The 112,652-nt window shown below is 59.4% G+C and carries 109 protein-coding genes and 1 tRNA gene (2 of these 110 running past the window's edge); 53 read left to right on the top strand and 57 right to left on the bottom strand.

Annotated features, from left to right (window positions below; genetic code table 11):
- Positions 1-356: the 3' end of a CCA tRNA nucleotidyltransferase gene (locus E2F50_RS02505; RefSeq protein ID WP_133314479.1), read on the top strand. Its footprint begins 907 nt before the window's first position; 356 of the gene's 1,263 nt are visible here — the last part of the coding sequence; the start codon falls outside the window, past its left edge; its stop codon occupies positions 354-356.
- A 3-nt stretch (positions 357-359) separates the two neighbouring features.
- On the opposite strand, the gene E2F50_RS02500 is transcribed toward E2F50_RS02505, so the two are convergent.
- The 3 genes from E2F50_RS02500 to hemF all read right to left on the bottom strand — a co-directional run bounded on the left by E2F50_RS02500 (position 360) and on the right by hemF (position 1,962).
- The gene (locus E2F50_RS02500) at positions 360-551 is read right to left on the bottom strand and encodes a DUF1059 domain-containing protein (RefSeq protein ID WP_133314478.1); all 192 of its coding nucleotides are present in this window, start codon (positions 549-551) and stop codon (positions 360-362) included.
- A 92-nt stretch (positions 552-643) separates the two neighbouring features.
- Positions 644-916, bottom strand: a complete 273-nt coding sequence (locus E2F50_RS02495) for a hypothetical protein (protein WP_133314477.1) — start codon at positions 914-916, stop codon at positions 644-646.
- A gap of 119 nt (positions 917-1,035) precedes the next feature.
- The gene (gene hemF / locus E2F50_RS02490; protein WP_133314476.1) at positions 1,036-1,962 is read right to left on the bottom strand and encodes an oxygen-dependent coproporphyrinogen oxidase; all 927 of its coding nucleotides are present in this window, start codon (positions 1,960-1,962) and stop codon (positions 1,036-1,038) included.
- A gap of 175 nt (positions 1,963-2,137) precedes the next feature.
- On the opposite strand from hemF, the gene E2F50_RS02485 reads away from it, so the two are divergent.
- Positions 2,138-2,395, top strand: coding sequence for a hypothetical protein (locus E2F50_RS02485; protein ID WP_133314475.1), 258 nt, complete (start codon positions 2,138-2,140; stop codon positions 2,393-2,395).
- Positions 2,396-2,407: 12 nt separating this feature from the next.
- Here the strand turns inward: E2F50_RS02485 and E2F50_RS02480 are convergent, their stop codons facing one another.
- On the bottom strand, positions 2,408-2,893 hold the full coding sequence (locus E2F50_RS02480) for a tRNA (cytidine(34)-2'-O)-methyltransferase (protein ID WP_133314474.1): 486 nt from the start codon (positions 2,891-2,893) through the stop codon (positions 2,408-2,410).
- Positions 2,894-3,236: 343 nt separating this feature from the next.
- On the opposite strand from E2F50_RS02480, the gene E2F50_RS02475 reads away from it, so the two are divergent.
- The 3 genes from E2F50_RS02475 to E2F50_RS02465 all read left to right on the top strand — a co-directional run bounded on the left by E2F50_RS02475 (position 3,237) and on the right by E2F50_RS02465 (position 9,211).
- On the top strand, positions 3,237-5,090 hold the full coding sequence (locus E2F50_RS02475; protein ID WP_133314473.1) for an ABC transporter ATP-binding protein: 1,854 nt from the start codon (positions 3,237-3,239) through the stop codon (positions 5,088-5,090).
- Positions 5,091-5,260: 170 nt separating this feature from the next.
- Positions 5,261-7,165, top strand: a complete 1,905-nt coding sequence (locus E2F50_RS02470; protein ID WP_133314472.1) for a methyl-accepting chemotaxis protein — start codon at positions 5,261-5,263, stop codon at positions 7,163-7,165.
- 180 nt (positions 7,166-7,345) lie between these two features.
- Entirely contained in the window at positions 7,346-9,211 is a 1,866-nt protein-coding gene (locus tag E2F50_RS02465; RefSeq protein ID WP_133314471.1) for an ABC transporter ATP-binding protein, read from the top strand.
- 1 nt (position 9,212) lies between these two features.
- On the opposite strand, the gene E2F50_RS02460 is transcribed toward E2F50_RS02465, so the two are convergent.
- The gene (locus tag E2F50_RS02460) at positions 9,213-10,166 is read right to left on the bottom strand and encodes an endonuclease/exonuclease/phosphatase family protein (RefSeq protein ID WP_133314470.1); all 954 of its coding nucleotides are present in this window, start codon (positions 10,164-10,166) and stop codon (positions 9,213-9,215) included.
- A 380-nt stretch (positions 10,167-10,546) separates the two neighbouring features.
- Between E2F50_RS02460 and petA the strand changes: the two genes are divergently transcribed.
- From petA to E2F50_RS02440, 4 genes are all read left to right on the top strand, one after another.
- Complete coding sequence (gene petA / locus E2F50_RS02455; protein WP_133314469.1) at positions 10,547-11,125, top strand: ubiquinol-cytochrome c reductase iron-sulfur subunit; 579 nt, start codon at positions 10,547-10,549, stop codon at positions 11,123-11,125.
- A 15-nt stretch (positions 11,126-11,140) separates the two neighbouring features.
- Positions 11,141-12,430, top strand: coding sequence for a cytochrome b (locus E2F50_RS02450; RefSeq protein WP_133314468.1), 1,290 nt, complete (start codon positions 11,141-11,143; stop codon positions 12,428-12,430).
- A 26-nt stretch (positions 12,431-12,456) separates the two neighbouring features.
- Entirely contained in the window at positions 12,457-13,350 is an 894-nt protein-coding gene (locus E2F50_RS02445) for a cytochrome c1 (RefSeq protein WP_133314467.1), read from the top strand.
- Positions 13,351-13,458: 108 nt separating this feature from the next.
- Positions 13,459-13,998, top strand: a complete 540-nt coding sequence (locus E2F50_RS02440) for an adenine phosphoribosyltransferase (protein ID WP_133314466.1) — start codon at positions 13,459-13,461, stop codon at positions 13,996-13,998.
- Positions 13,999-14,015: 17 nt separating this feature from the next.
- On the opposite strand, the gene E2F50_RS02435 is transcribed toward E2F50_RS02440, so the two are convergent.
- The 4 genes from E2F50_RS02435 to ychF all read right to left on the bottom strand — a co-directional run bounded on the left by E2F50_RS02435 (position 14,016) and on the right by ychF (position 17,643).
- Entirely contained in the window at positions 14,016-14,483 is a 468-nt protein-coding gene (locus tag E2F50_RS02435) for a MaoC family dehydratase (protein WP_133314465.1), read from the bottom strand.
- Positions 14,474-14,938, bottom strand: a complete 465-nt coding sequence (locus E2F50_RS02430) for a MaoC family dehydratase (RefSeq protein WP_133314464.1) — start codon at positions 14,936-14,938, stop codon at positions 14,474-14,476. The genes E2F50_RS02435 and E2F50_RS02430 overlap by 10 nt, the downstream gene beginning before the upstream one ends.
- 65 nt (positions 14,939-15,003) lie before the next feature.
- The gene (locus E2F50_RS02425) at positions 15,004-16,446 is read right to left on the bottom strand and encodes a hypothetical protein (RefSeq protein ID WP_133314463.1); all 1,443 of its coding nucleotides are present in this window, start codon (positions 16,444-16,446) and stop codon (positions 15,004-15,006) included.
- A 93-nt stretch (positions 16,447-16,539) separates the two neighbouring features.
- Positions 16,540-17,643 (bottom strand): redox-regulated ATPase YchF, encoded by a 1,104-nt coding sequence (gene ychF, locus E2F50_RS02420; protein ID WP_133314462.1) that lies wholly within the window; start codon positions 17,641-17,643, stop codon positions 16,540-16,542.
- 146 nt (positions 17,644-17,789) lie between these two features.
- On the opposite strand from ychF, the gene E2F50_RS02415 reads away from it, so the two are divergent.
- Both E2F50_RS02415 and clpS read left to right on the top strand, forming a co-directional pair.
- Positions 17,790-18,020 (top strand): AbrB/MazE/SpoVT family DNA-binding domain-containing protein, encoded by a 231-nt coding sequence (locus E2F50_RS02415; protein ID WP_245515270.1) that lies wholly within the window; start codon positions 17,790-17,792, stop codon positions 18,018-18,020.
- 157 nt (positions 18,021-18,177) lie between these two features.
- Positions 18,178-18,486 carry an ATP-dependent Clp protease adapter ClpS gene (gene clpS / locus E2F50_RS02410; protein ID WP_133314461.1) on the top strand — a complete coding sequence of 103 codons (309 nt, stop codon included), beginning with the start codon at positions 18,178-18,180 and terminating at the stop codon, positions 18,484-18,486.
- Between the two features lie 43 nt (positions 18,487-18,529).
- On the opposite strand, the gene prmB is transcribed toward clpS, so the two are convergent.
- From prmB to lgt, 13 genes are all read right to left on the bottom strand, one after another.
- Positions 18,530-19,465, bottom strand: coding sequence for a 50S ribosomal protein L3 N(5)-glutamine methyltransferase (gene prmB, locus E2F50_RS02405; protein ID WP_202615397.1), 936 nt, complete (start codon positions 19,463-19,465; stop codon positions 18,530-18,532).
- A 106-nt stretch (positions 19,466-19,571) separates the two neighbouring features.
- Positions 19,572-20,498, bottom strand: a complete 927-nt coding sequence (locus tag E2F50_RS02400; RefSeq protein ID WP_133314460.1) for an oxygenase MpaB family protein — start codon at positions 20,496-20,498, stop codon at positions 19,572-19,574.
- Between the two features lie 77 nt (positions 20,499-20,575).
- A complete protein-coding gene (pth, locus tag E2F50_RS02395; protein ID WP_133314459.1) occupies positions 20,576-21,301 on the bottom strand; it encodes an aminoacyl-tRNA hydrolase in 726 nt (241 codons plus the stop codon).
- Positions 21,302-21,384: 83 nt separating this feature from the next.
- Positions 21,385-22,128: a substrate-binding periplasmic protein gene (locus E2F50_RS02390; protein WP_133314458.1), complete on the bottom strand. Its 744-nt coding sequence runs from the start codon at positions 22,126-22,128 to the stop codon at positions 21,385-21,387.
- A 58-nt stretch (positions 22,129-22,186) separates the two neighbouring features.
- Positions 22,187-24,565 (bottom strand): putative bifunctional diguanylate cyclase/phosphodiesterase, encoded by a 2,379-nt coding sequence (locus E2F50_RS02385; RefSeq protein WP_133314457.1) that lies wholly within the window; start codon positions 24,563-24,565, stop codon positions 22,187-22,189.
- A gap of 211 nt (positions 24,566-24,776) precedes the next feature.
- The gene (locus tag E2F50_RS02380; protein ID WP_133314456.1) at positions 24,777-25,382 is read right to left on the bottom strand and encodes a 50S ribosomal protein L25/general stress protein Ctc; all 606 of its coding nucleotides are present in this window, start codon (positions 25,380-25,382) and stop codon (positions 24,777-24,779) included.
- A 292-nt stretch (positions 25,383-25,674) separates the two neighbouring features.
- The gene (locus E2F50_RS23320; protein ID WP_133314455.1) at positions 25,675-25,932 is read right to left on the bottom strand and encodes a hypothetical protein; all 258 of its coding nucleotides are present in this window, start codon (positions 25,930-25,932) and stop codon (positions 25,675-25,677) included.
- A 123-nt stretch (positions 25,933-26,055) separates the two neighbouring features.
- Positions 26,056-26,988: a ribose-phosphate pyrophosphokinase gene (locus tag E2F50_RS02370; RefSeq protein WP_133314454.1), complete on the bottom strand. Its 933-nt coding sequence runs from the start codon at positions 26,986-26,988 to the stop codon at positions 26,056-26,058.
- Between the two features lie 106 nt (positions 26,989-27,094).
- Positions 27,095-27,862, bottom strand: coding sequence for a hypothetical protein (locus E2F50_RS02365; RefSeq protein WP_133314453.1), 768 nt, complete (start codon positions 27,860-27,862; stop codon positions 27,095-27,097).
- Between the two features lie 78 nt (positions 27,863-27,940).
- A complete protein-coding gene (locus E2F50_RS02360) occupies positions 27,941-29,092 on the bottom strand; it encodes a M24 family metallopeptidase (RefSeq protein ID WP_133314452.1) in 1,152 nt (383 codons plus the stop codon).
- A gap of 1 nt (position 29,093) precedes the next feature.
- Positions 29,094-29,888, bottom strand: a complete 795-nt coding sequence (gene pgeF / locus E2F50_RS02355; RefSeq protein WP_133314451.1) for a peptidoglycan editing factor PgeF — start codon at positions 29,886-29,888, stop codon at positions 29,094-29,096.
- A gap of 125 nt (positions 29,889-30,013) precedes the next feature.
- Positions 30,014-31,114 carry a class I SAM-dependent methyltransferase gene (locus E2F50_RS02350; RefSeq protein ID WP_133314450.1) on the bottom strand — a complete coding sequence of 367 codons (1,101 nt, stop codon included), beginning with the start codon at positions 31,112-31,114 and terminating at the stop codon, positions 30,014-30,016.
- A 14-nt stretch (positions 31,115-31,128) separates the two neighbouring features.
- A complete protein-coding gene (gene lgt, locus E2F50_RS02345; RefSeq protein ID WP_133314449.1) occupies positions 31,129-31,983 on the bottom strand; it encodes a prolipoprotein diacylglyceryl transferase in 855 nt (284 codons plus the stop codon).
- A 179-nt stretch (positions 31,984-32,162) separates the two neighbouring features.
- Between lgt and E2F50_RS02340 the strand changes: the two genes are divergently transcribed.
- From E2F50_RS02340 to E2F50_RS02325, 4 genes are all read left to right on the top strand, one after another.
- Positions 32,163-32,423 (top strand): accessory factor UbiK family protein, encoded by a 261-nt coding sequence (locus tag E2F50_RS02340; RefSeq protein ID WP_133314448.1) that lies wholly within the window; start codon positions 32,163-32,165, stop codon positions 32,421-32,423.
- Between the two features lie 500 nt (positions 32,424-32,923).
- Positions 32,924-33,424 carry a type III secretion system chaperone family protein gene (locus E2F50_RS02335; RefSeq protein WP_133314447.1) on the top strand — a complete coding sequence of 167 codons (501 nt, stop codon included), beginning with the start codon at positions 32,924-32,926 and terminating at the stop codon, positions 33,422-33,424.
- Positions 33,424-34,242: a pyrroline-5-carboxylate reductase gene (proC, locus tag E2F50_RS02330; RefSeq protein ID WP_133314446.1), complete on the top strand. Its 819-nt coding sequence runs from the start codon at positions 33,424-33,426 to the stop codon at positions 34,240-34,242. The genes E2F50_RS02335 and proC overlap by 1 nt, the downstream gene beginning before the upstream one ends.
- An 8-nt stretch (positions 34,243-34,250) precedes the next feature.
- Positions 34,251-34,592, top strand: a complete 342-nt coding sequence (locus E2F50_RS02325; protein ID WP_133314445.1) for a tRNA-binding protein — start codon at positions 34,251-34,253, stop codon at positions 34,590-34,592.
- A gap of 21 nt (positions 34,593-34,613) precedes the next feature.
- Here the strand turns inward: E2F50_RS02325 and E2F50_RS02320 are convergent, their stop codons facing one another.
- From E2F50_RS02320 to E2F50_RS02305, 4 genes are read right to left on the bottom strand one after another with little or no spacing between them, the layout of a single operon-like run.
- Positions 34,614-35,195, bottom strand: coding sequence for a DUF1349 domain-containing protein (locus E2F50_RS02320; RefSeq protein ID WP_133314444.1), 582 nt, complete (start codon positions 35,193-35,195; stop codon positions 34,614-34,616).
- 18 nt (positions 35,196-35,213) lie between these two features.
- Positions 35,214-36,593, bottom strand: a complete 1,380-nt coding sequence (locus E2F50_RS02315; protein WP_133314443.1) for an ATP-binding protein — start codon at positions 36,591-36,593, stop codon at positions 35,214-35,216.
- 27 nt (positions 36,594-36,620) lie between these two features.
- A complete protein-coding gene (locus E2F50_RS02310) occupies positions 36,621-37,319 on the bottom strand; it encodes a response regulator (RefSeq protein WP_133314442.1) in 699 nt (232 codons plus the stop codon).
- Between the two features lies 1 nt (position 37,320).
- A complete protein-coding gene (locus E2F50_RS02305; protein WP_161974030.1) occupies positions 37,321-37,803 on the bottom strand; it encodes a MarR family winged helix-turn-helix transcriptional regulator in 483 nt (160 codons plus the stop codon).
- A 309-nt stretch (positions 37,804-38,112) separates the two neighbouring features.
- Here E2F50_RS02305 and E2F50_RS02300 point away from each other — a divergent pair, with 309 nt between their 5' ends.
- Both E2F50_RS02300 and E2F50_RS02295 read left to right on the top strand, forming a co-directional pair.
- Positions 38,113-38,310 carry a hypothetical protein gene (locus E2F50_RS02300; protein ID WP_133314440.1) on the top strand — a complete coding sequence of 66 codons (198 nt, stop codon included), beginning with the start codon at positions 38,113-38,115 and terminating at the stop codon, positions 38,308-38,310.
- A 69-nt stretch (positions 38,311-38,379) separates the two neighbouring features.
- Positions 38,380-39,027: an MBL fold metallo-hydrolase gene (locus E2F50_RS02295; RefSeq protein ID WP_133314439.1), complete on the top strand. Its 648-nt coding sequence runs from the start codon at positions 38,380-38,382 to the stop codon at positions 39,025-39,027.
- Positions 39,028-39,111: 84 nt separating this feature from the next.
- Here the strand turns inward: E2F50_RS02295 and E2F50_RS02290 are convergent, their stop codons facing one another.
- Positions 39,112-39,327, bottom strand: coding sequence for a cold-shock protein (locus E2F50_RS02290; RefSeq protein WP_133314438.1), 216 nt, complete (start codon positions 39,325-39,327; stop codon positions 39,112-39,114).
- A 666-nt stretch (positions 39,328-39,993) separates the two neighbouring features.
- Here E2F50_RS02290 and E2F50_RS02285 point away from each other — a divergent pair.
- Positions 39,994-41,196, top strand: a complete 1,203-nt coding sequence (locus tag E2F50_RS02285; protein ID WP_133315198.1) for a pyridoxal phosphate-dependent aminotransferase — start codon at positions 39,994-39,996, stop codon at positions 41,194-41,196.
- 56 nt (positions 41,197-41,252) lie between these two features.
- Here the strand turns inward: E2F50_RS02285 and E2F50_RS02280 are convergent, their stop codons facing one another.
- The 4 genes from E2F50_RS02280 to E2F50_RS02265 all read right to left on the bottom strand — a co-directional run bounded on the left by E2F50_RS02280 (position 41,253) and on the right by E2F50_RS02265 (position 45,714).
- Positions 41,253-42,518 carry a PQQ-dependent sugar dehydrogenase gene (locus E2F50_RS02280; protein ID WP_133314437.1) on the bottom strand — a complete coding sequence of 422 codons (1,266 nt, stop codon included), beginning with the start codon at positions 42,516-42,518 and terminating at the stop codon, positions 41,253-41,255.
- Positions 42,519-42,726: 208 nt separating this feature from the next.
- Entirely contained in the window at positions 42,727-43,233 is a 507-nt protein-coding gene (locus tag E2F50_RS02275; RefSeq protein WP_133314436.1) for a DUF3597 domain-containing protein, read from the bottom strand.
- A 104-nt stretch (positions 43,234-43,337) separates the two neighbouring features.
- Positions 43,338-44,453 (bottom strand): 5-methyltetrahydropteroyltriglutamate--homocysteine S-methyltransferase, encoded by a 1,116-nt coding sequence (locus E2F50_RS02270; RefSeq protein ID WP_133314435.1) that lies wholly within the window; start codon positions 44,451-44,453, stop codon positions 43,338-43,340.
- Positions 44,454-44,610: 157 nt separating this feature from the next.
- On the bottom strand, positions 44,611-45,714 hold the full coding sequence (locus tag E2F50_RS02265) for a calcium:cation antiporter (RefSeq protein ID WP_133314434.1): 1,104 nt from the start codon (positions 45,712-45,714) through the stop codon (positions 44,611-44,613).
- Between the two features lie 212 nt (positions 45,715-45,926).
- On the opposite strand from E2F50_RS02265, the gene E2F50_RS02260 reads away from it, so the two are divergent.
- The gene (locus E2F50_RS02260) at positions 45,927-46,211 is read left to right on the top strand and encodes a DUF2188 domain-containing protein (protein ID WP_133314433.1); all 285 of its coding nucleotides are present in this window, start codon (positions 45,927-45,929) and stop codon (positions 46,209-46,211) included.
- A gap of 162 nt (positions 46,212-46,373) precedes the next feature.
- Here the strand turns inward: E2F50_RS02260 and E2F50_RS02255 are convergent, their stop codons facing one another.
- From E2F50_RS02255 to trxB, 4 genes are all read right to left on the bottom strand, one after another.
- Positions 46,374-47,495, bottom strand: a complete 1,122-nt coding sequence (locus tag E2F50_RS02255; protein ID WP_133314432.1) for an alkene reductase — start codon at positions 47,493-47,495, stop codon at positions 46,374-46,376.
- 41 nt (positions 47,496-47,536) lie between these two features.
- Positions 47,537-47,833 (bottom strand): ArsR/SmtB family transcription factor, encoded by a 297-nt coding sequence (locus E2F50_RS02250; RefSeq protein WP_133314431.1) that lies wholly within the window; start codon positions 47,831-47,833, stop codon positions 47,537-47,539.
- A gap of 551 nt (positions 47,834-48,384) precedes the next feature.
- Positions 48,385-49,287 carry a LysR family transcriptional regulator VtlR gene (locus tag E2F50_RS02245; protein WP_133314430.1) on the bottom strand — a complete coding sequence of 301 codons (903 nt, stop codon included), beginning with the start codon at positions 49,285-49,287 and terminating at the stop codon, positions 48,385-48,387.
- A 2-nt stretch (positions 49,288-49,289) separates the two neighbouring features.
- A complete protein-coding gene (gene trxB, locus E2F50_RS02240) occupies positions 49,290-50,264 on the bottom strand; it encodes a thioredoxin-disulfide reductase (protein WP_133314429.1) in 975 nt (324 codons plus the stop codon).
- 229 nt (positions 50,265-50,493) lie between these two features.
- On the opposite strand from trxB, the gene E2F50_RS02235 reads away from it, so the two are divergent.
- From E2F50_RS02235 to E2F50_RS02220, 4 genes are read left to right on the top strand one after another with little or no spacing between them, the layout of a single operon-like run.
- A complete protein-coding gene (locus E2F50_RS02235; RefSeq protein WP_133314428.1) occupies positions 50,494-50,961 on the top strand; it encodes an Lrp/AsnC family transcriptional regulator in 468 nt (155 codons plus the stop codon).
- A 5-nt stretch (positions 50,962-50,966) separates the two neighbouring features.
- A complete protein-coding gene (locus E2F50_RS02230) occupies positions 50,967-51,776 on the top strand; it encodes a glycosyltransferase family 2 protein (protein ID WP_133314427.1) in 810 nt (269 codons plus the stop codon).
- Positions 51,777-51,788: 12 nt separating this feature from the next.
- Positions 51,789-52,820, top strand: a complete 1,032-nt coding sequence (locus tag E2F50_RS02225) for a glycosyltransferase (RefSeq protein ID WP_133314426.1) — start codon at positions 51,789-51,791, stop codon at positions 52,818-52,820.
- Positions 52,817-53,839, top strand: a complete 1,023-nt coding sequence (locus tag E2F50_RS02220) for a glycosyltransferase (protein ID WP_133314425.1) — start codon at positions 52,817-52,819, stop codon at positions 53,837-53,839. The genes E2F50_RS02225 and E2F50_RS02220 overlap by 4 nt, the downstream gene beginning before the upstream one ends.
- On the opposite strand, the gene E2F50_RS02215 is transcribed toward E2F50_RS02220, so the two are convergent.
- Complete coding sequence (locus E2F50_RS02215; RefSeq protein WP_133315197.1) at positions 53,823-54,881, bottom strand: glycosyltransferase family 4 protein; 1,059 nt, start codon at positions 54,879-54,881, stop codon at positions 53,823-53,825. The two genes, E2F50_RS02220 and E2F50_RS02215, sit on opposite strands and share 17 nt — an antisense overlap.
- Positions 54,882-54,911: 30 nt before the next feature.
- Positions 54,912-55,388, bottom strand: coding sequence for a transcription elongation factor GreA (greA, locus tag E2F50_RS02210; protein ID WP_161973954.1), 477 nt, complete (start codon positions 55,386-55,388; stop codon positions 54,912-54,914).
- A gap of 240 nt (positions 55,389-55,628) precedes the next feature.
- Here greA and E2F50_RS02205 point away from each other — a divergent pair, with 240 nt between their 5' ends.
- Entirely contained in the window at positions 55,629-56,861 is a 1,233-nt protein-coding gene (locus tag E2F50_RS02205) for a putative DNA modification/repair radical SAM protein (protein WP_133315195.1), read from the top strand.
- The gene (locus E2F50_RS02200; protein WP_133314424.1) at positions 56,858-58,312 is read left to right on the top strand and encodes a UdgX family uracil-DNA binding protein; all 1,455 of its coding nucleotides are present in this window, start codon (positions 56,858-56,860) and stop codon (positions 58,310-58,312) included. The genes E2F50_RS02205 and E2F50_RS02200 overlap by 4 nt, the downstream gene beginning before the upstream one ends.
- Here E2F50_RS02200 and E2F50_RS02195 read toward each other — a convergent pair.
- From E2F50_RS02195 to carB, 3 genes are all read right to left on the bottom strand, one after another.
- Complete coding sequence (locus E2F50_RS02195) at positions 58,293-59,543, bottom strand: T6SS phospholipase effector Tle1-like catalytic domain-containing protein (protein ID WP_133315194.1); 1,251 nt, start codon at positions 59,541-59,543, stop codon at positions 58,293-58,295. The genes E2F50_RS02200 and E2F50_RS02195 overlap by 20 nt on opposite strands.
- 74 nt (positions 59,544-59,617) lie before the next feature.
- Positions 59,618-60,277, bottom strand: coding sequence for a DUF6766 family protein (locus tag E2F50_RS02190; protein WP_133314423.1), 660 nt, complete (start codon positions 60,275-60,277; stop codon positions 59,618-59,620).
- 115 nt (positions 60,278-60,392) lie between these two features.
- A complete protein-coding gene (gene carB / locus E2F50_RS02185; protein ID WP_133314422.1) occupies positions 60,393-63,878 on the bottom strand; it encodes a carbamoyl-phosphate synthase large subunit in 3,486 nt (1,161 codons plus the stop codon).
- A 308-nt stretch (positions 63,879-64,186) separates the two neighbouring features.
- Between carB and E2F50_RS02180 the strand changes: the two genes are divergently transcribed.
- The 3 genes from E2F50_RS02180 to E2F50_RS02170 all read left to right on the top strand — a co-directional run bounded on the left by E2F50_RS02180 (position 64,187) and on the right by E2F50_RS02170 (position 68,017).
- The gene (locus tag E2F50_RS02180; protein ID WP_133314421.1) at positions 64,187-65,392 is read left to right on the top strand and encodes an MFS transporter; all 1,206 of its coding nucleotides are present in this window, start codon (positions 64,187-64,189) and stop codon (positions 65,390-65,392) included.
- 97 nt (positions 65,393-65,489) lie between these two features.
- Complete coding sequence (gene ypfJ / locus E2F50_RS02175; protein ID WP_133314420.1) at positions 65,490-66,386, top strand: KPN_02809 family neutral zinc metallopeptidase; 897 nt, start codon at positions 65,490-65,492, stop codon at positions 66,384-66,386.
- 236 nt (positions 66,387-66,622) lie between these two features.
- On the top strand, positions 66,623-68,017 hold the full coding sequence (locus E2F50_RS02170; protein ID WP_133314419.1) for an MATE family efflux transporter: 1,395 nt from the start codon (positions 66,623-66,625) through the stop codon (positions 68,015-68,017).
- A 38-nt stretch (positions 68,018-68,055) separates the two neighbouring features.
- Here E2F50_RS02170 and carA read toward each other — a convergent pair whose 3' ends face one another.
- On the bottom strand, positions 68,056-69,261 hold the full coding sequence (carA, locus tag E2F50_RS02165) for a glutamine-hydrolyzing carbamoyl-phosphate synthase small subunit (RefSeq protein ID WP_133314418.1): 1,206 nt from the start codon (positions 69,259-69,261) through the stop codon (positions 68,056-68,058).
- A gap of 320 nt (positions 69,262-69,581) precedes the next feature.
- On the opposite strand from carA, the gene E2F50_RS02160 reads away from it, so the two are divergent.
- A complete protein-coding gene (locus E2F50_RS02160) occupies positions 69,582-70,034 on the top strand; it encodes a GatB/YqeY domain-containing protein (protein ID WP_133314417.1) in 453 nt (150 codons plus the stop codon).
- 300 nt (positions 70,035-70,334) lie between these two features.
- Here the strand turns inward: E2F50_RS02160 and E2F50_RS02155 are convergent, their stop codons facing one another.
- Positions 70,335-70,727: a hypothetical protein gene (locus E2F50_RS02155; protein WP_133314416.1), complete on the bottom strand. Its 393-nt coding sequence runs from the start codon at positions 70,725-70,727 to the stop codon at positions 70,335-70,337.
- Between the two features lie 145 nt (positions 70,728-70,872).
- On the opposite strand from E2F50_RS02155, the gene dnaG reads away from it, so the two are divergent.
- The 3 genes from dnaG to E2F50_RS02140 all read left to right on the top strand — a co-directional run bounded on the left by dnaG (position 70,873) and on the right by E2F50_RS02140 (position 76,677).
- The gene (gene dnaG, locus E2F50_RS02150) at positions 70,873-72,867 is read left to right on the top strand and encodes a DNA primase (protein WP_133314415.1); all 1,995 of its coding nucleotides are present in this window, start codon (positions 70,873-70,875) and stop codon (positions 72,865-72,867) included.
- 446 nt (positions 72,868-73,313) lie between these two features.
- Positions 73,314-75,371 carry an RNA polymerase sigma factor RpoD gene (gene rpoD / locus E2F50_RS02145; RefSeq protein ID WP_133314414.1) on the top strand — a complete coding sequence of 686 codons (2,058 nt, stop codon included), beginning with the start codon at positions 73,314-73,316 and terminating at the stop codon, positions 75,369-75,371.
- A gap of 67 nt (positions 75,372-75,438) precedes the next feature.
- On the top strand, positions 75,439-76,677 hold the full coding sequence (locus tag E2F50_RS02140) for a DUF930 domain-containing protein (protein WP_245515267.1): 1,239 nt from the start codon (positions 75,439-75,441) through the stop codon (positions 76,675-76,677).
- 169 nt (positions 76,678-76,846) lie between these two features.
- On the opposite strand, the gene E2F50_RS02135 is transcribed toward E2F50_RS02140, so the two are convergent.
- The 3 genes from E2F50_RS02135 to E2F50_RS02125 form a co-directional block, all read right to left on the bottom strand.
- Complete coding sequence (locus E2F50_RS02135; RefSeq protein ID WP_133314413.1) at positions 76,847-77,092, bottom strand: DUF982 domain-containing protein; 246 nt, start codon at positions 77,090-77,092, stop codon at positions 76,847-76,849.
- Between the two features lie 204 nt (positions 77,093-77,296).
- Positions 77,297-78,280, bottom strand: a complete 984-nt coding sequence (locus tag E2F50_RS02130; RefSeq protein ID WP_133314412.1) for a flagellin N-terminal helical domain-containing protein — start codon at positions 78,278-78,280, stop codon at positions 77,297-77,299.
- Positions 78,281-78,566: 286 nt separating this feature from the next.
- Positions 78,567-78,642 (bottom strand) — tRNA-Ile (locus tag E2F50_RS02125).
- A gap of 229 nt (positions 78,643-78,871) precedes the next feature.
- On the opposite strand from E2F50_RS02125, the gene E2F50_RS02120 reads away from it, so the two are divergent.
- Positions 78,872-79,618, top strand: coding sequence for an SIMPL domain-containing protein (locus tag E2F50_RS02120; RefSeq protein WP_133314411.1), 747 nt, complete (start codon positions 78,872-78,874; stop codon positions 79,616-79,618).
- 86 nt (positions 79,619-79,704) lie between these two features.
- On the opposite strand, the gene E2F50_RS02115 is transcribed toward E2F50_RS02120, so the two are convergent.
- Together E2F50_RS02115 and E2F50_RS02110 are read right to left on the bottom strand one after the other, a co-directional pair.
- Positions 79,705-80,037: a hypothetical protein gene (locus E2F50_RS02115; RefSeq protein ID WP_133314410.1), complete on the bottom strand. Its 333-nt coding sequence runs from the start codon at positions 80,035-80,037 to the stop codon at positions 79,705-79,707.
- Between the two features lie 164 nt (positions 80,038-80,201).
- The gene (locus tag E2F50_RS02110) at positions 80,202-80,621 is read right to left on the bottom strand and encodes a secondary thiamine-phosphate synthase enzyme YjbQ (RefSeq protein ID WP_133314409.1); all 420 of its coding nucleotides are present in this window, start codon (positions 80,619-80,621) and stop codon (positions 80,202-80,204) included.
- Between the two features lie 375 nt (positions 80,622-80,996).
- Between E2F50_RS02110 and E2F50_RS02105 the strand changes: the two genes are divergently transcribed.
- Positions 80,997-81,794 (top strand): NAD-dependent epimerase/dehydratase family protein, encoded by a 798-nt coding sequence (locus tag E2F50_RS02105; RefSeq protein ID WP_133314408.1) that lies wholly within the window; start codon positions 80,997-80,999, stop codon positions 81,792-81,794.
- 139 nt (positions 81,795-81,933) lie between these two features.
- Here the strand turns inward: E2F50_RS02105 and E2F50_RS02100 are convergent, their stop codons facing one another.
- Positions 81,934-82,710, bottom strand: coding sequence for a siderophore-interacting protein (locus E2F50_RS02100; protein ID WP_133314407.1), 777 nt, complete (start codon positions 82,708-82,710; stop codon positions 81,934-81,936).
- 239 nt (positions 82,711-82,949) lie between these two features.
- Complete coding sequence (locus E2F50_RS02095) at positions 82,950-83,765, bottom strand: ABC transporter ATP-binding protein (protein ID WP_133314406.1); 816 nt, start codon at positions 83,763-83,765, stop codon at positions 82,950-82,952.
- A 112-nt stretch (positions 83,766-83,877) separates the two neighbouring features.
- On the opposite strand from E2F50_RS02095, the gene E2F50_RS02090 reads away from it, so the two are divergent.
- The 6 genes from E2F50_RS02090 to E2F50_RS02065 all read left to right on the top strand — a co-directional run bounded on the left by E2F50_RS02090 (position 83,878) and on the right by E2F50_RS02065 (position 92,592).
- A complete protein-coding gene (locus tag E2F50_RS02090; protein ID WP_133314405.1) occupies positions 83,878-85,596 on the top strand; it encodes an ABC transporter ATP-binding protein in 1,719 nt (572 codons plus the stop codon).
- A gap of 73 nt (positions 85,597-85,669) precedes the next feature.
- Entirely contained in the window at positions 85,670-86,557 is an 888-nt protein-coding gene (locus E2F50_RS02085) for an AraC family transcriptional regulator (protein ID WP_133314404.1), read from the top strand.
- 145 nt (positions 86,558-86,702) lie between these two features.
- Positions 86,703-88,883, top strand: a complete 2,181-nt coding sequence (locus E2F50_RS02080; RefSeq protein ID WP_133314403.1) for a TonB-dependent siderophore receptor — start codon at positions 86,703-86,705, stop codon at positions 88,881-88,883.
- A gap of 99 nt (positions 88,884-88,982) precedes the next feature.
- Positions 88,983-89,837: an ABC transporter substrate-binding protein gene (locus tag E2F50_RS02075; protein ID WP_133315192.1), complete on the top strand. Its 855-nt coding sequence runs from the start codon at positions 88,983-88,985 to the stop codon at positions 89,835-89,837.
- On the top strand, positions 89,821-91,821 hold the full coding sequence (gene fhuB / locus E2F50_RS02070) for a Fe(3+)-hydroxamate ABC transporter permease FhuB (protein WP_133314402.1): 2,001 nt from the start codon (positions 89,821-89,823) through the stop codon (positions 91,819-91,821). Before E2F50_RS02075 ends, fhuB begins: the two co-directional genes overlap by 17 nt.
- Before the next feature lie 147 nt (positions 91,822-91,968).
- Positions 91,969-92,592 carry a cyclodeaminase/cyclohydrolase family protein gene (locus tag E2F50_RS02065; RefSeq protein WP_133314401.1) on the top strand — a complete coding sequence of 208 codons (624 nt, stop codon included), beginning with the start codon at positions 91,969-91,971 and terminating at the stop codon, positions 92,590-92,592.
- A gap of 44 nt (positions 92,593-92,636) precedes the next feature.
- Here E2F50_RS02065 and E2F50_RS02060 read toward each other — a convergent pair whose 3' ends face one another.
- Together E2F50_RS02060 and E2F50_RS02055 are read right to left on the bottom strand one after the other, a co-directional pair.
- Entirely contained in the window at positions 92,637-93,296 is a 660-nt protein-coding gene (locus E2F50_RS02060; protein ID WP_133314400.1) for a peroxiredoxin, read from the bottom strand.
- A 452-nt stretch (positions 93,297-93,748) separates the two neighbouring features.
- On the bottom strand, positions 93,749-94,147 hold the full coding sequence (locus E2F50_RS02055; RefSeq protein ID WP_133314399.1) for a DUF1236 domain-containing protein: 399 nt from the start codon (positions 94,145-94,147) through the stop codon (positions 93,749-93,751).
- 483 nt (positions 94,148-94,630) lie between these two features.
- Between E2F50_RS02055 and E2F50_RS02050 the strand changes: the two genes are divergently transcribed.
- Positions 94,631-95,128, top strand: coding sequence for a hypothetical protein (locus tag E2F50_RS02050; RefSeq protein WP_133314398.1), 498 nt, complete (start codon positions 94,631-94,633; stop codon positions 95,126-95,128).
- Here the strand turns inward: E2F50_RS02050 and E2F50_RS02045 are convergent.
- Both E2F50_RS02045 and E2F50_RS02040 read right to left on the bottom strand, forming a co-directional pair.
- Positions 95,118-95,777, bottom strand: a complete 660-nt coding sequence (locus E2F50_RS02045; protein WP_133314397.1) for a response regulator — start codon at positions 95,775-95,777, stop codon at positions 95,118-95,120. The two genes, E2F50_RS02050 and E2F50_RS02045, sit on opposite strands and share 11 nt — an antisense overlap.
- Positions 95,774-97,114 carry a sensor histidine kinase gene (locus E2F50_RS02040; RefSeq protein WP_342635699.1) on the bottom strand — a complete coding sequence of 447 codons (1,341 nt, stop codon included), beginning with the start codon at positions 97,112-97,114 and terminating at the stop codon, positions 95,774-95,776. Before E2F50_RS02040 ends, E2F50_RS02045 begins: the two co-directional genes overlap by 4 nt.
- 220 nt (positions 97,115-97,334) lie before the next feature.
- Here E2F50_RS02040 and E2F50_RS02035 point away from each other — a divergent pair, with 220 nt between their 5' ends.
- The gene (locus tag E2F50_RS02035) at positions 97,335-98,150 is read left to right on the top strand and encodes a DUF1206 domain-containing protein (protein ID WP_133314395.1); all 816 of its coding nucleotides are present in this window, start codon (positions 97,335-97,337) and stop codon (positions 98,148-98,150) included.
- Positions 98,151-98,219: 69 nt separating this feature from the next.
- Positions 98,220-98,915: a phosphatase PAP2 family protein gene (locus E2F50_RS02030; protein WP_245515263.1), complete on the top strand. Its 696-nt coding sequence runs from the start codon at positions 98,220-98,222 to the stop codon at positions 98,913-98,915.
- Here E2F50_RS02030 and E2F50_RS02025 read toward each other — a convergent pair.
- A complete protein-coding gene (locus tag E2F50_RS02025) occupies positions 98,899-100,119 on the bottom strand; it encodes an ROK family transcriptional regulator (protein ID WP_133314393.1) in 1,221 nt (406 codons plus the stop codon). The two genes, E2F50_RS02030 and E2F50_RS02025, sit on opposite strands and share 17 nt — an antisense overlap.
- 214 nt (positions 100,120-100,333) lie before the next feature.
- On the opposite strand from E2F50_RS02025, the gene E2F50_RS02020 reads away from it, so the two are divergent.
- The 8 genes from E2F50_RS02020 (at position 100,334) to E2F50_RS01985 (ending at position 108,671) form a co-directional block, all read left to right on the top strand.
- Positions 100,334-101,359 carry a sugar ABC transporter substrate-binding protein gene (locus tag E2F50_RS02020; protein WP_133314392.1) on the top strand — a complete coding sequence of 342 codons (1,026 nt, stop codon included), beginning with the start codon at positions 100,334-100,336 and terminating at the stop codon, positions 101,357-101,359.
- 144 nt (positions 101,360-101,503) lie between these two features.
- Complete coding sequence (locus tag E2F50_RS02015) at positions 101,504-102,583, top strand: ABC transporter permease (protein WP_133314391.1); 1,080 nt, start codon at positions 101,504-101,506, stop codon at positions 102,581-102,583.
- Positions 102,583-103,365 carry an ATP-binding cassette domain-containing protein gene (locus E2F50_RS02010; protein ID WP_133314390.1) on the top strand — a complete coding sequence of 261 codons (783 nt, stop codon included), beginning with the start codon at positions 102,583-102,585 and terminating at the stop codon, positions 103,363-103,365. Before E2F50_RS02015 ends, E2F50_RS02010 begins: the two co-directional genes overlap by 1 nt.
- Positions 103,362-104,000, top strand: a complete 639-nt coding sequence (locus E2F50_RS02005; RefSeq protein WP_133314389.1) for a nucleoside triphosphate hydrolase — start codon at positions 103,362-103,364, stop codon at positions 103,998-104,000. The genes E2F50_RS02010 and E2F50_RS02005 overlap by 4 nt, the downstream gene beginning before the upstream one ends.
- Before the next feature lie 82 nt (positions 104,001-104,082).
- Positions 104,083-104,850, top strand: a complete 768-nt coding sequence (locus tag E2F50_RS02000; RefSeq protein ID WP_133314388.1) for an SDR family oxidoreductase — start codon at positions 104,083-104,085, stop codon at positions 104,848-104,850.
- A 159-nt stretch (positions 104,851-105,009) separates the two neighbouring features.
- Entirely contained in the window at positions 105,010-107,208 is a 2,199-nt protein-coding gene (locus E2F50_RS01995; protein ID WP_133314387.1) for an ATP-binding protein, read from the top strand.
- The gene (locus E2F50_RS01990; RefSeq protein WP_133314386.1) at positions 107,201-107,659 is read left to right on the top strand and encodes a response regulator; all 459 of its coding nucleotides are present in this window, start codon (positions 107,201-107,203) and stop codon (positions 107,657-107,659) included. Before E2F50_RS01995 ends, E2F50_RS01990 begins: the two co-directional genes overlap by 8 nt.
- A 4-nt stretch (positions 107,660-107,663) precedes the next feature.
- Positions 107,664-108,671: a sensor histidine kinase gene (locus E2F50_RS01985; RefSeq protein ID WP_133314385.1), complete on the top strand. Its 1,008-nt coding sequence runs from the start codon at positions 107,664-107,666 to the stop codon at positions 108,669-108,671.
- A gap of 53 nt (positions 108,672-108,724) precedes the next feature.
- On the opposite strand, the gene E2F50_RS01980 is transcribed toward E2F50_RS01985, so the two are convergent.
- The gene (locus E2F50_RS01980) at positions 108,725-109,120 is read right to left on the bottom strand and encodes a response regulator (RefSeq protein ID WP_161973952.1); all 396 of its coding nucleotides are present in this window, start codon (positions 109,118-109,120) and stop codon (positions 108,725-108,727) included.
- A gap of 175 nt (positions 109,121-109,295) precedes the next feature.
- Here E2F50_RS01980 and E2F50_RS01975 point away from each other — a divergent pair, with 175 nt between their 5' ends.
- Positions 109,296-110,012, top strand: a complete 717-nt coding sequence (locus E2F50_RS01975) for a Crp/Fnr family transcriptional regulator (protein ID WP_133314383.1) — start codon at positions 109,296-109,298, stop codon at positions 110,010-110,012.
- 140 nt (positions 110,013-110,152) lie between these two features.
- Positions 110,153-110,674 (top strand): sigma-70 family RNA polymerase sigma factor, encoded by a 522-nt coding sequence (locus E2F50_RS01970; protein WP_133314382.1) that lies wholly within the window; start codon positions 110,153-110,155, stop codon positions 110,672-110,674.
- 23 nt (positions 110,675-110,697) lie between these two features.
- Here the strand turns inward: E2F50_RS01970 and pepT are convergent, their stop codons facing one another.
- Together pepT and E2F50_RS01960 are read right to left on the bottom strand one after the other, a co-directional pair.
- Positions 110,698-111,933 (bottom strand): peptidase T, encoded by a 1,236-nt coding sequence (gene pepT / locus E2F50_RS01965; RefSeq protein ID WP_133314381.1) that lies wholly within the window; start codon positions 111,931-111,933, stop codon positions 110,698-110,700.
- 141 nt (positions 111,934-112,074) lie between these two features.
- Positions 112,075-112,652: the 3' portion of a TRAP transporter large permease gene (locus E2F50_RS01960; RefSeq protein ID WP_133314380.1), read on the bottom strand. Its footprint extends 703 nt past the window's final position; the window shows 578 of its 1,281 coding nt (coding positions 704-1,281); its start codon lies beyond the right edge, outside the window; the stop codon is at positions 112,075-112,077.

The raw sequence follows: 112,652 nt of genomic DNA, 5'->3' as shown, positions 1-112,652 counted from the left end.
TGCCCGATGAGGTGACGGATGTCGGCTTCGATCGGCTGCTCTACCGGCACGGCACGGAAGGCCTGATCCTGCGCATCAAGCTTGGGCTGGCCGGCGCGCGCGCTGCCGCGGAAGGCGATCCGATGGCAATGCGCAAGTCGGCCCGGCTCTCAGTCCTGCTCAAGCGGGCACAGGATTATCGCAAGCCGGTATTCCCGTTAAGCGGCGCCGATGTGGTCGCGGCGGGCGTGCCAGCCGGCCGACGTGTTGGAGAAGTGCTGAAAACGCTCGAGGATTTCTGGGTCGAACACAATTTCGCGCTCGACCGGGCGGCGCTTTCCACCCGGCTCGACGAGATGATCGCGAGCTCGCTCTGACCGTCAGGCGGCCTCGGCGCTGCCTTCGTCGCGAATGCGTGCCTTGATGTTGTCGACCACGGTCTCACGAATGACCTGCTCGCCGTGCGTGTCGCGCAGGTGCTCGACGGCTCGTCGGATGACTTCGGCGTCCTCTTCCGCGCGGGTATGCCATTCGCAGCCCGGGACGAGCGTACCGCATTCAAACAATCGCATGACATTCCTCCTCTCACTGTTGCTTCGGAGCGGAAGCGTTTGATCTCCCTTCCGCTCAGTTTAACCAGCATTTCGCTTGGGCGTTCCCAAGGCTATTCGGAAAGCGCCCAGGCGTGAAACACGGAAATCTGCTGGTCCTTGTCCTGGGCTAAGTCTTGGGCCGGCTCGTCATTGGCGGCAGATGTCCGGATGTTCTTGCCGGCCAGCTGACGCATGACCTGCTCCACATAAAAGGCGTGCGGCAATTCGCCAGCGCTACGTGCCCGCATTTCAGTGGCGAGCCGGTCGATCATTTCCGACGTGTCGAGGGAACGGTGTTGGTCCTGCTGTTCGGCCAGGCCGGACAGGCTTTTCGGTGCGCTCATAACGATCCTCCTCCGCTACGACCGAACCTCCTCCGGCGCGGCCGAAAGGCAGGCTAGCACCGGAAAAGCGATTCTCAAAACACCTTTATTAGCGGTCCCGGATTCGCCCAAAGCGCCTGTCAGGGCCAGCGCACGACTGGGGGCAGAGAGGACAGAATAGACTCCACATTGCCGCCGGTCTTGAGGCCGAAAATGGTGCCGCGGTCATAGAGAAGGTTGAATTCCACATACCGTCCGCGGCGGATCAACTGTTCGTCACGGTCTTCTTCCGTCCAGGGTTTGTTGAAGTTGCCGCGGACGATCTTCGGGTAGACCATGTTGAAGGCGCGTCCGACATCCTGAACGAAAGCGAAATCCGCTTCCCATCCGCCTTTCTCTGCGTCCGGATGAAGCCAATCGAAGAAGATGCCGCCGATGCCGCGCGCCTCGTTGCGGTGCTTGAGGAAGAAATACTCGTCGCACCAAGCCTTGTAGCGGTCGTAATCGGCAACCGCCTCATGTCGCTTGCAGGTGATCTCCATGACCCGATGGAAGAGCACCGTGTCAGGGTCTTCCTGGGTACGGCGGCGGTCGAGGACCGGCGTCAGGTCGGCACCGCCACCGAACCAGTGGCTGGAGGTGACGACCATGCGAGTATTCATATGGACGGCGGGCACATTGGGATTGACCGGATGAGCGATCAGGGAAATCCCCGAGGCCCAGAAACGCGGATCCTCGTCGGCACCAGGGATCTGACTGCGGAAATCGGCCGAGAATTCGCCGTGCACTGTGGACGTATGGACGCCGACCTTTTCGAAGACCCGGCCATCCATCATCGACATGGTGCCGCCGCCGCCTTCGCCGCCGTCTTCTCCCTTGGCTCGCTGCCAGTCCTTTTTGAAGAACCGGCCGGGCGGCTGGTCGGCAAGTGGACCCGAAAGCTCGTCTTCCAGTGCTTCGAAAGACGCGCAGATCGTATCACGCAGGCTCTCGAACCAGGCTCTTGCCGCCGCCTTCTTATCTTCGATATCCGCGGGCAAGCCCTTTGGCAGTACCGGCCGTTCCATGTCTCGATCCCCTCATCGCCGATGCCTGCGCGATTCGCATTTGCCTTTGGGCCGCATTAGCAAATCTGGCTGTCGTGGGCCATTCCACCGGTTGTCGCAGGTGGAAATTCGGACTCGCAAAGCGTGCCATCAAATACTATCTTGCTCGCCTTAGAGGTGCGGATCGGAGGCTTTCATGGCGAAGTTCACACCCCCGCCGCTCGACGGGCTGAAGCGCAGAATCGATCGCCACCGGCAGGAAAAGGCCGGCGGGCGAAACGGCATGTTCGTGCGCCAGACATTCCTCTTGTCCCGGCAGGAAGCGCGCGAGAAGGCGCGCGAATGGTTCGATGAATTTCCAAAGGCCGCGTATTGGACGGAAGTGGAAAGCTGGCGCCAGGTTGAAGGTGACCAGATCGAGTTCACCATGCGCCGGCTGCCGACAGCAGACTAGCTTCCGGTGAGATCAGATCGTTGATGATAAACCTGTTGGATTCCAAATCGTCTGGCGCAAAGCTTCGCCTGTAATCATGGCGGCCGACATGGCGACATTGATCGAACGTTGCCCCTCCACCATCGGGATCAGGACGCGACCATCGGCCGCCTCGTGAACATGGTCCGGCACGCCAGCACTTTCACGACCGAAAAGTAGGATGTCATCGCATTTGAATTCGAAGCGCGTATAGGGCAGGGCGGCCTTGGTAGAGGCCAAAACAAGCCGGCGATCCTCGCTGCGGCGCCATTGGTCGAACCGCTCCCAGTTGATATGTCGCACCAGGGTCACGCTGGAAAGATAGTCCATGCCGGAGCGTTTCAGGTTGCGGTCGGAAATGTCGAAGCCGGCTGGCTCAATGATGTCGACGCCAAGCCCGAGACAGGCGGCGAGCCGGAGAATAGTGCCGGTATTGCCCGGAATGTCGGGCTGGTAAAGGGCGATGCGAAGGTGGGTCATGATGGCTGTCTAGGCGAAGTAACGCGCTCGCCTCAAGCGTTTTCGTTGGTGGCAAAGATGCAGCAAGAGGGAAGGCGTCGATTTCCCTTTTCAACGTTCGGGCGAGCGGCTAAAAGACTGGCACATCTTTAACGCCAGCCTTGGAGGCCTACATGGACATGACCGTGCTTTTGCGCCTCCGACGCCAGACCATTGGAATTCTGGCTTAGGCGCTCGCGGTTTCCACGCAACTTTCCTCAACCATCCCGCGGCCATAACCGGCCCCGATCATTTCAGTTTCGCCCTCCACCTCGGCACTGAGCTGCCACAGGTGCGAGCGGCTGTCAGGCTTACGGAGCAATCCATGTTTTCCTGGTTCGAACGGCGCATCAATCCTTATCCGGAGGAAACGCCGACGCTTCCGCCCTCCCGCCTTGTCGGGTTCCTTTGGCACTATACCAGGCCGGTCTGGCCCTGGGTGGTGATCATGTCGGCCTGCACCATGCTGATCGCCATCGGTGAGGTCATGCTCTTCCAGTTCCTCGGCCAGATCGTCGACTGGCTGTCGCATGCCGACCGGACGACCTTTCTGGCGACCGAGGGGACGAGGCTCGTCTTCATGGCTTTCGTCGTCCTGATCGGGCTACCGCTGGTGGCCGGGCTGAACTCGCTGATCATGCACCAGATCCTGATGGGGAATTTCCCTATGATCGCCCGCTGGCAAATGCACCGTTTCCTGCTGCGGCATTCGATGACCTTCTTTGCCAATGAATTCGCCGGCCGTATATCGACGAAGGTCATGCAGACCTCGCTTGCCATCCGCGAGACGGTGATGAAAGTGCTCGACGTTTTCGTTTACGTCCTCACCTATTTCATTTCCATGGTTGCGGTGGTGGCCAACGCCGACCTGCGGCTGGCCGTGCCGCTCGTCGTCTGGATCATCGCCTATTCGTCGACGGTCGCCTATTACGTGCCACGCCTTCGCAAGATCTCCGCCGAGCAGGCGGATGCGCGCTCGATGATGACCGGCCGGGTCGTCGACAGCTATACCAACATCGCAACCGTGAAGCTGTTCTCGCATGCGGGTCGCGAGGAAGCTTATGCACGCGATGCCATGGACGTGTTTCTGAAGACGGTTCACGGGCAGATGCGCAAGGTGACGATGTTCCAGGTGCTCGTCTACTTCTACAACTGCCTGGCCCTGTTCGTTATCGGCGGCCTGTCGATCTGGTTCTGGCTCGACGGCGCCATCGAGATCGGCGCCATCGCGATCGCCATCGGTCTTGCCATGCGCATCAACGGCATGTCGCAATGGGTGATGTGGGAAGTCTCGGCGCTGTTTGAGAATATCGGCACCGTTTATGACGGCATTTCGATGATGAAGAAGCCGCACGACGTCATGGATCTGCCGGACGCCGCAGCCTTGAACGCCCGCAAGGGTCATATCCTCTATGACAATGTCCGCTTCCATTACGGCAAGGGCGGCGGCATCATCAACGGCCTGACGCTCGACATCGCGGCGGGTGAGAGGATCGGCCTGGTTGGGCGCTCCGGCGCCGGCAAGACGACGCTGATGAACCTGCTCTTGCGCTTCTTCGACCTGGAAGGCGGCCGCATCACCATCGATGGGCAGGATATTGCAACGGTGACGCAAGACAGCCTCCGCTCGCTGATCGGCGTGGTGACGCAGGATACATCGCTGCTGCACCGCTCGATCCGCGACAATATCGCCTATGGCAAACCGGATGCGACCGATGCCGACATTATCGAAGCGGCAAGGCGCGCCAATGCCTGGGACTTCGTCGAAGGCCTGTCGGACATGCAGGGGAGGCGCGGCCTCGATGCCCATGTCGGCGAGCGCGGTGTCAAGCTGTCAGGTGGCCAGCGGCAGCGGATCGCCATCGCCCGGGTCTTCCTCAAGGACGCGCCGATCCTGGTGCTCGACGAGGCGACTTCGGCGCTCGATTCGGAAGTCGAGGCAGCCATCCAGGAGAACCTGTTCGCACTGATGCAAGGCAAGACCGTGATTGCGATTGCTCACCGCCTGTCGACATTGACGGAAATGGACAGGCTGATCGTGCTCGATCGCGGCCAAATCGTCGAGATCGGAACGCATCATCAACTGGCGGAGGCGGGAGGTCTTTATGCCGACCTTTGGAAGCGCCAATCCGGCGGTTTCATCGGCGATGATGTCGCGGAAGATGCAGCGGCCGAGTGACCAGGCCGACGTTGAAGGACCTCCGGCCCTGGTGGCCTGAGGTCCTTCTGCCCGTGGTGCAAGTTGGATCGGAAATCGCCCGATGTAGGTAATTTTTTCTTTATCCTATGCTGTCAGGGAAAGGCGCATGTGCATGGCACTGTTCCCTTATTCCTGCCGGTGATGAGATAATGAGCACGATAAAAATCAAAGTTCTTCTTCCCGCCCTTTTTGGCCTGGCCGTTTTGATCCTCATCATCCAGGGAGCTTTGGGCATGCGCTCGGTGGCTCAGCTGGACGCGCAGTCCGACAATATCAGCGATCGCATGGAGCAATCGCTGATGATTGCGAATATGGACAGGCTGTTTTCCGATGTCCGGCGTCTCTATTTCATGACGCTCGCCGCCGGCTCGGCAGATGAAAAGAAGCAATTGCTGGAGCAGTTGCAGGCAGCCAACAAGGCTCGGGCAGATGCCTTCCAGAGCTTCGGCGAGGCAAGTGGTCTGGAAGCCAAGGCCAAGTTCGAAACGCTGGACAAGATGATGGCGGAGTTCGACGCACTCGGTGCGCAGTTCGTGCAACTGATCAGCACGTCGAGGATTTACGAAGCCAAGGACGTCATTGCCAGCATGGTGCCGAAGGGCGCCGAGGCCGGCAAGGTCCTGCAGGATCTGATCAACGACAACAAGACGCGCGGCATGGAAGATCAGCAGGCGGTCGACCAGGCCGCCCAATTCGTTTATGTGTCGACCATTCTTGGCGTTATCTTCGCCGTTGCTATTGCATTCGGTGCAGCATTGCTCAGCCTGTTTCGTGTCACCAGGCCGATCACCGATATCACGGCCTCCATGCAGGCCTTGGCGGGCCGAGACAATCAGGCCGAAATCCGGTATGCCGGCCGTCGCGATGAAATAGGCGAAATGGCCGCCGCCGTGGCCGTGTTCCGCGACAATGCCCTGGAACGCGAACGGCTGGAACAGGAAACCGAAGCCAATCGCAGCATGGGCGAAAAGGAACGGATTGCCCGTGAAGAGCAGAAAGCACGCGAAGCGGCGGATGTTTCCTTCGCCGTCCAAGGTCTTGCGTCCGGCCTGAAAAGCCTTTCGGATGGTGACATGACGGTTCGGCTGCAGCAGCCGTTCTCCGGTCAGCTCGACCAGTTGCGTCTCAACTTCAACGATTCCGTTGAAAAGCTGCAGACGGTGCTACGCTCCGTCGGCGACAATGCCCGGGCGATCGACGCCGGCGCAAGCGAGATCCGCTCTGCCGCTGACGATCTGTCCAAGCGCACGGAGCAGCAGGCGGCCTCCGTCGAAGAAACCGCGGCAGCGCTCGAAGAGGTGACCACAGCGGTCAAAGATTCCTCGCAGCGCGCCGGCGAAGCGGGACAGCTGGTCGAAAAGACGCGGGCCGGGGCGGAACGCTCCGGCGCCATCGTCCGCGATGCGGTTGCCGCCATGCAGGAGATCGAGCGGTCGTCGAGCGAGATCGGCAATATTATCGGCGTCATCGACGACATCGCCTTCCAGACCAACCTGCTGGCGCTCAATGCCGGCGTCGAGGCGGCAAGGGCCGGCGAAGCGGGCAAGGGCTTTGCGGTCGTCGCCCAGGAAGTGCGCGAACTGGCGCAGCGCTCGGCCCAGGCGGCGCGCGAGATCAAGGCGCTGATCATCAAATCCGGCGCGCAGGTGCAGAACGGCGTGACGCTGGTCGGCGAGACCGGCAAGGCGCTGGAGCAGATTGTCGTCGAGGTGCAGGACATCAACCGCCTGGTGGCCGGCATCGTGACCACGGCGCGCGAACAGTCGACCGGCCTGAACGAGATCAATGTGGCGGTCAACCAGATGGACCAGGGGACGCAGAAGAACGCTGCCATGGTGGAGCAGACGACGGCGGCATCGCATGGGCTTGCCAGGGAAGCGGGCTCGCTGATCGCGCTTTTGAACCAGTTCGAACTCGGTATAGCGGCCTCTGCGCCGGTCCGTGCTGCCTCGGCCAGTTCGCAACCGGCTGCTTCTCCCGCACGCGCCATGGGACAGAAGCTCGCCCGCGCCTTCGGCGGTGCTCAGCCGGTGGCGCAATGGTCTGAATTCTGACCGGCTACGCGACAAGATCCGCCTGAAGAACGGCGCCGGCTTCAAAGCCGGCCCTTTTTGTTTGCAGCGCTGAGCTGCTCATACCAAGGCGTCGCTAAGGAGGCCCGGCTTACGAAAATGTAAGGCGGATCCGGGTGGCTTTCGCTTTGCCCATTTGTGAAATCCGCCTATATCCGCTTCATGATTATATCGGTCTTCCGCTTTTTCGAAAACTGGATCAAACCATTCGCCAGGCGGGACGACCTGAAGCCCCCCGAAAATGTATTTGCCTTCATCTGGTTCTATGTCAGGCAGGCCAAGGCGCCCTTTGTCGCCATGCTGGTGCTCGGCGGTCTGACGGCGGCGATTGAAGCAGCATTATTCTGGTTCGTCGGGCGGCTCGTCGATATTTTGGCGACGGTCAAGCCAGGCGAGGGCTGGCCGGGCCTGCTTTCCGAGCATGGCGCCGAGCTTTTCGGCATGCTGGTGCTGATTGCCGTGGTGCGCTTCGTCGTCACCCTGCTGACGGCCCTGACCGACCAACAGATCATTACGCCCGGCTTCTACAACCTGGTGCGCTGGCAGTCCTATATGCATGTGGCACGCCAATCGCTGTCCTTCTTCCAGAACGATTTTTCCGGCCGCATCGTCACCAAGGTGTGGTCCGGCGGGCAGGCGGCCGGCGACCTTGTGACGTCGCTGATGGAAAGCGTCTGGTTCGTGCTGGTTTATTCCGTCTCGATGCTGACACTGGTTGGCGGGCTCGACTGGCGGCTTGCGCTGCTGGTCTGCGTCTGGGTCTTCGTGTTTGCCATGCTGGCGCGCTACTTCGTGCCGCGCATCCGCTACCATTCCCGCGAAACGGCCGAAGCTGCTTCCATGCTTTCTGGACGGATGGTCGACGCTTACAGCAATATCCAGACGTTACGTCTGTTCGGCCGCGACGAAGCCAACGACCGCTATATGCGGCAGGGCTTTGATATCTATCAGGACACGCAGACCATGTTCACCCGCTTCATCACTGGGGTGAGGGCGTCCATGGCGCTTCTATCAGGCGTGATGATCACCAGCATGGGAGCGCTCTGCATCCATCTCTGGCTATCCGGCAAGATCAGCTCCGGCGCAGTCGCCTTCACGCTGGCTCTGGTTTTGCGGCTCAATTTCCTGCTGGGACGCCTGATGACCCAGTTCAACGGCATCATGCGCAATTTCGGCACGGTACAAAACGCCGCGGAACTGATCTCGCAGCCGATCGGGCTCGTGGACATGCCGGATGCCGAGGACATCGTCGTTCAACGCCCCGAAATCCGCTTTGAACATGTCCGCTTCAACTATGGCGCAGCCAGAACTGTGATCGACGACTTTTCGCTGACCATCCGTCCCGGCGAGAAGATCGGCATTATCGGCCGCTCCGGCGCGGGCAAGTCGACGCTCGTCAACCTTTTGATGCGCTTCTACGATGTTGAAGGAGGGCGGATCCTCATCGACGGGCAGGACATATCGAAGGTCACCCAGGAGAGCCTGCGCGCCAACCTCGGCATGGTGACCCAGGATACGTCGCTGCTGCACCGCTCGGTGCGCGACAATATCCTGTTCGGGAGACCGGATGCGAATGAAGAGCAACTGCTCGAGGCGGCGAGCAAGGCGGAGGCGGACAGCTTCATCATGGCGCTGGAGGACCAGCGCGGGCGCAAAGGCTTTGACGCGCATGTCGGAGAGCGCGGCGTCAAGCTTTCCGGCGGTCAGCGGCAGCGTATCGCCATTGCTCGCGTAATGCTCAAGGACGCGCCGATCCTGGTGCTCGACGAGGCGACTTCCGCACTCGATTCGGAGGTCGAGGCAGCCATCCAGTCCAACCTCGAACGGCTGATGGAAGGCAAGACGGTGCTGGCGATCGCGCATCGCTTGTCCACCATCGCATCGCTCGACCGCCTGGTGGTGATGGACAAGGGCCGGATCATCGAGGAAGGAACCCATAGCGACCTCATCGCCCGTGGCGGCCTTTATGCGGATCTCTGGACCCGCCAGTCCGGCGGCTTTGTCGGCCTGGACGCCGCAGCCCAATAGATCAAGGGCGGCCCGGAGAAGCTCCGGTGATGGAGATCTCGGCGAGCAGGCCGTAATGATTGGATCCCAGTGGCTTGGGAAGCTGCGTCAGCGACTTGATCTTCAACGGCGCGCGCACATAGACATGGTCGATCGGCACGCCGAATTGCCGCGCCCGGATCGGCCATGTCGCCGGCTCGTAAGGAGCGGTGCGCAGGTCTGTCCATCTGAGGAAGCTGCGCATGTTCGGCGCCAGGCTCGAGGCGTTGAAATCGCCCGAAAGCACGAGCGGCCCCTGTCTGTCGTTAAGGGTCAGTGCTGCGCGCATCAGTTCCAATGTGTGGAAACTATCGAAATAAGGCTTGGTGGTGTGGATGCCGCCGACATTGATGGTCTGTCCGGCGAGCCTCACCTGAGCCAGGATGAAGCGGTTGTCGAAGATGTCGCTAAGCGTTCGGACAACCGGATTTTCCAAGGGGGTCTTGGACAGCATCAGCTGGTCGCAGTCATCGATCATGATGCCGCAGCCGATGCGGTAGGGATAGATGCTGCTCAGCTCCGTCAACCGATCGAGGAGCGGCAGCGCCTCCATGATGGTGACGACGTCCGCACCCGAGGCGAGAATGGCTTTGGTGATCGCGTCGCGATTGTCGAAATTGTTGGAAAGGATGTTGAAGGACAGCAACCGGAAGCTCGGCGCACCAGCATCCGCTTGAGTCATCGTCACCACGAAGTCTCGGCTCATGTAGATCGTGTGGCCGGCGATCAGCAGGGACGCCATGAGCACCGCGTAGACAAGGAAATCCCGGTGGAGAACCAGGGCTACCAGTATGGCGGCGACGCAGCCGACCGCCAGGTGAAGCTGAAGGCTGTGCAGCGTCGCCAGGATCCAATGAGGATGGACGTAGCGGGTAGCGAGCGCGGCCAGCACAAGCGACACGATGACGCAGATGGCAACCGATAAGGTCTTTCTCATCCCAAAATGTCCGACACGGCTGCCCTGGCTCGACTGCGCACTAACATGCGCTTTCGCCACTTGCAACGTCGGACTCGCCGGGTGCTAAGCTGCCAAAGGCCGAAATCGGCACTTATCGGTTGTATTGTCATTGCGGGTGATAATGGCTGCCGGTGCCGCCTGCGAAGGCGGGTCGAAAGGGCAGTGGCGCGGTATCTGCAAACAGCCTGAGGTTTCAGGCGTCAATGTGTTAGCTGCCTCTTGCCAAGGCTGGACATAATTTGCGATCAAGCTTAGAACGCGCCGAATTGCCGGGGAATCTATGGCCTAATTATGATTAGGTGGGATTCGCGGAGGACGGCAATGCGGTTCGGGAACTGCGCGGAGAGGATTGACATACCGTGAGCGAGCACGAGACGAATAGCGAACCCCTGGGCGAACCCACTCGCCGCGATTTTCTTTATCTGACGACGGGCATGGCGGGGGCGGTGGGCGCCGCGGCCGTGGCATGGCCCTTCATCGACCAGATGCGCCCGGACGCTTCCACGCTGGCGCTGGCCTCGATCGAAGTCAATGTCGCCGCGCTCGAGCCGGGCATGTCGCTGACGGTCAAGTGGCGCGGTAAGCCGGTCTTCATCCGCAACCGCACGCCCGAAGAGGTCCAAGCCGCTAATGCAGTGGCATTGACTGAGCTGAAAGACCCTGCCGCACGCAATGCCAACCTGCCGGCCGACGCCCAGGCGAGCGGCATCGACCGTTCCGGCGGTCAGGGCAAGGAAAACTGGATCGTGATGATCGGCTCCTGTACCCATCTGGGCTGCGTGCCGCTCGGCCAGTCGGGCGAGTATAACGGTTGGTTCTGTCCCTGCCATGGCTCGGTCTACGATACGGCCGGCCGTATCCGTAAAGGCCCGGCGCCAGAGAACCTGCCCATTCCGGCTTTCAAGTTTACGTCTGACACAGTGATCCAGATCGGGTGAGGGGGATACATATCTATGAGTGGGCATTCCACATATCAGCCGTCGACCGGCCTTGAAAAATGGATTGATTCGCGGCTTCCGCTGCCGCGGATGATCCATGACAGCTTCATTTCCTATCCTGTTCCCCGCAACCTCAACTACGCCTACACGTTCGGTGCTATGCTGTCGGTGATGCTGATCGTGCAGATCGTCACCGGCATCGTGCTGGCCATGCATTATGCCGCTTCGACCGGCCTCGCCTTCGACTCTGTCGAGAAGATCATGCGTGACGTCAACCACGGCTGGCTGCTGCGCTACATGCATGCCAACGGCGCCTCCTTCTTCTTCATCGCCGTCTACCTGCATATGGCCCGCAGCCTTTACTATGGCTCCTACAAGGCGCCGCGCGAAATCCTCTGGATCCTCGGCGTCGTCATCTACTTGTTGATGATGGCGACAGGCTTCATGGGCTACGTGCTTCCCTGGGGACAGATGTCCTTCTGGGGCGCGACCGTCATCACCGGGTTCTTCTCGGCATTTCCGCTGGTTGGCGAGTGGGTCCAGCAGTTCCTGCTCGGCGGCTTCGCCGTCGATCAGCCGACGCTGAACCGCTTTTATTCGCTTCATTACCTGCTACCCTTCATGATAGCCGGTGTTGTGGTGCTGCATGTCTGGGCGCTGCATGTGACCGGCCAAACTAACCCGACCGGTGTCGAGGTGAAGACCCAGACGGACACGGTTGCCTTCACGCCTTATGCAACGCTGAAGGACGCGCTGGGCGTATCTGTATTCCTGCTCGTCTATGCGTGGTTCATCTTCTACATGCCGAACTATCTCGGTCATCCGGACAATTACATTCCGGCTGATGCGTTGAAGACACCGGCCCATATCGTACCGGAATGGTATTACCTCCCCTTCTACGCCATGCTGCGCGCCATCACCTTCAATATCGGCCCGATCGATTCCAAGCTCGGTGGCGTGCTGGTGATGTTCGGCTCGATCATCATCCTGTTCTTCGTGCCCTGGTTGGACACGTCAAAGGTTCGTTCCGCCGTCTACCGTCCCTGGTACAAGCTGTTTTACTGGCTCTTCGTGGCGGACTGCATCCTGCTCGGCTGGCTCGGCTCAGGCCAGCCGACCGACCTTACCACGACTTTGGCGCAGCTCGGCACGCTCTACTATTTCGGCTTCTTTATCGTGATCATGCCGTTGCTCGGCCTGTTCGAAACGCCAAGACGAATCCCCAATTCCATTACGGAAGCGGTGCTCGAAAAGAAGAACAAGTCGGACATGGAAAAGCTCAAGCCTGGCAAAGCCAGCGTCTGACGCGCGCCACGAGAGGGATTAGAGAAATGAACAAGCTTGTCTCAAGCCTCCTGTCGCTGGCCCTTCTGACCGGGCTTGGTGCGGCGACGGCGGTGGCGCAGGATAATCATGCCGCAGCTCCTGGCGGCGCAGCCGGTGGAGAGCATGCGGAAGGGGAAACGCCGCACTATCCGTTCAAGCATCCGAAGCATGTCGACTGGAGCTTTGGCGGGCCCTTCGGTCACTATGACAAAGGCCAACTGCAGCGCGGACTGAAGGTGTACACGGAAGTCTGTTCCGCCTGCCATTCGATGCGGCTGGTGTCTTTCCGCACACTAGAGGGCCTCGGCTATTCCGAAGCACAGGTGAAGGCCTTCGCCGCCAACTACAAAGTTCAAGATGGCCCGAACGACGACGGCGAAATGTTCGAACGCACGGCTGTGCCATCGGACAGCTTCCCGTCGCCTTATCCAAACGCACAGGCGGCAGCCGCCGCCAATAACGGCGCCGAGCCTCCGGACATGTCGCTGCTGGCCAAAGCGCGCGGCATAACTCGTGGCTTTCCGCAGTTCGTCTTCGATATTTTCACACAGTACCAGGAAGGCGGCCCTGATTATATCTATTCGCTGCTGACGGGCTATGAGACGCCGCCGGCCGGCTTCCAGGTTCCTCCGGGCGGGCACTACAACCCGTATTTCGCTTCGGCGGCCTCGCTAGCCATGCCGATGCCGATCAGCAATGACCAAGTCACCTATGACGACGGCAGCCCGCAGACCGTCGACCAATATTCGAAGGACGTATCGGCCTTCCTGATGTGGACCGCCGAGCCGCATCTCGAAGAGCGCAAGCGGACCGGCTTCATGGTCATGGTCTTCCTGCTGATCTTTACCGGACTCATCTACCTGACCAAGAAGTCAGTTTACGCCCGCAAGCAACATTGACCTCTTGATCTGGTCACCGAAAGGGCGGCTCCGGCCGCCTTTTTTGTTGGGTTAATCGTCCCGCCTTGCTAGGCTCCACGCTACTCATTCTGGCCACTGGTTTTTCTTATGTCTTCCAAAATCGATCTAGCCGCTTCCATCCGCGCCATCATGGACTATCCCAAACCTGGCATCGTGTTTCGCGATATCACCACCCTGCTTGGAGATGCGGTGGCTTTCAGGCAGGCGGTGGATGAACTTGTGGCGCCGTACCAGGGCCTTGGCATTGACAAGATTGCCGGCATCGAAGCTCGTGGCTTCATTCTCGGCGGAGCTCTGGCTCATCAGCTGTCAGCCGGTTTCGTGCCGATCCGCAAGAAGGGCAAGCTGCCGCATGACACGGTTCGCATCGCCTACAGCCTGGAATATGGCATAGACGAGATGGAAATGCATGTGGACGCAGTGAAGCCGGGCGAGAAAGTCATCCTCACCGACGACCTGATCGCCACCGGGGGCACCGCCGAGGGTGCCGTCAAGCTTTTGCGCCAGCAAGGCGCCGAAGTCGTATCGGCCTGTTTCGTGATCGACCTGCCAGATATCGGCGGACGCAAGAAGCTGGAAGCACTCGGCGTCCAGGTGCGGACGCTGGTGGAATTCTCCGGGCACTGAACCGCTATTACGTCAATTTAAGCGAATTCCAGCACAGTCCCTTCGTAGCGCATGACCGGATCGCCGTGCTGATTGATGCCCTCGTTGATCGTCATGTTGATCCAGGTGCCGGGCCGAGAGGCGAGCGGCCGGCTATCGGTGAGGGTGACGGAATAGGTGATGCTGTCACCGGCATAAACGGGCTTCAGCCATTGAAGCTTTCTGAAGCCAGCTGAGGGACCAAGCTTCGGTGCGGTCAACCCTTCTTTCTCCAGCCTTTCGACCTCGGTCTTCCAATGACCGAGGAACATCTTCATCCAGCCGGCGCAGGTGTGCCAGCCGGAGGCGCAGAGCCCGCCGAAGACATAGGTTTTGGCGGCTTCGGCATCGACGTGGAATGGCTGCGGGTCGAATTGCTTGGCGAAGCGGATAATGTCTTCGGCGGTGAAGACAAGAGTGCCGGTGACAACCTTCCGGCCGGGAGGCGAAAGCTCGATCAGCCGCATATGGCTGCCTCCCCGGATTGGCGCAGGCGCATCATGATCGGATTTTCGCCGCGCATCACCACCTCACCATGCTGGTTCTCGACTTCGTGCAGGAAGCGAACCAGACCTATGCCCGGTCGGGAGCGCAACGGCCGGCATTCGATGACGGTTGAGCGGCCGGACAGGGTGTCACCAGCGAGAACCGGCTTCTTCCATTCCATGAATTCTATCCCCGGAGAGCCTTCCGAGGAGGAATTGGACAGCCAGCCGTCGAACATCATACGCATAAACATACTTGCCGTATGCCAGCCAGACGCAGACAGGCCGCCGAGAATACTGGCCTTGCCTGCTTCTTCATCCAGATGCATGGGCTGGGGATCGAATTCTGCGGCAAATGCAACGACCTCTTCGGCCGTTACCGCCTTGGGAGCAAGGGGAAGCGAATGCCCCGGCTGAAAGTCCTCGAAATAGAGCATGACGTCTCCTTCAAGATGCCACCACGAGCCGGCGGCCTTCCTCCCGCGATTCGCCGAAGGCTGTCCTAAAAGGGCAGATCCTGTCCGTTGATCTTTACCTTGTTCGTCTCGTCCACCGAGACCGTCCACATCTGCCGGCCATCCGGCGCCTGCTTGGCAAATCCCTTGGCCATCAGCACAAAGAAGGCTGCCTGGTTGAAATCGGGCACAGCCTGCGCATTCTGCTGCAGGTAGGCGATGGTCTTGTCCAGATCACGCGCATAGACCGTTACTTCGGTGTTCTGGCGGGCAGTGTCGTCCGGGTAGAATGTGGTGGTTCCCGAAAGGCTGAAATCGTAGATGGACGACCGTGCCTGAACGTCGTCATAGCGGATCGTCACGGCGCCACCGGGTAGGAAGATACGCCCGATTTCAGCCGACTGTTCGTCGTTCAGCGGCGTGTCTGCATCGAGATCGGCATGATCCAGGAAGTAGCGGATGCCACTCGCCAGGTTGAGCTTGTCGACCGAGATGTTGAGGGAGAAATTGTCTGGAATGGCGACCTTGAACATTTCGGGGACGAGATCAGGCGGGATAGAGGGAGTATCGACGCTGATCCCGAAACCGGCCTTTGCACCGTCGCTGAGGCCTGTCGAATTGATCGTATATCGGAGCGTCTCGGCACCAAACCGGCCGGCAGGAGTGTCGACATCGAGATTGGCGAAGTCGATGGTTTCCGCCAGGCCGTCGAAGACGGGCAGGCTGGCGCGGATCATGTCCTTCAGGCGCGTCTTGTCCTCTTCCACTAGTTGCTCGACCTCGGCCTTGTCCATGACGAACAGGACGATGTCCTGTAGCGGCTTGAAGGCGAGGCCGGTGAGCGCCACGTCGACCAGGAATGTATCGGCAGAAAACTCGACCTGCATTCCGGAAGGGTCAACCACGGTTTCAGCGAATGACTTGATGACCGCGTTCGAACGGAGAGTCACCTTGCCCTCCGCTTCGCGGCTGCTGTCCATCGTCGATTTCATGGAGCCGAAGCGGGCGTCGAGCGATTGTCCGCCGGACTTCGAGGTCATCGTCATGCCGTTGGCGGTCATTTCGCCAGAGCGGAAATACAGAATTTGCGGGTCGTAGACGCCGTCGAAGCGGAACGCGTCGATCTTGTAGCCGAAGTCTGAGGTTTCGTCCGCGGCCGTCACATGTCCCTTCACTTCGAGGCTGTCGGACTGGGACAAGTGCCAGGTCCCATCATCGAGCGGACGGATTGCCGACAGGAACGGTTTGAGGCCGTCAATCGTGAAGGTTTTCGGATCCACGTCCTTCAGCAGGATCGAAAAGTCGACAGCCAGCTCGTAGGCGCTGGTGCCTGGGCGGACGGAGAGCAATCCGGGCTTCGCGATGCTATCGGGCAGATAGGAGATGATTTTCTCCTCGATCTGCTTTGCCCCCTGATAGGTGATCTCCGCCGCGCCTGCAGGATGGGCGCCAAGGGCGGTGGAAAACAGCAGCGCGGTCAACAGACGCATCGAGAAGATCCCTCACGGAACGGACAAGACTATCCACCTCTTTCTGCCCCGCAACGGCGAAATGTCAGTCGATGCGGGACAGCCAGGCGGCGATCAGGTGTTGAAGCGGAAATGGATAACATCGCCGTCCTGGACGACATATTCCTTGCCTTCGTCTCGACCCTTGCCGGCTTCCTTGGCACCAACTTCGCCTTTGTAGGCGATGTAGTCGTCGTAGGAGATGGTGAAGGCGCGAATGAAGCCGCGTTCGAAATCCGTATGAATGACGCCCGCAGCGGCGGGCGCTTTGGTGCCGCGGACGATGGTCCAGGCGCGGGTTTCCTTGGGGCCGACGGTGAAATAGGTGATGAGGTCAAGAAGGTGATAGCCGGCTCGGATCAGCCGGTCGAGGCCAGCCTCTTCAAGCCCGAGTGCAGACAGGAATTCCGCCGCTTCCTCTTCCGGCAGCTGGGCGACTTCAGACTCGATCGCCGCCGAAATGATCACGCATTCGGCGCCCTGTGTCTTTGCCATTTCGCCGACGGCCCTAGTGTGCTCGTTGCCGTCGACGGCATCGGCTTCGGCAACATTGCAGACGTAAAGCACCGGATGCGATGTCAAAAGGTTGAGGCCCTTGAGGATCTCGATCTCTTCCGGCGCCAGCGTCTTCAGGAGCAGGCGGGCCGGCTTGCCCTCATTCAGCAGCTTGACCACCTGTTCCATGATAGGCAGCTGGGCGAGCGAATCCTTGTCCTTACTGGCGGCGCGCTTGCGCGTCTGTTCAACGCGGCGCTCCAGGCTTTCGAGGTCGGCGAGCATCAGCTCGGTCTCGATCGTATCGGCATCACCGACCGGATTGATGCGGCCTTCGACATGGGTAATGTCGTCGTCCTCGAAGCATCGCAGCACGTGCACGACCGCATCGACTTCGCGGATATTGGCGAGGAATTTGTTGCCGAGACCTTCGCCCTTCGATGCGCCACGCACCAGGCCGGCGATATCGACGAAGGAGATGCGGGTCGGGATGATTTCCTTGGAGCCGGCAATGGCGGCCAGCTTCTGCATGCGTGGATCTGGAACGGCCACTTCGCCCGTGTTCGGCTCGATCGTGCAGAACGGATAGTTGGCCGCCTGAGCCGCAGCCGTCTTGGTCAGAGCATTGAAAAGGGTGGACTTGCCGACATTCGGCAGGCCCACGATACCGCATTTGAAACCCATGGGTCCGGACCCTGTATCTTTGAGACTTCGTTGCTGTGGCTATGGGCGAAACCGCCAGAGCGGTCAAGGCTTGGTGGCAGGAGTCGCCGGTTCGTATCTTGTTGGTAAGGCAATAATGCCTGACATTGCCGAGTAAGGAGAACGTCATGGTAAGACTGAAAGTGACGGCTAAGGGTCAGATCACCTTGAAGAAGGAGGTCTTGGATCATCTTGGGATCAGCCCAGGGGACGAGGTCGATGTCGATCTGCTGCCCGAAGGCGGCGGGGCAATTCGCGCTGTCGGGGGCAGGCGAAGATCGAGAGCATGTTCGGCATGTTTGCCCACAAAGCCGACAGGGCTTATTCAATCGAAGAGATCAACCAAGCAATTGCTGTAAGCTACCGCAGCCATTCTCGATCTTGCGGGGTTCAAGTCGTTGCTCCTCCAGGCCTAAGCCCGGCCGAAGTTCTTCAGGTGGTCGCTTGAAAAACTCTGGGTGCGGTGCGACATAGCCCGCATGCGCTTATTCTGGCGAACGACATCAGGAGAGGCCGATGGCCGGAAACGCGACCCTTAAACCCACCACCGTCAACAAGCCGAAGCTGGAGCGCCCCAAGCTCTACAAGGTGATCCTCGTCAACGACGATTATACGCCGCGCGAATTCGTCACCATGGTCCTGAAGGCGGTATTCCGGATGAGCGAGGAGACAGGCAATCGCGTGATGATGACTGCTCATCAGATGGGTTCTGCCGTCGTGGTCGTCTGCGCTAAGGATATCGCCGAGACCAAGGCCCAGGAAGCGATCGACCTGGCCAAGGAAGCGGATTTCCCGCTGATGTTCACCACCGAGCCCGAGGAATGAGTCGGCCCTGAACAGGCCGCTTGAACCTCAAGCTGCCTGCTGTTCACCTCTTGCTCGCCGCAGTCACTCCCAAAGCCTCTGCCGTGATCCAGAAAACCGAATCTTGGGATTCTGTGGTTTCAATCCATAGAAAGTCCAAATCGGGAAACTCTTCCTCCAGAATCTCGCGGCCGTTGCCGATCTCGCAGATCATGCCGCCGCCTGGATTCAGATGTTTTGGCGCTTCGGCCAGCAGCGTGCGGACGATATCGAGGCCATCCAGTCCTCCGTCGAAGGCCATGGCCGGCTCGGCCCGATATTCGTCAGGAAAAAGCGCGATTTCCTCATGGTCTACATAGGGTGGATTGGTGATGATGAGGTCGTATTTGCGGTTCCCGATCGGCGTGAAGAGGTCGCCCTTGTGGAGTGTGAGGCGGTCCTCCAGTTCGTGATCGGCGACGTTCAGCTTTGCCACTTCCAGCGCATCGGCAGAAAGATCGACAGCATCGATCTCAGCAACGGGAAAGAATTTTGCGGCAAGGATCGCGAGGCAGCCCGACCCGGTGCAGATGTCGATCACGCTTTCAACCGACAAGGGGTCAGGCAGATAGGAGGAATCCTCTTCGGACAGATATTCCGAGAAAAGGATTTCGCCGATATGCGAGCGGGGCACGATGACCCGTTCGTCGACGCGGAAGGGAATACCCTGAATGTAGGAACGTCCGGTGAGATAGGCAGAGGGCTTGCGTGTTGTAACCCGCGCATGGATGCGCTCTGCCAGCAGTTGACGCTCGGTCGGCGTCAGCCGCGCGTCCAGAAACGGATCAAGGATGTCGATCGGCAGGTCGAGCGAATCGAGAATGAGAAAGGCGGCGTCGTCGGTCGCCGTGGTCGTTCCATGTCCGAAGCTCAGCTTGGCGGCATTGAAGCGCGAGATCGCATAGCGCCAATAATCGCGGATGGTAGTGAGTTCCCTGGTGATGTCGTCATCCTGGCTCACGATAAGGTCCTCATTGTCCAAATGGTCATGGGATATTCCTTAGTCGCGGGAAGCGTCAATCTCAAGAGCGCGCAGGGTATCCTCGTTTGCGGGCTGTCGGCACCGGTTAGTGTGCCCGGCGGTAAAGGTAGTCGTCGGGGAGACCAAGCCGGCGGCAGGACTGAACCGGCGGCAGCGAGCGCAATAGAAGGCGGTCCGCCGTCGCAGCCGCAACCTTGACGGTTTGCCGCTCGAGGAATGACAATGACCATTGTCTGCCGAGGCCGAGCCTTGCGCGAAGCCACGGCGGCAGCAGTTCCACCGCTGCCTTCAGGAACAGGATTTGCAGCGGACGGGCCAAGGCTGGTAGAGCAGGCACGCGGCTCATGATGTCGAGAAACTCGAAGACCACCGGCGAGGGTACAAGACGTTCCTTCTTTTGCTCCATCAAGGCGTCGAGTTGCCGTTCGGACGTCGGCGCGCCTGCGGCGCCATAAAGTTCGGCTGCAGGTTTTGCTTCGGCGAGAAAGGCATCCCGCTCGGTTTGCGTCAAAGGCGCAGCGTAGATGTGATAGGCTCGCATGAAGCCATAGCTGGCAGTCGCCTGGACCCAATCCAGCAATTCCGTGTCATTGGCCTCATAGGCCTCACCATCAGTCGTGCGCCCGGTAACCCTTCCATGTCGGCTGACCACGCCTGCGATCATCTTCTCCGCCTGGCTTCTTGCGCCGTAGACTGTCATCAGGGCCGCAAGCCCCGTGCGCTGCATGCGCTTCAGGGCATCGGTCCTGAAACTGCTGTGCTGCCAGACACCGTCCCGGACCTTCGGCTCGGCCATTTCAAGGAGCACCGCGGTCACTCCGCCGATAAAGAGCGCCACCTGGTTCTTGAAGATGCGCCAGGACACGGAATCAGCTGGTACCAATGCGGCTTCGCCCGGCGGCTGCGAGAAATCAATTCTGGGGCCGGCCTCGGCAAGGAATGCGGAGGCCGCGGCATCCAGTCTTCCGGCGAGCAATCGAGGAATAGGCAGAACATCAGCGTGTCCAATCATGGGGCGCTCCTTCGCGAACCAAGCCCTGGAGACGATATTTGTTCCGGATCGGCTCCCGAATGCTTTGCCGCGGGGAACTAATCTCCCTTGCTGCCGAACATCTTCTTGAGCATATCCGCCATCGGGCCAGAATTCGGTAAGTTGGGTTTGGCGCCTCCGCGAGCCTGGCGGATATGCGATTGGCCGGTCGGCTTTTGCCCCGGCGGCTTTTTTGCGGGCTTGGCTTCGTCCGGCTCGCTGCCGACCGCAAGAGCGAGCTTGTTCATCAGCTGCGAATCCTCGCTCTTCACCAACATGTCCGAATGATCGGCCAGCGCATCGATCAACGGCGAGAGCCATGCTTGATCGGCTTTGGCGAAATCACCGAGCACGTGATTGTGGACCAGTTCTTTGGCGCCGGGATGGCCGATGCCGAGCCTCAGGCGCCGGTATTCCTTACCGCAATGCGCATCCAGCGACTTCACACCATTGTGGCCGCCGTGGCCGCCGCCGGTCTTGATCCGCGCCTTGCCAGGCAACAGGTCGAGCTCGTCATAGATGGCGATGATGTTTTCAGGTGCGAGCTTGTAGAACCGCATCGCTTCGCCGACCGCCTCGCCGGACAAGTTCATGAATGTCTGCGGCTTCATCAGCAGCACTTTTTCGCCTGCCAGCTCGCCTTCGGAAATCAGCGCCTTGAACTTCTTCGACCACGGCGCAAAGCCCGGCCGGCGCTGGATGGCGTCGACTGCCATGAAGCCGATGTTATGGCGGTTCCCGGAATAAGTGGCGCCGGGATTGCCGAGACCCACGATGATGAGCATGAAAGATCCATTCTGAAGCGATCGCCTTCACCAGCCTGAAATGCGGCCGAAGTCAATCGGTTTCAATAGGTGCCTGCGCCGGCTTATTGCGGCGTGGCTATGCCGTAGCGGCTCAGGATGACCTTCTGGTCGCCTTGCCTGATCAAGGCATCGAGCGCCGTCTGCATCCTGGCGATCTCCGCATCCGGGACGTCCTTGTTGCAGGCCATGCCAAGCTGCTGTTGAGAAAAGGCCATGACGCGCTCGATCGGCATACCCTCGGCCTTCAGCTTGGCATAGACACCCTCGGACATGGGCATCATGTCGATCCTTTGACCGAGCAGCTTGCGGAGCGTCGCGTCAAGGTCGGGGCTGAGGTCGATCTTGGGGAAGTCCAGACGCTTCAGCAGGTCTTCCGTATAGTCCTCCCGATGCGTGCCGATCGTGAACTGCCGGGCCTCGTCCATGGTCGCGGCCTTGGCCGCGGAAGCCGCATGGCGCACCAGTATGTTCACGTCAATGAAAAGCGGCACGACCCATTTGAACCGCGGCTCCCGATCGGGGGTGCGGGCCGCAGCGAAGACGCAGTGCCGTGGCTGGGTTTCTGCCAGCGTGATGGCACGCGCCCAGGGCATGATCTCAATCGTATAGGGGAGGTCGGCTTCCCGCATGATGATCGTCACCTGATCTATCCCCACGCCGCGATAGGTGCCGTCCGCTTCTCGGTAGCTGAAAGGCGGATAGGATTCGGTGGTTAAGGCGATCGGCGCGTCGGCATGGGTCGGCTCGGAAAGGGCAGGCGAGGCAAGAGCGAGAAATGCAACAGGCAGTAGGGAAATCCACCTCATCTTCCGCCTCCTTACCGACGATAGCGGGGCTTCGGCACCGGCATCCACCAAAGACGCCTCACCCTGCCAGGGACGCCACGCCGCTCGCCCCCGCCGACAATTCAGACATGAGCTCCTTTATCTCGCGGGGGCGGGAAAAATAGTAGCCCTGGGCATAATCTATACCCATTTCGAGCAGCAGGGAACGTTGCTGCTCGGTTTCCACTCCTTCGGCGACCACCTCGCAGTTCATCTGGTGAGAAATGGCTCTGATGCCCTCTACCAGCATCTTGCTTTTGCCTCCGACGTCGGTGCTTGCATCAGTCAGCGAGTGGATGAAGGACTGGTCGATCTTGACGATGTCGACAGCGAAACGGCTGATATAGCTGAGCGAAGAATAGCCTGTTCCGAAATCGTCAAGCGCGATGCGGCAACCGAGGTTCTGGATCTCGTTGAGGACAGCGCGGATTTCCGGATTGTCGTGCATCAGAACCGCTTCAGTAATTTCGATGATCAGCCGCGATGGGCGGATGGCGTGGCGGCCGAGCACACCGGCGAGGCGGGCCGGCAGGCCCGGCTCGAACTGCAGCGGCGAAAAATTGACGGCGACATAGGTATCGGCCATGTCCGGAAGACCTGAAAGACGCGCGAGGTTGGCCGCCGCCTCTTCAAGAATAAGCCTGCCAATCTCTGCGATCGTACCAGTTTCCTCCGCTGCCTCGATGATACGGGAAGGTGAAAGCAGCCCCTTGCTGGGATGGCGCATGCGCATCAGGGCCTCGAAGCCAATGGGGATGCCGGTCGTCAGATCCACGATGGGCTGGAAATGTGCCTCGAACCATTTGCCGGCGATACCGGCGGAAATGTCGCTCTCGATTTCAGCTCGCTCCCGGGTCTTATCCAGGATGGCGGCGTCGTAAACCTGAGCGCCGTTTTTGCCGTCGCGCTTGCGGGCATACATTGCGAGATCCGATTTTTGCAAAAGTTCGGCGGCGCTGGATGCATGGCTTGGATAAACGGCAAGCCCAATGCTGGCACTAAGGCGAGCGCTCGTGCCGTGAACTGGGAAGGGTGTCTCGAAGACGTCGACGATCTTCTGGCAGAGCTCGATCCCTCGCTGCTCGGCGGCATGGCCGGCTATGAGGATCGCGAATTCGTCGCCACCCAGTCGCGATGCCGTGTCGTCGCTGCCCAGAAGGGGCTGTAGCCGTTCGACGAACTGGCGCAGCACGGCGTCGCCGGCCGAGTGCCCGAGGTTGTCGTTGATCGATTTGAAGCGGTCGAGATCCACGAAGAGGCAGGCAAGTTCGCTCTTCGCCAAGTCCGCGTCGATGATCTTTCGGTCAAGAACGGCTTCAAATCCTTGACGATTCAACAAGCCGGTCAAATGGTCGGAGATCGCCTGCTGGCGGTTGCGGATTTCTGACTGTTTGAGCTCGGTGACATCCGTCATAACGCTGAGAGAACCGGCAAGGCTTGCGCTCGCGCCGCAAAGCTCGGTCTCGACTACGAGCGCATCCATCAGCCGACTATCCGCGCATCGAAAGGCGACCGTCAGCTCGATTGCCGGGCCAGCAGACTTCACCTGTCGCTTGCGGGCTTGGTAAAGGTCTCGATCGTTTGGCGCCAGAAGTTCGGAGAAGGGGTGGCCGATGACGTCTTCCCGTCGATAGCCGGTGGCTAGCAGCCAATAATCGCTGACGGCAGCGATATGGTCGTCAGCGGTCAACGAGAACAACATGGCCGGGGTAAGGTTGTAGATCTCCGTGGTCTGCTGGTGGGCCCGCCGGATCTCGCGCTCCTCGCGTTCCAGCAGGGTCTGCATTTCGTTGAAGCTCTTGGCCAGCCGCCCGATTTCGTCGGTGGACCGCCAGTCTACATGGTGGCGTGACCCCAGCCTTCGCGTCGCTTCTATGGCCGCCGTCAGGCGCATCAGCGGCTTGATGATCAGCAGGCGATTGCCAAGGATGGCGGCGCCGAACACGGTGAAAATGGCGATGATGAAAATTGAAATGAAGGCGAATTCCATTTCATGAAGTGCCGAGAACCAACCGAGCGTCGGCACGTAGAGGGTGATCGTTCCCACCAGCCGATCCCCATGCAGAGACCTGTAGGTAATCTCTTTCGATATCGGTGTAAGTTCCGGCGACAGCGATGTGCCAAGGGTTCCGCTGCTCAGGCTGAGCTTGCCGGTAGTGTCGGTGATTTGAACGGCCTGGATGGCGGGATCGGCGACCAGCGTCTCCGCAACTTGCCGCATGCTGTCAGGATCCAGATCCCACAGTGGCTTGCCGAGAGCCTGAGAATGAGTGGCAAGCACGACATCCACATGCTTGTTCAGATTTTCTGACGACTGCTGCGAAGAGAGAGCCAGAAAAAGTGTGAAGAGTGGAGCGACCACGATCAGGAGCGCGCCGGAAATCAAGGCGATGAAGCGACTCTCGACCGAATGGGTCATCCGTTTTCCCCATACCCCTCAACCGGCAGGCCGCGATTGATGCTTATGCTGAAGCAACGGCATGTTTCCGTTCAAACCATTAAGCTTTGCTGAAACAGGAGCGTCAGGAACTCAGTAATAATAGGGAAATTAGTGGAAAATCATGATGAGAAAATAAAAACCCGCCTCCATTGCTGGAGGCGGGTTGTTTAATACAGGGAAAGCGCCGAAGTTACTCGGTAGCTGCGGTCTCTTCGTCCGCAACGCCGGCAGCCGGAGCCACAATTGTCGCAATGGTGAAGTCGCGGTCGGTGATGACCGGACGAACGCCCTTCGGCAGCGTGACTGCGGAGATGTGCAGGCTGTCGCCGATCTTCGCGCCAGTTAGGTCGACCGTCAGGAATTCCGGAATGTCGCTAGCTGGGCAGAGCAGTTCAACTTCGTGACGAACGATGTTGAGAACGCCGCCGACCTTGATCCCGGGGGACTTGTCTTCGTTGACAAAGTGGACCGGCACTTCCACCGACACTTCCGTATTACCGGAAACGCGCAGGAAATCGACATGCATGGTGAAGTCGCGGACGGGATCGAGCTGGTAGTCCTTGGGCAGGACGCTGATCTTCTCGCCGTTGACGTCGATGGTGGCAACCGTGGTCATGAAACCACCGGCATGAATGCGCTTCGTCACTTCATTGGTATTCAGTGCGATAGCGATGGGGTCCTGCTTGTCACCATAGATGACGGCAGGAATGAAACCGTTGCGGCGAAGTTCACGGGAGGACCCCTTACCTACCCGTTCGCGCGCCTCGGCCTTGAGCTCGTAAGTATCGTGGCTCATGGCATATCCTTTCGAGGTTGTTTGGAGAGTTCTTCGCGATAAATCTAGCGCGTCAAACCGGAGGGCATCATCCGATGCGCTCCAACCGCGTTGCCTCCAAGGGTGTCTACGCGGATGCGGTCCTATAATACAAGCCGAAGATCGGCGCAAGCGCTGGGGCAGTGTAGTGCAGTGAGACGGCGCGGCAACTGGAAATGCTGCGTTGGGAAGCATTCATGAAGTCCAGGGGTACCTGCTCGGTCGACCCATGCCGATGGAAGACCAGCCGCTTACGGGGAGTCGTTTGACGGCGTCAGCCGCGGGGCTCTCCGCCTGGAGCATAGGCAGTTTTTTGCTCGAAACGGAATTTATGGCCACATTCGCCGCAGCGGATTACGTATTTCTTGGGATCGGTCGAGGAAAATTCTGTAGAGAAGCCTCTTGGAAGCTCATCGATCCTGAAGTCGCGCCGCGCTGGCCGCTTGTCGTCGGATTCAGAAACCTCGGCATAACCGCTATGCCCGCACTGAGAGCATTCGAGCTTTCGAGAATAACGGTCGCGGGCTGCCATGAATGAACTCCTTCGTCGCGGCGCTTCTAGCGGAAGCACTCGGGCAAGGAAAGCGGGTGTATCGCGTAGCCATCAGGTTTGCTTTGGCTCGGCGAGCCGCCGCGGTGACGCGATCGGACTCTGTTAATCGAACAGACTCGAAACCGACGATTCCATCGCCGTGCGGTTGATCGCCTCGCCGAGCAGGTTGGCCGTAGTGATGACGCGGATATTGTGGGCAGACTGTACCGATGTCGTCGGCTGGATACTGTCGGTGATCACCAGTTCCTTAAGCTTGGACGCCGCGATACGGGTGACCGCGCCTCCCGACAAAACGCCATGGGTAATATAGGCGGTGACGCTGGTGGCGCCGTTCTTCAACAGAGCCTCGGCCGCATTGCAAAGCGTGCCGCCGGAATCGACGATGTCGTCGATCAGCAGGCAATCCTTGCCGTCTACGTCACCGATCACGTTCATGACTTCGGATTCGCCGGCGCGCTCTCGGCGCTTGTCGACAATCGCCAACTGACAGTCCAGCCGCTTGGCGAGTGAGCGGGCGCGCACCACGCCGCCGACATCCGGCGAAACGACCATGACGTTCGCGAGGTCGTAATGTTCCTTGACGTCACGGGCGAGCACCGGAACCGCATAAAGATTGTCGGTCGGGATATCGAAGAAGCCTTGGATCTGCCCGGCATGGAGGTCGAGCGTCAGAACGCGGTCGGCGCCGGCTTCGGTAATCAGGTTGGCGACCAGCTTGGCCGAGATTGGCGTGCGCGGGCCAGCCTTGCGATCCTGACGCGCATAACCAAAATAGGGAAGCACAGCCGTGATGCGCTTTGCCGACGATCGCCGGAAAGCGTCGATCATGATCAGCAATTCCATCAGGTGGTCATTGGTGGGGAAGGATGTGGACTGGATGACGAAAACGTCTTCCCCACGCACATTTTCCTGGATTTCAACGAAGATTTCCTGGTCTGCAAATCGCCTTACGCTGGCTTTTCCGACTGGAACATTAAGATATGTGCAGATCGCGTCGGCGAGATGCCGGTTCGAGTTGCCTGCGAAAACCTTCATTGCGGTCCGCCTGTTGTGAAGCTGGATGGGCGCCTTTTACCGTTGCCACCCCCGAATGCAATAGGCTATGTGTAAGACCTACCATTTTTATGGAGAAACGGTGACCCTAGCCCGCTCTGGAACGGCGCCAGGTGAGATAGCCGTCGATCGTCTGGGTGGCAATGTCTTCCATGGCGGAGGCGGGAACGGCAGCCCAGGGATCCTGTCCTCGGCCAGGAACGCTTTCCTGGCCCTGCATGCGGTGGAGGCGGGCGCCGGTGCTGTCGAGCACGTCCCAGACATAAACCACCGTCACCTTGCCATCGTCCGCAAAGGCGGAGAAATAGCCCTTGAGGATGTGTTCGGTGGCTTGATCGCTCGAAGGCCGAATGGTCAAGCCGCTGGCTCGCGCCTGGGCGCCGAGCCGCCGCGACAGCGGCGTCACCGCCTGAACCGGGGCGCCAATGATCGGCAGGAACCGGATGGTGCTGGGGGATTGGCCGGATGGCGCCGGCAATCCGCTCTGCTGCGGCGCCGGTTCTGCGGTTACGGCTGTCTGCGGCTGGCGCGCTTGCTGCTTCTGGCCTTCCCATTGCGGTGGGAGGCCGGAGGAGGCAGGCGAAACATCGTTGCCGGACTGCAGGGCCCGAGCCTGAGCCTCAAGTGAGTTTTGCGGCCCGGCCCGGTAGATGGTCCTGTCGGAGCGACTGCCGCTGCCGGCATCAGACGTCGTAGAGCGCGCCATACGGTCCGCCTCGGCCTGAGTTACCGGTGTCGACGATCTTGTCGTCCCCGAACCCACATCGGCGCGCGGGGTCAAAGCCTCGCTCGTATTGCATGAAGCCGCTGCGACAACGAGAAGGCAGGCGGAGATAAAGCTTCTCAATAGCCGCATGCTGCCTCCTGCCGAGATATCATGATGAAAAGCTTAGGGTCGGGCCTCCTAGCCTGTCAATGCATGATCACGACGTGGTCACCGGATGATGAGATCCAGCGTATGGCGGGACAAGGATAGGGGAGCGGCTTCCGTCGTCTGATAGGTCTGCCCCAGCGTCATGGCCGTACCGCTTTCGGAATCCATGATGATCATGTGCACGAAGAGCGTCATGTCGGGCAAGATATCCTGCGGATTGCCGAAGTGGAACATCTGATGCTCCATCCAGGACGGCGAGAAGCGGGCGCCGAGCGAATAGCCGCAGGCATTGAGGCGGTGGCGTGACAGGCCGCGCTCGTCCAGAATGCGGGCGTGAGTATCGAAGACGTCGCCGAAGGTATGTCCCGGCACCAGCACCTCTTCGATCGCCTTGATGGTTTCCAGACAAGCCTTGTGAAGCTCACGGTGGCGCATTGAAGCCTCGCCGACGACAATCGTGCGCATCATGGCGGCATGATAATGAGCGCTCGCTCCCGCCCATTCGAGGGTCAGTTGGTCGGTCTCATCCAGTTTGCGCCGGCCGGACTTGTAGCGGCACAGAAGCGCATCCTCTGCGGAGCCGATGATGAATTCGTTGGCGGGATAATCGCCACCTCCGAGAAAGACCGCACCTTGCATGGCGGAAAGGATTTCCGCTTCGTCGCCGCCGGCCCTGATCAGCGGCAGAGCTGCATCAAGCGCATCGTCGGCCAGTTCCGCCGCCCGCCGTGCATAAGCAAGCTCAGCGGGACTTTTGACGAGGCGCAGCCTGCTGACGAGATAAGAAGCATCGCTGATCTGGCCGAAGGTCGAGAGCTGGCTGTCAAGGAGCCGGGCAACACGGCCGGTGATGCCGTGCGTGTCGTATTCGATGCCGATCTTCGCCCCCAACAGATCCATGTCGCTGAGCAGGTTCTTCAGGTCGAGGGTCGGGTCGGCATTGACCCGATCCACCCAGACGACAATGTTTTCAATGACCGAGGTCTGGCGTGCCTGACGCAGGTCGGCCGAGCGCGTCAGAAGCGTCATTGAACCGTCGGCCTTGACGATCAGGGTCTGAAAGAAGCAGTAACCGAAAGTGTCGTAGCCCGTCAGCCAGTACATGCTTTCCTGGGCGAAAAGGAGGAGGGCATCCAGCTTTTCGGCCTGCATTCTCGCCGTGAGCTTTGACAGCCGATCGGCATATTCGCCTCGTTCGAAATGCAGGGCCATGTCAGTCCTCCCGTATGGAAATTGCAGAAATCTGGCGGCCGTAATCCGGCTCTTGTGCATGGGTGGTGCGCCGATAGGAAAAGAACCGGTCGGCATCCGGATAGGTGTCAAGGTCGAGACTGTCGGCTGTTACGCCCGCATCACGCAGCCGCTTGACCGTCAGCGAAGGCAGGTCGAACATGGCATGCCCCGGCTTGTTGGAGGGGCTGAAGAATGCCTGGTAAGAGGCGTCGAATCCTAGGAACCGTTCAACGAATTCAGGACCGACCTCATAGCTGGCAGGACCGATGGAGGGGCCGAGAACAGCCGTGATCCTGTCACGCGCAGCACCCAGCGACAGCATGGCTTCGATGGTATTTTCGAGGACGCCGGTGAGGGCGCCCTTCCATCCCGCATGGGCAGCGCCGATCACACCGTTTTCGCCGTCGGCAAACAGGATCGGTCCGCAATCGGCCGAAAGCACGCCGAGCACCAGGCCCGGAACGGTCGTCACCATGGCGTCCACCTGCGGCCGCTCGCCCGCATAAGTCTCGTCGACCACGAAAACTTCGGGGGAGTGAACCTGATGGACGGTCGCAAGCTTTTCCGGCCTCGCACCGAACCAGGCAGCGACGCGAGCGCGATTTTCCATCACCCGGTCGAGATCGTCGTTCGACCCAATCCCGACGTTGAGGCCGGCATAGATGCCTTCGGACACGCCGCCGTTGCGGGTAAAGAAACCATGCCGGATGCGATCACCAACAGCCTCCCGCAACAGCGGGCTTTCGATCGGCGTCGGCAAGGGCCTGTCCTGCATCGGCGTCCTGTATCCTGTTGATTGCATGAGGTTTTATGCAGGCTTGTCGGGGAGATCCTGCTGCTTCGACCGGCGGGAGATTGGCGCAAGGCACGGGCAATTGTCAATCCGTACGTGTCGGCTGCTCACTCCACCGGTCGGAAAGGCATCAAATTGAGGGCAGGGCTGGAGACGGCGATCACTTTGAAAAGCTCGCCCATTTTGCCGGCACCTTCACCGGCCAGACGGTCGACAGCGGCAGCGATGAGCCGCTGCTCGATGGGCTGCTTGTCCCGTGCGAGTGCCGAAGCCCGTTCCGCCAGGCCGAGGCCATACAGGAATTCGCCCTGCCGCAGACCGCCGTTGAGATGACATCCCGTGGAGACGGCCACCTTGGCCAAGTCCTCGAAGTCGACATGGCTCGTCAGGTCTGCCTCGCCCGGATGAGCAAGCGGCGGATCGTAATCATGGTTGCGAACTGCCTGCAGAGTGTCGCCGAAGCCGGTGACCATGTGGCCGTAATCGATAATCAGCGCACTGCCGCCGAAAGCCTTCAGCCTCTCGCAGAGCGCCTGCATGACGGCCTGACGGGCCGGCGATATTTCAAAAACCGTACCGTCCGGAATGGAGGCCGCTGGTACCGGCAGCCAGTCTGGGTCGAGTGTTGCGACTCCGGCCGCAAAAATCAGCTCGTCCTCGGCTCCAAGGCCGACCAAACGTTCCCGGAACCCGGTTGGCGTCTTGACGAACTGGCGGATCGGGATGGCGTCGAAGAGTTCATTGGCCGCCACCAGCGTAAAACCTTCCGGCACGTCCTCGAAGCTGTCGTGCCAGGAAATTTTGGTGGAATAGGCTTCCAGCGAAACACGCTGCACGCCGCGCAGCCGATCGCTGGTTTCGACCAGGTGAACATGCAGGTCGTCGAAAAGGGCGGGTGCAATGCGCTTGATGACCCGCAGCATGTCGGCCATCATCGTGCCCCGACCCGGACCGATTTCCACCAGCCTCACATCGGTGGGGGTGCCGTGGCGCTGCCATGCATGCACCATGAAGATTCCGACCATCTCGCCGAACAACTGGCTGATCTCAGGGGCGGTAATGAAATCGCCGTGGCGGCCGAAAGGCTCGCGGGTCTTGTAATAGCCGTGTTCCGGATCGGCGAGGCAGAGGGCGAAGTAGTCGGTAACGCTGATCGGTCCGTTCGCCCGGATGAGGGATTTGATCTTTTCCGCCAGAGGAGTGGTCAATTGCGTGCCTCCTCTCAAGCTTCGGTCGCGGGCAATGCAGCGGCGCGGGCGCGAAAGATCGCCCATAGGCCGACGGCAATCATAGGCAGCGACAGGACCATGCCCATGGTGAGCCAGCCGGTGCCAAGAAGATAGCCCAGCTGCGCGTCCGGTTCGCGGAAAAACTCCACGAAAATACGGCACAGGGCGTAGCCGGCGACAAACGTACCGGCGACGACGCCCGGACGTTTCAGAGCGCGGAAGCGGAAGATCATCACCGCCAGAGCGGTCAAGAGCATGAGGCCTTCGAGGCCTGCCTCGTAAAGTTGGCTCGGATGGCGCGCAAAAGGTCCGCCGGTCGGGAAGACGACAGCCCAGGGCATAGCGCTCAACCGGCCCCACAGTTCGGCATTGATGAAATTGGCGATGCGCCCGAAGAAGAGCCCGATCGGCACGACGGCGGCGATCGTGTCGAGCATGCTCCAAACGGGAATGCCGTTGCGGCGAGCAAAGATGATGATGGCGATAATAGCGCCGAGAAAGCCGCCGTGGAAGGACATGCCGCCGTTCCAGATCTCGATGGCGCGGATCGGATTGGCGAGCACGGCCGGCAGATCATAGAAGAGGATATATCCCGTGCGTCCGCCAAGCACCACGCCGGCAGCGACCCAGACGAGAAAATCGTCGAGATGGCCGTAAGTGATGGGTGACTGGTCGCGTGTCCAGAGTGAAGAATTACCGACCAGCCGGCGCGCATAAAACCAACCCAGAAGGATGCCGGCGACATAAGCGAGCCCATACCAATGAACCGCAAGTGGCCCGATGGAAATGGCCACCGGATCGATGTCCGGAAACGGTATAAGGGCGAGAAGATGAAGTGCTTCGTACAAGTTACAGGGTTCTCAACCGATCGGTATTTGGCCCGGACCATGACGTTGCGGGTATCGGCGGTCAAGGCGAATCTCTTGCCGGCTCAGAGCTAGCAGTGGATGACGCTTGCAAGCGGGCGGCGCAGGCCCTACTTCCCGTTCATCGAAACTATATCAGCGCCGTACGGGAGACTGAGACGATGACAAGCGGAACGAACCGTATATTTGACGACTTCGCGCGGTTGATGACCGATGCTGCCGGGGCGGCACAGGGCGTGCGCAAGGAAGTAGAGACGGCATTCCAGTCTCAGGCGGAGCGTTTCCTCAACAGCATGGATGTGGTCAAGCGCGAGGAATTCGAGGCCGTGCGCGAAATGGCTGCGCGTGCCCGTGATGAGAACGAGGCGCTGAAGGCACGTCTGGATGTGCTCGAAGCCAAGCTCGCCAGCCAACAGAGCTAATCCGCTGCTATTTCGTCCACAAGGGGGTCCTGCTGGTCCTCGTTGTGGACGAGGACCAAGAGTGCCGGCGCTAAGCCGGCTTGCTGATGGACTGCTTGCTGCCGCGGCCCTCGGATAGGCGGTCGAGACGCGTTGCTGACCAAGATTGGCCGCTGCTGCCGCCGGTCTGCCGGATCTTTTGCAGGAAAAATCGCAGCCTGTGGACACTGTCAAAAAAGCCAGTCTGCTGAGTCAGTTATGACTCCCTCCTGATCTCCGTTACGAACAGCTTTTCAAGCCGGATCAATCAAAATCATGCCGAAGGGGATGGCAGCCGGACTCCGTCTAGGTACACTGATTTTAAAGGATGATTCGAAACGTGCCGGTAAGCTCCAGACAGGGTGACTGCGTTATTCTGGCGGCGTCGGGCGATCATTCCAAATGTTGTTTCCGGTTAAGTGTTCGCGTGGTTTGGCGTTGTTCGCACGAATTCGCTTTCATTCCGGTCAAGAAGGTGCCGCATGAGCCTCATTGAAATGGAAATCCAACGCCAGTCGAATCCGGTCGACATGATCGAATTCGTAGCAGCCTCGAACGACTGGACGTTCGAGCGTTCCGGAGAAGATGAAATCGCCATGACCGTGGAAGGTCGTTGGACCGATTATCACGTTTCCTTCTCCTGGATGGAGGAGTTCGAGGCGCTGCATCTGGCCTGCGCCTTCGACATCAAGATCCCGGATATCCGCGTCAACGAGGTCATCCGACTGCTTTCGCATGTCAACGGCCAGGTGCTGATGGGGCATTTCGATCTGTGGCGCCAGGAGGATGTGGTGATTTTCCGCCAGTCGCTGCTGCTTGCCGGCGGTGCCGAACCCACCAACCAGCAGGTGGAAGTGCTGCTTTCGAGCGCCTTGGAAGCTTGTGAATCCTATTATCAGGCCTTCCAGTTCGTTGTCTGGTCCGGCATGGAGGCGAAGTCCGCCATGGAAGTCGTTCTCTTCGAGACGGTGGGCGAGTGCTGATGGATTTGCCGGGCCTAGGGTCGATCCTGCTTGTCGGCGCCGGCAATATGGGCGGCGCCATGCTGTCGGGCTGGCTGAAGAACGGCGTTCCGGGTGCCTCCGTGACTGTGATCGATCCGTCTCCGTCCGAGGCGATGGCGACCATGCTGGCCGAGGCCGGAGCGCGCCATTTCGTAGCACTTCCCGATGGGTTTTCAGCAGATGTGCTTTTTCTGGCGGTGAAGCCGCAGTTGATGGATGTGGTTCTGCCGCCGCTCAAAGCGGCGGTGCATCCGAATACAGTTATCGTTTCTGTCGCCGCTGGTAAAACGCTCTCCTATCTCGAACAGCATCTCGGGCAGGCCGCCATGGTGCGTGCCATGCCCAATACGCCGGCTATGATCGGCCGCGGCGTCACCGGCGCCTATGCCAACCCAAAAGTCCTCGATCACCAGCGGGCGGCCGTGCAGTCGCTGCTGAAGGTCAGCGGACCAGTCGAATGGGTGCCAACCGAAGCGGATATCGATGCGGTGACGGCGGTGTCGGGCAGTGGCCCCGCCTATGTCTTCTACCTCGTCGAGTGCATGGCTGAAGCGGGGCGAAAGGCTGGCCTGCAGGCTGATCTCGCCATGCGGCTAGCGCGGGAAACCGTTTCGGGCGCCGGGGAGTTGCTGCACCAGTCGTCGGACGCGGCGTCCAAGCTGCGGCAGAACGTGACATCTCCTGGCGGCACGACGGCGGCAGCTTTGTCCGTGCTGATGAACGAAGAAGGAATGCAGTCGCTGTTCGACAAGGCGATCGCTGCCGCCAAGATGCGCGCGCAGGAACTCGGTGGTTGAGTGACGCTATGAGCAAGGAAATTACTTTTGGTGACTTCGAAAAGGTAGATATCCGAGTCGGTACCATCGTAGAGGCGGAGCCCTTTCCGGAGGCCCGCAAGCCCGCATTCAAGCTGAAGATCGATTTCGGTCCGGATATCGGGATCAAGAAGTCCTCGGCGCAGATTACCGTGCACTATACCTTGGAAGCGCTAGTCGGGCGCCAGGTTCTCGGGGTCGTCAACTTTCCTCCCCGCCAGATCGGCCCCTTCCGGTCCGAAGTTCTGACGCTCGGCTTTGAAGACGACAAAGGGGCTATCGTGCTTGCGGCCGTCGAACAGCCGGTGCCGAATGGCCACAAGTTGATGTAGCTCGCTTGAAGCCGGCGGCGTCTAATGGATGTCGCGGTTCCGGACGTCGCCGATGCTGAAGGAGCGGAATTCCACCTCGAAGCCCTGCCGCTGCGGCGAGCAGAACATCATGCCGACGGACAGCTCCACATATTCTGGCGAGAAATAGGCAAGCCTTGCCATACGCCAATCCGGCTGCGCATCGGTTCTGTATTGGATGAAGAGCGCGTCGCCCATCCGAGTGACCTTGACAGCTAATTCGGTGAAATCATCGGGCAAACGGAAGGCCGACCAATCAGATCGGCCATTGGTGACGACCGTGCTGAAATGACGGGCGCCGTCAGTGTATTCGATACCGCATTTCATCCAGTGCTTGTCGTCGAAGCGGACCATCAGGCCCGCCTGGTCGTAAAGCGCCTGATAGTCTCCGACAAAGCATGTCTCAGCGGTAAAATCGCCCTGCCGTCGCCGGTGCAGAAAATGGCCGCTGTCGCGTTGAAATCCGTAATAAGTGTTCTGCCAGAAATCTGTCTCGAAGCCGGACCGCCCAATCAGCCGACCGCCTGCCGCGCGGCTTTCCGGCGGCGGATTGAGCCAGGTCATGTCGGAAATGTCGACGGTCATGCTGTCCTCGTTTCAGGCTCAGGCCGGCAGCCGCACGATTGCCCGGAGGCCGCCTTTGGGGCTGTCGGCAAGGGTGACGTTGCCGCCATGGGAGCGAGCGATATCGCGGGCGATGGCAAGGCCGAGGCCGGTGCCGGATGCATCCAGATTGCGTGCTTCATCGAGCCGGAAGAAGGGTTTGAACACCTCTTCACGAGCATCCGGCGGAATGCCAGGTCCGTCGTCGTCGAGGACCAGCGTCAGCCATTTTGCGTTATGAGTGGCCTCTATGTTGAGGCTGGTGGCGTAGCGCTCGCTGTTTGAAACAAGATTGCCGACCAGCCGTGCGAAAGCATTCGGCCGAACGGCGATCTGATCCTCGCCTTCGATTCGGTAAGTGAGCGTCTTGCCGCTCAACGAGAACTCGCCGCGCAGCTTCTCCAGGAACTCGCTCAGCCGAAGCTCCCCGAAGTCTTCTTCGGCCTCGCCCTTGGCGAAAGCGAGATAGCCCTCCAACATGGACTGCATGTCATCGACATCCTGGCTCATGCCGGCGAGCTCCGGCTTGTTGCCGGCAAGCGCCAGTTGCAGCTTGAAGCGGGTCAATATGGTGCGCAGGTCGTGGCTGATGCCGGCCAGCATGGCCGTGCGCTGCTCCATCTGACGTTCGATCCGCTCGCGCATCTGGATGAAGGCTAGGCCCGCCCTTCGCACCTCGTCGGCGCCGCGGGGCGAATAGCTTTCGTTCTTCTGTCCCTTGCCGAAACTTTCCGCAGCTTCGGCCAGTCTCAGGATCGGGCGGATCTGGCCGCGCAGGAAGAGGATGGAGATCAGCACCAGCACGAAAGCCGTCCCGATCATCCAGATGAGGAAGATATGTGTATTGGATGCATAGGTCGAGCCGCGGCGGGCAAAGACGCGCAGCACCCGCTCGTCGATCTTGACGCGGATCTCGACTAGACGGCTGTCCCCGACGGAGTCGATCCAGAAGGGCATCTTGATCTGGCTATTGATCTGATCGGCGAGGATGTCATCGAGGATCGAGAAAAAGGGACGCGGACGTGGCGGCGGAAGCTGCCCTTTGTCCTCGACAGCAATGGTCAGATTGAGTGACTCGTCAGCAATCCGGGTGATCGCGTCGTAATTGCTGTCTTGCGGATATGTCCTGATGACTTCGATTATCCCGGCAATGTCGCGGATAGTGCCTTCCGAAAGGCGCTCAGTGACCATGCGCCAATGACGTTCCATGAAGAGAGCTGCAACGACCGTCTGCAGCAGCAGCATCGGAAGGATCACGATCAGCAGCGAGCGGGTGTAGAGGCCGGTCGGCAGACGACGGCGCAGCCAGCGCGCCAGCGGACGCCATCCCGGCAGGGCAAGGCGGCCAATGTCGCGCTTCAGCGTTTCAAGAAATGCCATTGTGCCGTCCGCTAGCCTTTCCCCGCATCAGTCGATGCTCAGCCGATACCCTATGCCGCGCACTGTCTGAAGATAGACCGGATTGGCGGGATCCTCCTCGATCTTGCGCCGCAGCCGATTGATCTGCACGTCGATCGTCCGCTCGCCGACATCTGCATCGTCGCCGATCAGCTCGTGGCGCGGAATGGTGTCGCCGGCGCGAAGGGCAAAAAGCAGCATGATTTCCTGCTCCCGGTCGGTCAGGCGAATGGTTTCTGCCGCCTTGCGCAATTCCTTACGGGGTATGGAGAAGGTAAAGGGGCCGAACATGATCTGCTCGATCTTCGGCGCATCGGCCGAACTGCTGCGCCGCAGGATGTTGTTGATGCGCAATACGAGTTCACGCGGATCGAAGGGCTTTGCCAGGTAATCGTCGGCACCGGCTTCCAGACCGGCAATTCGGGATTCAGCCTCGGCGCGGGCTGTCAGCAGGATGACCGGCGTGGTCTTCTTCTGGTAGAGCGATTGGGTCAGCGAAATCCCGGATTCTCCCGGCATCATGACGTCGAGGATGATCAGGTCGAAATGGATCCCCTCAAGTTTGCGCCGGGCTTCGGCCGCATCGCCGGCGACCGTGATGCGAAAGCCCTGCTCCATCAGGAAGCGGTTCAGCAGGTCACGGATGCGGGTATCGTCGTCGACGACCAGAAGGTGAGGGGCATCGTCCAGGGGAGGTGTCGCTGTCATCTCAAAGATCCTGGCTTTCGTCCAAGTCGCGCACGGGAAGTTCGATATTCGGGTCTCGACCACGCATGCGCTGCAGGAACAGCTTCACATGCTGGCGCATTTCGGGAGTGAGGGCTTCCATGGCGCGGGCGATACGACGCGATTGCGGCTCCGACAGGGCAAGCGCCAGTTCCCGGCCGGCAAGCGTCGGATAAAGACGACGCTGCCGACGGTCCTTGGCGCCGGCCATCTGCCGGATGTAACCCATGTCGATCAGGTGCTTGAGAACCCGCGCCAGGCTCTGCTTTGTAATCTGCAGCGTGTCGAGGAGATCGGTGACCATCATGCCGGGTTGGCGGCAGACAAAATAAACGACGCGGTGGTGCGCGCGCCCCATACCCAGATTGGCGAGGATAGCATCCGGATCGGAAACAAAATCGCGGTAAGCAAAGAATAGCAGCTCAATGGCTTCGAAATCGATCTGGGCTTCGTCCACAGCCGGCATCGGCGGCAGGACCCTCTTCGCGGATTTTCCCGTCGATGCAGGCGGCACTGCAGTTCCCTTTCGCGTTGAGGTGCCTCGCCGAGGCGGATCGCATCAATACACACGTTATCCGGTTGCTGGTGATAAAGCGCGAACCGGTTGAACAATCAACAGCATTTCTTGCTGTGGCACATGGGCGCCACCCCCCGCTCGTTATCCGCAGTGCATCCGCTTGACTGCTGCGGCCTTGCTGAATGTTCCGGTTGAGAAGAGCGGAACCTTTCCGCCTCCGGGCCATTGAAGTGGCCAGATAGACTGGAGAGAATGCAAATGTCCGCCCACACTTATGCCGCCATGCCCCCCATCGAAATGGCAAGCTCCTCGACGACGGCGCATACGCTGCGGCCGGTTTTCGTAACCGTAATCACGCTGAAGATCGTCGTGTCCGCATTCCTGCTTGCAACGGTTTCGCTCGCGCCCCCGGTTTCGGCCGAGACCCGCTATATGACTGTCGCTGCCGCTAACTGATTTTGTGGCTGAAAAGCCCTAAGTTTATCGTTATACCCCGGCTCATCTTATTGCTTAAGCCGAGGCATCATGGGCAAGCTACAAGCCGTCATCATTCCGGTAACGCCATTCCAGCAGAACTGCACCATTCTCTTCGACGACGAAACCCGCGAGGGCATTGTCATCGATCCGGGCGGTGATGTGCCGGTCATCCTTCAAGCGGTCGAGGAAAACCGTCTGACGCTGAAGGAAATCTGGTTGACGCACGGTCATATCGACCATGCCGGCGGCGCTGACGAACTACGCCAGGCGTTGAAGATCGAGGTGATCGGTCCTCATAAGGCAGATCTTCCGCTGCTGGAGCGGCTGGAAACCCAGGCAGAGCGATTTGGTGTGCGGATGGCGGTTCGCAATCTCGTGCCGGATCGTTGGCTTGAAGAGGGCGACAAGGTCACCTTTGGAGATCATGTCTTCGAAGTATTTCACTGCCCCGGTCATTCACCCGGCCACGTAATCTATTACAGCCGTCAACATGGCTTTGCCCATCTCGGTGACGTACTCTTCAACGGATCGACCGGGCGCACCGACCTTCCCGGCGGTGATCACCAGACATTGCTCTCATCCATCAAGAATAAAGTACTGCCACTTGGCGATGAGGTCGGCTTCATCTGCGGCCATGGATCCGGAAGCAGGATCGGCGACGAGTGCCGCAGCAATCCATTCCTCAAAGATCTCTAGCTGCCCGAGCCATCAACCTAAGCTGATGGCGAAAAAAAACCCGGCATGACTGCCGGGCTCCAACGCGTTCGAAGCCTTGAAGGCTCAACCAGCGATCTGCAGATTGACCGCTTTCGGGCCTTTTCCGCGGCGATCTGGTTCCGTGTCGAAGCTTACCTTCTGATTTTCAGTCAGGCCGGACAGGCCGGAAGCCTGTACAGCAGAAATATGGACAAAGATGTCGGCGCCACCATTGTCTGGCTTGATGAAGCCGAAGCCCTTGTCGGTATTGAAGAATTTTACAATGCCAGTCTCGGCCATGCAGCAGGTCCTTTTCTTTCTGTCCGTGTTCAGCGGCGGACAGCATCACGATGTTGCCCATAGGGCGGTGGCAGGCAGCTTTAAGAAAGGGTCCCTGTATTACCGCGGTGACTGGCAGGAAAAGCTCATCGATCCGCCCCCAGATCTACCGCCCGAAGTCTTGGCGCCTTCGGAGCGCATTATTATAGGTCTTCCCGTGCTCGTAAATTGCCCGAACTTGGACAGAGTGCTGTGTTTATGAAAAATTGGCAAGAAAAAGTTTTTTAACGTCTGAAGAGGTTCATTTCGACGGTCGGAGAAATCTCATCAAAAACAAACAGTAAGGGAGAATCGAGGGTGCTGACATAGGGCCGGAGGCTGTTAAAATGATTCGTCCGCGCTGTTTTTGTTTATTTCTAGGCAGGCCGTGGTGAATGATTTATGGCGCATCAACCTCAGAAACTGTGCCAATTCGGAACGCCTTTCCCATGGGCGTAGCCAAGCCACCCGTCGCTTCATTCATCAGCTGGAGCGCCGTGGCGTAGCGTATGCTGTCTTCTTTGATGAGTGAGATTGATGGCAGCCATTCATGCTTTCCGCTTGAACCAGCCGCTTTCATTCGACATACAGCTTGGCGGCGGACAATCCGCGCCGCCTTTGTTCCAACAGCGCTTCAGGACGAAGATCATGGCCTTTCTTGCCGACGCACTTTCACGCGTAAAGCCTTCCGCGACCATCGCGGTCTCGCAAAAAGCTCGCGAACTCAAAGCAAAGGGTCGTGACGTTATCGGGCTTGGCGCTGGCGAGCCGGATTTTGATACGCCGGACAATATCAAGCAGGCAGCGATCGACGCCATCAACCGCGGCGAAACGAAGTACACGCCCGTTTCCGGTATTCCGGAGCTTCGCGAGGCGATCGTCAAGAAGTTCAAACGCGAGAATAACCTGGATTATACGGCAGCCCAGACGATCGTCGGAACCGGCGGCAAGCAGATCCTTTTCAACGCCTTCATGGCGACACTGAATGCCGGCGATGAAGTGATCATCACGGCCCCTTACTGGGTTTCCTACCCGGAGATGGTAGCGCTCTGCAACGGCACACCTGTTTTCATCGAGGCGACCCAGGAAAACAATTTCAAGGTCACCGCCGCCGATCTGGAAAAGGCGATTACGCCGAAGACCAAGTGGTTCCTGTTCAACTCGCCGTCCAATCCGTCCGGTGCCGCTTACAGCAATGACGAGCTGAAGGCTTTGACCGACGTGCTGTTAAAGCACAGCCACGTCTGGGTGCTGACCGACGACATGTACGAACACCTGACCTACGGGGACTTCAAGTTCGTATCGCCGGCGGAAGTCGAGCCGAAGCTCTACGACCGGACCCTGACGATGAACGGAGTTTCCAAGGCCTATGCCATGACCGGCTGGCGCATCGGCTATGCCGCAGGTCCGCTCGAACTCATCAAGGCCATGGACATGATCCAGGGACAGCAGACCTCCGGCGCGTGCTCCGTAGCCCAATGGGCAGCCGTTGAAGCGCTCAACGGACCGCAGGATTTCATACCGGCCAACAAGAAGATCTTCGAAGGCCGTCGCGATCTGGTCGTTTCCATGCTCAACCAGGCAAAGGGCATTACCTGCCCGTCGCCGGAAGGCGCCTTCTATGTTTATCCTTCCTGCGCCGGCCTGATCGGCAAGACCGCGCCATCAGGCAAGGTCATCGAGACGGACGAGGATTTCGTGACGGAGCTTCTGGAAACGGAAGGTGTCGCTGTTGTTCACGGATCCGCCTTCGGCCTCGGCCCGAACTTCCGCATTTCCTACGCCACTTCGGAGGATCTGCTGGAAGAGGCCTGCAAACGCATCCAGCGCTTCTGCGCCAACGTCCGATAATCTCTGCTCCTGGTCTCAATGGAAGCCAGCCATAGTGGCCGGCTTCCATTTCACTTCTAGCTCTTTGTCAACCGGACGATGCTCGATTCTCCGCCGCCGCGCTCCTCGGTGACCGCATAGACGGCGCCATCCGGCCCCACTTTAACATCGCGGATGCGAGCCTCCAGCGGTACGCGCTCCTCGTGGCTGACCTTGTCTCCATCCATATGCACGATGACAATGCCCTGGCTGACAAGGCCGCCGATCAGGAATGAACCCTTCCATTCGGGAATGGCATCGGCACCATAATAGGCCATGCCCGATGGAGCGATCACCGGATCCCAGTAATAGACCGGCTGTTCGGTTTCCTTCATGGCCGTAATGCCTTTGCCGATGGGCTGGCCCGAATAATCGATCCCGTAAGTGACTTCCGGCCAGCCATAGTTCTTGCCTGGCTCAGGCCGGTTCAGTTCGTCGCCGCCCCGAGGTCCGTGTTCCACCGTCCAAAGCCGACCTTGCCCATCGAGCGCTGCAGACTGGAGGTTGCGGTGCCCGAAGGACCAGATTTCCGGACGCGCTCCATCGCGACCCGCAAATGGATTATCGGAAACGGCCTTGCCATTCATGTCGATGCGGAAGACTTTGCCAAGGCCGCTGTTCAGATCCTGCGCCTGGACCCGCGGCTCCGGATCCGATCGCTCGCCGACCGTGACGTAGAGTTCATTCTTGGGGCCGAAGACGAGACGGGAGCCGAAATGCTTGTTGCCGTCATAGCTGGGCATCTGCTGGAAAATCACCTTGACGTTTTCCAGCTTGCCGCCGCCCTTGTCGTCGGTCACGAGCTTTGCGGAGGCCACGGATGTACCGTTTCCGTCGTCTCGTTCCTCAGAGAAGGAAAAGAAAATCATGTTCGACGAGGCAAAATCTGGCGCAAGCGCAACGTCGAGAAGCCCGCCTTGGCCACCAGACAGCACATCCGGAACCCCATCGAGTTTCGGTCCCGCTTCTCCTTGTGCCGAAACGATGTGCATGGCGCCTGCCTTGGCAGTCACCAGCATGCGGCCGTCGGGCAGGAACTCCATCGCCCAAAGATGCGGCAGGTCTTCGGCCACGACCGTGGCTGCGATCTTTGGCATGGAAGCCGGCTGCGGCGCACGCGTCTGGCCGGCGAATGCGGGCTTCTGGTTGCGGGCATTGGGCATTTGCGTCTCGGCCGGCTTGCCGGGTGCCACACCCTCCGCTCCGGTCGCCGGCGGCAACCCTTCCATCTGACCAAGGGCAGGCGCTGTCGCGACTATGGCCGACAGGGCGGAACCAGCGAGCAAGAGGCTGAGACGTTTCATCGTAAACTCCCTGTAATGGGCGGCGGGCGCCGCTCTTTCCGTCCCGGTGGCCTCTGATGTGAAACAAGTGCCGACCGATGATGAATTACATCTAGGGCGTGCTGTTCGGATCGCCCTACACAGGCTGTTCAAGATTAATTTATCGCGGCCTTGAACGACAAGAGCCCGCCGTTGAGGGCGGGCCCGGCCAGTATGTCTGACGGGTTGATCAGTCGGCGAGGTCGGCCGGAACCTTGCCGCCGTTTTCGGCGAGCTTCTTCATCAGGGCCTTGTGCAGCCACACGTTCATGGTGGCGGAATCATCGGTATCGCCGGTGTAGTTCAGCTCATGTGCCAGTTCTTTGCGGGCGGTAAGGCTGGAATCCAGATCGAGCGCCTTCATCAGGTCGACGATCGATTTCCGCCATTCCAGCTTCTGGCCACTTTTCTTGACGGCTTGGTCAAGAATGGGTTCGATGTCGACGCTGCGGGCCGGCGAGGCTGCAGTGGGCGTGGCCGATGCGGCGGATGCCGTCGTCGATGCAGTCGGTGCAGGAGCGGAAGCCGGCGCAGGTGCCGAGGCGACCGAGGGAGTGGCAGCGGAAGGGGCGGGGTTCAAGGGCGCCGAGGTAGATGTGCGGCGGGCAGCGGGTTCAGCAGCAGTCGTTTCCGGCATGGGAGCCGCATGTGCCTCGCTGCCAAAAATGGCGTTCTTGATCTTGTCGAAAATGCTCATCGAATGTTTCCTTGCTTCTGTAGTTTCAGCAGGGAAACACCTTCGGGACTTCTTGTGTTCCGTGAAAAGAAGCCGCAGGCGGCACATGCCTGCGGCTTGTAGGATCAGGCCGCGCCCCAAATCGCTTCAGCCGTCTTGACGACCAGTTCGAGCTTGCGCGTCTGGTCGTCCTCGGTGATCGAATTGCCTTCTTCTGTCGAGGCGAAGCCGCATTGTGGGGCGATGCCGAGTTGGTCGAGATCCACATGTTTGGACGCTTCGTCGAAGTGGCGGCGGAGATGGTCGATAGTTTCGAGATCGCCGGTCTTGGTGGTGATGAAGCCCGGATAAACGCGCTGCTTGCCCTTCTGGAGCAGCCGTAGCGGCTGCAAGCCACCGGCCCGCTTGGTGTCGTATTCCATAAAGAACATGTCGACGCCGGTCTGGTTGAAGATTGCGTCGGCGGCTGCATCATAACCACCTTCGGCAGCCCAGGTGGAGCGGAAGTTGCCGCGGCACATATGCATGCCAATCAGCATGTCGGCCGGCCGATCTTTGATTGCCTCATGCATCATCCATGCATATTTGCCGATCAGCCAGTCGGGGTCGAAGCCTTCCGCCTGTTTCATGGCACGCTGCTTTTCGTCGCCCAGATAGGCGAAATAGATGTCGTCCATCTGCAGGTAGCGGCAGCCCGCTTCGTAGAACTTAGCGACCGCCTTGGCGTAGGTCCTCGCGAGGTCGGCAAACAGCGCTTCGACATCCTGATAGGCCGGCGGATGAATGTCGGACTTGGCGGTGCGGTAATGCGCAACGCTCGGCCCAGGGATGGAAATCTTCGGCGTCACCTTTGTATTGGCCGCCAGGAACCTGAAGTGGTCCAGCATCGGGTGATCGTCGGGGAAATCAAGTTCGCCAGTAATGGTCGGAAAGGTCGGTCGCAACTTGACGCCGTGAAATGTCACGCCCTTGTCTGCTTCCCGCTCGACCAGTTCGAAGCCATCAAGGTTGCCAAGGAAGTCATAGTGCCAGAACGAACGGCGTGCTTCGCCATCGGTGACGACCTTCAGTCCGACGCTCTCCTGCAGCCTGACGAGATCTTGAACCGCTTCATCCTCGACCGCCTTCAATTGCTCGGCCGAGATGCTCTTCTCGTCATAGAATTTCTTGCGCGCCTGCTTCACGGATGCGGGGCGGAGAAGCGAGCCGACATGATCGGCTCTATAAGGTGGTGTCGACATCGAAGTTCCTCCATTCGTTTCGCCAGAAGCGGAAGCCATTTGTCCTCGTCCGGCTTTTCATGCTGGTCCCGACTGCTGCAAAGAGGAGGCAAGCCTGCATGAACGGTCTCCAAAGCTGATTCCGCACACAGCGGCAAGCTATTGATCAAGCTCGCGTCTAGACCCCGAGCCCGGTCAGCATGATGAAGGTAGCAAACAGCACGAAGTGCGTCATGCCTTCGATCGCATTGGTGTGACCGTCATTGAGATTGATGGCCGCCGCAATTAGGGTGATGGCGACCATCACCGTTTGAACGGGGCTCATCGCCATGATGAAAGGCTGCCCTGTATACAAGGCAATGCCTTCCATGACGGGTACGGTCAGGATGACGGTGGAAAGCGATGCGCCCATGGCGATGTTGACCACGGACTGCATCCGATTGCGAAGGGCAGCACGCATGGCGGTGAGGATTTCCGGGGCGGCCGAAATCGCCGCGACCACGGCTGCCATAAGGGCCGGCGGGGCGCCCGATCCTTCCAAACCGGAATTCATGAAGGCGGACATGAATTCCGCCAGGACGCCGATGATGATGACGCCCGCCAGAATGATCGCAATGGAGAGCTTAGCCGATTCCTGTTCCGCATCCTGCTCGGCGTTTGGTTTCGCTCCGGGCGTCTTGGCACGGGGATAGGTATAGCTGAAGAAGTAGCTGTGCGGTCCCACCTGCATCTTCAGGAAGACGCCGTAAAGAGCGATCATGGCACCAATCGTAAAGGCCGAATAATAGTGCCAGCGATCAGGGGGGATGAACTCCGGCACGATCATGGAAATGCCCATCGCCGTCAGGATCATCACGCCGTAGGTGCGACTGGAGTCATCGTTATAGGGTTGTTCTCCATGCCTGAGGCCGCCCAGGAGCGCCGCAAGCCCGAGGATGCCGTTGATGTCCAGCATGACGGCGGAGTAGATCGTGTCGCGAACCAGGGTCGGCGAGGACGTGGTTCCCATCATGATTGCGAGGATCAGCACTTCCACCGCCACCGCCGAGAGCGTCAGGATCATCGTTCCGTAAGGATCGCCAACCTTGTGCGCCAGGACTTCAGCGTGGTGCGCAACGCGCGTCGATACCATAATGATGACGGCTACAAAGACGACGGCTGCGACAAGGGCCGCAGTCTTACCCAATTCAAGGATGGTGTGCTCGAACATGTAGCCGAGCAGGGCCGTTACGAGAGCGACGATAAGAAAGGCTTCCTGCTTCGCCAGAGATGACAAACGCACCAGTCGCTCCTGTTTTCGGTGTGGTCGGATCTAAGGCAGCAACTGTGGGCAGCAAGCAAGGTTCGCGCTGAAGGTAGAGGATTTGCGATAAATCGCCGTCGGTGCCATTATTCGACCGGCGGCCGGGAACCCATGCGGTGGCTTTTCACTTCTCCGCCACATACAGTTCGGATCGGCAAGATCCGCATGCCCATAAAAAGCAGGAGGGATTTATGACCAAGGTTGTCTACAAAGTCGTGCAGCATGACGGCGGCTGGGCCTACCGCCTCGGCGATGTTTTCTCCGAAACCTTCGCAACCCACGAAGATGCACTGCAGGCTGCACGAATCGTTGCTGCCGAGCAGCAGGTGGGTGGAGAGCCGGAAGAGATCAGCTGGCAGGATGCCAAAGGCGTTTGGCACACTGAACACAGCGATGGCGGGGACCGCCCCGAAGCCGATGTTGAAGACAGCGATGACGTAGAGACGTCTGCAGATGTTCGTCACGGACGCACGTAACGCAGAAGACCTGGGATTAGAGCAGCATAACCTTAAATGGCTCGTCGACTTTCTGGCGACGAGCCTTCGGCTCTGATCGACGATGCGGCTCGGGCAACGATCTTCAAGCTTTGAGACCATTGTGCCGTGCCCGGCGATGCCGGACACGGTATCGGTCAGGACTTAAGCAACGGATTCAAGTGCCGGATAATCCGTATAGCCCTTGGCGCCGCCGCCGTAGAAGGTGTTGCTGTCCGGCTTGTTGAGCGGAGCATTGTCCCGGAAGCGCTCGACAAGGTCCGGATTGGCGATGAACAGCTTTCCGAACGCGACGCCGTCTGCATAGCCGCTTCCCACGGCTTCGGTTGCGCTGTCGCGGTCATAGCCATTGTTAACGATCCAACCGCCCGTGCCGCCGGCCTTGCGATAGGCATCCTTCATTTCCTGGTAGTTGAACGGCGTGTCGCCTTGCTTATAGGCACGGTCGCCGCCCGTGGCGCCTTCGACCACGTGGATGAAAGCGAGGCCACGCGAGCCGAGCTTTTCCGCCACATAATTGAAGAGGGCCTGCGGCTGGACTTCGGTGATGTTGTTGGCCGGTGTTACCGGCGACAAGCGCAGGCCGACGCGACCGGCACCGATCTCCCTGGACACCGCATCGACCACTTCGAGCAGGAAGCGAGCACGGTTTTCGATCGAGCCGCCATATTCGTCGGTGCGCTGGTTGGCGCCGGACTTCAGGAACTGGTCGATCAGATAACCATTTGCCCCGTGTAGCTCGATACCATCAAAGCCTGCGTCGATGGCGGCGCGGGCGCCCTTGGCGAAATCATCGACGATGCCGGCAATCTCGGAAAGCTCGAGCGCACGCGGTGCAGAGGTTTCGGCAAAGGCACCGTTGCCGTTTTCATCAATGATGTACGTCTTGCCGCCGGCAGGGATCGCGGAAGGTGCGACGGGTGCGGCGCCGTCCGGCTGCAGCGAGACATGTGAGACGCGGCCGACATGCCAGACCTGGGTGACGATCTTGCCGCCCTTCTTGTGCACGGCATCAGTGACTTTCTTCCAGCCTTCGATCGCGGCGGGCAGGTAGAGGCCCGGCACGTCGGCATAGCCTTGGCCCTGCTGGGTGATAGGCGTGCCTTCGGTGATGATGAGGCCGGCGGTTGCCCGCTGTTCGTAATAGGTGGCGTTGAGGTCGTTGGGAATCGCCTTGGGCGAGCGATTGCGCGTCAGCGGCGCCATGATGATGCGGTTGGCAACTTCGATATCGCCAAACTTGGATGGGTCAAAAATATTGGCCATCGGAAATTCCTTTGCTGCAGTTTCGGGAGGTTGAAGCTCGGTCAGAGAGTTGATCCAAGCTCTTTAAGGAAGGCGGCAATGTTTTCTTCATCGCGGCGATAGAAAGCCCATTGTCCGACCCGGCTCGTGGTGAGCAGGCCCGCCTTTTCGAGCGTCGAAAGATGCGCAGAGACCGTGGACTGAGAGAGGCCGCAGCGCTTTTCGAACTGGTTGGCGCAAATTCCCATTTCGAGCGGGTGCGCCTGATTGCAAAAATGGCGTTCCGGCTCTTTCATCCATTCCAGGAATTCAACCCGAAGAGGGTGAGCGAGTGCCTTCAGAATTTCCGTTCTGTCCATAATGGGTGGATCTAATATCGGCATTATTCGATATGTAGATCGGAAATTCGCGATTTAAAGTGGGCGATCCCAAATCGTATGCTCACCAAAAAAATGGGCCGCCGGATCACTCCAGGGCCCACGAAGTGTGAAGGTCAAAAACCTCCAGAGGGGAACAGCCGGCGGACAACGGGGACGTCATCAAGTGCCGGCTGGATTCTATATGGGAACATTGGCTGCGGCCGACAAGGGGCGGGAACATCAAACTCGACGGCGCCGCCAAGTTCTGGGCAAAAAAAGAGGGCCACCGGATTTCTCCAGGGCCCTTTTAAGTGTGAAGGTCAAATAACCTCCAGAGGGGAACAGCTGCTGCGGTGGAACTGGGAGGAAAAAGCCACCATGTGCATCAGCTGTGGGCGATATGATGGTTTTTTGGGCATGGAACAATGCTCTTTTGTGCAGCACTGCTATGCTTGACGCGCATCGCTGCTGCCATAAAAGCTTCGCATCCACCAATTTCCACAACTTACTGAAGTCGCGAGGGGAATTTAAACCTGATTCGGAATCGGCTTCTAGAAGTTCCAGTTGCGAGCCTTCGCGACAATGAAGTCACGGAAAACTTTTAGCTTAGCGGCATTCTTCATTTCATCCGGATAACAGAAGTAAGTGTCGAAGGAGGGGATATCGGCGTTGATTGCCAGTTGGATGAGGCCAGGATCGCGGCCAACGATATAATCGGGCAAAACAGCGATGCCGATGCCAAGCAGGCAGGCCCGCTTGATCGAAGTCTGGCTGTTGATCTGTAGGTGAGGAACCCGCGTATTGTCCGAGGACCGCCCGGCATTTTCCAGCCAGTTGACGTCGAGGAGATAGTTCGGAGCCGGTTCCCCGAATGTGATGATCCTGTGGCTATCGAGATCGTCGATCGTCTGCGGCTCTCCGAAGCGGTTGATATAGGAGGGCGCGGCATAGACGTGCATGTGGACGGTGAACAGCTTTCGCTGGATGAGGTCCGACTGCTGCGGCTGGCGCAGGCGGATGGCACAATCCGCATGACGCATATTCACGTCCACTTCCTCGTTGTCGAGGATGAGCTGGATCGACATTTCCGGGTAAAGCTGCAGGAATTCCTGCACCTTGTCGGTCAGCCAGCCCTGGCCAAGACCAACCGTGGTCGTCACTCGCAGCTTGCCCGACGGCTTCTCCGTCGTTTCCGTCAGCTGAACCTTCACAGATTCGAGCTTCAGCAGAACATCATGGGCAGTTCGGTAAAGAAGCTCGCCCTGCTCGGTGAGGATCAGGCCGCGCGCATGGCGATGGAAGAGCTTTACCCCAACATCCTGTTCGAGCGCGCTGACCTGGCGGCTGATCGCCGACTGGGACAGATGCAGCTTGTCCGCCGCATGGGTAAAGGAACCCGCTTCGGCCGCTGCATGGAAAATGCGCAGTTTGTCCCAATCGAGAGGTACGACCATGCCTACTCCGCCGCTACGGCGACCGGCAGGATGCCGGCCAGGTATCGTTCAGCCTCAAGCGCTGCCATGCAGCCCATGCCGGCTGCGGTAATTGCCTGACGAAAAGTGTCGTCCGTAACGTCGCCGGCGGCAAACACGCCAGGAATGTCGGTGGCTGTTGAATCGGGCGCAGTCCAGAGATAGCCGCCCGGCTTCATCTTCAGCTTGTCCTTGAAAAGCTCGGTGGCCGGTGCGTGCCCGATGGCGACGAAGACGCCGTCGATCGCCTGCTCAGTCACCGTTCCGGTCAATGTATTGCGCAGCTTCACCCCTTCCACTGAAGGCGGCATGGGCGGCTTGGAAGGTTTGCCGGTGATTTCAGCCACCTCCGTATTCCACAGAACCTTGACGTTGGGGCGCTGGAACAGGCGTTCGCGGAGGATCTTTTCGGACCGGAAGCTATCGCGGCGATGGACGACCGTCACCGACCGGGCGATATTGGAAAGATAAAGAGCCTCCTCCACGGCGGAATTGCCGCCACCAACGACGATCACGTCCTTGTTGCGATAGAAGAAGCCGTCGCAAGTGGCGCAAGCGGAAACGCCGAAACCCTGGAAATGCTGCTCGCTTTCAAGCCCCAGCCATTTCGCTTTGGCACCCGTCGAGATAATGATCGTATCGGCGGTCCAGACGGCGCCGGAATCGGTGCGTATCGTGAACGGGCGGCGCGAGAGTTCCACCTCGGTGACCAGATCGTTGACGATCTCAGTACCTACGTGGGTCGCCTGCTTGAGCATCTGCTCCATCAGCCATGGGCCCTGGATAGGGTCTCCGAAGCCCGGATAGTTTTCCACGTCGGTGGTGATCATCAACTGGCCACCCTGTTCCATTCCGGCAATGAGAACAGGCCGCATCATCGCACGCGCCGCATAAATGGCGGCGGTGTAGCCGGCAGGGCCGGAACCGATGATGAGGACTTCTGTATGGCGGGGGGACATGATGGCAATTCCTTTCAAAGACCGACCAATGGCGCGTGGCGCCTTCCATATAGGAAGTCGAATATCGATCTGCCGCTTTTGACATGACATCTAAGAGTGATCCATGCAGCATTGCAAGGGCAGCTCTGCGTTAACAACAGGACAGTTGGCACGCGTCCGGCTGCAGTTGCTTCATCCTTGCGTTAAATGCTGTTTCCGCTAAAAGCCTTGCCAACTACAGGGGAAAGCCGTGCTCCGCGCCGAACTGGACGCCATTGACATCAAGATCCTGCGGGAACTGCAACGCGACGGCCGTATCACCAATGTCGAGCTCGCCGAGCGAGTCGGCATTTCGGCACCGCCATGCCTGCGCCGGGTGCGCAAGTTGGAGGAAGCGGGTGTCATCGAGGGTTATCACGCTCTCCTCAACGGTCCGAGGCTCGGCTTTGACCTCGTCGCCTTCTGCATGGTCGGTCTCAAGCGGCAATCGGATTCGGATCTGAAGGCGTTCGCAGCCAAGGTTCAGCAATGGCCTCTGGTGCGAGAAGCATGGATGGTCAATGGAGACAGCGACTTCCTGCTCCGCTGCGTGGCGGAAAACCTCACAGCCTTCCAGGATTTCGTGATCGAAGTGCTGACCGCCGATGAACATGTGGATACGGTCAGGACCATGCTGACCATCCGGCAGGTCAAGCAGCTTGGATTGGTGGAAGTCTAGGGCAAATGTCGAAGCTTCCGATCTCGGCTTTCATTATCTGCCAGAACGAGGAAGCCTATCTCGGCAACTGTCTCGAGAGCCTTGCCGACTTCTCCGAGATCGTCATTGTCGATTCCGGCTCGACCGATGGAACAATCGATTTCATTCGCTCCTATATCGACAAAGGATGGCCCATTCGCCTCTTTGAGGAGACCTGGCGTGGCTATGCTGCCCAGAAACAATTCGCACTTCAACAGTGCCAGCAGCCCTGGTGCTTCAACATCGATTCGGACGAACGCCTCGATGCCGCCTTGCGCAAGCTGCTGCCGGAGTTGATCCGGGCGCCTTCGGAGTTGAGCGGCTGGCGCGTCGCCCGCCGGCCTTACCTGATAGGCTACGGCTATACTCCCGCGCATGTGAAGGAGCGCAAGAATTTGCGGCTCATCCGCAAGGGCAGGGGCGCCTATGATCTGAGCCAGGCGGTTCATGAGGGCATCGTTGCCGAGGGTCAGGTTGGAAAGGCGGCAAGCGGCAGCCTGCTGCATTACCGCCCGCTGATCATCGACGAGCAGATCCTCAAGGAAAACAAGTACTCAACCCTGAAGGCGGACCAGCAGTTCAAGGCAGCTAAGAAACCACGGCTGCTCAAGCTCGTCTTCTCCCCGCTGGCTTACTTCCTGCGCCTCTATTTCAGGAATGGTTTGTGGCGTTGCGGCAGATCCGGCTATGTCGAGGCCATGACTGGCGCCGTCTACGCCTTCCTCACTCAGGCCAAGCTCTACCAGCGGACGGTTCTCAAAACACGGCCAAACCGCGATGACGCGGGTGCTCACTGAAAGCAGATCGCCATGAAGGTCATGCATATCCATTTCGGCAAGGAAGGCGGCGCGGAGCGCTTCTTTGTCAACCTCGTCAATGCGCTGCACGACCGCGGCGTCGAGCAGCGCATGCTGATCCGCCCGGACCGCAGCTGGCAAAAGGACGCCGAAAGATGCGGTGTCGTCTATAAAGGTGTGTTCAGGCGCATTTCCCTGTCGCGCTTCATCCTTTCGGCCCGCATGAACCGGATACTCAAGGAGTTCCGGCCGGACGTCATCATGTCCTGGCAATTGCGGGCGAGCCGGTTCATGCCCGATTACGGCAAAGCACGACGTATCTCCCGTCTCGGTGATTACCCCGAACATCTCGGCTATTACCGCCATTCCGAAACCCTTGTCTGCATCACGCCGGATATTGCTGAAAAGGTGCGGGCGCTGGGCTGGCAGCGCGGCGTGGAGGTGATCCCGAACTTCACCCGAGCCGTGCCATCTGCGCCGATCGCAAGGGATGACTTGCAGACCCCGGCCGATGCGTTCGTGGTGCTGGGCATGGGCCGCTTCGTGAAGCGCAAGGGTTTTGACACGCTGATCCGCGCGGTCTCCAAGCTCGACAACGCTTATCTTTGGCTGCTCGGTGATGGACCCGAACGGGAAAACCTGGAGGCTCTCTCCAAGGAGCTCGGATTGGAAAGCCGCATCCGCTTTCCGGGATGGCAAACGGATGCCTACGCCTATCTGGCCGCGGCCGATGCTTTTGCCGTGACCTCGCTGCATGAGCCGCTAGGGAATGTCTGTTTTGAAGGCTGGGGGGCCGGCAAGCCGACGGTCTCGTCCCGCGCCGAGGGACCTTCCTGGGTGATGACCGATGGCCAGGATGCGCTGATGGTCGACTGCGGTAATGTCGATCAGCTCGCGGCGGCACTCGGTCGGTTGCGGGATGATGCCGGCCTCAGGCAGAGGCTCGTTGACGGCGGGCGACATACGTTGGAACATCGCTTTTCCGAGGAAGCGATCGCCGGAGCCTATCTGCGACTGTTCGGCACCGGGTCGAGCGCTCCATGAAGGTGATGCATTTCCATTTCGGCAAGGATGGCGGAGCGGAGCGTTTCTTTACCCATTTCGTCAACGCGCTCGCCCGTCGTCATGTCGAGCAGACCAGCGTCATTCGCCCGGTCAGAACTTGGCGCAGGGATATCGAAGCGTCGACCCGGATCATCGAAAGTCATTTCCGCAATCTTTCGCTCGACCGGATTCTGCTGCCGCGCAAGGTGATGCGCCTAGCACGACGTGAAAAACCGGACGCGCTGATGGCCTGGGCGCCGAGGGCTAGCGAGCTGATGCCCGCCTATCCCGGCTGCATAAAGATATCGCGTCTTGGAGACTATCCGTTGCGGCTCGATTACTTCCGCAACACGGATGTCATCGTTGCCAACACGCCCGGCATAGCGGATCAGGTGCGGGCGCTTGGATGGACACGGCGGGTGCAAGTCATTTCCAATTTCACCGATACCCAGCAAGTCGCGCCAATTGATCGGGCGGCCGTCGATACGCCCGAAGACGTGCCTGTGATCATGTCCATGGGCCGCTTCGTCGAGCGCAAGGGCTTCCGCACGCTGATCGAGGCGGTGGCAAAGTTGCGGGATGTCTGGCTTTGGCTTGCTGGCGAGGGGGAAGAGCGCGAGGCGCTGGAAGCGCTGACGCGGGAACTCAAAATGGAGCACCGGGTGCGTTTTCTGGGCTGGCAGAACGATGCTCGCCCTTATGTCGCTGCAGCGGATATCTTTGTTATGCCGTCAAACCACGAGCCGCTCGGCAATGTCATTCTTGAAGCCTGGGCACAGAAGCGTCCGGTCGTTTCCTCACGCTCCGAAGGCCCCAGTTGGTTCATGCGGGACGGCGAAAACGGCCTGATGGCCAAGATTGGAGATGCCGATGGATTTGCGGGCGCCATCGCCACCCTCCTCGCCGACAATGCCCTGAGGCAGGCGGTTATCGCAGGCGGATACAAAACGCTGATGCGGCAGTTTTCCGAGGCTGCCGTTTGTGACGCTTATCTGGAGCTTTTCAGGCAGAAACCGTGAGCCGGTAAAAATTACCGAGTGCCCGAGCCTCGCCTTCTATGCTGAAATGAGCGGCCGCATGGGCGCGTGCGCGGCTGGAAGCTGCCTCGCGACGGTTTTGATCCTCCATGAATGCTGAAGCAGCATCCGCCATGGCCTCAAGATTATCACGTGGGATGATCACGCCCGTTTCCGCTTCGTCGGTAACAATCAGCTCCGGAAAGGCACCGACATCGGTTGCGATTACCGGGACGCCGGTCGCCATGGCTTCCAGCGGCGTCAGTCCAAAACCTTCCCATCGCTGTGGCGCAATGAAAAGGTCGAGCGCCCGGTACCACTCGTTGATGTCCGTATGTTCGCCGACAAACAGGATGCGGTCGGCCAATCCCGCCGCTTTGACCTTCGCCTTCAGGCTGTTCTCGAACTCCACATGTGGACCGGTTGCACGGCCGGCAATGACACCGATCCAGTCCGGGCGGTCCGGCAGAACACGGATCATCGTATCCACGAAAAGGTCCGTGCCCTTCTGGTGTCGTACCCGACCGAAACAGCCGACCACTTTCCTTTGCGGATCGAGCCCGCGTGCCCGCTTTGCCTCCGCTTTCTCGGCAGGGGGAGAAAACCGCTCAGTGTCGATTCCATGCAGGATCAATGTGCTGGGAACGACAAGGTAGTCGGCGGTCTTGCCGCTCGTGGCGATCACGCCGTCCATTTTCGAGATCAGCCATCTCGTCCAGCCGGTATGACGGCGCTGGGAGGCGGAAGTGAAGACGATCTTCAGCGGCATGCGCAGGATGTCTCGCATGATGATGGCCGGCAGCATCTCGATATTGCGGCGCGCATGCCACAGGCGCAGGCGCTTGCCGGACGGAGGGCGCCAGAGCCGGATCAGGTCCGAATATCGCAGATGCGGCAGCTCGGCAGGAAGGCCAGGGCCGAGTGTTGCCACCTTTTGCCCCAGCGCCCGTTGAACCGGCACGAGTTGGATGATCGTCGACGTGACGCCGGACAGCCGCCGCTTGAAATTCGGCACGATGACCTCGACGTCACGGATATCGACAATGGCCGGCGGGCCGGCTTCCTGCACTGGAGATCAGCCCCAGGAGACGGCCAGGATCTCGTACGCCTTGGAGCCACCCGGTGCAACGACCTCGATGGACTCGCCGGCTTCCTTGCCGATCATGGCGCGCGCGATCGGGGAGGAGATGGAAATGCGGCCGGATTTGACGTCCGCTTCCTGATCGCCAACGATCTGATAGGTCTTTTCTTCTTCGGTATCCTCGTCAACGAGCTTGACGGTCGCGCCGAACTTGATCTTCGAACCGGACATTTTGGTGAGGTCGATGACCTCGGCCCGTGCCGTTAGATCTTCGAGCTCCGTGATGCGGCCTTCATTGTGGCTCTGGGCTTCCTTCGCCGCATGATATTCGGCATTTTCCGACAGGTCGCCATGGGCGCGGGCTTCGGCAATTGCTTCGATGATACGGGGACGCTCCTCCTGCTGACGCCAGCGCAGTTCTTCCTGCAGATTGGCGAAGCCGCTCGGCGTCATCGGTACCTTATCAACCATTTCATTGTCCTTCAGACTCATGCCCGCGGTTGCCGCGGACACAAAAAGAAACAGGTTCCGGAGCAAAACTTCGGAACCATCGCAGCATCAGAATTTAGGTCACTATAACAGAATTTCGACAGCTTCCGCCAGGAAATTTCAAATTCAGTCAGCGAGCCCCCTCCGGCAATATGTGAGTTCAAGCCGTTTCGATTGTCAATGTCTTGACTTCATCATCAAGAACATTTAGTGAACGCGCTAATGAAGAAGTCGCTGAAAGAAAGATTGGCGGTCCTGTCGGATGCCGCTAAATATGATGCTTCCTGTGCCTCCAGCGGTACGGTCAAACGCGATTCCTCTGTTTCGGGTGGGCTTGGGTCCACCGAGGGCTCCGGGATCTGTCATGCCTATGCGCCTGACGGGCGTTGCATCTCGCTTCTCAAGATCCTGCTCACCAATTTCTGCATCTACGATTGCGCCTACTGCATCAATCGATCTTCGAGCAATGTGGAACGGGCGCGGTTTACCCCGGAAGAGGTGGTCTGGCTGACGCTGGAATTCTACCGCCGCAATTATATCGAGGGCCTGTTCCTGTCCTCCGGGATCATCCGATCGTCCGATCATACGATGGAGGAGATGGTACGTATCGCCCGGGATTTGCGGACGGTGCATAACTTCCGCGGCTACATTCACCTCAAAACCATTCCCGAAGCATCGGCGCATCTGATCGAGGAAGCGGGCCTTTATGCGGACCGCCTCTCAATCAACATCGAGCTGCCGACCGATGCGGGCATCGGCAAATTCGCTCCGGAAAAGCGGCCTGACAATATTCGCCGATCCATGGGCGAACTACGGCTGAAGATGGAGGAGATGGCTGATCCGACATTGCAGACGAAGCGGCGCAAGAAGTTCGCCCCCGCGGGCCAGAGCACGCAGATGATCGTCGGTGCCGACGGGGCGAGCGACGCAACCATCCTTGGCACCAGCGCTCGTCTTTATGGCAGCTATGGTTTGAAGAGGGTTTATTACTCCGCCTTCAGCCCCATACCGGATTCGTCTAAGAACCTGCCGCTGATCAAGCCGCCCCTGATGCGTGAACACCGGCTTTACCAGGCGGACTGGCTTTATCGTTTCTACGGTTTCGATATTGGTGAAATTACCTCGACACAATCAGACGGCATGCTGGACCTCGATCTCGACCCGAAGCTTGTGTGGGCTTTGGGACATCGAGAGCAATTTCCGGTGGATGTGAACAAGGCGGAGCGGGAAATCCTGCTGAGGGTGCCCGGGCTCGGAACGAAGACGGTCAAGAGCATCCTGTCGGCGCGTCGCTTCCGGAGGCTTCGGCTGGAAGATCTTAAGCGGCTTGGCGTGTCGCTCAAGAAGATCCAGCCGTTTATCACTGCGGAAGGGTGGACGCCGCACCGGCTGGTGGACCGCACGGATCTGAGTGCCATGTTTGCGCCCAGGCCGGAACAGCTTTCGCTGCTATGAGATATCGGTTTTCGCTGAGGGGCAGAGGCGATCCGACCGAGTGGCGGGAGGCGGCGCGAGCCTTCCTGCTTGCCGGCATCGTGCCGGATTTCGTCGAATGGCGAACGATGGACGATGCCGATGGCTTGTTCGGCTTCGATGACAACCATCGTCCGCCACCTTATCCGGATCATCCGCCGGCCAATGTGCCGGCAGCTTTCGTCAAGCTCGCAGAAGCGGTGCTCTGTCATTCCGACCCGACCCGGTTTGCGCTGCTCTACCGGATGCTGTTCCGGCTGGTGCATGACCGTCATCTGCTGCAGATGGCCTCTGATGCGGATGTGGTGGCGGCCCGACGAATGGCCAAGTCGGTGGGCCGCGACTACCACAAGATGACCGCCTTCGTTCGCTTCAAGGAATTGCCGATGCCGGCGGATTTGGCCGGCCGGCGGCGCTTTCTTGCCTGGTTCGAGCCCGATCATTTTATCGTCGCCCGCGTGGCGCCCTTTTTCCAGCGTCGCTTCAACGATATGGACTGGCTGATCGCAACGCCGAAGGGGTCTGCGTCCTGGGACGGCGAAACTTTGCGCGTGACGGACGAGCCTGCGGAAAAGCCCGACTTGCGCGACGAAACGGACGAGCTGTGGCGAACCTATTACGCTTCCATCTTCAACCCGGCACGGTTGAAGGTGAAAATGATGACCAAGGAGATGCCGAAGAAATACTGGAAGAACCTGCCCGAGGCGGAGCTTATTCCAAGCCTGATCGCCAATGCGGAGGCAAATGTCATGGACATGGCACGAAGGGCGGCAAGCGAGCCCCTACCGTTTCATCACCGCATTCAGGAGGCGGCTGCCAAAGTGCCGGCGGCGCCCAAGGCGCCTGCGGGAACAATCGCCGCGCTGAAGGAAGAGGCGCGCAGCTGCACGCGCTGCGACATCTATTGCCGGGCAACGCAGACTGTCTTTGGCGACGGCCCGCCGGATGCGAAGGTGATGTTTGTGGGCGAGCAACCGGGCGATCAGGAGGATTTGGCGGGCAGACCGTTTGTCGGACCTGCGGGCAAGCTTTTCAATGATGTCATCGGCGAAGTCGGGATCGACCGAAATTCGCTCTACATCACCAATGCCGTCAAGCACTTCAAATACGAGCCGCGCGGCAAGCGGCGCATCCACCAGAAGCCGAATATGGGTGAGGTGCGGCAATGCCGTTGGTGGCTGACCCAGGAGCTCGAACTGGTGAAGCCGAAACTCGTCGTCGCCATGGGTGCGACCGCGCTCTTTGCGCTGACCGACATGAGGCAGAAGCTAGAGGATGTCCGGGGCGAGCCGATCGCCATGGAGGACGGTAGAACATTGTTCGTCACTGTCCACCCCTCCTACCTGCTCCGCATCCCGGACGAGGGCCGGAAAGCGGAGGAGCTTGTCCGGTTCAGGGAAGACATGAATCGGATCAAGCGCTTGGCGGCATAGGCGCAGAAGCTGATTCAGGCGGTTCAGAAACGAAGTGAGGATTGGCAGGCAGGTTCGGCGGAGAATAGCCACTGGCAGCCATCCGAGTCTGCACCGACGGGTGGAGCATGGCGCCGTGAGGAATGCGGCGATGGTCGCGGAGCGGGAAATATTGACCGCCCTGCTTGCCTTGCCTGCGCCAGGAGTGTTCGGGAATGCGGCGCGGAAGATATTCCAGGACGTTCCAGGCTGCCGTCATCGAATCATGAAGCCGGGCAGCCGGATCGAGCCTTGTATATCGCGACCTGGCCGGCAGACCACGGACGACGTCATTGATGGTCGCCAGTTTGTAGATCAGCTGGGTTTCGGACGTTTCGCGGATCATCCAGTCGAGCGGGATCTTAATCTGGCCGCTCTCCGCTTCCGGATAACCGCCGCCGATATCGCCATGGACGCCGGCAAACCAGACTTCCTTGAAGTTTTGTTTCGCAGCGACCGGCTTGAAAGGACTGCCGCGATAATCCTGGTCCGGCGTCCAAAGTTCCGGCTGGAACATGGTGCGGCGCTCATCGATCGCTACCGCGTGCCTCACCCATTCGACACTGGGGTTCCTCCGCGTGAAGGGATGCGTCTTGAACTGCAGGCCCGTCTTGCCATGTTCGAGCAACGAAGCGACCGTGTCGAACAATCCAAGCAGCTTGATCGGCGGCCGGTCGTTGCGGAGCATCCGCTCATAAAGACGCATGGACGCGAAGGCTGATGCCTTCGAAAAGTCATCTGCCGCATGCCCGGGATCGCCTTGTTCCTGACCAGGGATCCCCTTGTAGGTCCGGTAGGCATAGTCGAGCAGGTTCAGGTGATTGCGGCTCATCAGCCCGAAGGCATGGATAAAGCCGGCCAGCACGCGGGCCGAATAGGCGCCCCGGCTGAAGCCGAAAATGTAGATGCGGTCTCGATCCGGGTGCCGCTCTCCTTCCGATGGGCCGCGGTCATAGTTCTCGACGAGGAATCGATAGGCTTCCTTCACATTATGGTCGAGGCCCCAGCCGGTCGCCAGACCGATGAACTCGTAGAAATTGCGGGATAGGCCCGACCAGTCGTCCTCCGCGCCGAAAGTGCCGACGCCCGGATCGTAATAAACGATCTGCCGGCTGGAACGCTCGAGGCATCCGAACAGCCTGAGGATGTTGGTGCGGTCCGCCGATATTTCGTTCGAGGTGCCGTCGAACAGTAGGACGATATTCTTGGACATCATGTCCTCCACCGTCGAACAACCTATCATCGATCGGATGCGCCGAGAATGGCATGTTCGCGTGACAGCCGGGATCAGCCGGTCTTGCTATAGCTGGCCGCGACCGGCTTTGATTCCGGGGAGCCGCGAAACCGCAGGAAGATCGAAAGGACCACCAGGACCAGGGTGGAGAGGAACTCGGACTGCCAGTTCTGGAAGGACTCGAACCAGAATTGCGCCGAAACCAGATGCTCGAGGATCGTTGCAACAGGCTGCTGATGGCGCAATGCTTCCTCGTTCGCCTGCTGCGCACTGTTGACGAGATGCAGGACGAAGGAGACGACGAACAGAAGAGCCAGGACGAGCCCCAATGAATAGGAATAGACGCCGCGCCAAGCCGGCCCCCAGCGGACCGGTCCCGGCGCGTCTGGATCCAAGGCATGATCGGCCGGATCCTGGTCGACCTCGTTGTGCTCCTGGTCCGGATCCTTCGATTCCGCCGAGCCCTTCTGGTAGAGGAAGGCGGTGAGGCAGACATACATGGACATCTGCAGGAATTCGCTTTCCCAATTCTCGAAAAGAGCGGACAGGAAATCGGCAGAAGTGGCATAGGCCCAAAAGCTCTGTGCCGCGGCGCCATGCTGTAGCGCCTCGTCGTTGCTCACATGCCAGCCACTGAGCATCATGCCTGCTATCGTTAGCAGGGTTGCTGATGCAAGAACGAGGCTTAGCCCATGATTACGCAGAAATCTCATCGACTGACCACCTCGCTCCCTTCTCGGATCCGCGCTTATGCGAAGAGGAGGGAGAACGTGCTGACAGTTTGACAGTTCCGCCCGACAACCGGGCGGAACTGAGCTCGGGCCGATGTCAGAAATAGCTCTGCAGCGGGCGCACTTCGAGACTGCCGGCCTTCAGAGCCTTGATCGCCAGGGCAGCGGCTTCGGCGCCCGCCATGGTGGTGTAATAGGGCACTTTCTGCATCAGCGTCGCGCGGCGCAGGGACTTGGAGTCGGAAATCGCCTTGTTGCCGTCGGTCGTGTTGATGACCAGCTGGACCTGGCGATTGCGGATCGCATCCTCGATATGCGGACGGCCTTCCAGCACCTTGTTGATCTTGGTGGAAGCGATACCCTGTTCTGCCAGAAAGCGAGCCGTGCCGCCGGTGGCGAGAACCTTGAAGCCGCTCTCCGTCAGGATCCGGATGGCTGGCAGGACGCGGGTCTTGTCCTCGTCTCGCACGGATACGAAAACGGTTCCGTTGCGCGGCAGTTCGACACCGGCGCCGAGCTGCGATTTGGCAAAGGCCAGCGCGAAATCGGTATCGAGGCCGATGACTTCGCCGGTAGAACGCATTTCCGGTCCAAGCAGGATGTCGACACCCGGAAACTTGGCGAAGGGGAAGACGGCTTCCTTGACGGCAATGTGCTTCAGGTTGCGGGGGTCGGGCTTCTTGCCATAGGCGGCAAAGGTCGCATCCAGCTTCTCGCCGGCCATGACGCGGGCGGCGATCTTGGCAATCGGCGCGCCGATCGTCTTGGCAACGAAAGGCACGGTCCGCGAGGCACGCGGATTGACTTCCAGTACGTAGACGATGCCGTCCTTGATGGCAAACTGGACGTTCATCAGGCCAACGACCTGCAGAGCCTTGGCCATGGCCTTCGACTGGCGCTCCAGTTCGTCGATCATTTCGGAGGATAAGGTGCGCGGCGGCAGCGAGCAGGCACTGTCGCCCGAATGGATGCCGGCTTCCTCGATATGCTCCATGATGCCGGCCACATAAACGTCGGTGCCGTCGCAGAGGCAGTCGACATCGACTTCGATCGCATTGGTCAGGTAGCTGTCGAAGAGAAGCGGGTTCTTGCTGAGCAGGGTATTGATCTGGCCGGTCTTGTCGTTCGGATAACGCTGCTTGATGTCTTCCGGCACAAGGCCCGGCACCGTATCGAGCAGATAGCTCTGCAGCATGGATTCCGAATGAATGATCTGCATGGCGCGGCCGCCGAGCACGTAGGACGGGCGCACGACCAGCGGGAAGCCGATTTCGGACGCGACGAGGCGGGCCTGTTCGACCGAATAGGCGATGCCGTTGTTCGGCTGGTTCAAATCGAGCTTCATCAGCAGTTTCTGGAAGCGGTCGCGGTCTTCGGCGAGGTCGATCATGTCGGGCGCCGTGCCGAGGATCGGAATGCCGTTCTTTTCCAGCGCTTCGGCGAGCTTCAGCGGGGTCTGGCCGCCGAACTGGACGATAACGCCGACGACTTCGCCCTTTTCCTGCTCGGCCCGCAGGATCTCGATGACGTCTTCGGCCGTCAGAGGCTCGAAATAGAGACGGTCGGAGGTGTCGTAGTCGGTGGATACAGTTTCCGGGTTGCAGTTGATCATAATCGCTTCAAAGCCGGCATCCTTCAGCGCGAAGGCGGCGTGGCAGCAGCAATAGTCGAACTCGATGCCCTGGCCGATGCGGTTCGGACCGCCGCCGAGGATGACGACCTTCCGGGCGGTCGAGACTTCGGCTTCCGAACGCAGTGCGCCGACGAAAGGCGTTTCGTAGGTCGAATACATGTAGGCGGTCGGGGAGGCGAATTCGGCGGCGCAGGTGTCGATGCGCTTGAACACCGGGCGGACGTTCAGCGCGTTGCGCAATTCGGCCACTTCCTTCGGGCGCCGGCCGGTGAGGCTTGCGAGCCGGGCATCGGAAAAGCCCATAGCCTTCAGCATGCGCAGGTTTTCCGCATCACCAGGCAGGCCGTGCTCGCGGATGCGGGCCTCCATGTCGATGAGATCCTTGAGCTGCGCGATGAACCACGGGTCGATCTTGCAGGCTTCATGCACTTCGCCTTCGGTCAAACCGAGACGCAGAGCCTGGGCAACCATGCGCAGGCGGTCCGGGGTCGGCGTGCCGATCGCGGCACGGATGGCGTTCTTGGAGTTTTCACCATCCTCAAGGCCGGGGATTTCGATTTCGTCGAGGCCGGTCAGCCCGGTTTCCAGGCCGCGCAGTGCCTTCTGCAGCGATTCGGCAAAGGTGCGGCCGATCGCCATGACTTCGCCGACCGACTTCATCGCGGTGGTGAGGATCGGCGAGGCGCCCGGAAATTTCTCGAAGGCGAAGCGCGGGATCTTGGTGACGACATAGTCGATCGACGGTTCGAAAGAGGCCGGCGTCGCGCCGCCGGTGATGTCGTTTTCCAGCTCGTCGAGCGTGTAGCCGACCGCGAGCTTGGCCGCGACCTTGGCAATCGGGAAGCCCGTCGCCTTGGAGGCGAGAGCGGAGGAACGGGAAACGCGCGGGTTCATCTCGATGACGACCAAGCGGCCGTCCTTCGGATTGACGGCAAACTGAACGTTCGAGCCGCCGGTTTCGACGCCGATCTCGCGCAGCACCGCGATCGAGGCGTTGCGCATGATCTGGTATTCCTTGTCGGTCAGCGTCAGCGCCGGCGCTACCGTGATCGAGTCGCCCGTGTGGACGCCCATCGGATCGATATTCTCGATCGAGCAGATGATGATGCAATTGTCCGCCGTGTCGCGGACCACTTCCATCTCGTATTCCTTCCAGCCCAGCACCGATTCCTCGATGAGCACTTCGGTGGTGGGCGACGCGTCGAGGCCGGAGCCGACGATCTCGAAGAATTCGGAGCGGTTATAGGCGATGCCGCCGCCGGTGCCGCCGAGCGTGAAGGAGGGGCGGATGATGGCCGGAAGGCCGACCACATCGATCGCCTGGGCGGCAATCGCCATGGCATGGCTCATGTAGCGCTGCTTGCGGTCGCTTTCGCCGAGATTCCACTGGTTTTCGAGCGCATCCAGCGCCTTGTCAAGATCATCGCCGGAAAGGCTGTCGCGCAGCTTGACCCGCTCAGCCTCATGGGTCTTGCGATCGGCATCCTTGATGTCGGTGGCGTTGGCCAGCATCGACTTGGGTGTCTCGAGCCCGATGCGCTTCATGGCTTCGCGGAACAGGGCGCGGTCTTCGGCCATGTCGATGGCGGCAGGCTTGGCGCCGATCATCTCGACATTGTAGCGGTCGAGCACGCCCATGCGCTTCAACGACAGTGCCGTGTTGAGCGCCGTCTGGCCACCCATGGTCGGCAGCAGCGCGTCCGGGCGTTCCTTGGCGATGATCTTGGCGACCACTTCCGGGGTGATCGGCTCGACATAAGTCGCGTCGGCAAGGCCCGGATCGGTCATGATGGTCGCCGGGTTGGAATTGACCAGGATGACCCGGTAGCCTTCCTCGCGCAGCGCCTTGCAGGCCTGGGTTCCGGAATAATCGAATTCACATGCCTGGCCAATGACAATCGGACCCGCGCCGATGATGAGGATCGATTTGAGGTCTTGGCGCTTGGGCATGGTTCTATCCGCTTCTTTTCCTGCGCGAAAAGCCGGCACGGTGGGAAAGCACCGGGTCGGGTCACGCGCGTCTGTTCTTTTCAGGCTAGACGCGGCTTATAGGCAAATCTTGGCACCAACGGAACCCCATAATTGCTGAAATAACAGGAAATCGACATGACGCCCGAAGACCGCACGGCACGAAAACGGTCAACCGTACCGGAAGCCGGCGACGTGACATAGACAGCGTCGATCGGCTTGATTACAGCTCGCACAAACGACTTGAGCAAGGGCCATGGGTGATTGACCGCTTGCGCGGAGAAGATCCCATGAGTGATGCCACGATCAATTCCACCGCTTCTGCAGAGGTGACCGTACTTCCGATCATCCTGGCGGTCAGCTTCTGCCACATGATCAACGACATCATGCAATCTATGATCTCGTCGATCTATCCGATGCTGAAGACTGACTATGCACTCGACTTCTGGCAGATCGGCATGCTGACGCTTGCCTTCCAGTGCACGGCGTCGCTCCTCCAACCAGTGATCGGCATCGTCACCGACAAGAAGCCCTATCCCTATTCTTTGCCGGTCGGCATGGGTTCTACATTGGTCGGGCTGTTCATGCTGGCCGGCGCCCATAGCTATTCGATGCTGGTCGTCGCCTCCTGCCTCATCGGCATCGGATCGGCAGTCTTTCATCCCGAATCGTCGCGTGTGGCGCGACTGGCTTCGGGCGGACGCTACGGCTTCGCCCAGGCGACATTCCAGGTGGGCGGCAATTTCGGACAGTCGATCGGACCGCTGCTGGCGGCCTTCATCATCGTTCCGAACGGGCAGGGCAGCGTTGCGTGGTTCTCGATCGGTGCCATAGTCGGGATTCTCGTTCTTGCCTGGGTGGCGCGGTGGTACCAGGCCCATATGCTGGCCAACAAGGGCCGCAAGAAAGTGCTGCAGGCCCATAACCTGTCGAAGCGGACCGTTGCGGTTTCGCTTTCAATCCTTGCTCTGCTTACTTTTTCCAAGAACGCCTATATGGCGTCGATCGGCAGCTACTATACTTTCTTCGTGATAGAGCGTTTTGCCGTCGGCGTGCAGCAGTCGCAGATCATGTTGTTCATCTTTCTCGGTGCCGTGGCGCTCGGCACGGTGGTCGGCGGCCCCATCGGCGACCGGTTCGGTTCCAAGGTCGTCATCTGGTTCTCGATCCTCGGCGTGCTGCCCTTCACGCTCGCCATGCCCTATGCCAACTTGCCGGTGACGATCGGGCTCTCGGCGATCATCGGTTTCATCATGGCTTCGTCCTTCCCGGCCATCGTCGTGATGGCGCAGGAACTGGTTCCCGGCCGGGTCGGCATGATTGCTGGGATCTTCTTCGGCATTGCGTTCGGGATCGGCGGGATCGCTGCAGCCGTGCTCGGCGTGTTCGCGGATCGCTACGGAATCGGCTTCGTTTATACGATCTGCTCGTTCCTGCCGATGCTCGGCCTCCTGACGGTGTTCCTGCCGGGCAGAACGCAATTACGCGCCGCCTAAAGATCAGCATTCTTATTTATCTGATCGCCGACGGATCGCCTTTGCTCCGCGCGGCGTTATATCGGCCAAGCGCGATCAGACGGATAGGAGATAAAAGATGGAATGGAGAGGCCGCCGGCAATCGGACAATGTCGAGGATCAACGGGGCGCTTCCATGGGAAGCGGCTTGGGGCGGGGTGGCTTCAGGATCCCCGTCGGCGGGAGCCGCGGCGGCGGATTGGGGATAGGCGGTATCGTCGTCGTGCTGATCATCTGCTGGATTACCGGCATCAACCCAATGACGCTGCTGTCGGGTGGCGACATCGGCATGGGCGACAGCGGATATGAGCAGCCGACGACGCCGCGTGCACCGGCAAATGACGAGATGACGTCCTTCGTGCGTACTGTGCTGGCGGAAACCGAGGATACTTGGAAAACCATCTTTGCAGCGAATGGCCAGACATATCAGGATCCGACGCTGGTTTTGTTCTCCGGACAGGTTAATTCGGCCTGCGGTTTCGCCTCGTCTGCCACTGGCCCGTTCTACTGCCCGAACGACCAGAAGCTTTATCTGGACACGGACTTTTTCCAGGAACTGCAGAACCGTTTTGAGGCCTCGGGTGATTTTGCCGAAGCCTATGTGATCGCTCACGAGGTTGGGCATCATGTCCAGAATCTCACAGGCATCCTGCCAAAATTCAACCAGGCCCGCGCGCGAATGAGCGAGGCCGATGCCAACCGCATGTCGGTACGGGTCGAGCTGCAGGCCGATTGCTTTGCCGGCGTCTGGGGCAAGTACACCGACCAGAAGGGCATACTGAGCAAGGGCGATCTGGAAGAAGCGCTCAATGCGGCCCAGCAGATCGGCGACGATACGCTGCAAAAGCGCAGCCAGGGCTATGTGGTTCCGGAAAGCTTCAACCACGGAACCTCGGCTCAGCGGATGACCTGGTTCCGCCGTGGTTTTGAGAGCGGCGACATGAAGGCTTGCGATACCTTCTCCGGAAATGTGTAGGCACATCAAGGCGAAGGCCGCAGCTTAGAAGACTTGAGGCGAGGTGGGTGAGACCTGTCTCGCCTCCAGTCGGGTGGGATTTCGCCTGCCGGCAGTCATCAGATTTGTTGAACACGGGCGCAAAAATCGTGGTGCATTGACGCCCGACCTTGCCGCATCCGCCATGCTCCTCTATAGGCTGCACTAACCGCCGCTCGCCATTTTTGGAAGCGGCGTTTTTCGTCTTGGAGGAGCCTATGCCGAGCCTATCCCACACGGTCGAGGGGATGCCTTCCCATTCCTGGACAGGGCATCTGCGCGCCACCTTTATTCTCGGCATTCCGCTGGTCGGGGCGCAATTGGCGCAGATGGCGATCAACACCACAGATGTGATCCTGGTTGGATGGTTGGGGACGACCGAGCTTGCATCGGTTGTACTGGCCAGCCAGATCTTTTTCCTGGTGTTCATCTTCGGCACCGGGTTTACCTCGGCGGTCATTCCCGTCGTCGCCCAGGCGCTTGGCCGTCATGATCCTGTGTCAGTCCGGCGTTCGGTACGCATGGGTCTCTGGATTGTCATTGCCTATAGCGTGCTGACCGCCCCGCTTCTTTGGTTTTCGGAGCCGATCCTTTTGTCGCTGGGCCAGGAGCCGGACGTGGCGGCGATGGCACAGAGCTATCTGAGAATTGCGCAATGGGGGATCTTCCCGGCGCTGGGTTTGATGGCGCTCAGAAGCTTCGTCACCGGGCTCGAGAAGGGCGGCGTGGTGCTCTACGTCACGATCGCCATGTTCATCCTCAACGCAGTGATCGCCTACCTGCTCATCTTCGGTCATTTTGGATCGCCGCAGCTCGGTCTGCATGGAGCAGCGGTCGCATCGGTCTGCGCAAACCTGTTCGGCTTCGTTTTCGCCATCCTTTATATCAAGAGTCAGGCCAACATGCGCGCCTACGAGATTTTCGTACGCTTCTGGCGTCCTGACTGGAGCATGGTGCGGGAGATCGTCGGACTGGGCCTGCCGATCAGCTTTACCATACTTGCCGAAACCAGCCTGTTTGCGGCTGCTTCGTTGATGATGGGTACGCTCGGGAAGTTCGAACTGGCAGCCCATGGGATCGCCCTTCAGTTCGCCTCGATCGCCTTCATGATCCCGCTCGGACTGGCACAAGTTGCCACCGTGCGGGTCGGGCTCGCCTATGGCCGCGGCGACATGCAAGGCGTCCGTTTGGCGGGGCTGGCGGTTCTGGTCGTTGGCATGTGCTTCACCTTCGCAGGCGGCATTTTCTTCGCCACCTTCCCAGACATGCTTGCGATGCTGTTTCTGGATCTCGACCAGCCGGATGCGCTGGCCGTGCTGGGTCTTGCTACGCCGCTGATCGTCATTGCCGGCATATTCCAGCTGGTGGACGGTCTGCAGGCCGTTGGGGCTGGGCTGCTTCGCGGTCTGAAGGATACCAGGGTGCCAATGGTGCTGGCGCTTGTCGCCTACTGGCCGATCGGTTTTGCCTGCGCCTGGCTCTTCGCCTTTCCGCTCGGCTTCAGAGGCGAGGGGATCTGGTTCGGCTTCGTGATCGGCCTTGCCGCCGCGGCGCTGCTGCTTTGCGGCCGGTTCTGGCTCCTTGTCCGTCGCCAAAAGCAAATGGCCCGCTAAGATCAGCGGGCCACCACTTTATTTCGTTCCAAATTCGGTCAACGCTCAGCAAGCGCCGGCTCGCCCTTGCGTTCGCGCACCATATTGATGAAGCGACGGAAGAGGTAATGGCTGTCCTGCGGACCAGGCGAGGCTTCCGGGTGATGCTGGACCGAAAACACCGGCTTGCCCGATACACGGAGACCGCAATTGGTGCCGTCGAACAAGGATATATGAGTCTCTTCAACGTTTTCCGGCAGTGAGTTTGAGTCGACCGCAAAGCCGTGGTTCATCGAGACGATTTCCACTTTGCCAGTGGTGTGATCCTTGACCGGATGATTTGCGCCATGGTGCCCCTGGTGCATCTTGGCAGTGGTCGCACCCAAGGCAAGACCGAGGATCTGATGACCGAGGCAGATGCCGAAGGTCGGAACGTCCGTCTTGATGACCTCCTGAATGACAGGAACAGCATATTTGCCGGTCGCTGCCGGATCGCCTGGGCCGTTGGACAGGAAGATGCCGTCTGGGTTCAGCGCCATGATGTCCTCAGCCGAGGTTTGGGCCGGCACGACGGTCACCTTGCAGTCGAGGCCGGTGAAGAGGCGCAGGATATTGCGCTTGACGCCGTAGTCGACGCAGACGATGTGATATTTTGCGTTTTCAGGCTTGAGCTCGTCGAACCCTTCATTCCACACCCAAGGCTTTTCGCTCCATTGGGAAGACTGGCCGGACGTCGCTTCCTTGGCGAGGTCCAGTCCCTCCAATCCGCTCCACGACCGGGCTTCCGCCTTCAGTGCCTCGATGTCGAAATTGCCGTTCGGATCATGGGCAATGACTGCATTCGGCGCGCCGTTCTGACGGATCCAGGACGTCAGCGCGCGTGTATCGATGCCGGACAGCCCGATTACGCCACGGCTTTTCAGCCAGCTGTCGAGATCCTTGGCTGCGCGATAATTGGAAGGAGCGGTGATGTCAGCCTTGAAGATGACGCCCACTGCGCCGCGTCTGGCGGCAGGCGTCAGGTCTTCCACATCCTCGTCATTGGTGCCGATATTGCCAATATGCGGGAAGGTGAAGGTGACGATCTGGCCGATATAGGAGGGGTCTGTGAGGATTTCCTGATAGCCCGTCAGCGCAGTATTGAAGACGACTTCCGCCGGTACCTTGCCTGTCGCACCGATGCCGGTACCTTCAATAACAGTGCCGTCGGCAAGAACGAGAACTGCGGTGGGCTTTGCGGTAGTCCAAGGGGCGGTCACGGTCATCTTGATCCTTCTGCCTCACTGGCCCCGTCCCTTGCAAAGGAACAGGCTGTCGAGGCCATCTTTGGTCGCAGAAAAGGGCGCACGGAAAACCGGCTCGAGCCCTAACATCTAAAATCTGTGTGCAGGTGCGGGAAAATAAACAAAGCAGGCAGCGCGGTCAATGATCTGGCCAAAGAATCCCGGGTTTCTGATCGGAGATGTCTGAGAAATGCCCTCCTATTGATTGATTGACTGGGCATGCTGATCTATGACGGCGACCGAATTGACAGGACGTGTCATGGCTCTCTTGGCCCTGACAGACCTCCTCAGGAGAAACGACGATGATGCGCGACAAACTTTCGCAGGCGCTGAAGGATGCAATGAAGGCGAAGGACACCCGCCGCCTTTCCACTGTGCGGCTGATCCAGACGGCGATCAAGGATCGCGACATAGCCAATCGCGGCACCGGCAAGGACGCGGCCAGCGACGACGAAATCCTGCAGATCCTGCAAAAGATGGTGAAGCAGCGCGAAGAATCCGCCAAGATCTATGAGGACGCCGGCCGGGCCGAGCTTGCCGCTCAGGAGCGCGAAGAGATCGTCATCGTCAAGGATTTCATGCCGGAGCAGCTTTCCGACGAGCAGGTCGCTGGGATCGTTGCGTCCGTCATCGCCGAAACCGGCGCTGCCAGCATCAAGGACATGGGCAAGGTCATGGCGGTGCTGAGAGAGCGTTATGCCGGGCAGATGGATTTCGGCAAGGCTTCCGGAACCATCAAGGCGCAGCTCGGCTGATATCGCCTGAAATGTTCACCGCGCTGCAGAGGCTGCGCGTCGCACTATGAGACGGAAAAGGCGGAGGCTCATCATGAACCTCCGCCTTTGCTCTCCTACGCCCCTGCCGGCCGAATGAAACACGCATGCCGGAAGAAAAGGAATGAACTGCAACACATCGCAGCCATGCCCCAGAGAGTAAAACCTAGCGCCCTCAAAGGGTGAACCTTTCCCTGTGGCTCGCCCTAAGCTAGGAGGCGGCCTGATTTAGAACAAGTTAAAATTAGTTAATGTCGGGACAGCGGTCGGAGAGCTGCTATGTCACGTGCCGCTTGAGGAAGGCAGATCAGCCGTCAGGGCGACCAACCAATCGCCGAGATAGATGCCGGCTACGGCGGCTGCGATTACGCCAGCTAGGAACCCGAAGTAGACAAGCAGTCCTGAAACTGGGCGTCGAGACTGCAAGCAATAGATCAGCAGGCCGAGCGGCATGAACAGCACGGTCAGGAGGCGCGTTGGGCTGCGTAGCGGCAGGCCCAGGAGACGGCCGTCCTCGATTTCCCAAAGGACTGAGAAAATCACGATAAGCAGCATCTGCGCGATGTCGTTGAAGATCATGAGCCGCTCGTCATAAACGAAGATATAGCTGTCGATGACTGAGCCGATGGCGACCGAGCCGAGTAGGCAAAGGTAAAGATATTCGCGCTTCTTCATGGGTGCTTCTTCGTGCGTGAAGGTTTGTTGAGGACGAAGCATTAAATGGTGGAGCGGGATGCCCTGTGAATAGCGGGTACCAAGCGCCTTCGGGATGGCAAGCGCGCGGCATGCAGTCTATATGGAAGCTTGCCTTGAGGTGACAATGCGTTTCTCCAATACCTTTCTTGATGAAATCCGTGACCGCGTGTCGATTTCGACAGTGATCGGCCGGCGGGTGACGTGGGACCGCAAGAAAACCAATGTGTCTCGGGGAGACTATTGGGCCTGCTGCCCGTTCCACGGCGAGAAAAGCCCAAGCTTTCATTGCGAGGATCGCAAGGGGCGCTATCACTGCTTTGGTTGTGGCGTCACCGGGAATCACTTCCGATTCCTGACCGACCTTGAAGGGCAGAGTTTTCCTGAGGCCGTGCAGACAGTCGCGGACATGGCCGGGATTGCTATGCCGCAACCGGACGCGCAGGCTGAAAAGCGGGAAAAAGAGCGCACCACGCTGCTGGATGTCATGGAAATCGCCACGCGCTTCTTTCAGGACCAGCTGCAAAGCGCTTCCGGGGCAAGGGCAAGAGCCTATCTTCGCGATCGCGGTCTGACTGGCCGAACGATCGAAACCTTCCGCCTGGGATATGCGCCTGAAAGCCGTAACGCGCTCAAGGAGCATCTTGCCTCAAACGGCGTGCCGAAGGAGCAGATCGAGGCCTGCGGACTGGTGCGGCACGGCGAGGGGATTGCCGTTTCCTACGACTATTTTCGCGACCGCATCATGTTTCCGATCCTCTCGTCACGCGAGAAGGTGATTGCCTTCGGCGGCCGTGCGATGGCGGCAGACGCGATGGCGAAATACATGAATTCGCCGGATACCGAGCTCTTCCACAAGGGGCAGGTGCTCTACAATTTCACCCGCGCCCGGCGGGCGGCCCAGGTGGGCGGGACCCGGCAGGAGCCTGGCACGATCATCGCGGTCGAAGGCTATATGGACGTGATCGCGCTTTATCAGGCAGGCGTCGAAAACGCGGTGGCACCGCTCGGAACCGCCTTGACCGAAAACCAGCTGGAGCTGCTTTGGCGCATGACGCCGCAGCCGATCCTCTGCTTCGACGGCGACGGGGCTGGATTGCGGGCCGCCAGCCGGGCCGCCGATCTGGCCCTGCCTTTCCTGAAGCCAGGACGCTCGGTGAGCTTTGCCCTACTGCCCGACGGCAAGGATCCGGACGATCTGGTGCGGCATGAGGGGCGGGCTCCGTTCGACAAGGTGCTCGCCGAAGCGCGGCCGCTGGTCGAAATGATCTGGCAGCGCGAGGCTTCTTCCGGAAGTTATGACACACCGGAAAAACGCGCCGAGCTCGAGGCGAGGCTGAAGCAGATCGTGTCGGTGATTGCAGATGAAAACGTGCGCCGTCACTACCAGCAGGCGGTTCGCGAGCGATTGAATGGCTTCTTCCAGCCGGCCTCGCGCGTGTCGAATGACAGGCGCCAGAATTTTCAGCGCGGTGGCGGCAGGCCGGGGCAGGGCGGGGCGCCGATGGGACCGCGCGCTGCCGGACGGGCCGCAGGGGTGTCGGACAGGCTTACCCGTTCCGGTCTCGTGCGTGGTCATCGCGATCTGCCGGCACTGCGGGAAAGCGTGCTGGCCATGACCATTGTCAATCATCCGCAGCTCCTTCTAGATGAATATGACGAGATCGCTTCCGTGGAATTCGAAAGCCGCGACCTGCAGCGCCTCTGGTCCTGCGTGCTGACGATTGCCGGACGCGCCAGCCCTGATTTTTCGGCAAAACACCTGCGCGAGCAGCTGGAAGAAAACGGCTTCGCAGACCTGCTGCGGGCAATGAACCAGCAGATCCGTAATGCTCGGCTATGGACCGCCACGGAGGATGCGGATCCGCAGGATGCGCTGCAGGCATATCGTCAGACCCGCGCGCTGCATTCACGCAACAAGGAACTGCTGTGGCAGAAGGTCGAGCTGGAGCGCGAGCTTGCCGAAATGACGGAGGACGAGGCGGAGCGCGCTGATCTTTTGCTGCGCGCATTGCTGGAAGTGCAGAACGAAATTTCGAGGATGGAAAATCAGGAAGCGATCATCGACGGCTTTGGTGTCCTTTCCGGCAGGGTCAAGGGCGCAGCCGTCAGCCACGGTTGATGCCGTTCTGTCGACGCGGGCTGATGTCGGAAAGCGGGCGCTTTGAAGCGGTGAACAGGGTCCGGTTTATTGGAGACGGCAAGCTCTTGTCTTTCCAGGCACATTGCCTACATAACCGGTAACCTGGTGAGCGTACCCCCGATTAGGCCACTTAAAGCGGCTTTTCCCATATTTCCTGGGCATGGCCTTTGGAAATGCTTGACGAAGCGTTAATTTGTGGGAATCACCATTTCAGGCAGAATGGGCGGAGTGGATCGAGCGCGGTGAACAAAGCTGGTGATCCTTATATGGCACGGTTCCGCAAATGACGATCGCCGATGGTAATCGGGAATTAAAGGTCATTCCGTTACGAGTTGAACAGTGATTCACGGTTAGGGTGGTTTCCGCCTCTATCCGCAAGCCACCAAGCGCGGCTAAGGTGGCGTTCAAGGAAAGCGACGAAATACATGGCAACAAAAGTCAAAGAAAACGAAGAAGCTGAGAACGAACGCGAAGGCGCTCATGACGGTCCGCTTCTCGACCTTTCTGACGACGCCGTCAAGAAGATGATCAAGGCCGCCAAGAAGCGCGGCTACGTCACCATGGACGAGTTGAATTCGGTTCTGCCTTCGGAGGAAGTCACCTCGGAGCAGATCGAGGATACGATGGCGATGCTCTCCGACATGGGGATCAACGTTGTCGAGGACGAGGAGGCCGACGACGGGTCGAACGAAGAGGACGATTCCGCCGAAAGCGACGACAACGAGAGCGAGGGCGGCGAACTCGCCCCAACCTCAAGCACGGCGCTTGCGACCGCAAAGAAGAAAGAGCCGACCGACCGGACCGACGATCCGGTGCGCATGTATTTGCGTGAAATGGGTTCGGTGGAGCTCTTGTCGCGCGAAGGCGAAATCGCCATCGCCAAGCGCATCGAGGCCGGCCGCGAAACCATGATCGCGGGCCTGTGCGAAAGCCCGCTCACCTTCCAGGCGCTGATCATCTGGCGCGACGAGCTGAACGAAGGCACGACGCTGCTTCGCGAGATCATCGATCTCGAAACGACCTATTCGGGTCCGGAAGCCAAGGCTGCGCCGCAGTTCCAGAGCCCGGAAAAGATCGAGGCCGACCGCAAGGCTGCCGAAGAAAAGGAAAAGACCCGCAAGGCCCGTTTTTCCGCGGCCAATGACGACGACATTACCGCGGTCGGCGGCGACATGCCGATGGAGGAAGAGGAAGAGGACGACGACGAGTCGAACCTTTCGCTTGCCGCCATGGAAGCCGAACTGCGTCCGCAGGTGATGGAGACGCTCGATACGATCGCCGACACCTACAAGAAGCTGCGCAAGCTTCAGGACCAGCAGGTAGAAGCGCGTCTGTCCTGCACAGGAACCCTGTCCACCGGACAAGAGCGCCGTTACAAGGAGTTGAAGGACCAGCTGATCACCGCCGTGAAGTCGCTGTCGCTCAACCAGAACCGCGTCGATTCGCTGGTCGAGCAGCTTTACGACATTTCCAAGCGGCTGATGCAGAACGAAGGCCGCCTGCTGCGGCTTGCCGAATCTTACGGCGTCAAGCGCGATAGCTTCCTGGAGCAGTACCAGGGTGCGGAGCTCGATCCGAACTGGATGAAGTCGATCGCCAACCTTTCGGCGCGCGGCTGGAAGGAATTCTCTAAGGCCGAAAATACGACGATCCGCGACATCCGGCAGGAGATCCAGAATCTTGCGACGGAGACCGGCATTTCCATCGCGGAATTCCGCCGCATCGTGCATATGGTGCAGAAGGGCGAGCGCGAAGCGCGCATCGCCAAGAAGGAAATGGTCGAAGCAAACCTCCGCCTCGTTATTTCCATCGCCAAGAAGTACACCAACCGCGGCCTGCAGTTCCTCGACCTCATCCAGGAAGGTAATATCGGCCTGATGAAGGCGGTCGACAAGTTCGAATACCGCCGCGGTTACAAGTTCTCGACCTACGCGACCTGGTGGATCCGGCAGGCGATCACCCGTTCGATCGCCGACCAGGCTCGCACGATCCGCATTCCGGTGCACATGATCGAGACGATCAACAAGATCGTCCGCACATCGCGCCAGATGCTGCACGAGATCGGCCGCGAGCCGACACCGGAAGAATTGGCCGAAAAGCTCGCCATGCCGCTCGAAAAGGTCCGCAAGGTCCTGAAGATTGCCAAGGAACCGATCTCGCTTGAAACCCCGGTGGGCGACGAGGAAGACAGCCATCTGGGCGATTTCATCGAGGACAAGAACGCGCTTCTGCCGATCGATGCGGCCATCCAGGCGAACCTGCGCGAGACGACGACGCGAGTCCTCGCTTCGCTGACGCCGCGCGAAGAACGTGTGCTGCGCATGCGCTTCGGCATTGGCATGAACACCGACCATACGCTCGAAGAAGTGGGCCAGCAGTTCTCGGTCACCCGCGAACGTATCCGCCAGATCGAGGCGAAGGCGCTGCGCAAGCTGAAGCATCCGAGTCGGTCGAGAAAGCTTCGCAGCTTCCTCGACAGCTAGGCCAAATTGCAGCGGCCATGCCGCTTACCTATGTTCAACCGGCCTGCCACAGCAGGCCGGTTTTTTCGTGCGCTTTTTTGCAGCATTTGAGAGCTGGGACTCGATCCCGGCGCGGTTTGATCTTACATCGCCTTCTATGGGCAATGAGCGCAACAAGAGCTATGGCAGGATCGGATGGGGCATTTCAGCGTCGATCCTGCTGCACCTGCTCGTGGCAGCCGGTTTTTTCGTGCACCTGCCTTTGCCCATGAGCGATCCGCAGAAGGAGGAGACGGTCGATGTTGAACTCGTGCCGCCGCCCGAACCTGAAAAGCCGCCTGAGAAGGCCCCCGAAAAGCCGCCGGAACTGAAGCTCCCTGAGCCGAAGCCACCCGAGCCCAAGCCGGAAGAGCCGAAAAAGGAAGAGCCAAAGCCAGAGGAGCGGAACAAGGAGGAGCCGAAGCCGCCGGAGCCGCCACCGAAACCTCCGGAAGCACCGGAGCCTGCCGAACCACCACCGCCACCGCCACCGCGTGAGCCGGAACAGCCTAAGCCTGAGGAGCCTGACCCCAACAGGGCTGAGCCTGAAAAGGCTGAGCAAGGCAAGCCGCAACCGCTTGATGTTTTGCGTCCGGTTGTTGAATTCGGCGAAGAAGACAGCGGCCCCCGCCAGTCTCTCGACGGTGACAGTTCGGTTGATCAGCCTGCACCGGTCGACGAGGCTTTGGAGGAAGATAAGCCCGATGCGGCACCGGACATTTCCGAAACCGCAGACACGGCTAAGGGCCTTGAGGGCAGTCCCGTACCCGATGAGATAACGGTGCCGGACGTCTCTTCCGCCTCTGCCGATCCTCAAGCGAAAGGCGCGCAGGATGCGACCGTTTCCGATGAGGTGCAGGCTGCTCTGGTGCTTCCGACGCCGAAGCCCCAAACGCCCGCCAAACCGAAAGCCGATGCGTCAGCCGCGCTCTCGGAAGCCAAGCGTTTGTTTTCGGTCAAGGACACCGGGGGCGCAGTGGCGCGAACCGCCATAGGTAAGATCCCGAGGGAAATTCGCGCCAGCCAGCTCTGCAGCACCGAATTGCGCGAGCAGCTCCGGCATGCCTCACCGCCTTACTACCCGGAGATGGTCCCGGCTCCGCGATTGCCGACCGGGACGGTCATGGATGTCAGACGCAGCGCCTTTCGCGCGGAAATGCAATGGTACGACGTCAGCTTTCGCTGCGAAGTCGATGATAATGTCACCAAGGTCGTCTCCTTTGCCTTCGACATCGGCGCGCCCGTGCCGCGCAGCGAATGGCGCAAGAGGGGCTTCCCCGATTTTTGATGGCGAAATTGGTGGGGCGGGACGGCCTGCTGGTTTCGAACAAACTGCCTGGTAGTCGGACCACCACGAACGCCTTTGTTCTAAGCTGGAAGTTTTATAGCACCCGCTTGGCTGCCCGTGAAGCTCCATGCAAAGGCGCCATGAGACGGGCGAGCGCGTGGGCATGGCGCTAGTCTTTGATATCGATGCCGGCTTCATGGGCTGCGGCAATAAAAGCCAGACGCGCGGCTTCTGCCGATTTTTTTCCCTTCATCGCGTCCTCTAGGACGATCAGGGCCCGGTCCAATGCTTCGCCTTCCTCTATCGGCCAGTCCTCGATCAGAGCCCAAGATGCTTCCTGGATAGTAGTAATGGTGGTGAATTGCGCCGGACCCTCCAGGGCCAGGGTCACACCTTTGTTCCAGCTCTTGCTCATTTGCTATCTCCACTCGGATAAGCTGCCCATAGCCACAAAACCGTTTGAAAGCGAGGCGCGTGACATAAGGCGGCTCGCCCAGCTCAATGCCGAACTGTAAAATGCTTTACGGTGGGTGTGAGATAAGACGCCGCCAAACGTCTCCCGACGCATTGCAACTGACGCAAGACCCCTTGTTCCGCTTCAGCTATCGGCGAGCATGGCTCACTGGAACAAGGTCATAATGTTCTTAGGGTTAGCATTGGCGATCGCCAAGGACTGTATTGCCAGCTGTTGTTGCGTCTGCAATGCCGAAAGTTTCGCAGAGGCTTCCTCCATGTCCGTGTCGACCAGTCGGCTTACCCCGCTGCTGATGCTATCGGAAAGCTTGCTGGCAAAATCGGTCTGCATCCCAATGCGCTGTTGAAGCGATCCGAACATCGCTGCAACCTCGATCATCCGCTGGATCATAAGGTCCGTCGTTTTCGTCATCCCCTCGATTTCTTCGGCTGTCGTATCTTGCGTAAGGACCATTTCGGGATGACCTGGGTGATCTTCGCCATTGAAGACAACCCATCCGCCTGACGGGCCGTCCGGATAACCTGCCATGTTGGCAAACGCAGAATTGGTGATGATCCCGTCGCAGCCGCCGTTCGAGATTAAGTAGAAGACCTGATCAGTATCGAATGTCGCGGTCATGTCGAAATTGATGGTCTGCACGGAGACATTCCCGGATGCGTCGCGAATGATCGCGCTGGGCAACTTCTTCACGCCATTTTGCGCCGCATCCGCTGGATCCGTCATCCAAAGCCAGTTTTCGCCGCTGAATGAAGCAGATTTCGCGATTGCTTTCAGCTGTTCTTTGAGTTGGTCAAGTTCGTTATTGATCTGTGTCTTGTCGGTGCTCGTTTCGTGGGAGGTAACTAACTTTGACTTGAACTCGCTCATCACGTCTATTGCAGCTGCCATTCCAGCATAGGCGGTGTCGACTTTTGCGGCGCCAACCCCAAGCGCATCGATTGTCGCGGAGACGGCTTTCTTGTCCGAATTCATCGTCGTCGAGATCGACCAATAGGCCACATTATCGGATGCGGTCCGGACTCGCAGGCCTGAGCTGACTTGGTTCTGACTCTTCTCCAATTCGTCATGAACCTCTCGGAGAGTCTGGAGAGCAGTATTGGCGGCAAAATTGGTTATTATACTAGACATAAATAGCCCAATCGTAAAAACAATACGTATTATAGCGGTTGTAATTTCCTCTCATTCAATCGGTATTGGGTTAAGGATCTTTAAAAAAGAACAGCCTTAGACGGGGAATAATTTGATTTTTATCAAGTTGACTTGAGGAAGAGACGCTTCCATGCCTGTAGTCAGCCAGTGGGCCAGATTACCGGTTGCATGAAAGCCAGGCCGTACAGCAGAGCCGAGCGACGAGACGACATGCCGCAGATCAGAAAATCTAGCCTTCTGGACGGGCAGCGGCTGATCAGCAAGTTGGTGGGCCCGGAGGGACTCGAACCCCCAACCAAGCGGTTATGAGCCGCCGGCTCTAACCATTGAGCTACAGGCCCTGCCTTCGTCAGGCACACGAGGGACGCAATGGTTCGCCGTCTCGCCAAGGCGCTCTAGCCTAAATCGGCTCAGGCTACAAGACGTTGCCGTAATAGGTTCACAATCGGCAAGCAGGTAGAACCCGGCTGCGGCCAAGAGCCAATCAAGCGGCAGCAATGACGGTTGTCCGGCCTGCCATTGACTGCAGTCATGAACAATGCCGATCTGGCACATATGAGAGGGAGATCCATGTCCAAAGCCCGCCATTCCTTAGGCGTCTGCGCCGTCATCGTAAGCGCCAGCCTGCCGGCGCTGCTCGCTGCCCAGCCCCTGTTGGCCCAAGAAAGCCGCCCCCGCGAGCCGGTCATCAGCGTGTCCGGTCAAGGCGAGGCAGCCGTCGCGCCCGACATGGCCCTGCTCTCGCTTTCCGTGGTGCGCAACGGCAAGACTGCAGAGGAGGCGCTTTCGAGCAATAGCGCCGCCATGAACGAGGTTCTTTCGTCGCTGCGTAAAAGCGGCGTCGCCGATCGGGACATCCAGACGAGCAACTTTTCCATCCACCCGCAATATCGGCAGTCGGAGCCGAAGGACGGCGTGGTCGAGCCGCCGCAAGTGGTCGGCTACGAGGTTTCCAACATGCTGATGCTGAAGGTGCGTGAGCTCGGCAAGCTCGGCGATCTGATCGACAGTTCGGTCAAGCTCGGGGTCAACCAGGGCGGCCAGATCAGTTTCACCAACGACAAGCCGGAAGCCGTTCTCACGGATGCGCGCAATGCCGCCGTGGCCGATGCCGTTGCCAAGGCACGCACGCTGACGGAAGCGGCCGGTGTCAAACTCGGGCGTATTCTGGAGATCAACGAGAATTCAGCGCTACCAATGCCGGAGCCGATGATGCGTATGTCCATGGCCAAGGAGGCTCGGCCAGCCGTTCCTATTGCAACAGGCGAGAACAGTTATACGGTCACGGTCAACGTGACATTTGCCTTGGAGCAGTAGGCGGAAAAAGGGACGCCCTCGTCCTGTCGAGACAGGACGAGGGCGCTTCATCCGTCCGTCCATGGGCAATGGAGACGGAATGGGCGTTACCGGATGACCGGGCAGCCTCTGACATTGGCGAAGATAACCCGGTCAGGGCCGCGACGTCCGAAACCGACAACCGTCACCGTGCGCCGCGATACGTCGACCACGCGCGTGCGACGCAGGCCCATGCGGCTAGCCTTGTCTTCGGCGCGACGGGGCGAGCAGCCCGGAGGCGGGCGGCGGTCAGGACGCCAGTCACGGTCGCGGTCCCGGTCGTTATACTGAACATAGATGCCGAGATCCGAACTTGCCGCAGCGGCGGTCGGGGCGGTGGCGGCAAGGCCGGTCAGCGCGATAAGGGCGGCGACACCTGCCTTGACAATCAGGTTGGTCATGGGTGTTTCTCCGAATAATGCCGGATTTTGTCCGGCCTCCTGCACTGCTCTCGCCCTCTGGGGAGCGATCGCCCGAGATTTAGCTGGATCGATCTGAACATCGGCAAAATCCCTTGTTCATATGGGGTTCAGGATCATTAGCCGATCGGCAGAAAGCTTGCTCTTCAGGCTAGGTGGAGGACGATCTCGCGCCGGTGAGGCCGATCGCGGTGTTCAAACAAATAGATGCCTTGCCATGTGCCGAGCATCAGCCGCCCGCCACTGACCGGAATACTGAGCGAAACAGCCGTCAGCGCTGCTTTGATATGGGCAGGCATGTCGTCGGGCCCTTCGGTCGTATGGGTAACCCAAGTCATGTCTGGGTGATTTGTCGGCGGTACCATACGTGAGAAGAACGTCTTCAGGTCGCGGCGCACATCAGGATCGGCATTCTCCTGAATGACTAGGGAACAGGAGGTGTGGCGCACGAAGACGGTTAACAGTGCTTCCGGCTGATGATGCTGGTAAACGAAGTCCGCCGCCGCTTGCGTAAATTCGTAAAGACCCTGGCCGCTTGTCGAGATGGAAATCGTAGTCTGGGGCATGGGCTTCCTCTCTATGACCGGGGAGCGGCCGGTAGCAACTACAGATATCCAAGATCAGCCGGCAGCGATTGGCCAAGGTTGAAGCGTCTTCGCGTTGGTGTTCGTCCCGGAAGGCAGCGTTGTCAATGGCAGAAGCCATCGCTCGTTTCACCAAAATGTCCGACGTACCCTAACCCGTCCATGATCATCGTCTGTCCTGATGCTGATGAAACGTCGGTTGTCTGATATGTTGAGCTAGATCTGGCCCCTGCAGAGCAGGTTGTTGCCAAATAATGCCAATCGTGCGATTGACTGCCTTGGACAGCTTATAGGATGAGCTGATGGTTCCGATATGACAAGCGGGCTGTCATCAACAACGGGATTGCGGAGGAGAAAATGCTCAAGAAACTATTGTTGACCGGCGCTGCAGGTGGTGTGGGACGCGCAATTCGTCCGCTGCTGGGAGAACTGGCGGAAAAGGTCGTGCTGTCCGATATCAGCGAGATCGGCGATATTACTGCAAACGAAACCTTCATCCAGTGCGACCTCGCTGATAGCCAGGGTGTTGCCAGACTTGTGGAGGGCGTCGACGGCATCATCCATCTCGGAGGCGTGTCGGTGGAGCGAAGCTTCGATCTGATCCTCCAGGGCAATATTGTCGGCCTCTACAACATCTATGAACATGCGCGCCGCAGCGGCATGCCGCGCATCGTCTTTGCCAGTTCGAACCATGTGGTCGGTTACTATCGCCGCGACGAGCGGATCGACAATACCGTGCCGCCGAAGCCGGATTCACTTTACGGCGTTTCCAAGGTTTTCGGTGAAGCCGTTGCCAGCATGTATTACGAGAAATTCGGCCAGGAGACGCTGTCCGTCCGCATCGGCTCCTGCTTCGAAAAGCCGGCCAATCCCCGTATGCTCGCCACGTGGCTGAGCGCTAGGGATTTTGTATCGCTGTGCGGCCGCGCCTTCGTGACGCCGCGGCTGGCGCATACGGTGATCTACGGCGCGTCTGCCAATGACGAGCAGTGGTGGGATAACCGCAATGCGGCCTTTCTGGGCTGGCAGCCGCAGGACAGTTCGGCGAAATGGCGGGCCGAGGTGGAAACCGCTGCGGGCAAGGAAGATCCGACCTCCGCTGCCGTCATCTACCAGGGCGGCGCCTTCACATCTGCCGGTCACCCGGACGACTGATCGCCCGGATCAAGCGTTGGTTCTGGCCTTGCCGGGCAAGCAGACGTTGATGCCGCAGTTTCAGATTGGGCTGCGGCATCTCTTTATCGACGCTTTGGCGGCGATCAGAGGTTTGCGGTCATAGCGCCGGACGAAAGGCTTAATCCAGCTTTTCGTGGGCGTCGGCCAGTCCTTGAACCCAATATCCCGCGGCCTTGAGCCAGGGCAGGGGATGGTTCCGACCTTCGGTTAGATAAGCGCGGACGGCGCGGGCGACAGAGGCTTCCGCGGCAATCCACGCAAAAGTCTCGGCTGGGATGTCGACCGTATTGAGCACGCTGATAATATCGGAAGCATTGGCGGCGGCCGATAGTGGCCTGTGGACCCAGATCGTCCGCAATTGTGCGGCGGTCTCGAAAGTCTGCTCTTCCTGCGAGCCGGTGACCGCGCCGATCACGGTGAAGGTTTCGTCGGGGCCGGCTTCCTCGACGCGTCGGCCCATCGAGGGCAGGGCGGTTTCATCGCCGACGAGGATCCAATGTTTGACGCCGGAAATGACGGCAGACCCACGTGGGCCACCGATAGACAGCCTGCTGCCGACCTGCGCCTCGAGCGCCCATTGCGTCGCCGGCCCGGCCTCGTGCACGGCAAAATCGAGGACCAGTTCGCGTGCGGCGGTATCGTAGCGGCGGGGCGTATAGTCGCGCCGTTCCGGCTCGCCCTCCGCGGTTGGAAGGAAGATCTTGACGTGGTCGTCCGGCGAGGCGCTGAGGAAGTCCGCCAGGTCTTCCCCGACCAAGGCGATGCGCAGCATGTTCGGCGTGAGCTTTTCGACCGACCGAACCGTCAGCTCCCGCCGTTTGAGCTCATGACGCACCCGCTCGATGCACGGCATGGACATCTGGCTGGTTTGATCTTGAGAAGAAATATCGGTCATAACTGTCCTTTCAGGGAGATGAGGCTCGACCTGCCGGACACAACCGCGCAGACCAAACCGGCAAAGCCCCATTGATCATGCGCGTTGAGTGACGTTAACGCTTACGTGCAAGAGCCTCGCGGCCCCGGCAGTATGGCTCCTCCCTAAATCAGGACGAGGGCAGAAAGCAAGAGCATGCCGCTTGATCACCGATGTCGCCACGGAGCCCGCCCTGTGTGTGGGTTTCGCAGAAGACGAGATCACTGCGCCATGGCGACCAGCCGCCCATTGGAAGGCTGCCGAACCACATCCATCTGCACGTCGTAGATGCGTTGCAGCTCTGCAGGCGTCATGACATCCTCCGGGGGGCCGTGGGCAATCAATCGGCCGGAACGCAAGGCGATGATTTCGTCACAGAAGCGCGCGGCCATGTTGACGTCGTGAAGCACGGTGATGATCGTGATGCCCTTCTGGCGGCAAAGCTCCTGGGTCAGCGAAAGCACTTCGAGCTGATGGCCGATGTCGAGCGCCGAGATCGGCTCGTCGAGCAGGAGGCAGTCAGCATTCTGGGCGACCAGCATGGCCAGCCAAACACGCTGCCGCTCGCCGCCCGAAAGCGTATCCACCATACGCTCCGTGAAAGCTCCGATCTTTGTCAGCTCGATCGCTTCATCGACCTTCTGCTGATCCGTTTCGGTAAATCTGCCGAGTGCGCCGTGCCATGGATATCGCCCAAGCGCGACGAGTTCGCGGACCAGCATGCCGGGTGCCGCCGGGGTCCGCTGCGGAAGATAGGCCAAGCGGCGGGCGAATTCCCGTGCCGGCCATGCCTGCAATGGTTTGCCGGCGAACTGGATGTTGCCGGTTGTGGCAGCCTGTTGCCGGCCGATCAGCTTGAGGAGCGTCGACTTGCCAGAGCCGTTATGGCCGATCAGCGCGATGGACTTCCCTTCAGGCAAATCGAGCGTCAGCGGATGCAGAAGAGTCCTTCCTTCCAGGGCAAAGCTGACGGCATTCAGTGAGAGAATGGGCGGGGAGGCATTGGCGAGCTCTGGCTCGGTTGATCCGGTCTGCATTAGGCGCTATCCGTCCAGCACTTTTTTTGGAATATGAGGATGGAGCTCATGTTTCGTCAATTTTCGCTAGCCGGTCAACCGCCACTCTTCATCGATAAATCGCAGGTTTGAGATGCTATCCCGTTTCTTTGGCTATTACCGACCTTACAGAACGCTGTTCGTCGTGGACTTTGCCTGTGCGGTCCTGTCGGGCCTGCTGGAACTCGGCTTTCCTATGGCGGTGAAGCTGTTCGTGGACCGGCTGCTGCTCAGCCAGGAATGGTTTCTGATCCTGGCGGCGTCTGCGGCCCTGCTGGTGGTTTACGTGGTCAATACCGGCCTTATGGCGGTCGTCACCTATTGGGGACACATGCTGGGGATCAACATAGAAACCGACATGCGCCGCCAGGCGTTCAGCCACCTGCAGAAGCTCTCCTTCAGCTATTTCGACAATCATAAGACCGGGCATTTGGTGGCGCGGCTGACTAAGGATTTGGAAGAGATTGGCGAAGTTGCGCATCATGGTCCCGAAGACCTCTTCATCGCGCTGATGACATTTGCCGGCGCTCTTCTGCTGATGTTCTCAGTCAACTGGCAGCTGGCGCTGGTCACGGCCCTGGTCGTGCCGCTGACAGCCTGGGTGACCAGCCGCTACGGTAGCCGGATGACCCAGAACTTTCGTCGTCTTTTCGACAGAGTGGGGGACTTCAATACCCGTATTGAGGAGAATGTCGGCGGCATGCGCGTCGTGCAGGCTTTCGCCAACGAAAACCACGAGCGAGCGCAGTTCGAGAAGGACAATCAGAACTATCGCCGCGTCAAGCTGGAAGCTTACAAGATCATGGCGGCCAGCACCTCCCTCAGCTACATGAGCATGCGGCTGACCCAGATGATCGTGATGATTGCCGGCGCCTATTTCGTGCTGGCCGGCGAGCTGACGGCGGGTGGGTTCATCGGCTTTCTGTTGCTGGTCGGCGTCTTCTTCCGCCCGGTGGAAAAAATCAATTCGGTAATCGAGACCTATCCCAAGGGGATTGCCGGGTTCCGTCGCTTCACGGAACTCGTCGACACCGAGCCGGATATTGCCGACACGCCGGACGCGATCGATGTCGATCATCTGAAGGGCGAGATCGTCTATGACAGCGTTTCCTTCGGCTATAGCGAGGCAAGGCCGGTTCTGCAGAATGTCAGCCTGACGATCCGCGCAGGTGAGACGATTGCCTTTGTCGGTCCCTCGGGTGCCGGCAAGACGACGATCTGTTCGCTCTTGCCGCGCTTTTACGAGATCAACGAAGGTGCAATTCGCATCGACGGCATCGACATCCGCCACCTGAAGCGCGTGTCGCTTCGCCAGCAGATCGGCATCGTGCAGCAGGACGTATTCCTGTTCGGCGGCACGATCCGAGACAATATATCTTATGGACGGCTCGGGGCCAGCGAAGCGGACATTGTCGAGGCGGCGCGACGGGCTCGGCTGGAAGACATGCTTGCCGGACTGCCCGACGGGCTCGATACGATGATCGGCGAGCGTGGGGTGAAATTGTCGGGCGGCCAGAAGCAGCGCGTGGCGATCGCCCGCATGTTCTTGAAGAACCCGCCGATCCTGATCCTCGACGAAGCCACGTCAGCGCTGGATACGGAGACGGAACGGGCGATCCAAAGATCGCTGGCTGAACTGGCGCAGGGCCGAACGACGCTGATCATCGCCCATCGTCTCGCCACCATCCAGGGTGCCGACCGGATCGTGGTTATAGACGCCAACGGTATTGCCGAGCAGGGGACGCACCAGGACCTCGTCGCTCGTGCCGGTGCCTATAACAAGCTTCATTCCGCCCAGCTTGGGACTGCCTAATTCTGCCAGGATTGCTGCGGGAGCGCAAACTTGATAGGAAGCAGCAAGTTTACGCTGGCCTCAGGACTTCGCCATGACGTTTCAACCGCGAATGGACAACCAGATCGAAGGTTTCTCCGTTATCGGCGGAATGCGCCGGCGGTACTGGAACGGCATCACGGCTGATCTTTGGGATGTTGAATGCGCGCCCTATGCCGGCGGTCGCTATGTCGCCCGCGATCCGCGTCTCTTCATCCTTCTCGATCACCGCGGCCGGGGGCGGCCTGCCGTGAAGCTTTCACCCAAGGATCGTGGCACAGCCCAGGACAGCCGGCAGAGCCCGATTTCCTATATTCCTGCCGAGATGGATTTATGGGTGGATATCAAGGAGGTGCAGTATGTGCGTCACCTCGATATCCACTTCGATGCAGAGGTCATCAGCCGTCGCCTGATGGAAGAGATCGACCCGAAGCGGCTCAAGGATCCACAGTTGTTGTTTTTCGATCAGCGCGTCATGACGCTGGCGGAACTGATCGCTTCGGAGATTGCTTCTCTTGAGCCTCTGCATGATCTTTATGGGGACAGTCTTGCCTTAGCCCTGCTGGTCGATGTGTTGAAGCTGGTGAAGTCACCGGTCCGCAAGCGCGGCGAACTCGCCCCTTGGCAGCTCAAGCGTGCCTTGGATTTCATCGAGGGCAATTGCTTGCGCAACATCCGGCTGCAGGAGCTTGCGGCTTTGACTGGACTGTCCCAGTCCCATTTCAGCCATTCGTTCAAGGCATCCACGGGCATGGCGCCGCATGATTGGCAGATGAATGCTCGCCTGGCCAAGGCTAAGCAATTGCTGCTGGCCGGGGAGCAGCCGCTGATTGCCGTGGCCGCCGATACCGGTTTTGCCGATCACGCGCATTTCTGCCGCGTCTTCAGGAAGCATGTGGGGGCGACGCCCTCTCGTTGGAAAAAGACACAGCAAGCAAAATAGTGTCGACAATTGCTCACTCCCATCAACTTTGCCCAAAACTATTCAAATTCCGCAAAACCGGCCAAGCTGCCAATCTAAATTTGAGTTAACCACTCATCTTATTGTAGGTCGCCGCGTGAGATCGCGGCGCGAGTGGGGCAAGCTAATGAGTAAGCAACAAAGATTTATGGGATGGCGGGCAGGTCTGGGGGCAGGCGTTGCCGTTATTGCAATTTGCGCCGCGTGGGCCGCGCAGGCGCAAAGTGCGGCCGAAGGCTCGACGCTGGCACCGATCGTTATAGAGGGCGAAGGTCAGGGCGATCAGGGAACGGGCCCGGTCAAAGGCTATGTGGCAAAACAGTCGACGACGGGTTCCAAGACCGACACGCCACTGAACGAGATCCCTCAAGCCGTTTCCGTGGTTGGTCGGGAAGAGCTGGATGACCGTGGCGTCGTGAACAAGATTGACGAAGCGCTGCGGTATACGCCGGGTGTCACTGCAGCACCCTTCGGGACCGATCCGGATACGGACTGGGTTTATATCAGAGGCTTTGATGCAACGCAGACGGGCCTTTATCTCGACGGGATGCAGCTCTACGGCTACGGCTTCGGCGCGTTCCAGATCGACCCATTCATGCTTGAGCGCGTCGAGGTTCTAAAAGGCCCCGCGTCGGTTCTTTATGGCGGCGGCAATGCCGGCGGCATAGTCAACGAAGTCCGCAAGCGGCCGACGGACGAGCCTTTCTACTACACCGAAATCGGCATAAACTCCGACGGCAATGCCTTTACGGGCTTTGATGTTTCCGACCAGCTCGGCCATGACGAGACGATGAGCTACAGGCTGACCGGCAAGATTGCCGGTGGCGAGGGATATTCCGACTTCCAGAATGATTTCCGCGGCTTTCTCATGCCGCAGGTCACCGTTTCGCCGGACGAAAGCACCAAGCTGAACCTGTGGGCCATGGTGTCCGCTCTCGATCAGCGGCACACGGGCAATGGCTTCTTCCCCTATGTCGGCACCGTTGTCGATGCGCCTTACGGCAAGATCCCCCGCGACGCCTTTCTCGGCGAACCCGGCATCGACCGTGGCTGGTACAGCCAGCAAATGGTCGGCTACGACTTCGAACACGAATTCGACAGCGAATGGAAGGTGTCGTCGGCGGCGCGCTACGGCCACCTGAAAAAGTTCGAGGAGGCCCCCTACGCTTACGACGTCGACAACACCGATCTTGAGATCGACCGCATTGGCTTTACCGGCCGCTCGGAGGTCAACACCTTCACGATAGACAACCATGTAGAGGGCAAGGTCGATACCGGCCCCCTGGAACACACGGTCTTGCTGGGGCTGGACTATAAATACTACCAGCTCGACAACAATCAGGCATCTCCCGCCTGGCCCGATACCGCAACCCCGATCGATCCGCTCGATCCGCAATATGGCGCGCCACAGCCGGACAATGCGACTTACAGCAACCAACTGATCACCCAGCAGCAAGTTGGCATTTATGCCCAGGATCAGGTACGTTTCGCAGACGGCTGGCTCGTGACCCTCAACGGCCGGTACGATTATGTGCATACCGACACCGATAATCGCGAGACGGCATACGGGACCTCGCCCGACTACGATTTCGACAAGTCTGCAGCCAGTGGACGCGTCGGTCTTGCCTACGAATTCGACAGTGGCCTGACGCCCTATGCCAGCGCCGGCACCTTCTTCAATCCGACCGTGGCCGTCAGCGCGACGCCAAACAATGCGCCGGAAGAGGGCGAACAGTATGAAGTGGGCCTGAAATACGATCCGACCTTCGTCGACGGCACCTTCACCGCCTCGCTGTTCCACCTGAACAGACGCAATGTGGTCGTGACCGACCCGGCGACCTTCCTTGCCCAGCAGATCGGGGAGGTGGAATCGCGCGGCATCGAACTGGAAGGCAAGATCAACCTCGACGACAACTGGAAGATGCTCGCCTCCTTCTCCTATACGGATCTCGAGGTGAAGGACGACATTATCGCATCCTATGTCGGCAAGAAGCCTTACCTGATACCCGCTACGACTGCCTCGCTTTGGCTCGATTACAGCGTCACCCATGGCGCGCTCGAAGGCCTCAGCCTCGGCGCCGGCGTTCGCTACCAGGGCGAAAGCTATGCCGACCGGCTGAACACGCTGACGGTGCCCGATGCGACCCTCGTCGATGCCGCCATTCGATACAAGAAGCAGGGTTGGGAAGGCTCGATCAACGTTACCAACCTGTTCGACAAGGACTATGTTAAAGGCTGCCAGGGGGCCTATACCTGCGGCTACGGCGACGCGCGCACCGTTATCTTCAAGCTCAGCAAAGTCTGGTAAGTTGAAAGGTGTGTTGAAGTTCAGCAGGAAGGCTCCAACGGAGCCTTCCTTTGCGACCGGAGACGAAGCTTGAGCAGCGCATTTCCGCTCTCGCGCAGAATGCTGCTGACGGGGGCGGCATCTGTCTTGACCGCCGGCAGCCACGCCTGGGCACGGTCCGGTCCCCGCGTTGCCACGCTCGACTGGGCGCTGATGGAGACATTGCTGGCTATTGGCGCCAATCTGGTGGCAGGAAGCGAGCTTCGGCAGTTCCGTCAGGTTGCCGTTCTGCCCAACGTGCCCGATACCGTGGCGGATCTCGGCCTGCGAGGCAGCCCTAATCTGGAGCTTCTGCATTTCGTGAAGCCTGACGTGATCTTCAATTCGAATTTCTACCAATGGGCTGATCCGCTGATGAGCGCGATTGCGCCGGTCGAAAGCCATTCCGTCTATCAGCCGGGCCAAAGCCCGTATGATCTTGCCATGACGGCGACCCTTGCGCTTGGCGAGCGGCTGGAGCGCCCAGAAGCTGAGCGATTGGTCCACGACCTCGCCGGAAGATTGCATCGCCACGGAGGCGAGTTGAGGCAGGGCGACGGCCGGCCGATCCTGCTCATCAACCTTGGCGACGCCCGACACTATCGCGTCTTCGGTGCCGACAGCATGTTCGGGGAGGTTCTTGCGCGCCTTGGGCTGGTCAATGCCTGGACGGGCGCGACGAGCTATTCGGCCATGGCTCAGATCGGTGTTGAAACGCTGGCATCCATGCCCGATGCCTGGATCGTGCTCATTCCGCCGCATCCGCAGGACGCGCTAAAGGAACTGACGGAAAGCGACTTCTGGAATGCGTTGCCGCCGGTCCGCGAAAACCGGGTGCTGACGCTGGGTTCCGTCAATCCCTATGGTGCATTACCGGCCGCCGGTCGCTTCGCCGATCTGCTGACGGAAGGATTGGCCCATGCGTGGAATGGCTAGCCTTTCAAAACCCCTGCGGCCCGTGCCTGCGGCTTTCCTGCCTGTCGCGGCCTTGGCATGCGCATGCGTGTTGGCTTTTACCCTTCTTCTCGCCTGGCGTCCGCATGTGAGCGGCGAGCCGGCAACCGCTGATATTCTCGACAACATCATTTTATGGGACAGTCTGCTTCCGCGTGCAGTGATTGCCTTGGTCGCGGGCGCTTCCCTTGGCCTTGCCGGCGCCTTGCTGCAGCGCGTCCTGCGCAACCCGATCGCCGATGCGTCCACGCTCGGTATCGCATCGGGAGCGCAGCTCGCACTGACGCTGGGCTTGAGCTTCTCGCCGCTGCTGGCTGGTCTCTCCCGCGACCTCGTTGCTTTTGCCGGCGGCCTGATCGCGGTCTTGCTGGTTCTGGCGCTGAGCTGGCGGCGCGGTCTCGATCCGGTAACGGTCGCTATTTCCGGCATGATCATCAGCATGATCGCGGCATCGCTCAGCGTCACTTTCATCCTCGCCCGCGGCGAATACGCCTTGTCGATCAGTATCTGGGGCGCAGGCGCGCTTAACCAGCACGATTGGAACGGCGTGATCTCGCTTGCACCGCGGCTGGTGATGGGCGGTTTTCTGTCCTTCTTTCTCATCCGGCCGCTGAATGTACTGGCGCTGGATGACTCCAGCGCGCGCAGCCTCGGTCTGGCGATCCACGGGCTGCGGTTCGTCATCCTGCTCGTTGCCGTCTGGCTTGCCGCTTCGGTCACGGCGACCGTGGGGATCATAGCGTTTCTTGGCTTGGCAGCGCCCAGTCTTGCCAGGCTCTGCGGCGCGCGCACTACCGGGCAAGTCATGGCCACCGCGCCGATTGCCGGTGCCGCGGTACTCTTCCTGACCGACTGCCTGACGCAATTGCTCGGTCCGGGTTTTTCCGATCTGGCGCCAACCGGCGCCGCCACGGCACTGCTCGGCGGGCCGCTTTTGCTGATGCTCCTGCCTAAGATGCGCAGCCTTAATATCGCATCGACCGGAGCGGAAGCGGCATCAAGGGCCGCCGCTCATCCCAATGCGCTTCTTACGGGCATGACCGGCCTCCTTTTGCTGATCATCGCCATCGCGCTTGTCATCGGGCCGACGCCTTTCGGCTGGAGCCTCGCTCGTGGTGCAATGTTTGCCGAGCTCCTGCCGTTCCGGCTGCCGAGAGCCGCCGCCGCCGGAAGCGCCGGAGGGCTGTTGGGGGCTGCCGGTTTCATCATGCAGCGAATGACAGGCAATCCGCTTGCAAGCCCTGAAGTTCTGGGTGTTTCGACCGGAGGCGGGGCGGGGCTGACGGTTGCTCTGCTCGTCTTCGGTTTTATCTCTCCCCTCACCATGCTGGGGAGCATGACGATCGGAGCCCTCCTGGCTTTCCTCTTCATGATCGCCGTGGCCGCCCGTTCCGAGCTGTCCGCCGAGCGGCTTCTGCTCGCAGGCATCGCCGTCAGCGCGATCTCCATGGCCCTGATCAGCATGGTCCTGGCCCAGGGCGACATGCGGTCCTTCATCCTGCTGACCTGGATATCGGGTTCGACCAGTCGCGCCGGCAGTTTCGAGGCCTGGACGGGCCTAATTTCGCTTGTCGCTCTCGCACTTCCCTTGTTCGCCTTCCACCGCTGGTTCTCGATCCTGCCGCTGGGAACGGGCCTTGCCCGAAGCGTCGGCCTGCAGGTCATGCCATCACGACTGACACTGTGCGTCCTGGCGGCCGTGATGACAGCCATATCCTCGTTTCTCGTCGGCCCCCTGAGCCTGACGGGGTTGATCGCACCGCATCTCCCACGACTGATCGGTTTTCACCGGCCGCAGCATCAATTGGCCGGGGCTATTGTCATTGGCGCAAGCATCCTGATCGGCGCAGACTGGCTGTCCCGCGTGATCATCTACCCCTATCAGGTGCCGGTCGGGCTTTTTGCAGCTCTCATTGGCGGGCCTTATCTTCTCTGGTTGCTCAGCCGCAAGGAGCGACAGCGATGATGAGGGATCGGCGGCAAGGATCAAGCCTTGCGCGCTTTTTGCCACCACACCAAAGACGTTTCCGGCGGAGATAAGGCCTAGCTTCTGGATATAAGGAACGTGTGGCTACCCTCATCCATTGATCCGTGAGGCAATGGAGCAAGCAGCATGGATCCTCTTCAGCAAACGGTATCCGACGTTCTCAAGGTGACCGGCCGGAAATCGCCGGAATTGGGGGGCGGGGCTGCCTCGATCCTGTCTGGTCTCATCGGCATGTCGTTGATCCGCATGGCAGCGGCAACCACGGCCATCAAGACCAATCTTGATGCTGCCGATATTTTGGCGCCGATCGACCAGATCTCGACGCGCCTGGAAGACCTTGCACGGGCGGATGTGGAGGTCTTCAGGCGATATGTGGCGGCGCTGAGGCTTCCGCACGAGACAGATGGGGAGGAAACAACCCGCAAAGAAGTTCTTGACGAGACAGGAGCCGAGGCAGCTCAAACGCCGCTTCAGGCAGCGCTTCTCATGGTCGAAGGGCTAGAGATTGCCGCCCGGATTGCCCCCGAAATCGACGCCGAAGTTGCTAGCGACCTTTACGCGGGGGCCGCCATCGTAAAAGGCGCGCTTTACGGCGCTATCGCAACACTGGATATCAATTTGAGGCCGCAGCGCATGGCGTCACGCCGGGCCGATATGCTGGCGCAACGATCACATGTTCTCGATCGTCAGAGGGCGGCCATGAAGCAGATCGGCCAGCAAGCGGAAGTTGCCGGCCATCTTCTGGATTAGCGGCTGGGGCCATACCGCAGCCTTATCACTTCGCAGCGGCCGGCTCAGGCGGTCGGTTGCTTCGTCTTGCGAAGGTAGGGAAGGACCGTATCGAACGAGCCGAAGCGCGCGATAGCGTCTTCGTTGGACACGGCTGCCGTAATGATCACGTCATCGCCCTGCTGCCAATTGGCCGGGGTCGCCACCTGGTGCTTGGCGGTAAGCTGGATGGAATCGATCGCCCGGATGATCTCGTGAAAATTGCGGCCGGTTGTCATTGGATAGGTAAGGATCAGCTTGATCTTCTTGTCGGGCCCGATGACATAAACGGAGCGCACAGTGGCGTTGTCGGCCGGCGTGCGGCCTTCCGAGGAGGCGCCTGCGGCTGCCGGCAGCATGTCGTAAAGCTTGGCGACGTTGAGATCCCGGTCGCCGATCAGCGGATATTCAACATCATAGCCCGTGGCCGTTCGGATATCGTCTTTCCACTTTCCGTGGCTTTCAACTGGATCGACGGAGATGCCGATGATCTTGACGTTCCGCTTGCGGAACTCGCTTTCAAGTCCGGCCATGGTGCCGAGTTCGGTGGTGCAGACCGGTGTGAAATTCTTCGGATGGGAGAAGAGCACCGCCCAGCCGTCCCCGATCCACTCGTGGAAACGCAGCGAGCCCTGCGTGGTTTCGGCGGTAAAGTCTGGTGCGACGTCGTTGATGCGAAGTGTCATGATGCTAGCTCCCCATTTGTTCTGCCATGGCCGCGCCTGCTTGACGTCCGCCTTGATGCAAATTCCCGTCGCGCGGATAGTAGCCGGTCGTTTCCGTAAGGCTACGTCATCTGTTCCAAAAATGGGGCGGAATGAGCGAAATCTTGCTCGGCCAATGCGCCGGTCACCGCTTGCGTTCTTGCAGAAGCCTGGTTCGTCCGGTCTGGCGCGAACGCTGGTAAGATGCCGAAGTAATGGGTGAAGATCAGCGGCAAGCCAAGATCGAGGATGGCGCCCGATCAGACGATGACGCCGAAGCTGAGCTTCGGGTTCAGGCGCGTCATGTCCTAGGTGGGAAGGTGAACAAGGCCGTCTGATCGCGAGCAAATATCTCGGCTGCATCTTCGACGACATCCTGCCGCCCCGCAGCATTCTGTTCTGCGGGGCGGCAGGAAGCTCGGCTTCAAAAAGTCCTAGCGGACGATCTGAACGACATTGCGCGTCTTCTGGTCGACGATGACGCGCTGCTTGTTGACGACGGTATAGGCGTATTGTGGTGCCTCCGGCACCGGCGTCAGCACGACGGTTTCCGGCACTGGCTTACCCACAACGATCTTTTCCTTGACAACAACGGTCTCTGTAGACGCCGGCTGCTGCTCGACATAGGTGACGACGCGCTCCGGCGGCGGATCGATGGCGGTGCCCGCGGCAGCGCCGACAACGCCGCCGACGGCTGCACCGACCGGACCACCGACAATTGCACCGGTGACGGCGCCGCCGGCCGCACCATTAACCGTGCTTTGCTGCGCAAATGCTGCGGGAGCAAGAGCCGTTGCGATCATTGAAGAGAGTATCAGGACCTTGGTTTTCATGACGTTTCCTTCACTTTTCTCGTTGATTTTGCCGGCTCTGCACGAGCAGCAATGGCTCCTAAACCCCGGCTTGGCAGGTGGTGTTCCGCTATAAGGCCTCGGTCTGGTGTCCTTGTAAGACCAAAGACTGAAACGGCCGGGGCCAACGGCCTAGTGCCTCAGGTTAAAGGTCTGTGCCCCCTTTAGACCGGGAACGGCGGAAGGATGCAGCAAGTTGCTGTGGCAGTTCTTTCAGGAGGCAAAAAGCATGGAAAACAGCGTATTTCAGGCCCGGTGGCTTCTTATCCCACTAGCCTGCCTAGCTCTCAGCCTGATGGCCCTGGGAGTGGCTGCCGGCTAGCACCTTGTTCCCTTCGCTGCGTCTTAGTCCCTCGGCGCAGCCCTTGCCTGCCGGTATTGTTACCGGCAGGCCTTTCAACTGACTCAAAACGTCCTAGACTCAGAGGAAGTGCGGACGCGTTGCCGGAAAATGAGGTTGTCGCAATGAAAACGAGAAGAGACCTGATCCTGCTTACCTGTAGCGCTTTGACCGGACTGGCGCTTGTTCCGGAGCATGTTTCCATTAAGGACGGCAAGGTCGTGGTCGGCTGGAGCGAAGCCCTGGCCGGAAATGGCAATGGTAATGGCGGTGGGAACGGCAACGGGGGCGGCAATGGCGGGGGAAATGGCAACGGTGGCGGCAATGGCAATGGTGGCAGTGGAAACGGTGGCGGTGGCAAAGGCAACGGCAACGGCCAAGGAGGGAAATCGGCCGGAAACAACGGTGAGAGCTCGGCCGGAAGCAGCTCTTCGAAGGGAAGCCCGAGTTCCGCGGTAGGGAGCGCCGATCAGGATCGCGGGCTTGCGGTCCGCCATGCGAATGGAACCACCGAGCGGATTGTCGACGGGCGCTACGAAATGCGCGACGCGCGATCCAGGACGATCGTCAACCGCCGCGCGACAACCTCCGACCGGTCCAGACTGGAAGCCTTTAACCGCTGAACCTGTTTTCCGTCGCATCGCGCAGCGCCAATGCCGCTTCGGTGCGGTTGCTGACCTTCAGCTTGGCCAGGATACGCGTCATGTGGTGCTTGATGGTCTTCTCGTGAAGGTCCAGCTGCAGAGCAACGCGCTTATTGCTAAGGCCGGATGCAACCAGTTTCAGGACCTGGTGTTCGCGTTCCGTCAGTTCCGCCATCAGGTCCTGCTTCGTATCGATAGCGCCCGGCTGCGACAGGCCAGCGAAAAGGCGCGCCGACAGGGATGGAGAGACGTAGCTTTCACCGGATTGGACGGAGCGTATGACATCCGCAAGCGCACGCGACCCGACGCCCTTCAAGACATAGCCGCGGGCTCCAAGCTTCAGCGCCTTGGCGATGTCTTCATTTGCCTCAGACACGGTCAGCATGATGATCTTAATCTCTGGGCAGGCTTCCAAAGCGCCGGCAACGGCATCGAGGCCATTGCCGGGCATGGAAATGTCCATCAGCATGACATCCGGACACTGCTCAGCGACGATCTGCAGCGCCTCGTCGCGCGATCCACCCTCGGCGACGATGTTGAAGCCGTCTATCTCGCCCAGGCTGCGGATCACGCCCTCGCGAAACAGCGGATGATCGTCAATCACAGCAACGCGTATCTCTGACATCATGCATGCTCCATTTCACTCAAGTTCAGAGCCATCTTTACTCGTGTCCCCTCAAGCGAGGTCGAGATATCGAAACTTCCACCAAGGCTTTCGATCCTTTCCCTCAAACCGGCCAATCCCAGTCCTCCGGGGCGGATGTTGCCGGGATCAAATCCTGGCCCCTTGTCGCTGACTTCAATCACAATGCTGCCGTCGTCATAGTATTGCCGAACCGCCTGGGCGACCCCGCCGCCGTGGCGGAAGCCGTTATTTAGCGTCTCCTGCACAAATCTGTAGATGCAGATCTTTGCAGACGGCGCCAAAAATCGCGAGGAGGCCTGCATAGATAGTTCGACAGGGATCCCGGTTAGTTGACGGTGGGCGCCGACTGCCCGCTGCAGAACGTCAGACAGGTCGGCGGTTTCTATTTCAGGCAGGACCAGCCCGGTACATATGCTGCGGATTTCATCCATCGCTTCCTGCAGCCGGTCCTTGATGGCAAGAATTTCGGCTTCCCGCTTCGGGCGTGCCGCAGCGGGATCCATGAGGACCTCGCTATCAACCCGAAGAGCTGCATAGGCGACGAGTTGTGCGGGCCCATCATGCAGATCGGCTCCGAGGCGTCGCAGGTAGCTTTCGTTAAGTGCCGTGGCACGTTGGGAAGCACGCTGCGCCCGGGCGTGCAGCGCCCGGTTCTGCGACAGGAGTTCGGAGAGCTCGGCGACCCGCTGCGTCAGGGCGCGCTGCTGCGTGTCGATGATGCGGCTACCGCGAAAGACGATAGCCGACAGGAGCAGGAAAAAGGCAATCGTGACGCCGGCGACTGCCAGCCAGCTGCGCAGCCGCGCCTGTGAAAGGCTGTGGTAGAATTCTTCGGCGACTTCGTAGAATTCCGATACGGCGACGACCTCGCCAGACCAAGGCTGCAGCACGGGGTTGTAGATCTCCAGCAGGGGTTTGCCGGACGCCCGTTCGGAGGCGCTCTCAGGGTCGTCAACGCGGTCGAACTGGGCGACCATCCGGCCGGAAAACGCTGCCCGAAGATCCTCGCTTGGTGGGTAGCTGCGCCCAACCATGCTCTTGTCGGTCGAGTAGAGCACCGTTCCGTCTGCGCGCCACAGCCGGAAGGACAGAACCCGTCCGCCGAGAGCGCCCTGGCCGAAGGTCTCGTCGAGTACCCGGGTGGTGACATCGTCAAGCGTTTCAGCCGTCTTGAGGTCCGGCAGGATGGGGGCGATGACGCTGTCGACATAGAGGGCGGTGGTGGCTGCGGAATTGCGGGTGACGGCTGCTTCGATCAGTGTCGTGACCAGCGCTCCGACGAGCAGCATGGCGCATAGGGAGACAACCCCTCCAGCCAACAGGAATTGCTTTGCCAGCGACTGCCTGTTCCAATGTTGAAGAATGTCGACTGCGCGCAAGGGACACCGGTAAAGACTGCACGAGGCTAACCTATGGCAGCTTTGGGCGGGGTCAATGTCACTCGGCGCTTCGGTGGCTCCTAGGATGAAGCCGTCAAAGCCGAGCTTGGAACATGGGAAGGGCGGCTGCGTTCTCGACCAGTCTGATGCGGAGGTTCCCATGATTGCTGGAAATAAGCTCGAATGGCTGGCGCGGTTTGGCTATGCAGCCCGCGGCGGCGTATATGCGTTAACGGCGGGTATGGCCCTGCTGTCCAGTTTCGGCGGGGACAAACTGGACTCCAAATCCGCCATGCAAGTCCTGCTTGCGCAGCCCTTTGGTCAGATCTGGCTCGGTTTGATCGGCGTTGGTCTGCTCGGCTTCATCGTTTGGCGCTTGATCCAGGCGGCCTTCAATACCGATCATCATCCGCAAGACGCGAAGGGATACGGAACCCGCGCCGTGCTGCTGGTCAGCGCTGCCACCTATAGCGGTTTGGCACTTTTCGCTCTGAGCCAGGCGCTGCATCTCGGCTCGGGCGGGTCTTCGGGCGGCGAGGACAGCTGGACCGCCTGGCTCATGAGTCAGCCGTTTGGACGCTATCTGGTCGGGCTTGTTGCGGTTGCCATCATCGGCGGCGGGATCGCCCAGATCCTCCGGGGGGCGAAACGCGGCTACCTGAAATATTTCGAGCGTGATTGGCCTCAACACCGCTCGCTCGACGCCATTTGCATGTTCGGGCTGATCGCCCGCGGAATCATTTTCCTGATTACGGGAGTATTCTTCCTATATGCAGCTTTCACCGTCGATTCAGACCAGGCGGGCAGCACGGCGGACGCGTTGATCTGGGTGCGGCAGCTTCCGTTTGGCGGGGAACTCTATATCCTGGCTGCGCTCGGTCTGTTCTCGTTCGGTGCCTATGGCTTTATCGAGGCGCGTTACCGCATCGTCAATCCGCCGACAATGCGGCAGGCGCGCCAGGCGTTGGCCGTATAGCGACAAGAGTGAGGCAGCAAGGACATGCAATTTCATCATCGCTTCAGACAAAGGATCATCGATCGGTTCATGACTTTCGAGCCAATCGGGCTGATGACCTTCGGCGTGATTGCCGGCGGCCTTTTCCTGTTCCTGAGCCTTGCCAGCGAAGTCAGCGAAGGTGAGACGCATGCTTTCGACGAGCGGATATTGCTGGGGCTGCGGGTGCCGGGGGATTTGGGGACGCCCATCGGCCCCTACTGGCTGAACCACGCGATGAACGACATCACAGCGCTCGGCGGCACCACCGTCCTGTCGCTGATGACGATCCTCGCCACCACCTATCTGCTGCTTGGCCGCCGCCGGGAAATCGCCGTCTTCATGTTCCTGTCCATCCTCGGCGGCTGGCTGGTGAGCCAGGTGGCCAAGCTTGGTATCGCCAGACCGCGCCCGGACATCGTGCCGCATCTGGTGGAAGTGCACAATATGAGCTTCCCCAGCGGCCACGCCATGTTGTCTGCGGTGACATATCTGACGCTTGCGGCTCTGCTTTCGCGCGCGGAAGAATACCGGTCGACGCGGATTTTCTTGCTCGGAACCGGCATCCTGCTGACGCTTTTGATCGGCATCAGCCGCATCTATCTTGGCGTCCACTATCCGACAGACGTGCTGGGAGGATGGTGTGCCGGTGCGACCTGGGCCGCGGGATGCTGGCTGGTGTCGCGGCGGTTCATTTCCGCAAAACCGGCTGTTCCTGAACAGCCGGACGTCAGCTCAGGTCCTTGAACAGGACGTTCTGGTCGGTCAGGTAGCGCGCAAATATGGGCAGGCTTGCGCCGCCGATGGCGCGTGCCTGGTCGCCGACGGATCCTTCGACGATCTGTGGCATGACGACCCCCTGAAGATCCAGGCGGACCACCTCGGCGATCGTCGCCTTCACGAGGCGCTGCCGAACCCAGCCGGGAAAGCCGCCGTCGATCACGGCGGCACTGAAATCGATGATGGAGGCGGCTGCAACAATTGCCTGAGCGAGCGCCTTGGCGCTGTCCTGGATCCATGCCTCCAGGGGCTCGCCAAAATCGATCCACTGATCGGCTGAATACCAGAGCGGCTGCGGGTCTATGTTTCGTTCGCGTAGCATGCGTTCCAGCACGAATATCGAAGCGATTTCCAGAAGCTGGCGATGCTCGCCATTCTTGCCGCGCACAGGGAGTGGGCCGACGGCTCCGGCCGTTCCCGTCCGGCCGGAGAAGATCGCAGAATTGAGGACGATCCCGCCGCCGATAAAGGAGCCGATAAAGAGATAGATGAAGTCCGGATAAGCCGAGCCCTTGCCGAAAACCAGTTCTGCACCACATGCGCTCGTGGCGTCGTTCTGCAGAAATACCGGATAGGAGATCTTGGCTGCGATTTCGGACTGGAGATCGAAGTTTCGCCAGGCATCCATGGCACCTTCCGGGGCGCCGACCTCGCCGGTCCAGTTCCAGAGCTCGAACGGTGCGGCAATGCCGATGCCGGCGATCCGGCTCCTTTGCTGTTCGTCGATCTGCGCCTCTAGGCTGGCGATGCCATTGGTGATGAAGGCCATGATCTGACCGGGCAGGGGATAGGGGAAAGTCTCGTGCAACTGCATGCGGACATTCCCGATGAAATCCATGAGCACCAGGTCCGCGCTGCGGCGGCCGATCTTGACACCAAACGAATAAACCGCATCGGCGTTGAGCTGCATCGGGATGGAAGGCTGGCCGACCCGCCCCCGGACCGGATTGCCGCGCAAGATCATGCCTTCCTTTTCCAGGGACCTCATAATAACGGACGCCGTTTGCGCCGAAAGTCCGCTTCGCCGAGCAATCTCAGCCTTTGACAGCGAGCCATAGAGCCGCACGAGAGAGAGGATAAGCCGCTCGTTATAGGCTCGTACCCGCACCTGGTTGGCGCCTCCCGACGAACTGACGTGGGACGGTGGATGGACAGTGTTATCAATGGACATTCGGCCTGCCTCCCGGAGCCATGTCCGGCAATTTCTACGCGGCCCAGATAAATAATTCAACCGGATTTATTTATTGACAAGCTTCTGTTCATGGAGATTAATGACTGCGTGAAAGATGCGGAGGCTTGGAGGAAGCTTTAGCGGAAACCGGTCCGGAACCGCATCTGTGAGGGTGACATAACCCTTCAATCCAATTTTCCTGGGAGGATTAAAAATGACGAAATCAATTCTTTCTGCGGCTGTTGCCGCGCTTGCCATGGGCGTGGCCTTTGCCGCGCCTGCCTCTGCTGCGGATGTGTCCGCCTGCCTGATTACCAAGACGGATACGAATCCATTCTTCGTGAAGATGAAGGAAGGCGCCGCGGCCAAGGCGAAAGAGCTTGGCGTGACGCTGAAATCCTATGCCGGCAAAATCGATGGTGACAGCGAAAGCCAGGTTGCCGCCATCGAAACCTGTATCGCAGACGGCGCAAAGGGCATCCTGATCACCGCCTCGGACACCAAGGGCATCGTACCGAACCTCAAGAAAGCGCGCGACGCCGGCATGCTGGTGATCGCCCTCGATACGCCGTTGGAGCCGATCGACGCCGCTGACATGACGTTTGCGACCGACAATCTGCTGGCCGGAAAGCTGATCGGCCAATGGGCGAAAGAAACGCTCGGCGACAAGGCAAAGGACGCGAAGGTCGCCTTCCTCGACCTCACCCCATCGCAGCCCTCCGTAGACATCCTGCGCGACCAGGGCTTCATGATGGGCTTTGGCATCGACACCAAGGATGCCAACCGGATCGGCGATGAAAACGACCCTCGCATCGTCGGACATGACGTGACCAACGGCAATGAAGAGGGTGGGCGTACAGCCATGGAAAACCTTCTCCAGAAGGATCCCACCATCAATGTCGTCCACACGATCAATGAACCGGCAGCGGCAGGCGCTTATGAAGCGCTGAAGGCGGTCGGCCGCGAGAAAGACGTTCTCGTCGTTTCAGTTGACGGTGGGTGCCCCGGCGTCAAGAACGTCGCTGAAGGCGTGATCGGCGCAACGTCGCAGCAATATCCGCTGCAGATGGCGGCGCTCGGCATTGAAGCGATCAAGAAGTTCGCCGACAGCGGCGAAAAGCCGAAGCCGACCGCAGGCAAGGACTTTTTCGACACGGGCGTGACGCTTGTAACCGACAAGCCGGTGTCCAGCATCAAGTCCATCGCCACAAAGGAAGCACTCGGCAAGTGCTGGGGCTGACGGTCCTTTGATCAACCGCGGGGAGGGCTAGCTCTCCCCGCCTCAACGCCATGCCAAAGGCAGCGCCTGCGCATCCAGCCACTCGTACCGAAGTGGCCCCTGCAGCGCAAACGTTAGCGGCAAGGGCTTAAGTGGAGGAGCTTCATGAGCGAGCCAACTGCGGCGGCGCCGCACCACGATTATGAAAAAGTCCTGAGGGATAGTGCAGTCGAAGTTGCGTCCTTCGATACGGGCGACAAGTCGGTCGTACAGAAGTTCAGGAATTTCCTGCACTCCAGCCCGTCGGCAGTGTCGCTGATCGTGCTCGTCACGTCGCTGATCATCTTCGGCATTCTTCTCGGCGGCAAATTTTTCAACGCCTTTTCCTTGACGCTGATCCTGCAGCAGGTAGCGATCACGGGCATTGTCGGTGCGGCGCAGACCTTGGTGATCATGACGGCGGGTATCGATCTTTCCGTCGGCGCCATCATGGTCCTGTCCTCGGTTGTCATGGGACAGATGGTGTTTCGATATGGAGTACCCGTCGAAATCGCCATTCCTTGCGGCTTTGCTGTCGGCGCTCTGTGCGGCTTCATCAACGGCTTCCTCATAGCCCGCATGAAGCTGCCGCCCTTCATCGTGACGCTCGGCATGTGGCAGATCGTGCTGGCGAGCAATTTCCTGTATTCGGCGAACGAGACAATCCGCTCCCAGGAGATTGGCGCAACGGCGCCGCTTCTGCAGTTTCTCGGCAATAATTTCCGGCTGGGCGGAGCCGTCTTTACCTATGGCGTCGTTGCCATGGTGCTGCTGGTCGCGCTGCTGTGGTATGTCCTCAACCAGACGGCCTGGGGACGCCACCTTTATGCGGTTGGCGACGATCCCGATGCGGCAGAGCTTTCCGGCGTCAACGTCAAGCGCATGCTGGTTTCAGTTTACGTGCTGGCCGGCGTGATCTGCGCTCTTGCGGGCTGGGCGTCGATCGGCCGCAACGGCTCGGTCTCGCCAACGGTTGGACAGTTCGCCAATATCGAATCCATCACCGCAGTAGTGATCGGCGGCATATCGCTTTTCGGCGGACGCGGCTCGATCCTCGGAATGGTGTTCGGCGCGCTGATCGTCGGCGTCTTCTCATTCGGGCTTCGCATGCTGGGTACCGATGTGCAGTGGACCTATCTCCTTATCGGCGTGCTGATCATTCTCGCCGTCGCAGTGGATCAATGGATCAGAAAGGCAGCAAGCTGATGGCTATCGAACCAATCCTGACCGCTCGCGGCCTTGTAAAGCGCTACGGCCGTGTTACCGCACTCGATCACGCTGATTTCGATCTCTATCCGGGCGAAATCCTTGCCGTCATTGGAGACAACGGCGCCGGCAAGTCCTCCTTGATCAAGGCGATTTCGGGCGCCATCCGGCCCGACGAAGGCGAAATCCGCATGGAGGGCCGACCGATCCAGTTCGCCTCTCCCAACGACGCTCGTAAGGCGGGCATCGAGACGGTCTACCAGAACCTTGCGCTTTCGCCGGCCCTGTCGATCGCCGACAACATGTTCCTCGGGCGAGAAATCCGGGCACAGGGCTTCATGGGTAAGTTCCTGCGCAAGCTGGACCACGGTGCCATGGAGAAGATCGCCCGCGAAAAGCTCTCGGAACTCGGGCTGATGACCATCCAGAACATTAACCAGGCCGTTGAAACATTGTCCGGCGGCCAGCGGCAGGGCGTCGCAGTCGCCCGTGCTGCAGCCTTCGGATCACGGGTCATCATTCTCGATGAGCCGACGGCGGCGCTTGGTGTGAAGGAAAGCCGGCGCGTGCTGGAGCTCATTTCCGACGTCCGATCCCGAGGCATCCCGATCGTGCTAATTTCCCACAATATGCCGCATGTTTTCGAAGTCGCTGACCGGATCCACATCCACCGTTTGGGGAAAAGGCTGACGGTCATCGATCCGAAGCAGTATACCATGTCCGATGCCGTGGCACTGATGACCGGTGCCCGCTCGGTGGAGGCGGAAGCTGTTCCGGCATGAGCATGACGATCGATGACGTCTGCGACGGCATCCTGGGCAAGGCTGCCGATGCACGGCGCTTCCTGGTCGCCGTCGCCGGACCGCCTGGAGCCGGCAAATCCACCCTGGCTGATGCTCTGGCTCACCGGCTGGCAGCGCTTGGCGAAACTGCCGAAGTGCTGCCGATGGACGGCTTCCACATGGACAATCATGTTCTTGTGCAACGGGGGCTGCTTGCCCGCAAAGGGTCGCCGCAGACATTCGATCTGCGCGGCTTCATCGACATCTTGAGAGCTGTCAAGGCGGCCGAGGAAGAAGTCCTGGTACCGGTCTTCGATCGCGATCGGGAGCTCGCCATTGCTGCCGCGAGAGTGGTATTGCCGAGCCACCGCTTCATCGTCATCGAGGGCAATTACCTGCTTCTGCAGCAGGACAGGTGGGCGGAACTCAGGTCACTGTTCGATTACGCCGTCATGCTTTCGCCGCCGCTTGAGGAGCTGGAACGGCGGCTGATTGCCCGCTGGCACCATTACGGTCTGGCCGACGAGGCGCTGCGGACCAAGGTCTATGAGAACGACCTGCCGAATGTTCGACTGGTTCTGTCCAAGTCTGCAGGTGCAGATCTGGTGATGAACGACTGGGCCTTGGACCTTTGATGGTGCGCGCAGGTTGAACCGGTTGCTGCTTCGGAGCGGGCCGGATATTTTTTCCTTCTACGGTTTGCCAACAGGAGCCAGCATGCCGAACACCTTATTCAGCCTGGAAGGCAGGACTGCCCTGGTCACCGGCTCCTCGCGTGGTCTGGGAAGAGCTATTGCCAAAGGCCTGGCGGAAGCCGGGGCCTCGGTGATCCTCAATGGCATCGACAAACCAAGATGCGAAAGTGCTGCTTTGGAAATGGCTGAGGAAGGCTTGGCAGCGCGTGCCTTGCCCTTCGATGTAGCCGACGAGGCATCCGTTGTCTCAGCGTTTCGACAGATGGACGGGCAAAGTATAGAGGTCGATATCCTCGTTAACAATGCGGGCATCCAGCTTCGCAAACCAATCGTCGAACTGTCCGCCCAGGAATGGCAGACGGTGATCGATACCAATCTGACGAGCGCTTTCCTGGTCGGCCGCGAAGCCGCCAAGCGCATGCTGCCGCGCCGGCGCGGCAAGGTGGTTAATATCGGCTCGTTGATGAGTGGATTGGGACGTGCAACCGTCGCGCCCTATACGGCGGCAAAGGGGGGCATCAAGCTTCTGACGCAGGCCATGGCGGCGGAATGGGCGGCGGAAGGCATACAGGTCAATGCCATCGGACCTGGTTACATGATAACCGACATGAACCAAGCTCTTATCGACAATCCGCAGTTCAACGATTGGGTCAAGACAAGAGCGCCCGCGCGCCGTTGGGGAAAACCGGAGGAACTGGTGGGAGCTGCGGTTTTCCTTGCCTCCTCGGCCTCGGACTACGTCAATGGGCAGATCATCTACGTCGACGGCGGCATGAGCGCCGTCCTCTGAAAGCTAAAGCGCTATTCCTTCTCGTCCATGCAACGGTTTACTTTGTCGCCCCGGTGACTATCTTCGCATTGTGACCGGCCAGAGCTCGTTGAACTAGCCCAATGGATGCGCTTCACGCGGAGCACTATCGTTTATAGCGTAACAGTCGAGGACCGATAGGTGAGCCGATCCGAGTCAGACCTTGAAGCCTGTTCAAGGGAGCCGATTCATATTCCCGGAGCCATACAGCCTCATGGCGCGCTTGTCGTTCTGCGACCGGCCGATATGGCTGTGGTCCATGCAAGCCGCAATGCCTTGGAATTTTTCGGCGAGGAGGTTGCGATTGGTCGGCCTATAGGCGGTCGCTTGGCGCCGCTCGTGGCTGCCATCAGAGAGTGGTATGCATCGTCGGCGCCGGTCTTCCAGTCGAACTCCGTCGAAGGAGATCTCCAGTTCACGGCCCACAGGTCCGGGCACTCTATCATCCTCGAAGCGGAACGCGCAGATACAAGGCCACTGGAAGGCTTGTTCTCGCGCTTGAGAGGCTTTGTCGAGATCCTGTCGACTCGGCCGGATCCGAATGGATCTCTTCAAGCGGCGGCTGATTTCATCCGTGAGCTGACCGGTTTCGATCGCGTTCTGGTCTACCGCTTCGATCCCGATTGGAACGGCCATGTTGTGGCCGAGGCGGGAAACGGAAATCTGCCTTCTTATCTCGATCTTCGTTTTCCGGCCGCTGACATTCCTGCGCAGGCGAGGGCTCTTTACGCCTCCAACCGGGTCCGCATCATTCCCGACGCATATTATGAGCCCATTGCGATAGAACCGGCTAACGATCCGGAAACAGGCGAGCCGGTAGACCTGAGCCAGGCGCAGCTGCGCAGCGTATCGCCTGTCCATATCGAATATATGCGCAATATGGGCACTGCCGCTTCCATGTCCGTATCCGTGATGGTCGACGGCAGACTTTGGGGCCTGGTGTCCTGCCACAGTGCAAAGGCCCACACAGTTGCAGGCACAATCCGGGACGCCTGTGACTTCATCGTCCAGTCGCTTGCCATGCGCATCGCTGCGCAGGTTCACGGGGAGGACGCCGCCAACCGCGTCGAGCTTAGCCGTATTTCCGCCCGCCTTCTTGCATCCATGGCTGCAGCTTCCAGCTGGTCGGAGGGACTTGTACAAGCTCCTGAGGATCTTCTGGCGCAGGTCGGTGCTTCGGGTGCAGCAATCATCACCGAAGACAACTACGCTGCCGTTGGCGCGGTGCCGGCCGAACGAAACGTCAGGGCAATCCTGGAATGGCTGAAGACCAAAGAAGATCAGGATATCGTCAGCACGAATTCGCTAGCGGCGGAGTTTCCACAAGGCGAGGCTTTTGCGAGCGAGGCGAGCGGAATCATCGCAATTCGCATTTCCGAACTCTACGCCAGCTGGCTGATCTGGTTCCGACCTGAAGCGGTTCGTACGGTCCAGTGGGGTGGCAACCCGCACAAGATCGTGCGGGAGGAGGGGCGTATCCATCCTCGAAAATCTTTCGACGCCTGGCGCGAACAGGTCAGCCTACAAGCGGTGCCTTGGACCGAGGCACAGCTTTCCGCTGCGCGTGACCTGCGTGGTGCAATTGTCGGCATCGTTCTCCGCAAGGCCGAAGAACTTGCCGAGCTTTCCAGCGAGCTGCAACGCTCAAACAAGGAGCTGGAAGCTTTTTCTTACTCGGTGTCGCACGATCTGCGCGCGCCGTTCAGGCACATTGTCGGTTTTGCGCAATTGCTAAGGGAGCGCGAGAGCGAGCTCGATCCGAAATCCCGGCATTATCTAGAAACGATATCTGAATCGGCTCTTGCGGCCGGCCGGCTCGTTGATGATCTCCTCAGCTTCTCGCAGCTTGGCCGGGCAACGATTGTGAAGAAACAGGTCGACATGAATAAGCTTGTCGCCGAGGTCGTGAAAAGCGTCATGATCACCGCGTCGGACCGGGAGATCGAATGGTCGATCGACAAGCTGCCGGATGCCTGGGGCGATGCGACGCTTCTTCGTCAGGTCTGGTACAATCTGGTTGATAACGCCGTCAAATATACGCGGCCGCGGAGCCCAGCAAAGATCACGATCGAGGGATCCTTTGCTGACCAAATAACCTCGTTCAAGGTCACTGATAACGGTGTCGGCTTCGACATGGCTTATGCAAGCAAGCTGTTCGGCGTTTTCCAGCGTCTTCAGAGAGCGGAAGATTTTGAGGGTACCGGCATCGGGCTTGCTCTTGTGCGACGCATTCTAGATCGCCATAACGGCAGCATCACCGCAACGGGCGAAGTCGACAAGGGAGCTTCCTTTGTGTTCGCTTTGCCAAATCCTGAAAAGAAAGGTCGGGCATTTGCCTGAAATACGTCCCATACTCCTGGTGGAAGATAGCCCACGGGATCTCGAACTGACACTGGCGGCGCTCGAAAAGTGCCAGTTGGCCAATGAAATCATAGTCGCCCGCGATGGCGCCGAAGCCCTGGCCTACCTGTTTAGCGAAGGTGTGCATTCAGGCCGCGCAGAGGGGGATCCAAGCGTTGTGCTGCTTGATCTCAAGCTTCCGAAAATTGACGGACTTGAGGTGCTCGAACGTGTCAAAAAGGATGAAAGGCTTCGTCATATCCCGATCGTTATGCTGACTTCATCTCGCGAGGAGCAGGATCTGGTGCAGAGCTATGCTCTTGGCGTTAATGCTTTTGTAGTCAAACCCGTCGAGTTCAACGAATTCTTCAAAGCTATTCAGGATCTGGGCGTGTTCTGGGCTCTGCTCAACGAGGCGCCGCCGGGCTATCGAGGCCAAGGGGCAGTCTGAGCCGATGCAGAGAAAGCCGCGCATACTGCTGCTTGAGGACAGCTCGCTGGATGCGGAGCTGATCCGCGAACATCTTTCGCAAATGCAGCCGCAGCCGGAGATCCAGCGGGCCGAGAACCGGGCGGATTACTTGAAGGCGCTCGATGAGGGCGCCTTCGATCTCATCCTTTCCGATTTCTCGCTGCCCGATTTCGACGGTATGGCGGCTTTGGAATTGGCAAGCCAGCGAGTACCCAACATTCCCTTCATCTTTGTGTCCGGAGTTCTCGGCGAAGAGGTTGCAATCGAGTCCTTCCGGCATGGGGCGACGGACTATGTGCTGAAGCAGAGGCTGATCAGGCTGCCGACTGCTGTGGAGCGGGCGCTCGCTGAAGCGCGCGAGAAGGCTGAGCGCAGAAGGGTGCAGCACCAGAAGGAGTTGCTGGTGCGCGAACTCAGTCATCGCGTTAAAAACACTATGGCCATGGTTATGTCATTGGTGCGCCGCACCGCAAAAAACAGTGCCACCGTGGAAAGCTATTCGGACGACCTCTTAGGCCGTCTGCGTGCCATGGCCGATGCCCATGCGCTGCTGTTCGAGACGAATTGGGGACAGGCCGAGCTGTCTGAAGTTATTCGCCGCACTCTTCTTCCCTACGTCCAGGGCCGCAGCGACAAGTTCCGCGTTGAAGAAGGGCCGTCTGTCCAGCTCGACCCCAAGGCTGCCCTGGCGCTCAGCATGGTGATCAATGAACTGACGACCAATGCCGTCAAATACGGCGCTCTTTCCCATGAACCGGGCTATATCAAAGTCGGGTGGCAGCGGGACCTTCTGGAATCTGGAGATGTTGTGACCTTGCATTGGCAGGAAATGGATGGTCCAGCCGTTCAGCCACCGGATAAAGAAGGCTTTGGTACCACGCTCATCCAGCGCAGCATCCGATACGAGCTTCAGGGCGAGGCCAGGCTCGATTATGCGCAGAGTGGAGTGGTCTGCATTATTTCCTTTCCTCTTCCGACGCCTTCTGCCTGACTAAGTGGACAGGACCATCTCAAATTTTCATCAGGAGCGGGGAGCCCTTGAGTCTATGCGGAGGCAGCTTGTTTCTGCAGCTTGGCTTTTGCGAGTTCGACGATGTAGTCCGGATCGGCAGGCTTCTGAACCCAGTCACAGCCTTGGAAAAGCTCCGGCTCCCATCCATCGGGAAGGTCGCCTCCCGAATAAATAATAACCGGTACGGCCTGCTTTCTCAGAGCGCCCAGAACTGGCCGACAATCGCCATCACTGAGATGGAGATCAAGAATCACCAGGTCTGGAACATGGCTTTGGAGCCAGCTAGTAGCCTCGCGCTTTGACCGCAGTGTCAAGACGCGCTCGATCCCGAGGTCCCGGAAGCTTTCTTCCAGATCCAGCGAAATCAGCGGCTGATCTTCCAGCAGCAGTATCAACTTGTTTGATAGACAGATCAAAGCGATGGCCAATGCGAGCAATGGCTTACCTTAAACAATCTGCGGCTCGCTGTAGGCGTTCGTCCGATATCGTACTGAGGGCGCGCATCGGGTTGTCTATGCTTTTTTATGGCCATAGATGAATTTTACAAGTCAGCGGAGATCTCCCAGTAAGGCCCAATGCCGTGCTCCGCTTCAAGGATGAGCAATGGCTGAAGTGCGGCAAGATACGGTTCGGAATAATCTCCTCCGGCTGATGCCAGCTAACGTATTCGAGCAGATCAGACCGCATCTTGAGCATGTCCCGCTTTCGCGCGGGTTCGAGATGTCGGCCCCCCTTCAACAGCCCGCTCACGCTTATTTTCCCGAAGTTGGGATTGCCTCGATCGTTGCCGAATCGGCGGAAGGGCAGAAAGCTGAGATCGGCATATTCGGCCGCGACGGAATGACGCCGACCGCCTTGGTCCTCGATGCAAAGAAGGATCCTTATTCGACTTTCATGCAGGTGGAGGGGTATGGCTATCGCATGCCCGCTTCTTTGCTGACCGAGTTGATCCAGCGCGAACGGGAACTGCAGAACCTGCTTAACCGCTATGCACAAGCTATGGCAGTGCAGAGCGCATATACGTCACTTTCCAATGCGGTTCATCATATTGATGTCCGTTTGGCCAGGTGGATCTTGATGTGCCATGACAGGACGGATGGCGACGAAATCAGCCTAACCCACGAGTTCCTGTCGATCATGCTTGCGGTACGGCGGCCCAGTGTCACGACAGCCCTCCATGTCCTGGAAGGCCGCAAATTCATTTATTCCGAGCGCGGTGTCATCATTGTGAGGGATCGGGCGGCGCTTGAGGAGTTTGCCCGCGACGCCTATGGGAAATACGAGCAGGAATACGAACGGCTGATCGGCCCGATCGGCTGAACTCGCAACTCTGGTGTGGGGCCACGGTCGGCGACGACTTTGCGACCATCTTTTCCGCGTTCGGTCCGTGGAGGGTACGATTTCGTACGGCAACGTAAGGTGGGGCGGAGCCGTTGCTACTCCATTAAAGGAGGTGCCAGATGAACCAGATAGATACAGTCAGGACCCGATATTCTGGCGACGCGGTTCAACGGGGCGTCGAGGAGCAGATCCCAGCGCTTCGTCGCTTTGCCCGCCGCCTCGTTGGAAGCAATGAGGAAGTTGACGATCTGGTGCAGGAGACCGTCGCCCGGGCTCTCAATGCCGCTACCCAGTTTCAGCCAGGGACAGCCTTGAAGTCGTGGCTATTCACAATCATGCGCAACACCTTCTGCACGATCTACCGCGTCAGGCAGAGGGAACATGTGGGTATCGAAGACGCAATGGCGGCCCGCCTGTCGATTGCGCCGCCGCAGGAATGGGCGGTACGCCGCAACGAGATGCAGTCGGCTCTCGATCGGCTACCCGGGCAGGTTCGCGAGGCTCTTATGCTGATCGCGATAGGAACCAGCTATGACGAGACGGCCCGGATCTGTCAGTGTGAGGTGGGGACGGTGAAGAGCCGCGTCAACCGGGCACGCAAGGCGCTGACCGAACAGCTTGGCGACGTTTCGCTGCGCTAGCCAAATCGGGGCCTAAAGCCGTGTCAGGCCCGCTCCTCCCATAGTTTCGCCAGTTCCACCACCGTATTGACAGCTCTCTGCATGTCCTGACTGCTCACCCATTCCAGCGGCGAATGGAAGGCATGGCCACCGGCGAATATATTAGGGCATGGAAGCCCCATGTAAGACAGGCGGGAACCATCGGTGCCGCCGCGAATGCTGCCGCGCACGGGCGTCATGCCAGCGCGCCGAACCGCTTCCATGGCGTTTTCCACGACGTCCGGGTGCTGGTCCAGAACGAGTTTCATGTTGCGGTATTGCTGGGTTACCTTGAACGTGTAGCTAGAGCCGGGATAGCTGGTCATTACCTGGCGGGTGATCTCCTCGAGCATAGTCTTCTTGGCAGAAAGGCCCGCCTCGGTAAAGTCGCGGATAATGAAACTGACAGAGGCCTTTTCCATACTTCCGGAGATGCCAGTCGGATGGATGAAGCCGTCTTTGCCATGTGTCGTTTCGGGCGCCATCTCCTTCGGGAGGCGATCGACAATCGCTCCAGCAATACGGATAGAGTTCTCCATCTTTCCATAGGCAAAACCCGGATGGATGGCGACGCCGGTGATGGCGATGTCCACGGCGTCAGCGGAAAATGTCTCGTCCTCGATTGTGCCTGCTGTTTCGCCGTCGAGCGTATAGCCGAAGTCGGCTCCGAGCTTTTGAAGATCGACCTTTTCGACGCCACGGGCGATCTCTTCGTCCGGCGTGAACAGGATGCGGATGGCGCCATGCTTGATGTCAGGATTATCCATCAAAAACTGCGCGGCCGTGACGATCTCAGCCAGACCCGCCTTGTCATCGGCGCCCAGCAGCGTCGTGCCATCAGAGGTGATGATGTCATTGCCGATCTGGTCCTTGAGTGCCGGATGCTCGCTTTCCCTGATCACACGCTCGGCATGGCCCGGCAAACGGATGTCACCGCCCTGGTAATTGCGGATCACCTGCGGTTTGACGCCCGTACCGGAGAAATCCGGAGCCGTATCCATATGGGCGCAAAGGCATATGACCGGAACATTGTTCTTACCGGAATTCGACGGAATGGTCGCATAGACATAGCCGTATTCGTCGAGATGAGCATCCGTCAGGCCGATGGCCAGCAGTTCCTCGACCAGCAGGCGGCCAAGATCCTTCTGCTTTTCCGTGGACGGCTGGGTAGCAGACTTGGCATCGGACTGGGTGTCGATGACGACATAGCGGAGAAAACGATCGGTAACAGTATCGGCCATAAGGGAGGTTCCACGCCTGCTTCGGAAGCCGTGACTTTAACGGCCATGGCATGAGGCACAAGAGGCTCTGGCGCCAAGCGCGAACGAAAAGGTCCCGCCTTTTCAGGCGGGACCAGACAAAGCGCTAAGGCTTAGCTTCAATTACCTGAAGACGCTCGGCAGCCAGAGCGACAGTGCCGGGATGTAGGTGACCGCCATCAAAACCGCAACGCTGGCGCCGAAGAACGGCCATATGGTGCGCATTGCCTGCCGGATCGATATCCTGCCAACCGCGCAGGCGACGAAGAGTACGGTTCCCACCGGCGGCGTGTTGAGCCCTATGCCGGCATTCAGGATCATGATGACGCCGAAATGTACGGGGTCGATGCCGAAGGCCTTAACGACTGGGAGCAGAATCGGAGTCGCGATGATGACCATCGGCGCCATGTCCATGAACGTGCCGAGCACCAGCAGGATGACGTTGATCATCAGCAGCACGATGATTGGGTTGTCGGAAATGGCGCTGATTGCGGCGATGATCAGTGTCTGGACCTGAAGAAAGGCCATCAGCCAGCCAAAAGAGGCCGCTGTGCCGATGACGAGCAGAACCATGGCTGTTGTGCGCACGGCACCCATCACGGCCTCGACAAAGCCTTCCCAATTGAGCTCGCGATACACCAGCATGGCGACCAGAAAGGCGTAAAGAACGGCAATGCAGGAGCTTTCCGTTGCGGTGAATA

The sequence above is a fragment of the Rhizobium deserti genome (assembly GCF_004358025.1).
Classification (GTDB): domain Bacteria; phylum Pseudomonadota; class Alphaproteobacteria; order Rhizobiales; family Rhizobiaceae; genus Neorhizobium; species Neorhizobium deserti.
Note: the sequence above shows the minus strand (reverse complement) of the source record. Positions and strands in the feature narration are given on the sequence as shown.

Coding starts and splice junctions, on each gene's coding strand:
- E2F50_RS02155 (WP_133314416.1), bottom strand. CDS start 70,727: ATGAAGAAGCGCGAATATCTTTACCTTTGCCTACTCGGCTCGGTCGCC.
- E2F50_RS02035 (WP_133314395.1), top strand. CDS start 97,335: ATGATTGCTGGAAATAAGCTCGAATGGCTGGCGCGGTTTGGCTATGCA.
- E2F50_RS02130 (WP_133314412.1), bottom strand. CDS start 78,280: ATGTCTAGTATAATAACCAATTTTGCCGCCAATACTGCTCTCCAGACT.
- E2F50_RS02015 (WP_133314391.1), top strand. CDS start 101,504: ATGAGCGAGCCAACTGCGGCGGCGCCGCACCACGATTATGAAAAAGTC.
- E2F50_RS02180 (WP_133314421.1), top strand. CDS start 64,187: ATGAGTGATGCCACGATCAATTCCACCGCTTCTGCAGAGGTGACCGTA.
- E2F50_RS02370 (WP_133314454.1), bottom strand. CDS start 26,988: ATGAAGGTTTTCGCAGGCAACTCGAACCGGCATCTCGCCGACGCGATC.
- ypfJ (WP_133314420.1), top strand. CDS start 65,490: ATGGAATGGAGAGGCCGCCGGCAATCGGACAATGTCGAGGATCAACGG.
- E2F50_RS01975 (WP_133314383.1), top strand. CDS start 109,296: ATGGCTGAAGTGCGGCAAGATACGGTTCGGAATAATCTCCTCCGGCTG.
- E2F50_RS02315 (WP_133314443.1), bottom strand. CDS start 36,593: ATGGCATTTCTTGAAACGCTGAAGCGCGACATTGGCCGCCTTGCCCTG.
- E2F50_RS02260 (WP_133314433.1), top strand. CDS start 45,927: ATGACCAAGGTTGTCTACAAAGTCGTGCAGCATGACGGCGGCTGGGCC.
- E2F50_RS02430 (WP_133314464.1), bottom strand. CDS start 14,938: ATGCTCTATTTCGAGGACTTTCAGCCGGGGCATTCGCTTCCCCTTGCT.
- E2F50_RS02325 (WP_133314445.1), top strand. CDS start 34,251: ATGAGCAAGGAAATTACTTTTGGTGACTTCGAAAAGGTAGATATCCGA.
- E2F50_RS02270 (WP_133314435.1), bottom strand. CDS start 44,453: ATGTCGACACCACCTTATAGAGCCGATCATGTCGGCTCGCTTCTCCGC.
- E2F50_RS02095 (WP_133314406.1), bottom strand. CDS start 83,765: ATGCAGACCGGATCAACCGAGCCAGAGCTCGCCAATGCCTCCCCGCCC.
- E2F50_RS02170 (WP_133314419.1), top strand. CDS start 66,623: ATGCCGAGCCTATCCCACACGGTCGAGGGGATGCCTTCCCATTCCTGG.
- E2F50_RS02020 (WP_133314392.1), top strand. CDS start 100,334: ATGACGAAATCAATTCTTTCTGCGGCTGTTGCCGCGCTTGCCATGGGC.
- rpoD (WP_133314414.1), top strand. CDS start 73,314: ATGGCAACAAAAGTCAAAGAAAACGAAGAAGCTGAGAACGAACGCGAA.
- E2F50_RS02495 (WP_133314477.1), bottom strand. CDS start 916: ATGAGCGCACCGAAAAGCCTGTCCGGCCTGGCCGAACAGCAGGACCAA.
- E2F50_RS02050 (WP_133314398.1), top strand. CDS start 94,631: ATGAAAACGAGAAGAGACCTGATCCTGCTTACCTGTAGCGCTTTGACC.
- E2F50_RS02380 (WP_133314456.1), bottom strand. CDS start 25,382: ATGAGCCACGATACTTACGAGCTCAAGGCCGAGGCGCGCGAACGGGTA.
- E2F50_RS02475 (WP_133314473.1), top strand. CDS start 3,237: ATGTTTTCCTGGTTCGAACGGCGCATCAATCCTTATCCGGAGGAAACG.
- E2F50_RS02075 (WP_133315192.1), top strand. CDS start 88,983: ATGCTGCTGACGGGGGCGGCATCTGTCTTGACCGCCGGCAGCCACGCC.
- E2F50_RS02335 (WP_133314447.1), top strand. CDS start 32,924: ATGAGCCTCATTGAAATGGAAATCCAACGCCAGTCGAATCCGGTCGAC.
- clpS (WP_133314461.1), top strand. CDS start 18,178: ATGGCCGGAAACGCGACCCTTAAACCCACCACCGTCAACAAGCCGAAG.
- E2F50_RS02415 (WP_245515270.1), top strand. CDS start 17,790: ATGGTAAGACTGAAAGTGACGGCTAAGGGTCAGATCACCTTGAAGAAG.
- proC (WP_133314446.1), top strand. CDS start 33,424: ATGGATTTGCCGGGCCTAGGGTCGATCCTGCTTGTCGGCGCCGGCAAT.
- E2F50_RS02365 (WP_133314453.1), bottom strand. CDS start 27,862: ATGCGGCTATTGAGAAGCTTTATCTCCGCCTGCCTTCTCGTTGTCGCA.
- E2F50_RS02280 (WP_133314437.1), bottom strand. CDS start 42,518: ATGAAACGTCTCAGCCTCTTGCTCGCTGGTTCCGCCCTGTCGGCCATA.
- E2F50_RS02085 (WP_133314404.1), top strand. CDS start 85,670: ATGACGTTTCAACCGCGAATGGACAACCAGATCGAAGGTTTCTCCGTT.
- E2F50_RS02305 (WP_161974030.1), bottom strand. CDS start 37,803: ATGCCGGCTGTGGACGAAGCCCAGATCGATTTCGAAGCCATTGAGCTG.
- E2F50_RS02025 (WP_133314393.1), bottom strand. CDS start 100,119: ATGTCCATTGATAACACTGTCCATCCACCGTCCCACGTCAGTTCGTCG.
- E2F50_RS02480 (WP_133314474.1), bottom strand. CDS start 2,893: ATGACCCACCTTCGCATCGCCCTTTACCAGCCCGACATTCCGGGCAAT.
- E2F50_RS02245 (WP_133314430.1), bottom strand. CDS start 49,287: ATGGTCGTACCTCTCGATTGGGACAAACTGCGCATTTTCCATGCAGCG.
- E2F50_RS02160 (WP_133314417.1), top strand. CDS start 69,582: ATGATGCGCGACAAACTTTCGCAGGCGCTGAAGGATGCAATGAAGGCG.
- E2F50_RS02090 (WP_133314405.1), top strand. CDS start 83,878: ATGCTATCCCGTTTCTTTGGCTATTACCGACCTTACAGAACGCTGTTC.
- carB (WP_133314422.1), bottom strand. CDS start 63,878: ATGCCCAAGCGCCAAGACCTCAAATCGATCCTCATCATCGGCGCGGGT.
- greA (WP_161973954.1), bottom strand. CDS start 55,388: ATGGTTGATAAGGTACCGATGACGCCGAGCGGCTTCGCCAATCTGCAG.
- E2F50_RS02205 (WP_133315195.1), top strand. CDS start 55,629: ATGAAGAAGTCGCTGAAAGAAAGATTGGCGGTCCTGTCGGATGCCGCT.
- E2F50_RS02250 (WP_133314431.1), bottom strand. CDS start 47,833: ATGGACAGAACGGAAATTCTGAAGGCACTCGCTCACCCTCTTCGGGTT.
- E2F50_RS02105 (WP_133314408.1), top strand. CDS start 80,997: ATGCTCAAGAAACTATTGTTGACCGGCGCTGCAGGTGGTGTGGGACGC.
- E2F50_RS02400 (WP_133314460.1), bottom strand. CDS start 20,498: ATGATTGGACACGCTGATGTTCTGCCTATTCCTCGATTGCTCGCCGGA.
- E2F50_RS02000 (WP_133314388.1), top strand. CDS start 104,083: ATGCCGAACACCTTATTCAGCCTGGAAGGCAGGACTGCCCTGGTCACC.
- E2F50_RS02005 (WP_133314389.1), top strand. CDS start 103,362: ATGAGCATGACGATCGATGACGTCTGCGACGGCATCCTGGGCAAGGCT.
- E2F50_RS02470 (WP_133314472.1), top strand. CDS start 5,261: ATGAGCACGATAAAAATCAAAGTTCTTCTTCCCGCCCTTTTTGGCCTG.
- E2F50_RS02445 (WP_133314467.1), top strand. CDS start 12,457: ATGAACAAGCTTGTCTCAAGCCTCCTGTCGCTGGCCCTTCTGACCGGG.
- dnaG (WP_133314415.1), top strand. CDS start 70,873: ATGCGTTTCTCCAATACCTTTCTTGATGAAATCCGTGACCGCGTGTCG.
- E2F50_RS02320 (WP_133314444.1), bottom strand. CDS start 35,195: ATGACCGTCGACATTTCCGACATGACCTGGCTCAATCCGCCGCCGGAA.
- E2F50_RS02060 (WP_133314400.1), bottom strand. CDS start 93,296: ATGACACTTCGCATCAACGACGTCGCACCAGACTTTACCGCCGAAACC.
- E2F50_RS02055 (WP_133314399.1), bottom strand. CDS start 94,147: ATGAAAACCAAGGTCCTGATACTCTCTTCAATGATCGCAACGGCTCTT.
- pgeF (WP_133314451.1), bottom strand. CDS start 29,888: ATGCAGGACAGGCCCTTGCCGACGCCGATCGAAAGCCCGCTGTTGCGG.
- E2F50_RS02010 (WP_133314390.1), top strand. CDS start 102,583: ATGGCTATCGAACCAATCCTGACCGCTCGCGGCCTTGTAAAGCGCTAC.
- E2F50_RS02385 (WP_133314457.1), bottom strand. CDS start 24,565: ATGACCCATTCGGTCGAGAGTCGCTTCATCGCCTTGATTTCCGGCGCG.
- E2F50_RS02485 (WP_133314475.1), top strand. CDS start 2,138: ATGGCGAAGTTCACACCCCCGCCGCTCGACGGGCTGAAGCGCAGAATC.
- E2F50_RS02460 (WP_133314470.1), bottom strand. CDS start 10,166: ATGAGAAAGACCTTATCGGTTGCCATCTGCGTCATCGTGTCGCTTGTG.
- ychF (WP_133314462.1), bottom strand. CDS start 17,643: ATGGGTTTCAAATGCGGTATCGTGGGCCTGCCGAATGTCGGCAAGTCC.
- E2F50_RS02080 (WP_133314403.1), top strand. CDS start 86,703: ATGAGTAAGCAACAAAGATTTATGGGATGGCGGGCAGGTCTGGGGGCA.
- E2F50_RS02310 (WP_133314442.1), bottom strand. CDS start 37,319: ATGACAGCGACACCTCCCCTGGACGATGCCCCTCACCTTCTGGTCGTC.
- E2F50_RS02135 (WP_133314413.1), bottom strand. CDS start 77,092: ATGAGCAAGAGCTGGAACAAAGGTGTGACCCTGGCCCTGGAGGGTCCG.
- E2F50_RS23320 (WP_133314455.1), bottom strand. CDS start 25,932: ATGGCAGCCCGCGACCGTTATTCTCGAAAGCTCGAATGCTCTCAGTGC.
- E2F50_RS02225 (WP_133314426.1), top strand. CDS start 51,789: ATGAAGGTCATGCATATCCATTTCGGCAAGGAAGGCGGCGCGGAGCGC.
- E2F50_RS02195 (WP_133315194.1), bottom strand. CDS start 59,543: ATGTCCAAGAATATCGTCCTACTGTTCGACGGCACCTCGAACGAAATA.
- E2F50_RS02120 (WP_133314411.1), top strand. CDS start 78,872: ATGTCCAAAGCCCGCCATTCCTTAGGCGTCTGCGCCGTCATCGTAAGC.
- E2F50_RS02190 (WP_133314423.1), bottom strand. CDS start 60,277: ATGAGATTTCTGCGTAATCATGGGCTAAGCCTCGTTCTTGCATCAGCA.
- E2F50_RS02465 (WP_133314471.1), top strand. CDS start 7,346: ATGATTATATCGGTCTTCCGCTTTTTCGAAAACTGGATCAAACCATTC.
- E2F50_RS02425 (WP_133314463.1), bottom strand. CDS start 16,446: ATGCGTCTGTTGACCGCGCTGCTGTTTTCCACCGCCCTTGGCGCCCAT.
- pepT (WP_133314381.1), bottom strand. CDS start 111,933: ATGGCCGATACTGTTACCGATCGTTTTCTCCGCTATGTCGTCATCGAC.
- E2F50_RS02045 (WP_133314397.1), bottom strand. CDS start 95,777: ATGATGTCAGAGATACGCGTTGCTGTGATTGACGATCATCCGCTGTTT.
- carA (WP_133314418.1), bottom strand. CDS start 69,261: ATGACCGTGACCGCCCCTTGGACTACCGCAAAGCCCACCGCAGTTCTC.
- E2F50_RS01985 (WP_133314385.1), top strand. CDS start 107,664: ATGCAGAGAAAGCCGCGCATACTGCTGCTTGAGGACAGCTCGCTGGAT.
- E2F50_RS02390 (WP_133314458.1), bottom strand. CDS start 22,128: ATGAGGTGGATTTCCCTACTGCCTGTTGCATTTCTCGCTCTTGCCTCG.
- E2F50_RS02340 (WP_133314448.1), top strand. CDS start 32,163: ATGACAAGCGGAACGAACCGTATATTTGACGACTTCGCGCGGTTGATG.
- hemF (WP_133314476.1), bottom strand. CDS start 1,962: ATGGAACGGCCGGTACTGCCAAAGGGCTTGCCCGCGGATATCGAAGAT.
- E2F50_RS02110 (WP_133314409.1), bottom strand. CDS start 80,621: ATGCCCCAGACTACGATTTCCATCTCGACAAGCGGCCAGGGTCTTTAC.
- E2F50_RS02450 (WP_133314468.1), top strand. CDS start 11,141: ATGAGTGGGCATTCCACATATCAGCCGTCGACCGGCCTTGAAAAATGG.
- pth (WP_133314459.1), bottom strand. CDS start 21,301: ATGCTCATCATCGTGGGTCTCGGCAATCCCGGCGCCACTTATTCCGGG.
- E2F50_RS02200 (WP_133314424.1), top strand. CDS start 56,858: ATGAGATATCGGTTTTCGCTGAGGGGCAGAGGCGATCCGACCGAGTGG.
- E2F50_RS02300 (WP_133314440.1), top strand. CDS start 38,113: ATGTCCGCCCACACTTATGCCGCCATGCCCCCCATCGAAATGGCAAGC.
- E2F50_RS02435 (WP_133314465.1), bottom strand. CDS start 14,483: ATGCGGCTGATCGAGCTTTCGCCTCCCGGCCGGAAGGTTGTCACCGGC.
- E2F50_RS02360 (WP_133314452.1), bottom strand. CDS start 29,092: ATGGCCCTGCATTTCGAACGAGGCGAATATGCCGATCGGCTGTCAAAG.
- E2F50_RS02290 (WP_133314438.1), bottom strand. CDS start 39,327: ATGGCCGAGACTGGCATTGTAAAATTCTTCAATACCGACAAGGGCTTC.
- E2F50_RS02220 (WP_133314425.1), top strand. CDS start 52,817: ATGAAGGTGATGCATTTCCATTTCGGCAAGGATGGCGGAGCGGAGCGT.
- E2F50_RS02065 (WP_133314401.1), top strand. CDS start 91,969: ATGGATCCTCTTCAGCAAACGGTATCCGACGTTCTCAAGGTGACCGGC.
- E2F50_RS02500 (WP_133314478.1), bottom strand. CDS start 551: ATGCGATTGTTTGAATGCGGTACGCTCGTCCCGGGCTGCGAATGGCAT.
- E2F50_RS02100 (WP_133314407.1), bottom strand. CDS start 82,710: ATGACCGATATTTCTTCTCAAGATCAAACCAGCCAGATGTCCATGCCG.
- E2F50_RS02295 (WP_133314439.1), top strand. CDS start 38,380: ATGGGCAAGCTACAAGCCGTCATCATTCCGGTAACGCCATTCCAGCAG.
- fhuB (WP_133314402.1), top strand. CDS start 89,821: ATGCGTGGAATGGCTAGCCTTTCAAAACCCCTGCGGCCCGTGCCTGCG.
- E2F50_RS02440 (WP_133314466.1), top strand. CDS start 13,459: ATGTCTTCCAAAATCGATCTAGCCGCTTCCATCCGCGCCATCATGGAC.
- E2F50_RS02255 (WP_133314432.1), bottom strand. CDS start 47,495: ATGGCCAATATTTTTGACCCATCCAAGTTTGGCGATATCGAAGTTGCC.
- E2F50_RS02285 (WP_133315198.1), top strand. CDS start 39,994: ATGGCCTTTCTTGCCGACGCACTTTCACGCGTAAAGCCTTCCGCGACC.
- E2F50_RS02115 (WP_133314410.1), bottom strand. CDS start 80,037: ATGACCAACCTGATTGTCAAGGCAGGTGTCGCCGCCCTTATCGCGCTG.
- E2F50_RS01970 (WP_133314382.1), top strand. CDS start 110,153: ATGAACCAGATAGATACAGTCAGGACCCGATATTCTGGCGACGCGGTT.
- E2F50_RS02030 (WP_245515263.1), top strand. CDS start 98,220: ATGACTTTCGAGCCAATCGGGCTGATGACCTTCGGCGTGATTGCCGGC.
- E2F50_RS02230 (WP_133314427.1), top strand. CDS start 50,967: ATGTCGAAGCTTCCGATCTCGGCTTTCATTATCTGCCAGAACGAGGAA.
- E2F50_RS02275 (WP_133314436.1), bottom strand. CDS start 43,233: ATGAGCATTTTCGACAAGATCAAGAACGCCATTTTTGGCAGCGAGGCA.
- trxB (WP_133314429.1), bottom strand. CDS start 50,264: ATGTCCCCCCGCCATACAGAAGTCCTCATCATCGGTTCCGGCCCTGCC.